This is a genomic window from Neobacillus cucumis (assembly GCF_002860255.1).
Lineage (GTDB): Bacteria > Bacillota > Bacilli > Bacillales > Cytobacillaceae > Neobacillus > Neobacillus cucumis_A.
In genome coordinates this window covers 1-115,343 of the sequence record NZ_PGVE01000041.1, presented here as the reverse complement: position 1 = coordinate 115,343, position 115,343 = coordinate 1, and the positions used below count along the sequence as shown (strand labels likewise).

General features: G+C 38.2%; 98 protein-coding genes (1 of these 98 running past the window's edge). 16 read left to right on the top strand and 82 right to left on the bottom strand.

Features of this window, described 5'->3' with window-relative positions; translation table 11 throughout:
* From CVD27_RS10410 to CVD27_RS10330, 17 genes are all read right to left on the bottom strand, one after another.
* A protein-coding gene (locus CVD27_RS10410; RefSeq protein WP_101647844.1) for a substrate-binding domain-containing protein crosses the window boundary here: on the bottom strand, positions 1-458 show its start. Its footprint begins 523 nt before the window's first position; the window shows 458 of its 981 coding nt (coding positions 1-458); its start codon is at positions 456-458; the stop codon falls past the left edge of the window.
* Positions 459-502: 44 nt separating this feature from the next.
* A complete protein-coding gene (locus tag CVD27_RS10405; protein ID WP_101647843.1) occupies positions 503-1,609 on the bottom strand; it encodes a Gfo/Idh/MocA family protein in 1,107 nt (368 codons plus the stop codon).
* Positions 1,610-1,628: 19 nt separating this feature from the next.
* The gene (locus CVD27_RS10400) at positions 1,629-2,414 is read right to left on the bottom strand and encodes a sugar phosphate isomerase/epimerase family protein (RefSeq protein ID WP_101647842.1); all 786 of its coding nucleotides are present in this window, start codon (positions 2,412-2,414) and stop codon (positions 1,629-1,631) included.
* 212 nt (positions 2,415-2,626) lie between these two features.
* Positions 2,627-5,167 carry a GH39 family glycosyl hydrolase gene (locus CVD27_RS10395; protein ID WP_101647841.1) on the bottom strand — a complete coding sequence of 847 codons (2,541 nt, stop codon included), beginning with the start codon at positions 5,165-5,167 and terminating at the stop codon, positions 2,627-2,629.
* A gap of 163 nt (positions 5,168-5,330) precedes the next feature.
* Positions 5,331-6,320 (bottom strand): sugar phosphate isomerase/epimerase family protein, encoded by a 990-nt coding sequence (locus CVD27_RS10390; protein ID WP_101647840.1) that lies wholly within the window; start codon positions 6,318-6,320, stop codon positions 5,331-5,333.
* 19 nt (positions 6,321-6,339) lie between these two features.
* Positions 6,340-6,747, bottom strand: coding sequence for a C-glycoside deglycosidase beta subunit domain-containing protein (locus tag CVD27_RS10385; RefSeq protein ID WP_101647839.1), 408 nt, complete (start codon positions 6,745-6,747; stop codon positions 6,340-6,342).
* A gap of 275 nt (positions 6,748-7,022) precedes the next feature.
* Positions 7,023-8,276: an MFS transporter gene (locus tag CVD27_RS10380; RefSeq protein ID WP_101647838.1), complete on the bottom strand. Its 1,254-nt coding sequence runs from the start codon at positions 8,274-8,276 to the stop codon at positions 7,023-7,025.
* Positions 8,277-8,350: 74 nt separating this feature from the next.
* Entirely contained in the window at positions 8,351-9,505 is a 1,155-nt protein-coding gene (locus tag CVD27_RS10375; RefSeq protein ID WP_101647837.1) for an FAD-dependent oxidoreductase, read from the bottom strand.
* Between the two features lie 21 nt (positions 9,506-9,526).
* On the bottom strand, positions 9,527-10,282 hold the full coding sequence (locus tag CVD27_RS10370) for a cyclase family protein (RefSeq protein ID WP_101647836.1): 756 nt from the start codon (positions 10,280-10,282) through the stop codon (positions 9,527-9,529).
* Between the two features lie 25 nt (positions 10,283-10,307).
* Positions 10,308-11,216: a fumarylacetoacetate hydrolase family protein gene (locus tag CVD27_RS10365; RefSeq protein ID WP_101647835.1), complete on the bottom strand. Its 909-nt coding sequence runs from the start codon at positions 11,214-11,216 to the stop codon at positions 10,308-10,310.
* Between the two features lie 15 nt (positions 11,217-11,231).
* Entirely contained in the window at positions 11,232-12,338 is a 1,107-nt protein-coding gene (locus tag CVD27_RS10360) for an alpha/beta hydrolase family protein (protein ID WP_101647834.1), read from the bottom strand.
* A 23-nt stretch (positions 12,339-12,361) separates the two neighbouring features.
* Positions 12,362-13,309: a VOC family protein gene (locus tag CVD27_RS10355; protein ID WP_101647833.1), complete on the bottom strand. Its 948-nt coding sequence runs from the start codon at positions 13,307-13,309 to the stop codon at positions 12,362-12,364.
* 210 nt (positions 13,310-13,519) lie between these two features.
* The gene (locus tag CVD27_RS10350; RefSeq protein WP_257984325.1) at positions 13,520-14,740 is read right to left on the bottom strand and encodes a sensor histidine kinase; all 1,221 of its coding nucleotides are present in this window, start codon (positions 14,738-14,740) and stop codon (positions 13,520-13,522) included.
* A 201-nt stretch (positions 14,741-14,941) separates the two neighbouring features.
* Positions 14,942-16,138 carry a nickel pincer cofactor biosynthesis protein LarC gene (larC, locus tag CVD27_RS10345; RefSeq protein ID WP_101647831.1) on the bottom strand — a complete coding sequence of 399 codons (1,197 nt, stop codon included), beginning with the start codon at positions 16,136-16,138 and terminating at the stop codon, positions 14,942-14,944.
* Positions 16,139-16,188: 50 nt separating this feature from the next.
* Positions 16,189-16,845, bottom strand: a complete 657-nt coding sequence (modB, locus tag CVD27_RS10340; protein WP_101647830.1) for a molybdate ABC transporter permease subunit — start codon at positions 16,843-16,845, stop codon at positions 16,189-16,191.
* A gap of 7 nt (positions 16,846-16,852) precedes the next feature.
* Positions 16,853-17,653: a molybdate ABC transporter substrate-binding protein gene (modA, locus tag CVD27_RS10335; RefSeq protein WP_101647829.1), complete on the bottom strand. Its 801-nt coding sequence runs from the start codon at positions 17,651-17,653 to the stop codon at positions 16,853-16,855.
* 139 nt (positions 17,654-17,792) lie between these two features.
* Positions 17,793-18,041 (bottom strand): hypothetical protein, encoded by a 249-nt coding sequence (locus tag CVD27_RS10330; RefSeq protein WP_101647828.1) that lies wholly within the window; start codon positions 18,039-18,041, stop codon positions 17,793-17,795.
* A gap of 190 nt (positions 18,042-18,231) precedes the next feature.
* On the opposite strand from CVD27_RS10330, the gene CVD27_RS10325 reads away from it, so the two are divergent.
* Positions 18,232-20,235, top strand: a complete 2,004-nt coding sequence (locus tag CVD27_RS10325; protein WP_101647827.1) for an alpha-galactosidase — start codon at positions 18,232-18,234, stop codon at positions 20,233-20,235.
* A 74-nt stretch (positions 20,236-20,309) separates the two neighbouring features.
* Here CVD27_RS10325 and CVD27_RS10320 read toward each other — a convergent pair whose 3' ends face one another.
* On the bottom strand, positions 20,310-21,107 hold the full coding sequence (locus CVD27_RS10320) for a DUF2935 domain-containing protein (protein ID WP_101647826.1): 798 nt from the start codon (positions 21,105-21,107) through the stop codon (positions 20,310-20,312).
* Positions 21,108-21,839: 732 nt separating this feature from the next.
* On the opposite strand from CVD27_RS10320, the gene CVD27_RS10315 reads away from it, so the two are divergent.
* The 3 genes from CVD27_RS10315 (at position 21,840) to CVD27_RS10305 (ending at position 25,069) form a co-directional block, all read left to right on the top strand.
* Positions 21,840-23,228, top strand: coding sequence for an amino acid permease (locus CVD27_RS10315; RefSeq protein ID WP_101647825.1), 1,389 nt, complete (start codon positions 21,840-21,842; stop codon positions 23,226-23,228).
* A gap of 164 nt (positions 23,229-23,392) precedes the next feature.
* Positions 23,393-24,535, top strand: coding sequence for an ROK family protein (locus tag CVD27_RS10310; RefSeq protein WP_374703064.1), 1,143 nt, complete (start codon positions 23,393-23,395; stop codon positions 24,533-24,535).
* A gap of 108 nt (positions 24,536-24,643) precedes the next feature.
* Positions 24,644-25,069: an EamA family transporter gene (locus CVD27_RS10305; RefSeq protein ID WP_101647823.1), complete on the top strand. Its 426-nt coding sequence runs from the start codon at positions 24,644-24,646 to the stop codon at positions 25,067-25,069.
* A 145-nt stretch (positions 25,070-25,214) separates the two neighbouring features.
* On the opposite strand, the gene CVD27_RS10300 is transcribed toward CVD27_RS10305, so the two are convergent.
* From CVD27_RS10300 to CVD27_RS10205, 20 genes are all read right to left on the bottom strand, one after another.
* Positions 25,215-25,424 (bottom strand): Fur-regulated basic protein FbpA, encoded by a 210-nt coding sequence (locus tag CVD27_RS10300; RefSeq protein ID WP_101647822.1) that lies wholly within the window; start codon positions 25,422-25,424, stop codon positions 25,215-25,217.
* 81 nt (positions 25,425-25,505) lie between these two features.
* Positions 25,506-26,015 carry a GNAT family N-acetyltransferase gene (locus CVD27_RS10295; RefSeq protein ID WP_101647821.1) on the bottom strand — a complete coding sequence of 170 codons (510 nt, stop codon included), beginning with the start codon at positions 26,013-26,015 and terminating at the stop codon, positions 25,506-25,508.
* Between the two features lie 26 nt (positions 26,016-26,041).
* Positions 26,042-26,812 carry an amino acid ABC transporter ATP-binding protein gene (locus tag CVD27_RS10290; RefSeq protein WP_101647820.1) on the bottom strand — a complete coding sequence of 257 codons (771 nt, stop codon included), beginning with the start codon at positions 26,810-26,812 and terminating at the stop codon, positions 26,042-26,044.
* Entirely contained in the window at positions 26,809-27,519 is a 711-nt protein-coding gene (locus CVD27_RS10285; protein ID WP_101647819.1) for an amino acid ABC transporter permease, read from the bottom strand. Before CVD27_RS10285 ends, CVD27_RS10290 begins: the two co-directional genes overlap by 4 nt.
* A 19-nt stretch (positions 27,520-27,538) precedes the next feature.
* The gene (locus CVD27_RS10280; protein WP_101647818.1) at positions 27,539-28,246 is read right to left on the bottom strand and encodes an amino acid ABC transporter permease; all 708 of its coding nucleotides are present in this window, start codon (positions 28,244-28,246) and stop codon (positions 27,539-27,541) included.
* 22 nt (positions 28,247-28,268) lie between these two features.
* Positions 28,269-29,105: a transporter substrate-binding domain-containing protein gene (locus CVD27_RS10275; RefSeq protein WP_101647817.1), complete on the bottom strand. Its 837-nt coding sequence runs from the start codon at positions 29,103-29,105 to the stop codon at positions 28,269-28,271.
* Between the two features lie 121 nt (positions 29,106-29,226).
* Positions 29,227-29,505: a glutaredoxin family protein gene (locus tag CVD27_RS10270; RefSeq protein ID WP_101647816.1), complete on the bottom strand. Its 279-nt coding sequence runs from the start codon at positions 29,503-29,505 to the stop codon at positions 29,227-29,229.
* A 212-nt stretch (positions 29,506-29,717) separates the two neighbouring features.
* Complete coding sequence (locus CVD27_RS10265; RefSeq protein WP_101647815.1) at positions 29,718-31,052, bottom strand: LLM class flavin-dependent oxidoreductase; 1,335 nt, start codon at positions 31,050-31,052, stop codon at positions 29,718-29,720.
* 165 nt (positions 31,053-31,217) lie between these two features.
* Positions 31,218-32,276, bottom strand: a complete 1,059-nt coding sequence (locus CVD27_RS10260; protein WP_101647814.1) for an LLM class flavin-dependent oxidoreductase — start codon at positions 32,274-32,276, stop codon at positions 31,218-31,220.
* Positions 32,277-32,366: 90 nt separating this feature from the next.
* Positions 32,367-34,388, bottom strand: a complete 2,022-nt coding sequence (locus CVD27_RS10255) for an ABC transporter ATP-binding protein (RefSeq protein ID WP_101647813.1) — start codon at positions 34,386-34,388, stop codon at positions 32,367-32,369.
* Between the two features lie 13 nt (positions 34,389-34,401).
* On the bottom strand, positions 34,402-35,283 hold the full coding sequence (locus CVD27_RS10250) for an ABC transporter permease (protein ID WP_101647812.1): 882 nt from the start codon (positions 35,281-35,283) through the stop codon (positions 34,402-34,404).
* A 13-nt stretch (positions 35,284-35,296) separates the two neighbouring features.
* A complete protein-coding gene (locus CVD27_RS10245) occupies positions 35,297-36,277 on the bottom strand; it encodes an ABC transporter permease (protein ID WP_374703062.1) in 981 nt (326 codons plus the stop codon).
* Positions 36,255-37,904: an ABC transporter substrate-binding protein gene (locus tag CVD27_RS10240; RefSeq protein ID WP_101647811.1), complete on the bottom strand. Its 1,650-nt coding sequence runs from the start codon at positions 37,902-37,904 to the stop codon at positions 36,255-36,257. Before CVD27_RS10240 ends, CVD27_RS10245 begins: the two co-directional genes overlap by 23 nt.
* Positions 37,905-37,916: 12 nt before the next feature.
* Positions 37,917-39,254 carry an LLM class flavin-dependent oxidoreductase gene (locus tag CVD27_RS10235; RefSeq protein WP_101647810.1) on the bottom strand — a complete coding sequence of 446 codons (1,338 nt, stop codon included), beginning with the start codon at positions 39,252-39,254 and terminating at the stop codon, positions 37,917-37,919.
* Between the two features lie 82 nt (positions 39,255-39,336).
* Positions 39,337-40,341: an LLM class flavin-dependent oxidoreductase gene (locus tag CVD27_RS10230; RefSeq protein ID WP_101647809.1), complete on the bottom strand. Its 1,005-nt coding sequence runs from the start codon at positions 40,339-40,341 to the stop codon at positions 39,337-39,339.
* A gap of 162 nt (positions 40,342-40,503) precedes the next feature.
* The gene (locus tag CVD27_RS10225; RefSeq protein ID WP_257984321.1) at positions 40,504-40,833 is read right to left on the bottom strand and encodes a hypothetical protein; all 330 of its coding nucleotides are present in this window, start codon (positions 40,831-40,833) and stop codon (positions 40,504-40,506) included.
* A gap of 168 nt (positions 40,834-41,001) precedes the next feature.
* Positions 41,002-41,898, bottom strand: coding sequence for a LysR family transcriptional regulator (locus CVD27_RS10220; protein ID WP_101647808.1), 897 nt, complete (start codon positions 41,896-41,898; stop codon positions 41,002-41,004).
* A 320-nt stretch (positions 41,899-42,218) separates the two neighbouring features.
* Complete coding sequence (phaC, locus tag CVD27_RS10215) at positions 42,219-43,307, bottom strand: class III poly(R)-hydroxyalkanoic acid synthase subunit PhaC (protein WP_101647807.1); 1,089 nt, start codon at positions 43,305-43,307, stop codon at positions 42,219-42,221.
* A 67-nt stretch (positions 43,308-43,374) separates the two neighbouring features.
* Positions 43,375-44,118, bottom strand: a complete 744-nt coding sequence (gene phbB / locus CVD27_RS10210) for an acetoacetyl-CoA reductase (protein ID WP_101647806.1) — start codon at positions 44,116-44,118, stop codon at positions 43,375-43,377.
* Between the two features lie 34 nt (positions 44,119-44,152).
* Complete coding sequence (locus CVD27_RS10205; RefSeq protein WP_101647805.1) at positions 44,153-44,548, bottom strand: polyhydroxyalkanoic acid synthase subunit PhaR; 396 nt, start codon at positions 44,546-44,548, stop codon at positions 44,153-44,155.
* Positions 44,549-45,007: 459 nt separating this feature from the next.
* On the opposite strand from CVD27_RS10205, the gene fabG reads away from it, so the two are divergent.
* The 4 genes from fabG (at position 45,008) to CVD27_RS10185 (ending at position 48,665) form a co-directional block, all read left to right on the top strand.
* The gene (gene fabG, locus CVD27_RS10200; protein WP_101647804.1) at positions 45,008-45,742 is read left to right on the top strand and encodes a 3-oxoacyl-[acyl-carrier-protein] reductase; all 735 of its coding nucleotides are present in this window, start codon (positions 45,008-45,010) and stop codon (positions 45,740-45,742) included.
* Between the two features lie 461 nt (positions 45,743-46,203).
* Complete coding sequence (locus CVD27_RS10195; RefSeq protein WP_101647803.1) at positions 46,204-47,391, top strand: acetyl-CoA C-acetyltransferase; 1,188 nt, start codon at positions 46,204-46,206, stop codon at positions 47,389-47,391.
* 172 nt (positions 47,392-47,563) lie between these two features.
* Positions 47,564-47,770: a hypothetical protein gene (locus CVD27_RS10190; RefSeq protein ID WP_101647802.1), complete on the top strand. Its 207-nt coding sequence runs from the start codon at positions 47,564-47,566 to the stop codon at positions 47,768-47,770.
* A gap of 247 nt (positions 47,771-48,017) precedes the next feature.
* Positions 48,018-48,665, top strand: coding sequence for a tetratricopeptide repeat protein (locus tag CVD27_RS10185; RefSeq protein WP_180960219.1), 648 nt, complete (start codon positions 48,018-48,020; stop codon positions 48,663-48,665).
* Between the two features lie 81 nt (positions 48,666-48,746).
* On the opposite strand, the gene CVD27_RS10180 is transcribed toward CVD27_RS10185, so the two are convergent.
* The 22 genes from CVD27_RS10180 to CVD27_RS10075 all read right to left on the bottom strand — a co-directional run bounded on the left by CVD27_RS10180 (position 48,747) and on the right by CVD27_RS10075 (position 79,955).
* Positions 48,747-49,928: an MFS transporter gene (locus CVD27_RS10180; protein WP_101647800.1), complete on the bottom strand. Its 1,182-nt coding sequence runs from the start codon at positions 49,926-49,928 to the stop codon at positions 48,747-48,749.
* 26 nt (positions 49,929-49,954) lie between these two features.
* A complete protein-coding gene (locus tag CVD27_RS10175; RefSeq protein ID WP_101647799.1) occupies positions 49,955-50,890 on the bottom strand; it encodes a carbohydrate kinase family protein in 936 nt (311 codons plus the stop codon).
* A 13-nt stretch (positions 50,891-50,903) separates the two neighbouring features.
* Positions 50,904-52,229, bottom strand: a complete 1,326-nt coding sequence (locus CVD27_RS10170; protein WP_101647798.1) for a family 4 glycosyl hydrolase — start codon at positions 52,227-52,229, stop codon at positions 50,904-50,906.
* A gap of 14 nt (positions 52,230-52,243) precedes the next feature.
* On the bottom strand, positions 52,244-53,068 hold the full coding sequence (locus tag CVD27_RS10165) for a carbohydrate ABC transporter permease (RefSeq protein ID WP_101647797.1): 825 nt from the start codon (positions 53,066-53,068) through the stop codon (positions 52,244-52,246).
* 13 nt (positions 53,069-53,081) lie between these two features.
* Complete coding sequence (locus CVD27_RS10160; protein ID WP_101647796.1) at positions 53,082-54,032, bottom strand: carbohydrate ABC transporter permease; 951 nt, start codon at positions 54,030-54,032, stop codon at positions 53,082-53,084.
* 89 nt (positions 54,033-54,121) lie between these two features.
* A complete protein-coding gene (locus tag CVD27_RS10155) occupies positions 54,122-55,411 on the bottom strand; it encodes an ABC transporter substrate-binding protein (RefSeq protein WP_257984320.1) in 1,290 nt (429 codons plus the stop codon).
* 72 nt (positions 55,412-55,483) lie between these two features.
* Complete coding sequence (locus CVD27_RS10150; protein WP_101647794.1) at positions 55,484-58,855, bottom strand: DUF4832 domain-containing protein; 3,372 nt, start codon at positions 58,853-58,855, stop codon at positions 55,484-55,486.
* Between the two features lie 85 nt (positions 58,856-58,940).
* Entirely contained in the window at positions 58,941-60,200 is a 1,260-nt protein-coding gene (locus CVD27_RS10145) for a Gfo/Idh/MocA family protein (RefSeq protein WP_101647793.1), read from the bottom strand.
* On the bottom strand, positions 60,193-61,410 hold the full coding sequence (gene nagA / locus CVD27_RS10140; RefSeq protein ID WP_101647792.1) for an N-acetylglucosamine-6-phosphate deacetylase: 1,218 nt from the start codon (positions 61,408-61,410) through the stop codon (positions 60,193-60,195). Before nagA ends, CVD27_RS10145 begins: the two co-directional genes overlap by 8 nt.
* Entirely contained in the window at positions 61,407-62,393 is a 987-nt protein-coding gene (locus CVD27_RS10135; RefSeq protein WP_101647791.1) for an ROK family protein, read from the bottom strand. Before CVD27_RS10135 ends, nagA begins: the two co-directional genes overlap by 4 nt.
* A 37-nt stretch (positions 62,394-62,430) precedes the next feature.
* Positions 62,431-63,270 carry a carbohydrate ABC transporter permease gene (locus tag CVD27_RS10130; protein ID WP_101647790.1) on the bottom strand — a complete coding sequence of 280 codons (840 nt, stop codon included), beginning with the start codon at positions 63,268-63,270 and terminating at the stop codon, positions 62,431-62,433.
* Between the two features lie 14 nt (positions 63,271-63,284).
* Positions 63,285-64,232 (bottom strand): carbohydrate ABC transporter permease, encoded by a 948-nt coding sequence (locus CVD27_RS10125; RefSeq protein WP_101647789.1) that lies wholly within the window; start codon positions 64,230-64,232, stop codon positions 63,285-63,287.
* A 65-nt stretch (positions 64,233-64,297) separates the two neighbouring features.
* The gene (locus tag CVD27_RS10120) at positions 64,298-65,572 is read right to left on the bottom strand and encodes an ABC transporter substrate-binding protein (protein WP_101647788.1); all 1,275 of its coding nucleotides are present in this window, start codon (positions 65,570-65,572) and stop codon (positions 64,298-64,300) included.
* Positions 65,573-65,666: 94 nt separating this feature from the next.
* Positions 65,667-67,232 (bottom strand): gamma-glutamyltransferase family protein, encoded by a 1,566-nt coding sequence (locus tag CVD27_RS10115; RefSeq protein WP_101647890.1) that lies wholly within the window; start codon positions 67,230-67,232, stop codon positions 65,667-65,669.
* Positions 67,233-67,327: 95 nt separating this feature from the next.
* The gene (gene melA / locus CVD27_RS10110) at positions 67,328-68,632 is read right to left on the bottom strand and encodes an alpha-galactosidase (protein WP_101647787.1); all 1,305 of its coding nucleotides are present in this window, start codon (positions 68,630-68,632) and stop codon (positions 67,328-67,330) included.
* A 24-nt stretch (positions 68,633-68,656) separates the two neighbouring features.
* A complete protein-coding gene (gene pfkB / locus CVD27_RS10105; protein ID WP_101647786.1) occupies positions 68,657-69,589 on the bottom strand; it encodes a 1-phosphofructokinase in 933 nt (310 codons plus the stop codon).
* Between the two features lie 3 nt (positions 69,590-69,592).
* Positions 69,593-70,444, bottom strand: coding sequence for a tagatose-bisphosphate aldolase subunit GatY (gatY, locus tag CVD27_RS10100; protein WP_101647785.1), 852 nt, complete (start codon positions 70,442-70,444; stop codon positions 69,593-69,595).
* A 2-nt stretch (positions 70,445-70,446) separates the two neighbouring features.
* Positions 70,447-71,652 (bottom strand): SIS domain-containing protein, encoded by a 1,206-nt coding sequence (locus CVD27_RS10095; RefSeq protein ID WP_101647784.1) that lies wholly within the window; start codon positions 71,650-71,652, stop codon positions 70,447-70,449.
* Between the two features lie 64 nt (positions 71,653-71,716).
* A complete protein-coding gene (locus CVD27_RS10090; RefSeq protein WP_101647783.1) occupies positions 71,717-72,436 on the bottom strand; it encodes a GntR family transcriptional regulator in 720 nt (239 codons plus the stop codon).
* Positions 72,437-72,774: 338 nt separating this feature from the next.
* Complete coding sequence (locus tag CVD27_RS10085) at positions 72,775-73,704, bottom strand: phosphate ABC transporter substrate-binding protein (RefSeq protein ID WP_101647782.1); 930 nt, start codon at positions 73,702-73,704, stop codon at positions 72,775-72,777.
* Positions 73,705-73,954: 250 nt separating this feature from the next.
* The gene (locus CVD27_RS10080; RefSeq protein ID WP_101647781.1) at positions 73,955-77,041 is read right to left on the bottom strand and encodes an efflux RND transporter permease subunit; all 3,087 of its coding nucleotides are present in this window, start codon (positions 77,039-77,041) and stop codon (positions 73,955-73,957) included.
* A 160-nt stretch (positions 77,042-77,201) separates the two neighbouring features.
* Positions 77,202-79,955 carry a bifunctional YncE family protein/alkaline phosphatase family protein gene (locus tag CVD27_RS10075; protein ID WP_101647780.1) on the bottom strand — a complete coding sequence of 918 codons (2,754 nt, stop codon included), beginning with the start codon at positions 79,953-79,955 and terminating at the stop codon, positions 77,202-77,204.
* Positions 79,956-80,248: 293 nt separating this feature from the next.
* Between CVD27_RS10075 and CVD27_RS10070 the strand changes: the two genes are divergently transcribed.
* Both CVD27_RS10070 and CVD27_RS10065 read left to right on the top strand, forming a co-directional pair.
* Positions 80,249-80,431, top strand: a complete 183-nt coding sequence (locus CVD27_RS10070; protein ID WP_101647779.1) for a hypothetical protein — start codon at positions 80,249-80,251, stop codon at positions 80,429-80,431.
* A gap of 241 nt (positions 80,432-80,672) precedes the next feature.
* On the top strand, positions 80,673-81,866 hold the full coding sequence (locus CVD27_RS10065; RefSeq protein ID WP_101647778.1) for a hypothetical protein: 1,194 nt from the start codon (positions 80,673-80,675) through the stop codon (positions 81,864-81,866).
* Between the two features lie 122 nt (positions 81,867-81,988).
* On the opposite strand, the gene CVD27_RS10060 is transcribed toward CVD27_RS10065, so the two are convergent.
* Positions 81,989-83,923, bottom strand: a complete 1,935-nt coding sequence (locus CVD27_RS10060) for a PhoX family protein (RefSeq protein ID WP_101647777.1) — start codon at positions 83,921-83,923, stop codon at positions 81,989-81,991.
* Between the two features lie 264 nt (positions 83,924-84,187).
* Between CVD27_RS10060 and CVD27_RS10055 the strand changes: the two genes are divergently transcribed.
* Positions 84,188-84,901, top strand: a complete 714-nt coding sequence (locus CVD27_RS10055) for a response regulator transcription factor (protein WP_101647776.1) — start codon at positions 84,188-84,190, stop codon at positions 84,899-84,901.
* Between the two features lie 77 nt (positions 84,902-84,978).
* Here CVD27_RS10055 and phoU read toward each other — a convergent pair whose 3' ends face one another.
* From phoU to CVD27_RS10025, 6 genes are all read right to left on the bottom strand, one after another.
* Positions 84,979-85,638: a phosphate signaling complex protein PhoU gene (gene phoU, locus CVD27_RS10050; RefSeq protein ID WP_101647775.1), complete on the bottom strand. Its 660-nt coding sequence runs from the start codon at positions 85,636-85,638 to the stop codon at positions 84,979-84,981.
* Positions 85,639-85,652: 14 nt separating this feature from the next.
* Positions 85,653-86,426 (bottom strand): phosphate ABC transporter ATP-binding protein PstB, encoded by a 774-nt coding sequence (gene pstB / locus CVD27_RS10045; protein WP_101647774.1) that lies wholly within the window; start codon positions 86,424-86,426, stop codon positions 85,653-85,655.
* Between the two features lie 11 nt (positions 86,427-86,437).
* The gene (pstB, locus tag CVD27_RS10040) at positions 86,438-87,253 is read right to left on the bottom strand and encodes a phosphate ABC transporter ATP-binding protein PstB (RefSeq protein WP_101647773.1); all 816 of its coding nucleotides are present in this window, start codon (positions 87,251-87,253) and stop codon (positions 86,438-86,440) included.
* A 17-nt stretch (positions 87,254-87,270) separates the two neighbouring features.
* Entirely contained in the window at positions 87,271-88,158 is an 888-nt protein-coding gene (gene pstA / locus CVD27_RS10035; protein ID WP_101647772.1) for a phosphate ABC transporter permease PstA, read from the bottom strand.
* Entirely contained in the window at positions 88,158-89,024 is an 867-nt protein-coding gene (gene pstC / locus CVD27_RS10030; protein WP_374703063.1) for a phosphate ABC transporter permease subunit PstC, read from the bottom strand. Before pstC ends, pstA begins: the two co-directional genes overlap by 1 nt.
* A 136-nt stretch (positions 89,025-89,160) precedes the next feature.
* Positions 89,161-90,069 (bottom strand): phosphate ABC transporter substrate-binding protein, encoded by a 909-nt coding sequence (locus tag CVD27_RS10025; protein ID WP_101647770.1) that lies wholly within the window; start codon positions 90,067-90,069, stop codon positions 89,161-89,163.
* Between the two features lie 315 nt (positions 90,070-90,384).
* Here CVD27_RS10025 and CVD27_RS10020 point away from each other — a divergent pair, with 315 nt between their 5' ends.
* Positions 90,385-90,597 (top strand): hypothetical protein, encoded by a 213-nt coding sequence (locus tag CVD27_RS10020; protein ID WP_101647769.1) that lies wholly within the window; start codon positions 90,385-90,387, stop codon positions 90,595-90,597.
* Positions 90,598-90,740: 143 nt separating this feature from the next.
* On the top strand, positions 90,741-91,619 hold the full coding sequence (locus CVD27_RS10015) for an AraC family transcriptional regulator (RefSeq protein WP_101647768.1): 879 nt from the start codon (positions 90,741-90,743) through the stop codon (positions 91,617-91,619).
* A 37-nt stretch (positions 91,620-91,656) separates the two neighbouring features.
* Here the strand turns inward: CVD27_RS10015 and CVD27_RS10010 are convergent, their stop codons facing one another.
* The 6 genes from CVD27_RS10010 to thrC all read right to left on the bottom strand — a co-directional run bounded on the left by CVD27_RS10010 (position 91,657) and on the right by thrC (position 100,313).
* Positions 91,657-93,786, bottom strand: coding sequence for an ABC transporter ATP-binding protein (locus CVD27_RS10010; RefSeq protein WP_101647767.1), 2,130 nt, complete (start codon positions 93,784-93,786; stop codon positions 91,657-91,659).
* Positions 93,786-95,585, bottom strand: a complete 1,800-nt coding sequence (locus CVD27_RS10005) for an ABC transporter ATP-binding protein (RefSeq protein ID WP_101647766.1) — start codon at positions 95,583-95,585, stop codon at positions 93,786-93,788. Before CVD27_RS10005 ends, CVD27_RS10010 begins: the two co-directional genes overlap by 1 nt.
* Before the next feature lie 195 nt (positions 95,586-95,780).
* Positions 95,781-96,230: an SRPBCC family protein gene (locus CVD27_RS10000; protein ID WP_257984319.1), complete on the bottom strand. Its 450-nt coding sequence runs from the start codon at positions 96,228-96,230 to the stop codon at positions 95,781-95,783.
* A gap of 16 nt (positions 96,231-96,246) precedes the next feature.
* Positions 96,247-97,047 carry a helix-turn-helix domain-containing protein gene (locus CVD27_RS09995; protein WP_101647764.1) on the bottom strand — a complete coding sequence of 267 codons (801 nt, stop codon included), beginning with the start codon at positions 97,045-97,047 and terminating at the stop codon, positions 96,247-96,249.
* 241 nt (positions 97,048-97,288) lie between these two features.
* Positions 97,289-98,650 carry an MATE family efflux transporter gene (locus CVD27_RS09990; RefSeq protein ID WP_101647763.1) on the bottom strand — a complete coding sequence of 454 codons (1,362 nt, stop codon included), beginning with the start codon at positions 98,648-98,650 and terminating at the stop codon, positions 97,289-97,291.
* A 259-nt stretch (positions 98,651-98,909) separates the two neighbouring features.
* Positions 98,910-100,313, bottom strand: a complete 1,404-nt coding sequence (gene thrC / locus CVD27_RS09985) for a threonine synthase (RefSeq protein WP_101647762.1) — start codon at positions 100,311-100,313, stop codon at positions 98,910-98,912.
* A gap of 351 nt (positions 100,314-100,664) precedes the next feature.
* Between thrC and CVD27_RS09980 the strand changes: the two genes are divergently transcribed.
* Complete coding sequence (locus tag CVD27_RS09980; RefSeq protein ID WP_101647761.1) at positions 100,665-101,360, top strand: hypothetical protein; 696 nt, start codon at positions 100,665-100,667, stop codon at positions 101,358-101,360.
* A 222-nt stretch (positions 101,361-101,582) separates the two neighbouring features.
* Here CVD27_RS09980 and CVD27_RS09975 read toward each other — a convergent pair whose 3' ends face one another.
* The 9 genes from CVD27_RS09975 to CVD27_RS09935 all read right to left on the bottom strand — a co-directional run bounded on the left by CVD27_RS09975 (position 101,583) and on the right by CVD27_RS09935 (position 113,395).
* Positions 101,583-102,938: an aspartate aminotransferase family protein gene (locus tag CVD27_RS09975; RefSeq protein WP_101647760.1), complete on the bottom strand. Its 1,356-nt coding sequence runs from the start codon at positions 102,936-102,938 to the stop codon at positions 101,583-101,585.
* Between the two features lie 106 nt (positions 102,939-103,044).
* Entirely contained in the window at positions 103,045-104,511 is a 1,467-nt protein-coding gene (locus CVD27_RS09970) for a CoA-acylating methylmalonate-semialdehyde dehydrogenase (RefSeq protein WP_101647759.1), read from the bottom strand.
* Between the two features lie 51 nt (positions 104,512-104,562).
* Complete coding sequence (locus CVD27_RS09965; RefSeq protein WP_374703061.1) at positions 104,563-104,814, bottom strand: hypothetical protein; 252 nt, start codon at positions 104,812-104,814, stop codon at positions 104,563-104,565.
* A 60-nt stretch (positions 104,815-104,874) separates the two neighbouring features.
* The gene (gene hydA / locus CVD27_RS09960; protein WP_101647757.1) at positions 104,875-106,296 is read right to left on the bottom strand and encodes a dihydropyrimidinase; all 1,422 of its coding nucleotides are present in this window, start codon (positions 106,294-106,296) and stop codon (positions 104,875-104,877) included.
* A gap of 36 nt (positions 106,297-106,332) precedes the next feature.
* Complete coding sequence (gene preA / locus CVD27_RS09955; protein ID WP_101647756.1) at positions 106,333-107,619, bottom strand: NAD-dependent dihydropyrimidine dehydrogenase subunit PreA; 1,287 nt, start codon at positions 107,617-107,619, stop codon at positions 106,333-106,335.
* A gap of 33 nt (positions 107,620-107,652) precedes the next feature.
* On the bottom strand, positions 107,653-109,029 hold the full coding sequence (locus CVD27_RS09950; protein WP_101647755.1) for an NAD(P)-dependent oxidoreductase: 1,377 nt from the start codon (positions 109,027-109,029) through the stop codon (positions 107,653-107,655).
* A gap of 29 nt (positions 109,030-109,058) precedes the next feature.
* The gene (locus tag CVD27_RS09945; protein ID WP_101647754.1) at positions 109,059-110,285 is read right to left on the bottom strand and encodes a Zn-dependent hydrolase; all 1,227 of its coding nucleotides are present in this window, start codon (positions 110,283-110,285) and stop codon (positions 109,059-109,061) included.
* Positions 110,286-110,536: 251 nt separating this feature from the next.
* Positions 110,537-111,865 carry a hypothetical protein gene (locus tag CVD27_RS09940; RefSeq protein WP_101647753.1) on the bottom strand — a complete coding sequence of 443 codons (1,329 nt, stop codon included), beginning with the start codon at positions 111,863-111,865 and terminating at the stop codon, positions 110,537-110,539.
* Positions 111,866-112,135: 270 nt separating this feature from the next.
* Positions 112,136-113,395: a nucleotide sugar dehydrogenase gene (locus CVD27_RS09935; RefSeq protein WP_101647752.1), complete on the bottom strand. Its 1,260-nt coding sequence runs from the start codon at positions 113,393-113,395 to the stop codon at positions 112,136-112,138.
* A gap of 381 nt (positions 113,396-113,776) precedes the next feature.
* On the opposite strand from CVD27_RS09935, the gene CVD27_RS09930 reads away from it, so the two are divergent.
* Positions 113,777-114,619 (top strand): DUF7164 domain-containing protein, encoded by an 843-nt coding sequence (locus CVD27_RS09930; protein WP_101647751.1) that lies wholly within the window; start codon positions 113,777-113,779, stop codon positions 114,617-114,619.
* A 347-nt stretch (positions 114,620-114,966) separates the two neighbouring features.
* Positions 114,967-115,343: hypothetical protein (locus tag CVD27_RS28990; protein WP_219621294.1), on the top strand; the 377-nt coding region annotated here is incomplete at its 3' end.

The window sequence follows — 115,343 nt, the reverse complement described above, 5'->3', positions numbered from 1 at the left end:
TCAGCGGCATTTTTACCAATACCTGAATTATCGCCTTTTACTAAACCTGTATAATCTTTATTATTAAGTTCACGGTCGAAAACAAATAAAGGAATTTTAGCATCTTTAACTTCTTTAGCAACGGGCGTCATCGAGTCTGTTTCAATTGGCAGGAGGACAACGGCATCTACCTTTTTCGTGATTAAGTCCTCTACATCATTTGTTTGTTTATTCGGATTGTCTGCCTGAGAAACGACCATTTCAACCCCCAATTTTTTGGCTTCATCCTTTGCATTTTGAATGACAGCACCCATCCAGCCATGGTCTGCAGCCGGGAAAGACATACCAATGGTTATTTTTTCAGTGACATCCTTTTTGGTGGTGGAAGCCTTATCCGTACTGCTGCTGCCACACGCTGCTAATGAAATCGTTAACATTCCTGTAAGTGCGAAGGAGGAGAATACTTTAAATGGTTTCATTTTAAAAGACCCCTTTATTAATAGAAATAAATACTATTTTCTATCTATTTTATTTCTCTAAATGGAGAAGAGAACAAAAGAATATTGTCATTGCTATTTTCAAAGGTTACTGGTTTCTTCTTGTAAGCCGCTTTATAAAAATGGTCGATGATATTCATCATGTAAACACCATGTTCAGCAGGTGCGATTAATTCTTCACCAGATAAGATACATTGAACAAAATGCTCAAATTCATTTTTCAATTTAATATTAGGATTAAGAACTGGCGCTATATCAACACAGGTGTCCAATATTTCCGATTGGATCCTTACTTCACCATTAATCAGACTCACTCCGCCTTTTGTCCCTAATATTTCCACAAATGTTTTGTCTTGTTCAATATTAGAAGCCCAGCTAAATTCAAAATTTACAGTTGCCCCATTTTGAAATCCGATAAAACCTACCGCTGTATCTTCAACATTAAAGATACCGTTTGGATCCCCTTTATATCCGTTGCGATTACGAGTTGTTGTATGACTAAAATTTTGGTGAATGGCTCCAGTAACATAAGACGGTTCCGGCATCCCGATAAGATATAGAGCCAAATCAAGATAATGAACACCTAAATCAATCATGACTCCGCCGCCAGCACAATCCTTATTCGTAAACCATGTTCCTCTTCCTGGTATACCGCTCCGTCTAATCCAGCCAGCCTTTACTTGATAGATATCTCCTAAATAACCCACATCAATATATTTCTTTAAAAAAACCGCTTCATTCGTAAAGCGATTATTTAAACCAACCATAACCTTTTTACCTGATAGGTTCTTAGCATCGACTATTTTTTGTGCTTGTTTTGCATCTACAGCGAGAGGCTTTTCACAATGGACATGCACCCCTTTTAAAAGAGCATACGTTGAAATCTCAGCGTGAAGATAGTTAGGAGTACAAACACTGACTAAATCCAGTTCTTCATTGTTGAGCATTTCTTCATAATTCCCATAGACTTTTGGAATATTATATTTTTTTGCCAGCCTTTGTGCATTTTCTATATTTACATCACAAATGGCGACTAATTCAACATTTGGCAGGGTCATATAATTATTTAAATGTTTTCTTTCAGCATTACTGCCTGCCCCAATTAAACCATAACGTAATTTCTCGTTGTTCATTTGACCAATCCTCTCATTATTAGAATAATAGTTTCCTCATATACTCTATAGTGAAATCTATTCCTTTTTCGCCTAGTTCTCCCGTCCAAACCGGAGAATGCGGCTCAATGCTTAAGCCACCTGTATAACCTTTCACTCTTAGCAATGAAATAAAAGTTTTCCAATCTGTTTGGTCCAAACCAGCAGGTGGATCATCCACTCTCTGTCCATTAATAATCAACGAACCTTTTAAATGAACATGGTTGAAACGGTCACCCCAATCAAGTGTTTCTTGGAGGTAATCACCGCCAAAATACCGGCTATGTGAAGGATCAAATTTAATTCCTAAGTCTTTTAAATGACCATGAACAATCTTCCAAACTTCTGGATTATGAATAAAATTCACCTTTCGACAATTGTAGGTAGATATCTTTACACCTTTCGGCTTTGCATAATCAATAAGGAGGGAGAAAAATTGAATGGCTGCCGAACAGTTTTCAAAGAAAGATAATTCTTCAACATAATTACATCCGCTAACAAAATTAGTACATCCCAATTCACTAGCTGCATCAATTAGTTTGTAGCAACGTTCTAATTCTTCTTCGATAACCCTTCCATGCTCATCAATGCGTAATGATTTCCATCTTCCTATCGAAACAATCCCAATACCATATTGATCTTTCCATTTTGCCAGGTTCTTACGATTACGATAAAACGCATCGACATCCTGGCCTTCATTAACACAAACCTCTATAAAATCTAATCCTCTTTGCTTCGCTTTTTGAAAGCTTTCTTCTGTTGGAACAGCAATAATTCCAAGCTTCATTTCTAAGACCTCTTTCTAATATTGTTAATTTACAATCTATATAAATTATTGTTTGAGTAACGCTTACAATATTATTTTAATCGTTTTTCTTCATTACTTCTAACATCCTATTAACCAATTAAATATGAATTTTCATTCTTTTTTTCTTCGTAATAACTCAAAATATAAAAAGAGATTAAAAATCAACATCAGATTTTTAATCTCTTAATAATCTAGAGATCGCTAAATAACAAATTAAACTCAATTAGTCTTACCTCATGCGGTTGAAGCTTACCTTTTATCACAATCGATTGATTCTCTACAACATGATGCTCTACTTTCATATATGGAACACAAATCTGTTTTAAATAGTCGACTTCATCAGGTTTCATATCATCCACTGCACCAAATTTTAACCACTCGTCAAGAACACTTCCATGATTACGGTTTAATCTAAGTTCCTTTATCCGATATTTCCCGTTAACGAGTCCTTGAATTTCCAGGGAGAGGTTTAAAGTATCATTATTTTCAAAGATATCGTATTGTTCGTGAATCCCCATACTTCCTTCAGGATGTAAATAATAGGTGTAGTTAAAATGTTTGTAATTAAAACAGATCACTTGGTATCGATCGCCCGAACGCTTAGTAACAATATAATGGTCTCCCTTTGCAACAAAAATTTCTCCTAATTGTTTTAATAGAGAAAAGGCATGATAACTCGGTTTTTTTATTCCACTTTTCGTTACTAATCCTGCACCACCATGAAGTAGGTTTTTAGAATCTCTAAAATCACTAAAAATATCTGAGAACAACCAATAACCAAACATGTTTACTTTATTTTGATTTAGATTTTCAACAATATTCTTTACCATGTAAGATGCTTTAAAACAGCTATCATTTAGAAAGTTACGATTGGAAATCGAGATATTCCATTCTGTCACATTAAGCTCTAAGCCGTCAAACCCTGCTTTTTTTAAAGCTTTTCTTACTTCATTCAACTTACCCAAAACATAATTAGGATTGTTCGAATGTAAATTTTTTATCGGTACTCGATATTTATCGCGATCTATTTCAATCGGATAAAGGGATATGGAAAGAAAATCAGGTTGAATTTCTTCTTGTTTCCATAGTTCAAGCAATAGATCAAGTTTGTCACCTTCTAAATCCATACTTAATCCACACCCGCCTACCTTCGCTGAAGGAATAAGTTCTTTCGTATTCTTTTTAAATTCACTAAAGATATTAAAATACTCTTTCAATTGGCTCAGACCAACATGTTGATTATTCTTGACTTTATCTAAAAAATCTTCTTCATCTTGTACTGTTAAGTTAAATACATCCGTATGCGGTTTCCACATTTCAAAATACCAGGTTTCGACTTCTTCTATACCATAGCGTTCTATACATTGTAATAAAAAGGCCCTATATAGGTTTTTCCAATCTTCTAGTGATCTTTCACTAATGGTTTGGACAGCAATTGTTTCTCCAATCGCTTTTTGAATAATTTTAGGTTTAGGACCAATTTCAATAAAAGGTCTTAATTTATTTTTAACTAGAAAGTCTAATAATTTGTTCGTATTAGAAAAATTGTAGGTAATGGTTCCTCCTGAACGATCCTCTACTAACATATCATCCCCAAATAATCCCCAAAATCTAGCGTAAGTAAAACGGAGTTCGTTTTGCAGCAAGGTGATTTGCTCTTGCATATCTGAGTTTAAAAGATCTCTTGCATAACCTACATTTAAAAGTTTATTCCAATACTTTGTGTATGCCTCTAACTTTCCAATTTTAACAATTTCTGGATTAAGCGCCGCTTCTGTAGATGGAGGGAGTGTTTGAAATCTATGGTCCTCTGAACTTTTAAGATATTGTCTCAGCTCAGTAACTGCCTCATTATTATCTAGATTACTTATTTCTTCAGTAGAATCTACTTCTTTTTCGACCGTAGCTGACATTTTCTTTCGGTATTCTACTGGTTTTAACTGGTAGCTCTCATTAAAAACTCTGTTAAAGGCTGCTAAATTAGGAAATCCATTATCTAAAGCAATACGTGTAATCGGCTTATTAGAATTTACTAACTCATTAACGGCATGGGCTAGACGGATTTCATTTAAATATTGAGAAAATGTTTTCCCAGTTTGTTTCTTGAAAAATTTAGATAAATAAGGTATAGAGATATAATGGAGACCAGCAACTTCCTCTAACGTTAAGGGCTCTCGATAATTACTTTGGATATAATCCATGATTTCATATAATCGTTCATTTTGTCCTTTGCTAGTCGAATAGTTTTGTATTTCCAGTTGATTAGTACTTTTTAAGTATTTTAATTTTAATAATGAGATTAGTTTAAATGTCTTTTCTAAAGACTCCACTTCAGAATCTTGTTGTTGCTGCATATATACCGATAAAAGTTCTTCAATGACTACTCTAAAATCCTTGTCTGAAGAATGAGAGTGATCAATCGAATTACAATTGAAAACGAGATTTTTTTGAGAAAGTAATGAACTCAATTCCAAATAATTAAAATGAAAAACAACAAATAAATTATCCTTTTCAGACTGAAAAGAGTGAAATTCATTTGAATTCACCAAGATAAAGTCAGATAAGTTCAAATGATAGGTATTATTCGTGATTTTCACTTGAAGCTGTCCCTTTATCATATAGATCAATTCAATGTCTCGATGAGCATGCTCTAGATTACTTTTATTATTCATAACGGAAACCGTTATCAATTTTGAATCTATTGAAGATTGGAAAATGTGTGTACCACTCATTTCAATCACCTCTTTAAAAGCAAAAACTATTTATAAGTCTTTTATTTCTAAATATAGCACATAAAGAAGTCAATTCGACATTTTTTTATAATATTTAAGTAAGCGCAAATATTTAGCATTAAACATTAAATAGGAACCTTTTTCAAGGATCCTAACAATCATTTTATTTATTAAGTAAATTGCTTAATAAAACTTGATGACGCCTAACCTGCTCTACGCTGTCCACTTCCATATAATCTTGGATGTGACGGTTTCCTTCGTATTCACTGTTAATATAGCCTTCATATCCTGCTTCTGTTAAAACCTCGATAATCTCTTTATATGGAATACTAGGTTCCTTGTAGTTTTCTGTAATTTCATAAAATTTCCCATGAACATGCATAATATAAGGAATATAGTCTTTAAGGATTTTAGGATCAGTATAGACAAAGTGCTTAGCTAATTCTGCATATTCTACATCTTTTTTATTGGCATTCTTCATACTTTTTACGATATCAAATGTCTCTTGTTTATCAAGACCATTGGCATAGTTGTCACTGACCAATTGAATTATCTCAGGGGTAGCCCCATCACGAATATATCTTTGTTCCATAACAGGTAACATTCTCTTCACAAAGATGCCTAAGTCAGGCATAATCCCAAACCACTTTGTTCCACTCTTCATGATATATTCCAGTCTTTCTTCAAACCATGGTGTCCCAAAGGTGAAAGGAGCATGAACTTCAAGCGCAATTTTGACGCCAAACTCTTCAGCATAAGGCAGGCTTGCTTTTACGACCTCCAAGGGTGTGGAAACTAATGTTCTTAGCACCTTAAACCCTAGTTTATTGGCAAGCTTTAGATCCCGAACCATCATTTCCACATTTTCTTCTAGTGTTAACAATCGATTAGGGAATAATTTGTTATCTAAGAACGCATCATAAGCAACCGGTTCGACTCCATATTGATCCATCCAGCCAAACCACTGGTCAACAAATTGATCTTCTACCTTAGGAAATCCCGTAAGCATTTGTTCTGGCAGTAATTCAATCCCTGTCGCACCAGCTTTAGCCGCCTCAGCGATACATTGTTCTAAAGTTAACTTTCTTGTATAGTATTCTTCCTGGTAACTATATAATGAAACTCCGCGCTTAATGTTTGCTTGTTTGCTCATTTTAATACCCTCCTTTTAACTAAGCTATAATTCTATCTTCTTCAAGTGATATATGTTTGGTATCATCGCCGATATTAGGCCATGGTAAATAGGAAATACGTAAATTAACAACAGCATGTACTTTATGCATTCCTGCTTCTAGGCCACCTGGTTTTTTCACGAATAATGTTGCCTTTTCACCGAATTCCCAGCGATTATTGATTACTGTTGATAATTCATGATATGGAAAGCTGCCGGTTTCTACTGAAAAAATCATATCGTCATGCGCATAAGATTGATCATTTATCTCTAAATCAATACTATTAATTAATGACAAAGCAATTCCACGATAATATGGAATCCGTAACTTTACTTCAAAGCCAACTGCCTTTCCGTCTTCCACCACATTTCGAAAACCATCTTCGCAGACTAAGTACTGTTCAAACATGTATTTTCACTCCTTATTAATTCAAATCCACTTACAGAAAACGCTTACTATATTGTGTTCTATTTAAAATATACCTTTTCAATATCAATAAAACTATTTTGTTTTCTCCTCATTTCCATATACTTTTCTAACCATTTTCCTTTTTAAAAGAAAAAATGTATTCATATCAGATTAAAAATGTAATGTACTTTTTTAACCTATTCCAAATACGACTTAAATTAAATTTAACTTACAAAAAACAAAAAGGGAGGATTTTACACCTTCCTTTCCCACATTTATACTTGAGCTGGTACCTCATTATTGCTCGAATGTCTTAGTTTAATAGGTGCGGTTTCTCTTATGCCAAACGTGAAAAGAAACCCAACAAAAGCGGCGGCTGCGGTAACCCATAAAGGAGCCAAAAGTCCAAATCGATCAGCCAGTATGCCTGACACAGTTGGACCAAAACTGCCGCCGATAATTTCACTAGTTAGGATAACAAAACTTATGGCTGTTGCTGAAAAGGTCCTTGAAACAGACTCAGCTGGAATAATGTTCATAATTAATGGCTGGTAGCCATTTCCCAAAGAGAAAACAAGAATGGATATGAGTAGTACTCCGAAGTTGTGGAAAGAAAGGGCTATTGAGATAGGAAGGAAAATAGCTAATAAAGAGAATACTTTAATTGCAGGCAATCGACCAATACGGTCTGAAATAGCTGCACCCCCGAACTGCCCAATAAACATCATCAGACCCATGAGGCCTAATAACATGCGAATTTGTGCTTCCCCATAATTAGTAGCTTCAGCATAAATGGTAGGTAAAAAAGCAGTAAGTGATAAAATATAAATCATATTGCAAATACCAACAATTGTACTTAACCAAACATTTCTTGTCTTAAAAACACGAATGTAATCAGCTTTAGTTGGTTTAGACTTTATTGGTACCACATGAGGGGACATACTTGGCTTTGGCTCTTTTAAAAATTTCCAAATGATCAGACCCATTAGGATCCCCGGGATCGCGATGATATAAAAGGAGGATCTCCAGCCAAATGAAGCAGCAAGAGCAACGGTGAGCACAGGTGCTAATGTTCCTCCAATTAAGGATGAAGAACTTTGCACAATTCCCATATTTAGACCTCTTCTTTTTTCCGAAGACTCATGGATCACAATCGATTGAACCAACGGCATTACCGGGCCTTCCGCCAATCCCATGATCCCCCTTACTAATAGTAATGTAGCAAATGAACCGACAATCCCTGATAATAAGGTAGCAATTGAAAATAGAAACACAAAAATGACCAGCATAGGTTTCTTTTTACCTATAAAGTCAGAGAGACTTGCAAAAATCAAAGTAGAAAGGCCAAAAAATAACCCAGTGACAGAAACGGTTATTCCTAGTTGTGTATTGGACAATCCCAACTCAGGAGCAATTTTCGGAAAGATAAACCCTAAACTTAACCGATCTAAGAATACAAGACCAACAATTAAAAACATAGTAATTACTAGGAAATTTTCATAACGAAAAAAACCTCTTTGTTTTTCCATCAAACTGCCCCCTTCAATCTTATTACTAGATTGATATCATAATGGAAACGTATACAACATTGTATACGTTTCTATTATGTGTTTACCTCTGTTAAAAAAGGTTCATTCATTTTTGCAAGTGTTTCATAAACATACTTACCAACATTTATATTCTCATTCATCTGACCGTTCCAAGTAAGCAATTCCCATTCGACTAACTGGTCAGAATTATCAACGATCAGCCTGCATCGTTCATACCGCTTTTCCATGAAAACTTTAAAAGTTTCTTCAACCCCAAAGTTATGACGAAGGATATCCGCCAAAACAATGACATCTTCAATGGCAATGGAGGCACCTTGTCCTAGGTGAGGTGCTGTCCCATGTGCTGCATCTCCAACTAACAATACATTTCCTTTATACCATGGTTTAGGAAGCATATGCGTAAAGATTGGCCGATAAACTACCTGATTAGGGTCTGTTATTTGATTGGCCGCTTCTGCAATCGCACCACCGAATTCCGTCAGTCTCTCCTTCAGTAATACATGGAGTTGGTCATTTGGAAAGCGAGGATTACCCGGTTCATGAGTGGTTACCAGCAAATACATCTCATCCTCTGACATTGGAACCAAACCAGCTTTTGCTTTTTGCCCGTAATAGAACAGACCCCGGTCCACCTCTTTCGGGCGTGGAAGGGTGTAACGCCAGACTCCTTGTCCGCTATACTTTTGAACAATATCCCCAAACAATAATTTTTGAACCTTTGAGTTAGCTCCGTCCGCCCCGATGACCAAGTCATAGACTGCTGAAATGCCGTTACTTAACTCCACCTGTACACCAGTTGAGACATCCTCCAGCTTGTTCACGGTTGACCCCATATAGATTTTTGTTCCAGTATTCTCAACTGCATTCAAAAGAAATTCGTGAAGTTTCCTTCGTGAAATTCCGTTAACGCCCGGATAGCCTTCAATGACAGGCGAGTCTCCCTTGACCATAAAATGCCCTTGCCCAGTGTAATAATCGAAGCCTGGATAGGAATAGCCCTGCTTTATGCATGCATCTGCCAAGCCAATTTCATTCAGAGCTCTAAGGGCATTGGGGGGTTGAATAATCCCAACTCCGTATACATTCCACTCCAGTTCCTTCTCCACAATCTCCGCTTCAATCCCTATTTTGTGAAGGGCAACAGCTGCTGCTAAACCACTAATTCCTCCGCCAACAATGAGTACCTTTTTTACATATGGATTTGGCATTTTAAAACCCCTCTTTTCCTTTTAATCAATAATTGCGACAGCCCTTGTCCAGCCTGCACTTCCTCCTTTTATTTTTACCGGTAAAACAGATACTTTAAATCCAGATGTCGGTAATTGATCTAAGTTTGCTAGTTTTTCAATTTGACAATATTCTTTTTCTTTTCCGGCAAAGTGAGCTGCCCAAAGTACACCAGGTCGAGGATTTTGTTTATAGTCTTCAGCTTGGATGGATAACGGTGTATCCCAGCCCCATCCATCTGTTCCCATCACCTTTATACCTTGATCAATCAGCCAAAGAGTAGCTTCTGCGGAAACTCCTACATGGATTTCACTATAATTAGGCTGATATCTTTTTTTGTCTGCATCACAACGGATCATGACAATATCATACGGTTTTAACTCGTAATCTATTTGTCTAAGCTTTTCCTGAATATCTTCTGCTGTCAAAGTAAACCCTTGTGGTTTGTCTGTAAAATCAAGTACGACTCCATCGTTAAAAAACCATTCCAGCGGTAATTCATCAATTGTCCGGGAAGGTTTCCCTTCAGATGTCGGCCAATAATGCCAAGGTGCATCGACATGGGTGCCTGCATGACTTGTCAAAGTAAGGAACTCCCCAGCAAGCCCTTTTCGCTCAGGAAAATCATCCGGTGTGACACCGACAAGCTTCGCACCGAATTCCGCCCCTTCTTCATGTGTTTCAAAGCGAATAGAAAACGGAAGAGGATCTTTTAAATCCTCTTCAATCGAAACACTCAGGTCTACTATTCTAGCCATAAAAGTTCCTCTCCGTTCATGCTTCTTAAATAATTCTATTTTTCAATTTACCAAGACCCGTAATCTCTAATTCTACTTCATCTCCCGGCTCCAACCATCGGTGAACCTCTGTACCAAGTTCCATGATGCATCCGAACCCAACTGTACCTGAACCAATAATATCTCCAGGATATAAAGTGACTTCTTCTGATGCCCTCTCAATCATCTCGCCAAAAGTGTAATAAATATCCTTAAAGTTTCCCCGGGAAAGAATTTCACCATTTACCGCTGCTGTCATTTCCAAGTCGAATCGTCCATTTGTTTTAAATGGTTCTAGTTCATCTTTTGTTACCAGATAAGGACCAATTGATGTGGCGAAATCCTTCCCTTTTGCCGGACCCAAAAGTACCTTCATTTCTTTCATTTGGATATCCCGCGCTGACCAGTCATTTAAGATCGTATAGCCGAAAATATAGTCCTCTGCTTCATCAGCCTTGATATTTTTTCCTTGCTTTCCAATAATGCAGGCGAGCTCCAGTTCATAATCTAGGCGTACACATTTAGCTGGACGTTGCACTTCTTCCCTCGGCCCCTTCATGGCATTGGGATTTGAGAAATAAAAGATCGGCATTTCATACCATTCTGGTGCTACGGTATCTCCAGATCGCATGGTTGCATTTTTAACATGAGTCTCAAAGGCAACATAATCTCGGAAACTTACCGGATTCGGTAACGGTGCAGTTAAACGAATCTCTTCAAACGAATAGAATGAAAGTTCATTTGAACTAATTAATGCCTGTGCAATTGGCATGTATTGTTTGTTGTTTTTTAAAAAATCTCTCATATTATCAGGTAATTCCCCATTGGAAGCCATCTTCAAATCGATCACTCTATTTCCATCAAGTAAGCCTGCACGCTTTTGTCCTTCTGGATTATAAAAGGTAACGAATTTCATCAATCCACCTCCGAGCTACTTCGTTAACTGGTCTTTTAACCAGTCATACATCTCGTATGTTTCTGTGATATTATCGACTTGGCAGTGGGAAGAACCAGTGCTGCTTGTCGGTATAATTTTTAACCAGCGCGGGCAGGTAAGATCATTATATACATTGTAGGCGTTATCAACGGTATTTTGGCGGTCATCTTCGCCATGAACAATGTAAGTTGGCATTTGAATTTTTTCTGCCACTCCGCGTAAATTATAATGTTGCAGCTTTGCCCTTGCCGCCGGCATACCTTCCACACCAAAGATATGCTGAAGGATTTTAGCTAATGGATGGTGATCCGGGCGTTTTGCCCAGACATCGTTATAATCATAAACGGCCCCCCAGATCGCACATGCTTTAAACCTCGGCTCGAAGGCGGCACATCTTGCTGCCATATAACCCCCCATCGATACTGCCATCACTCCGATTCGCTCTGGATCCACATCCAGGTTATCAATGGCCCACTCGTAAGCCGCTGTACCAGCAGTATTATAATCATGACGCGAATGAATGTGATGGATTCTTAACGCTCCTCCCTGACCAGGACCATCAAGTGCAAGAAGCGAAATGCCCCGTTCATTCAAAAGCTGCGCAGGGCCATAGTATAATTCCTCTGCAGTAGAATCTAATCCGCCAAACATGATCATTAATGGCCCCTTACTTTGTCCTGGAGCTTCAAAATAATAACCTGGAAGCATCGCATGTTCAAATGGAATATTGATCGCCTTTGGCGGTGAAGCTAACAGCTCCCCTCCTTTTCTGAACGATTCTACTCCTTTTAAATAGGTTGGCAGTTTACGCTCATCGTCAGGCTGAAGAAAAAATTCTGCCGTACGGAAATAATTTGCTGCCCGTAGGAAACCGGACCGTGCTGTTTCTTTATATCCCTTATCCATCGCATCATTGGCAATCGTTAATGATTTATTCCCAAGTCCCATCCATTCTTGATGAAAGCTCTCATATTCTCCTAATTTCATCCGGCTGGCAGCGTCAAGTATTTCATTTACTTCGCCACCGCCGAAATAGGATTGGCTTATCATTCTGACAATCTGGTATGACCACATATAATTTTCCGGAAAGAAATGCCACATTTCGTTAACTCCTCCTGTTGTTATTATTTAATTACTTTTCCTGATGCGTCCCAAGGCATTTCGCGGCCCCATGCATCGTTTGGATTTTCAGAAAGACTCCATCTGTAAGGACCAAAATCAGGTGCAAACACAAGATGGGCTCCGGCATATAATTCAAAGCGGTTGCCGCCTGGCTCATCTACATAAAAGAAAAATCCTTCTGCAAGGGCATGACGTGTCGGTCCTCCCATTGCCAATTCGTAACCGCTTTCTAAGATATGGTCGGCCGCTAGTAATACCTCTTCTCTGCTTTCTACAGCGTAACAAACATGGTTAAAGCCGCCAGGTTTGCCACTATGACCCTTTAAAAATGCGATATCATGCGAAAGGTTTGTAACAGATAACCATGCACCAATTTCAGGACTGCCAGGTTCTTCGGCATTTAAAAAGATACCTTCGTTATAGCGGAAACCAATATTTTGATAGAATTCGCGGTCTTTTGATACATCATTACTAAAAAGTGTAATGTGATCGATTCGACGTGGGGAAATACCGCGACCTGGATTTTTTTGCGGACGGTTTTTCCATTTACTCTGAAGTTGATCAGGTGCTTCATATAACTCAACTTCCCAAAAAATCTCTTCAAAGTGACCATCAGGTGAAGTAAATTGATAGGCCCTTCCGTGTCCAAGATCGCCTTCAATCCAGCCAATGCCTTGTCCAAGCTTTTCAATATGAGCAGCCGCTTCTTCGAGAGCGGCCGGACTGTCAGCGCGCCAGCCAATATGACCAAGTCCCGGTTCTTTTCCTTCTGTTATTTTCAAACTGTGGTGATAATGCTCCCCCCACGCTCGAAAATAAACGGAATTCTCTGTTCTTGCTGATTCTTCTAATCCGATTATATTTTTAAAAAAATTTGCTGATTCTTCCAGCTTTGGACTAATTAATTCAACGTGAGCAAGATGAGAAAAAAAGTGTGGATTTTTATACATGTTTAACTCCTCCAAATAAAATAATCATAAACAAACCTTCCGTATGAAAGCGGTTTATTTATGATTATTATAAAGAGGTTTTAGTTTAAAAACGTTCATTTTTTTGTCAAAATTAATATCAATTTTTATCTTTTTCTGAATATACAAAATACGATTCTTCTTATAAAACAAAAAGTGCGATAAGAATATCACACTTTTTGTCCTAATAAGCTAAACAGGAATAGATATAGTAAAAGTTGTCCCTACCCCCACTTCACTTTCTACATGTATTTTTCCATTTACTTTATTGATTGTACTATAAACCATGAGCATTCCAAGACCGGTTCCTTCTTTTTTAGTAGAATAATAGGGACTGCCTAATCGTAAAACATCCTCCCTTGTCATTCCTACACCGTTATCTTGTATTTTAATCACGATGCTTTTCTTTTGCTCCGAAACATCGATGGAAAGTACCCCGCCCTTGTCTCTCATCGCTTCAATGGCATTCTTATATAAATTAATTAAACATTGCTGAATTTGGTTTTTATCATATTTAAAAATTAATGTATTTTTAAATGAATGTTGAACGTCCACTTGATGCATATTTGCATACGGAGTAATAATGTTTTTTACATACTCCATTTCATCTTTTAGATTGTATAGGATCATATTCTCCGATTGTGGTTTTGCAAAAGCCAGAAAGTCACTTACAATATTTTCAGCTCTGTTTAATTCTAATAATGCATACTCAATAAAGCTTTTTTCTTCAGTGGTAATCGTTTGTGATTTTTTTAAAAGCTGAAGAAATCCGTTTGTTACTGTAAGTGGATTTCTAATTTCATGTGAAACACTGGCTGATAAATCACTGAGGACATTGAGCCGTTCAGCTTGTATGGAAGAAATACGGGTATTAATATTATCAATAATTTTCTCTAGCAGTATCATGATAATGATCATTACTAAAACATGAGTAGGAATTGCATTAATTGTCAAAATCCAGAATTCCTTATTTAATGCAGGTAATTGAGCTGCCAGTGTAGACAGGTAGAGTACCATTGTAAAAACGGCTACAAGTACAGCCCACAAAATACGTTTGTTAGCATTTTTTGCAATAAACCATTTACTTAATAACGGCACTAAAATAAATATTACAGTTGAGAAAAGAAACGATTGGAGTGTGCCTGCCCCACCAATAATCCAACGATAGATATTTAAGACTATATATAATGGAAATGTATATTTATATCCTCCAAAAAGGGCCATAATGATAAATGGTATATAGCGCAAATCAAAAATAAATCCAATTTTTAATCTAATTGGGAATGCCATACATAAAACCATTGAAATAGCCGAAAGGAGTATTAGACAATATTTGTTATATGTATGTTGTTTGTTTTCAAAAAATATTAGAAAAATTAAAACTGGAAAAAGCAGAAATAGAAAGTTTAACAATAAAGATTCTATCAAGATAAAACTCCTCCAAAGAAGCTGAATACATATAATTCTTATTATAACTAGATTACTAGTTTACTACATAAATGGATATTCATACAAAATTATTTTATATTACCTTACGTTTCTTTAGAGACTTCAGCAAGTAAAAAGGTTGAACACTTTTCTCAAATAAAGTTACCTGAGGAAAGTGTTCAACCCCTAATTCATTGCTAATTTCATGGCATATTGGTAAACAAGTTGAAACGGTACCTGATGCTTCCTTGCTGCTTTTGCTACATCCTCGTATTCTGGCGCTTGGTGCAGCATTTTATGCTCCCTATAAGCCTGCTTTACTCTTATTGGTCCGTATGGAGTGGCTACTTCAATAAATCTTCTCTCTAGAATATTACGACTCCACATACTTCTTCTAACCCCGAGAGTAGTAGTTTCCTCTAATAATACGATTTCACAATGGTCGGCTAGTCCCAAAGGTACCAAAACCGTTACAAGTGTTCCAGGCCGATTTTTCTTCATATAAACAGGCGTATAAAAGACATCAAGAGCACCTGCTGCTAAGAGCCTTTCCAATGTATAGCCAAGGCCTTCTCCTGTCATATCATCGATTTGCGCTTCTAGCACATAAATAGATTCCCTCTCCTGCTTGGGAGATGTCTGGATGGCTGATGGACTCATTAGTAAAGCTCTAAATACATGAGGATAATCAAACTCTTGTCCCCCCGCTCCGTACCCAATCTCTTCCACCACGCCTCCACCAATTGTCATAAATTTTTTTACAAGGGCCCGTAAGATTCCGGCCCCTGCAGGTGTTGTTACTTCTTCATTCACATTTAGTTCAGCAAGCGGTATTCCTTTTAACAACTCCAGCGTAACCGGTGCCGGAATAGGGTAAAACCCGTTTTCCATGGTCTTTGTTCCATAACCTGTAGATACAGGTGAGGCATAAATCTCTTCGATTCCGAGACTTTCTAGAGCCAAGCATATTGCGATTGTTTCTACAATCGATGCCATCCCTTCTGCCTCTTGGAAAAGGACTTCCTTGGGTTCTTTTCCCTGAAGTTTTCCTTCAGCAAGGGTCATTTCACGAATGATGGCATGACTGCGTTCTTTTACTCTTAAGGGCAATTCACTTTTCTCAATCATTTTCCATATCTCTCCTGCACTCTGAGGGCTGGTATTAAGAAGTAAATTATGATTTACTGACGGAAAACAGATTCTTACTTTCTTAGCTGCTATGCAACCTTTGTTAACCTTTTGTACTTCTATTTCAAAAGGCTCGATCGGTAATTTTCTCAACTGTTCTACCATGTAGGAGAGATCGGCTCCTAAATCGAGAAGAGCTGCAAGAGCTCTGTCTCCTGCAATACCTGAGATACAATCAAGATAGAGGGTTTTCATGTTTACATCCTCCATGCTTTCATTTTTTTATATCATAAAACGGCTTCCCGTTACGATTTCATTATTTGTAACACTATTAACATGAAAAAAGAAATAACAACCAAACAGAGAACCCATAACCAAGCCAATTCCATATTTCCTGAGTCAATCGCTACATAGATAGCCGTTGAAATGGTTTGAGTTTTTCCAGGAATGTTACCGGCAAACATTAAGGTAGCTCCAAACTCCCCTAAGGCCCTTGCAAAACTGAGTATTATACCTGAAATGATTGCTTTTAAGGCAAGTGGAATGGAAATTTTCATGAATAATTGTAATTCGTTCGCACCGTCCACACGAGCGGCATTCTCAATGTCCTCATCAATTGCTTCAAACCCGGTCTTGGCTGATTGGTACATTAAAGGAAAAGCAACGACAGTTGAGGCAATAACCGCTGACCACCATGTAAACATAACAGGATGTTTAAAAATCCATTCTATCAATTGTCCAATCATACTGTTCTTTCCAAATAAAACAATTAATAAAAATCCTACAACTGAAGGCGGTAATACTAACGGTAAAAGGAAAACTGTCTCTATTACAGCTTTCCCTTTGAATGTTGTATTAGCCATCAGCTTTGCAAAGAATAACCCTAAAAGTAATACCCAAATGCCCGATACAAATGCGACTTCAATCGAAAGTTTGACTGGTGACCAAAAATCTGTTGTCATAGTAAGATTACTCTAATCCTTTAAACCCATACTTTGTAAAAGTCTTCAAAGAGTTTTCATTTTGAAGATAATCATAGAATAATTGAGCTTCTTTAGGATGAGTACTGTCCTTTATCACACCTGCTGAATAAACAATTGGAGCGTGCGTTTTTTCTCCAGCAGTTGCTGCAATCTTTACCTTTTTTGAAATCAATGCATCTGTTTTATATACAATTCCAGCGTCAACATTTTGTGTTTCTACATATGTAAGGACTTGACGAACATCCTTGGCATAAACTACTTTTCCTGCAACAGTCTTCCAGACATTTAAATTTTCTAAGGTTTCCTGTGCATATTTTCCTGCTGGGACTGCCTCTGGTGTACCAATGGATAGTTTATTGATTCTACTAAGATCTTTAAATGAATTAATCCCTTTATTTGAGTCATTTGGAACCACAAGAACTAGTTCATTTCCAAGTAAATCTTTTCCTTTTGATTGATCAATGAGTCCATCTTGAATTAATTTATCGAATTTATCTTCAGCGGCAGAAAAGAAAAGATCCACCGGCGCCCCCTGTGATATTTGTTGTTGAAGTGCCCCTGACGCACCAAAGTTATAGTTTATAACCACATTCGGATGTTCTTTCTGAAAAGCCGCTTTAATGTCATTTAAGGCATCTTGTAAACTAGCTGCTGCTGAAACTGTCAATTCTACTTTCTTATGAGTATTTTTTTCTTTCGATAGATTAGACTTATCATTGTTTGAACATCCAGTAATCGAAAATATTAATATTATTAGTAAGATAAATATATAATTTCTCTGTTTCATTCCCTTACTCCCATTCTGACAATTTATATTTCGTATATGTTTATTGTAATTAGTTATTACAAAAAACTAAAGAAGAAATATCTAAATAAAAAGAAGTCTGAATGGATTCAGCCTTCTCTGTTTGTTGTTAATATATGGATTAAAGAACAAGCAAATATTGAATAAGCCCTGGGGAAAGCGGCGTTATAGCCTGAATGTGATAGCCGATACTTAGTAACTGTGACAACGTTTCTGCACAATTTTGCCGTGGAGGTTCAATGGGAGCATGATAACTTTTGTAAAGATTAATTAATTGATTATCGTTTGTACAGTGAAGCAAGATCACATGTTTACCCGTCCACGCTTGACCAATTATTGGTTGAATTTGTGTTTCTCTTATATTCCTCATAAATTACACCCTCACTCATTAATACATTACACTATGAAAAATATGAATCTAATGTTCTTGATAAACATAGCTCGATAAAATATTGGAACATATTGTTCATTAAAATAAAGGGCTTACTATATTAAAATAGAATTAAATTTTAATAATTTGTGTCTATATCGATTCAACTTTTCGACAAGAGGAGGTTTTTATGCTTAAGAAAATAATCTCAACAATGTTCTCCTTCTCAATTGTATTTTCTGGAGTTTTTCCCCTTGCAATGTTTGAACCAGAAGAAGCAAAAGCTTCCTCTTACAATAATTTGGCTGAGCGGCCTTTTATGGGCTGGAGCAGCTGGAGTTCAATCCGGAAAAAGCCAACGGAGAAAAATATAAAAGCAGCAACAGATATTATGGCAGAGAAATTTAAGTCTCATGGGTATGAATTTGTAAACCTTGATGATTACTATCAGCTAAATTGGACCACTCACGTAGACAAATATGGCAGATGGGTGGTAGACCCAAAGAAATTCCCGCATGGAATGAAAACTGTTGGTGACTATATCCATAAAAAGGGATTGAAGTTTGGTCTGTACGTTACTCTCGGTATTCCTAAGGGAGCCATCGATCAAAACACACCGATTGAAGGTACATCCTACCATGCAAAAGATATTGTAGACTATAGCAAAGGGCAAAAAGTCAGTTTTAATTTTGACAATATGTATTCTATTGATTACTCAAAGCCAGGGGCTCAGGAATATATTGATTCATGGGCTAGACTGTTTGCTTCCTATGGGGTAGATTATCTAAAAATTGACGGGGTTCGCAACGAGGATATTCCAGATATTGAGTCTTGGGCAAAAGCACTGAAAAAAACAGGAAGACCTATTCATGTAGAGTTATCAAACAATCTGGACATCAACTATGTTTCTACCTGGCAGCAATTATCGAATGGCTGGCGGACAGACCACGATGTGGAAGCCTATGGAACACCCACGCATACCAATTGGAAAAAGGTATCCCGAAGATTTGATGATGTTGCGGAATGGCAGCCTCATGCAGGTCCAGGCGGATGGAACGATTTGGATTCACTTAATGTGGCAAATGGAAGTAAGGATGGTTTAACGGAGGATGAAAAACGTTCGTATGTATCTCTATGGGCGATTGCTACTTCACATTTTGTGATAGGCAGTGAATTAACGAAACTAGATAATTATGGATTGAGCCTTCTTACGAATGACGAAATTATTGATGTGAATCAAAGTGGAGTCGCAGGAAAACGTTTATCCAAAACATCTACTTCTCAAGTATTCTATCAAGAACTGCCAGATGGTTCCTATAATATAGGTCTTTTTAATACAGGTCTAAAAACACAAAATATAGAGGTCCATTGGGAAGAGTTAGGGTTTCAGGGATTTGCTATGGTGCGTGATTTATGGAGCCATGAGGACGTAGGAAATTTCGAGTCAGGATTTACTGCAAAACTTTCTGCCCATGCATCTCAAATAATTCATGTGGTTCCGGATTCTGTACTTACTGTTTCCCCCAAAAGCGGTTCAACCGAAATTAATCCGTCAAAAGTTACGCTAAATTGGGATACAGAGGACAGTGTCAATAGATACCATATACAGGTATCGACAAATCCTAATATGACAAATATTATTTTTAATCAAACGGTTTCCGCCAATTATATCAATATTCAAGACCTTTCAAAAGAAACACGCTACTACTGGAAAGTGTCCTCCATAGTTGATGGAAGTGAAGCACAACTAGGAATTTTTACTTTCCATACAAAGATGACTACTGTCCCAACTGCACCAGATTGGTTAATGGTAAACAAGAATAAAAAGGAAACGGTTTCTCTTAATTGGAACCCGACTAAAGGTACAACCTCCTATACCGTCTATCGCAAAAAAGCAAATCTGTTGGGAATGAGCAGCTACAAACCAATAGCAAAGAATTTAACTAATCCAAACTTTATGGATAAAACCGTTAAACATGGAACCAGCTATTCATATGTCATAACCGCAAGTAATTCGGTAGGTGAAAGTGAAAAATCCTTTGACGTGCAAACAGATCACCACCAAATAACAATTCAATTAATTACTCTTTTAATAGGATTTCTATTCTGTGTGTTCCTTGCTACAATCTTCAGGATTAGGAGAGACAAATCTAAATCTATTTTTGTTGAAGGTCAAAATAATAAAACGGCTTAATAGATAAAATCTTTAACGAAAGGGATAGTTCGTATAACTATCCCTTTCATGTTACATTGTTATTTTACTCTTTTTTAATCCTGAAGACGAGGTTTTGTAGGATCACAGTTTGGTGGTTCAAGACTCGCCGATTCTGCTAACTTCATAAGATAATAACATTCTTCTCGAAACATATGATCCGCCATTAAAGGTGCAAATGTTCCTAATGCTTGTTTGCTTAATTCTAACTCTTCGATCTCAAGCAAAAAATTCTGGAATAACTTGATTTCTAATTGGGCGTCTACATTCATTTTTGTTAATGCTGGAAACGCATTTAATCCTGTTCTTAAATACCCGGCAAGTTCTACAGCTTTAAGATAAAAACCTTCAAAATCCTTTAAAAACAAATTACTTTTCTCTTTTAATTTCTTTTCCACTCCATCTAAATTGGAGGAAATCGCCTCCGAGTGACCCGCTGCGTCTAATATCCATAAAAGATGATGATGGAGTTCATGATATATTGGAGGAACCTGCCCTGTTTTTAGATGATTTAATATTCTTACATACTCTTCTAATTCATTAACCATATGATTGATAAAGGTGGGAGAGAGATGAATTTTGATTTTGCCAATAAGATGTTTCCTAATTAAGTCAAGTTTGAATTCTCGTAAATGATTCACTTCTTTCTCTGCTTCATTTGTTAATGAAACCAGATCAGCCGATTTAGCACGTTCAAGAAGCGTATCAAATATTTGAATAAAGCTTGAGGCCTTTTTTATTTCCTCAACCTGATCCGGTACAAGGGCCTCAAAAATAAACCTAGAATGATCACCTAAAATTTGGAGCCAAAAACGATGTTCAAATCGTGCTGTCCTTTCAAAGACGTCATTCACGAATACCCCTCCCGATAAAGACCACATTAATTAGATGTTTATTCTCCTTACTTCTTAATAGAACAACTTTAATCATTATTCTTAATGACATAATAAAAGAGCCCTTCATAGCCGAGGGCTCTTAAACAAATGATCTATAAGTTGCTTTTTGCTTTAATAGTCTTAATTTCTGGTTCTTAGTTAAGATTCTCCATAATCTTGCTTTGAATACCATAATCTACCTCTCCTCTCAGAGATCATGTATTTTCATGTCATTTTATAAATATTCAGCAAAGAATAAAGTAGTTGTGTATTTATTTTAGCAAACATATTGTGTAAAGGAAATTTCAAAAAAACGACTAAATTTACCCTGAATTTACAATATTTACGGAAGATCCTACATATAAAATGCAATAAGAACGTTTTCTTCAAAAAAACACCTCTATTATTGTCGAAAAATGAATTAAAAAATTTGATTAAATATGTCAAGAATGTGAACTTATAAAAAAAGGTTTTTATAAAAAAATAGAATAAACACTGTGTTATAGGTAGACATAGTGTTCTTTTAGTAACACAGCTTCATAGTTAATAAATTAAAAATTTATATAATTTATTTTTAATGAATATTGATTTTTTTAAAAATAAATTATATTATTAGTCTCGTTGATTTTACTTTCGACAATTTTTGCACTTTTTTATTAATCCTATTTTCGCAATATTTTAACAAGGAGTTTTAACAGAAGGGAAGTTTCTATGGAGATTTTTAGAAAAAAATCCATACAGGATTTAATTAATGAAGCAGGTAAAAAAGATGTTACCTTAAAAAAGGAACTAGGCGCTTTTGATTTATCCATGCTGGGGATTGGTGCCATTGTAGGAACAGGTATCTTTGTTCTCACAGGTGTGGCTGCAGCCGAACATGCTGGTCCAGCTCTTATATTATCCTTTATTCTATCAGGGTTGGTTTGTATATTTGCTGCCCTGTGCTATGCAGAATTTGCTTCTACTGTTCCTGTTTCCGGGAGTGCATACACATATAGTTATGCAACATTTGGAGAATTCATAGCCTGGATATTGGGATGGGATTTAATTCTCGAATATGGATTCGCCTCCGCCTCAGTGGCCAGTGGCTGGTCTGGGTATTTTCAGGGGCTGATTGCCGGTTTCGGAATTCACCTGCCAAAAGCAATCTCTAGCGCATTTAATCCAGCAAATGGAACCTATATCGATGTGCCCGCAATCTTGATCACATTTATTATTACTCTCCTATTAACTAGAGGTGTAAAACATTCGGCACGTTTTAATACCATAATGGTTATCATTAAATTGACCGTAGTTATTATTTTTCTATCAGTTGGCGCATGGTATGTAAAGCCTGATAACTGGACACCCTTTATGCCCTTTGGATTTTCAGGTGTAGCCGCTGGCGCTGCAACAGCGTTTTATGCCTATATTGGTTTCGATGCTGTTTCAACTGCAGCAGAGGAAGTGAAGAACCCGCAAAGGAATATGCCAATTGGCATTATTGCCTCGCTCGCGGTTTGTACAATTTTATACGTGGCTGTTTCTGCTGTATTAACTGGTATTGTTCCTTACCAATTACTCGATGTAAAAAACCCGGTATCATTTGCATTAAATTATATTCATCAAGACTGGGTTGCAGGATTCATTTCCCTAGGAGCTATAGCTGGAATTACAACCGTCTTAACGGTAATGGTTTATGGGCAAACTCGTTTGTTCTATGCCATCAGCCGTGATGGTTTACTTCCAAAAGTGTTTTCAAAAATAGATAAGAAAAAACAAACACCCGTTGTAAATTCATGGATTACCTGCCTGCTTGTCTCCATATTTTCTGGTCTGATTCCACTAGGAAAGCTTGCTGAACTAACGAATATCGGTACTTTATTTGCATTCATGTCAGTTTCAATTGGAATTTTATATCTTCGTAAAACCCAAGGAGCACCAAAGCGTGGTTTCCGTGTTCCTTTTGTACCTTGGATCCCGATAATCGCTTTTCTATCTTGTGGATACCTAGTACTTCAGTTGCCTGCTCTAACTTGGATTAGCTTTTTGGTCTGGTTAGTCATTGGTTTAATCATTTATTTCAGTTATGGAAGAAAGCATTCAACCTTAAATCGGTAGATTTTTAAAAGGGCCTTCTGTGAATAGTTTCAGAAGGCTCTTTTATTTTTTGTATCTCCGTTTTGAATTGGATTATAATGATATAATGCAAATAAAAAGTTTACCTAACTTAATTGGGACGCCATACAAAAAGAGGTGTGAAGATCGTGATAACTGCTGATCAAATGCTAGTAAAAAAGATTAATCAAAAGCTTATTTTAAATGAAATTGTTGCCAATTCCCCTATATCACGGGCAAAAATATCTGAAACCACAGGATTAAATAAATCTACTGTTTCTTCACAGGTTAATGCCTTGCTCGAAAAAAATCTAATATTCGAAATTGGGCAAGGACAATCAAGCGGCGGTAGAAAGCCTGTTATGCTGGTTTTCAACAAAAATGCAGGATATTCCATTGGTATTGATATTGGGGTGGATTTTATCAATTGCATTTTAACCGATTTAAAAGGAACTATTGTTTTTGAGGATAATCAAAAATTAGAAAATCAATCTTCTGAAGAAATTAAGGAAGTTTTACTTTTAAAAATAAAAAACCTAATTGCTCAAATGCCCGATTCTCCCTACGGATTAACTGGTATCGGTGTTTGTGTGCCGGGTCTAGTAAATACAGACCAAAAAATTATCTTTACTCCTAACTTGGACTGGAATTATGACCTTGACTTAAAAGCTGTAATCGAGCAAGAATTTAAAGTACCTGTTTTTATAGAAAATGAAGCAAATGCAGGAGCAAATGGAGAAAAAGAATTTGGAGCTGCGAAAAATTATGAAAACCTTGTCTATGTAAGCGTACAAACAGGTATTGGGGTCGGTATTATTATTAATAATGACCTTTATAGAGGGGTCAAAGGTTATGCCGGTGAAATGGGCCATCTAACCATCGACTTGAATGGACTTAAATGCAGTTGTGGAAATCGGGGCTGCTGGGAATTATATGCCTCCGAAAGGGCATTATTTAAATCATTACCAAAGAATCATCAAGAAATGCTATCCCATCAAGATATCATTCATCTTGCTAACCAAAATAATCCAGAAATTCTAATGGCACTGCAAAACTTCGGCTATTACCTCGGTATAGGATTAACCAGTATTCTAAATACATTTAATCCACAAGCTGTGATTATTCGTAACCACATCGTAGAATCCTTGCCCATGGTTTTAAACTCTATCAAAAATTCTGTAGCATCAAGAACCTATCAACAATTAGAAAACAATTATCAACTATTAACTTCTACATTAGGAAAAAACGCACCCGCATTAGGTGCCAGCTCCATCGCAATCGGGAAATTTTTAGAATCGTTTACTGCTTAAAAATTTTTATTCAAACGCAAAGCGGGATAATTCACTTTGCGTTTTTTTATTTTTTGCTGTGATAAGCTATAATAAAAAAAGATAAAAATTGGAAGAAGGTTGTCTACCATGTCTTGGTTAATATTTGCCATTTTATCTGCTGTATCAGCTGCTTTGGTTTCGATCTTTGGTAAAATCGGATTACAGAATATTGATGCCAATACGGCTACTGCCATTCGTTCAGTCATCATGGCACTATTTTTAATCGGAGTGGTTTTATTTCAAGGGAATTTAGGGAAAATTCCTGAGATTATTGGGCAAAGGAAAGCATTATTATTTATTGTCCTTAGTGGACTCGCTGGTGCCACTTCATGGTTATTTTACTTTTTAGCCTTAAAAACAGGAAAAGTTTCGCAGGTAGGTCCAATTGATAAACTAAGTGTTGTTATAGCAACCATTTTAGCGATCATCTTTTTTGGAGAAAAGCTTAGCTTCGTAAATGGAATTGGAGTTGCATTAATTGCAATTGGCGTAATTTTAACTGCATTACATTAACCTTTTACAGTCTCAAGCGTATCTATTTGTGGCCTTTAAAAAAGAGGCAACCCATTGCCTCTTTTTTAAAGGGAGCTTTATACAGTTAACAGGGAAGGCTTAAAACTATTTAATGAAGTAACTAATCGATTCTTGGCCTCAGAATCTAATTCAATTTCTTATTTGTCAATTTGATAGAGTCAAAATTATAATGTGGATGTTGGATAGATTTGAAAGACTTATATTCATTTTCTAGATCGGTTAATGATAACTCAAAAAGATGCTTATCTTCTTTTTTATAAACATCTAAAGTAATCAATTTTTCGATTAATTTTTTACGTTTATTTTCCACCGCATCCCGAAGAATATTCCCCATCCGAATCACTCCTATTTATAGATTTCATTTATAGAGCTGACTCATCAACAGTAAATTTAGGATGATGCCAAAGGTCCCTTCTTATAAATCATATCGATAGCATTTCACTAGAACATCAGTGTTATAGAATTCCTTCTTTTGGTCCCGTTTAAAACCTAACCATTTATACAAGCGAATCGCCTTTTGCATTTTATCACCTGTATGCAAATACAATGCTTTTGCACCCTGAGACTTCGCAAACTCCAGACCAGCTTTTATTAGTTCTTGTGCGATACCGCGTCCCCGTGCCTCTGGGTGAACAGCCAATAGACGAATAATCGGAGAGAAAATCTGTAATTCTGGTCTTTGATACGCCTTTTCAGAAGTGAGAAATAATTGTAAGGTACCGAGAATCCTGTCATCACTTTTAGCAATCAATATTTTTTCTACATTTGGATTATCAACAGATGCCTCTATATTTGTTAAGTAGTCCTTCCACACCTGGGGATTTTTATATTCATACTCATACTGTTGATAACTCTCGACTAATAATTGCCGTACCGCTTCTTTTTCTTTTTCTAGTAATTCTTCTATAATAATTTGGTTTATCACCGTTTAGCCTCCTTTTCTAAATTGAGTTAATTCACCTGCTCTTTTAACTGAGTAAAGAATGATTCACCTGATACCCGTTGTAAGAATCGACGAGTTCGATCTTCTTTTGGTGCGTTAAAAATCTCTAGCGGGGTCCCTTCCTCTACTATTACTCCTCCATCCATAAACAACACACGATCAGATACTTCTTTAGCAAAACTCATTTCATGTGTAACCACCACCATCGTAATACCTTCTCGTGCTATTTCTTTAATAACTGAAAGCACTTCTCCCACTAATTCAGGGTCTAATGCAGACGTTGGCTCATCAAAAAGAATCACTTCTGGATTTAAAGCTAAGGCCCTTGCAATTCCTACCCGCTGCTGCTGTCCTCCTGATAATTGCGATGGATAGTGCTGTAATTTATCAGCTAAGCCCACTTTTTCAAGGACCCGTTCACTTATATTTCTCGCATCCTTTTTCTTCATTTTTTTTGCAACAATTAACCCTTCCATTACATTTTCTAAGACGGTCTTATGAGCAAATAAATTATAGTGCTGAAAAACCATTGCAGATTGTTTTCTTATAGACAACATATCTTTTTTCGTGGCCTTTTCTGCATTGACCTGGATATTGCCTATTTGAACAATTCCCTTTTCTGGTTTTTCTAAGAAATTTAAGCATCGAAGTAAAGTGGTTTTACCTGAACCACTTGGTCCGAGGATCGTCACCACCTCACCTCGATCGATCCTTAGATTAATCCCTTGTAAGACTTGCAATTTGTTAAATGATTTCTTTATTTCTTTTAAAATAATCATGACACGCCTCCTCGACTATACAATGTCACCCGTTTTTCAACGAAAAAAGAAATTCCCTCGACAATAATCGTAAGTCCCCAGTAGATGATTCCTGCAGCGATAAACGCCTCTAAAAATTTTAAGTTAGTTGATGCGACAATATTGGCAGCTCCCGTTACTTCTTTTTCCGAAACAAGAAAAGCAATCGATGACGTGTGCAAGAATCCAACGAAAATATTAGTGAAATTTGGTACAGACTGTGCCAACGCCTGGGGCAAAACAATTCGGACCATCGCTTGAAGTTTAGTCATCCCCATCGAGTAAGCAGCTTCTAATTGACCGGATGAAACACTAATAATCCCTGAGCGAATAATCTCTGATAAATAGGCACCTGCTGCTAATGACAAGGCGGTTAAAACAAACAAAATAATGGGTATTTTGCTAGATTGTATATTTAATTCAAACTTCGATGACACTTGGTCTACGATTAAGGGGATTCCGTAATAAATGACCAAAATATGCATGATAATGGGTGTTCCTCTAAAAAAGGAAACATATCCATTACCAACCTGGTATAGAAACTTCGTTTTATAAATCCTTACGAGTGCCACAACCAATCCAATTATAAAGCCAATAACTAACGGAATAATCGTTAAAATAAGAGTAATTGGCAGAGACTTAATAATTTCTTTAAAGGCCATCCATATAAAAGGAAGATCGATCGTCATGTATATATATACCTCCTTTTTAAGCAGCTGCTGAGATTTCAACTTTTTGATAGCGATTGAAGTATTTTTCTAGGTTTTTAAATATCTTTTCAAATAATAGAACAACAGCATAATAGATGATTGAAAGGGATATATACACTTCCAAAGCGTGTGCGGTTGCAGAAATGAGCGTATCTCCTCTGCCTACCATATCCATCACACCAATAGTAAAAGCAAGGGAAGTATCCTTTAATGAGCCAATAACGGAGTTTGCTACATTCGGAAACGCAATCCGTAAAGCCTGTGGCAAAACAATTCGAAAGAAGTTTTGCCCGCTAGTCATCCCAACTGAATAGGCGGCTTCCGTCTGCCCTTTATCAACGGCGCGGATAGCTCCGCGAAAAATTTCAGAAAATCCGGCTCCATTACTAATCCCATAAGTAATAATCACAAAATAAATGGCATCCAACTTGGAGATATCAATATTGAAAATCATCAAAACAGCGGGTAATCCATAAAAAACAAGAAATAATTGAATTAATATCGGCGTCCCGCGGATAAACGAAACATATAAAATGACCAGTTGATTTAAAAAAGGAATTTTGAACAACCTCGGTATAGCGGCTGCTACACCGAGGATTAGTCCTAGAAAAATAGATACTGCCAAGATCTCGAGAGTTACTCCTAGATAATGAATAAGAGTTGGTATAAACTCGATAATTAGTAAAGGATCAAATGCTTTACCCATTGTTAGAAAACCTCCAAACTAGCTAAAAGCTGACGCTGTAGTCCGCTCCTAACCATTTTTTACTCAATTCACTAACTACTCCTTCTTTTTTCAATTCAACGAGTGCTTCGTCAATTCTCTTTTGCAATGGAGTCTCATCTTTTCTAAGAAGGAAATAAACTTTTGAGTTTAAGAGTGGTTCTCCAACTACTTTTTCCTGGGCATCGACTGACTTATTAAGAAAATCCACGGAAAATGGTGTGGTAATAGTGGCATCTGCTCTGCCTGTTTTTATTTGATTGATCGTAGAATCTGGTCCATTACCTGCATAAACAATTTGTATACCTGCATTATGTTCCTTGTTATACTTTTCGATAAATACGGCCGAGTTACTAGTCGCACTGACGATTACCTTTTTCCCTTTTAAATCCTTGATAGAGTTAATTTCATTGTTATCTTGCTTCACCGTTACATGAAGAGGAAAAATATTATAAGGCTCGGTACTAAATTGAAACTTCTTTTGTCTCTCTTCATTCACTTCCATTTGGTGGGCAATAAAATCGATTTTATTTGTTTCTAGGCTAATTAGCAGATTGGAAAACTCCATTGTTTTAAACTCAAATTTGTATTCTGGCAGTTTCTCATCAATCTTCCTTACTAGTTCCACATCATATCCAGTTAACTTTCCATTCTTATCAATAAAGCAAACATTTGGGAATTGTGTCCCTGTTCCCACGATTATTTTTTGGACCTTCGTTTCTCCATTGGCAGTTTTAGAGTTTGTTTCTGAAGCTTTACTTGTTTCTTGTGAAGAGCATGCCCCAGCCACTAATGATGTTAACATCGTTAATATTAATAGAAATAATTTCTTTTTTTTCATATTTATCCACCCTTATTCACGTTTTTCCATCTCTTCATTCATCTTTAACTAGGGCAGCTAGGTATGTAGTAAAATACTATACTCCTAACTTAGACAAGTAAACACATGAATTTAGTCGGAATTACTTTAATATTTTACTCTTATTAAATTTATCAAGTACATCCTCAATATGTTCGATTCCTATTTTTGTAACAGCCTGATATACTTCACCTTTACCGATCTCAACAACAGGTACATGACGAATGCCATACTTGATTTCCAAAATATCTCTCCTGTCATCATGCTTTGTAACATCAACTGTTTCGTATTTTATTCCTTTATTCTCTAAATATTGTTTTACCTCTCCGCAATAATGACATCCTTCTTTTGCCCAAACGACAACTGATATTTCTTGACTCATCTTATTTTCCTCCTATTATTCCTATTTTTTTTAATAATGGCTCTGTTATATTTGGCTGTTGATTTCCGCTCCAATCAACTGAGTTTAAAAACAACATTATCGGTTAACAGAGTCTTAATAAAAAGGCTCCCCATTAAAGATTTATCATCTTAAAATAGAGAGCCTCTAGTTGACTAGCCGGCAGATAGAATGATCGTAATGATTTTGTTTTATCAATGGGTAATCACCTTTTTTGAATAACGGTTTTCTGGAAATGGAATCCCTAGATTACCACGCAAAGTTTCCGCTTCGTATTCCGTTCTGAATAATCCACGTTCTTGAAGAATCGGCACGACATACTCTACAAAGTCATTCAATCCATTTGGAACCGCTGAACCAATAATAAACCCATCAGCTCCATTTCCTTCAAACCATTCTTGAACTAAATTCGCTACTTTTTCCGGAGTACCAAGAAAAGCGGACCTTGGTGTTGTCTCTCTTAAGGCTACTTGGCGAAGTGTTAAATTTTCTTCCTTAGCTTGCCGTTTAATTCGATTCGTATGACTTTGGAAGCTATTCTTCCCTAAGTCACCCAGGTCAGGGAACGGTTCGTCAAGAGGATATTGCGAGAAATCATGATGCTCGTAATATCGGCCTAAATAATCTAATGCTTTATCGATGGATACTAGATTAGCAATTTCGTGATATTTCCTTTCTGCCTCTTCCTCTGTTGCCCCAATAATTGGTGAAATCCCTGGAAGGATGACGAGCTCATCTGGGTTACGTCCGTAAGCTTTTGCTCTCTCTTTGACATCCTGATAAAATTCTTGAGCCACCTTTAATGTTGGATGACCTGTAAAGATGGCGTCCGCTTCTTTGGCCGCAAGGTTTTTTCCTGCCTCGGAAGAACCAGCTTGAAATATGACCGGTCTGCCTTGCTTAGATCTGCCGATATTCAAAGGACCCTGCACCGAGAAAAATTCCCCTCTGTAGTTCAATGGATGAAGTTTATCTGGGTCAAAAAATACCCCTGTTTCTTTATCCCGGACAAATGCATCATCTTCCCATGAATCCCATAGGCCTTTGGCTATCTGGAGATATTCGTCGGCAATTCGATATCTTTTTGCATGATCCGGATGTTCTTCAATCGTTTTGCTAAAGTTTAGAGCCGTTTTTTCTAATGGTGAGGTAACAACATTCCATCCCGCACGGCCATTACTGATATGGTCAAGGGAAGCAAATTGCCTTGCAACATTAAATGGTTCACTATACGACGTCGATAGGGTTCCCACAAGACCAATTCTTTTTGTGACGGCAGCTAGGGCAGACAAAATCGTCAGAGGTTCAAAACGATTTAAAAAGTGTGGTATAGATTTCTCGTTAATATGCAAGCCATCAGCGATAAAGACCAAGTCGAATTTTCCTTCCTCTGCCTTCTTTGCTTGTTTGGTGTAGTAATCCAAACTCACACTTGCATCTGTTTGGATATCAGAATGCCTCCATCCCTCAATATTTCCTCCCACTCCATGAATGATCACGCCAAATTTTAACTTCTTTTGCTGAGACATGTTAATCCTCCTTTATCCAAGTTATTCGATAGGAATACTTTTTAATTTCTTGTGCTTTATCCTATCACGTAAAGATTGGGAATTCTATACTTTAACTGATAGAAAAAATTATTGTTTATATTCGTAAAAACTATCAAATGAAAAGTGGATGAATCATTAATTTTCCTATGATTTCATTGCAGCTTGTTCAATTTCCCAAACTGTACTTGGAATCTCACGTTTAAGCACGGGAATAACCTCGGCGGCAAATCTCTCCAACTGCTCATTTTGTTCTTCCTTGCTTAAACCTCCAACACTTATACTTTGAACTTGGTGACCAAATGCTTGATGGTATTTTTGAATCTTTTCTATTACATAATCCGCACTTCCTATTAATAAGGATCCATTTTGTACATGATCCTCAAGATCCTTAAATGGTGATTGGTTATGTTTTGACGCATCTGTATTCATATAGACTTCATAATATGGCCGGAAACGGTGAATGGCTTCCTCCGTTGTGTTGGCCAGGTACAAACTGCCTGCCCCTGCACCAATTACTGCTTTATTCGAATCATACCCATAAAATTCGAGACGTTCACGATAATGGTCAATCAATTCTTTGTATTTTGCCATTGGATGAAAGGCATTTGATGAAAAGATTGGCTCTCCAGTTTTAGCTGCAAGCTCAGTAGAAAGTGGACTTGATGCGCTGCCATGCCAAATCGGTATCTGTTTTTGATAGGGCCTTGGTTCTGTTGTTACATTATTTAAAGGTGGACGGTATGTCCCTTCCCAAGAGACATTTTCTTCGTTCCATAAGCGTTTAAGAAGATGATATCGCTCCTCAAGTGAAACCCATTGTTCTTCCTCCGTTATTCCAAATAACGGGTAGTGGCGCGGATCATTGCCTTTTCCTATCATCATCTCCAATCTTCCTCCTGATAGATGATCGAGTGTGGCATACTCCTCCGCTACTCGAACAGGGTCAAGGACGCTCAAAACAGATACGGTTGGCAGCAATCGAATTTTTGAGGTTCTGGCAGCAATTGCAGTTAACATGACAGCTGGTGAAGATGATAAAAATGGAGCACCATGCCGTTCACCTACTCCATAGCCATCATATCCAAGCGATTCTGTAAGAACAGCTTGGTCAATCACCTGTTGTATTCTTTCCTGTTCGGTTAATCTCTCACCTGTCACTCCATTTGGATGATTGCTCATGAGATCAAACACAACAAACTTCATCCTTTAATCCTCCTATTTAAATCTCTGACCATCATATGTTTACAATGGTCATATCATCTTGAGTATCATATAATTTCTTCATCCCGCCATTTATAATGGATGATGGCATGCAGCCCAATGACCTTTAGCCACTTCTCTAAATATTGGCTGTTCTTCTCGGCAACGGGCGGTTGCAGCCGGGCAGCGGGTATGAAATCTGCATCCGGTTGGCGGGCTTGCTGGTGATGGAATTTCCCCACTAAGAGTTATCCGTTCCCTAATGCGCGTGGGATCGGCCATTGGGATCGAACCAATGAGACCTTTTGTATAATGGTGGGCAGGTTGTAAGAACAGCTCATCACTATTAGCTAATTCCACTAATTGACCTAAATACATTACTCCGATTCGATCGGAAATATGGCGAACAATATTTAAACCATGACCGATAAATAAATAAGTTAAATTTCGTTCCCTCTGTATATCCTGCAATAAATTAATAATTTGAGCCTGAACGGAAACATCTAATGCTGATACCGCTTCGTCTGCTAATATAAACTTGGGATTTAGCGCAATAGCTCTAGCAATTGCGATACGCTGACGCTGGCCTCCAGAAAATTCATGTGGATAACGATCGTAACTATTTTTATTTAGCCCAACAATCTCTAATAACTCTTGGACTCTATTATTCCTCTCTTTCACACTCAAGGCTTCATGAACTTGAAGAGGCTCTCCGATAATATCGCCAATTTTCCAGCGGGGATTAACAGAACCATAAGGGTCTTGGTAGATTACTTGCATATCTCTTCTCTTTTCACGTAATTCTCTAGCAGACAATTTTGACAAATCCTGCCCTTGAAAGAATACCTCTCCGCCTGTTGGTATCTCTAATTGTAAGAGAACACGGCCTAACGTCGATTTACCACTGCCTGATTCACCGACCAGACCAAAAGTTTCCCCTTCATGAATATGGAAGGATACGTTATCAACCGCTCTCATAAAGGATGGCTGTCGAGAGAATAGATTCTGCCCAATAGGATAATACTTACTTAACTCTTGAACCTTAAACAATGGTAAACTTGTTCGTTCTGGAAGCTCTTGAACCATTTCTTTTTGCGGCTGGATGCCAACTTTCATTTCTAATCTTTTATCAACGAGTTTTTCTATTATCTCTTCCGCATACCAACAAGCTGTCTGACGATTATTAACTTCCAATAATGGAGGTAACTCACTCTTACAGAGATCCGTAGCAAAGGGGCAGCGGGGATGGAAATGACATCCAGACGGTAAATCAGCTAAGCTTGGAATCGAACCATTAATAGAATATAGTTTTTTGCTCCTATCACTATCTAATGTCGTAATAGATTGTAATAACCCATATGTATAGGGATGATAGGGCTGTTCAAACAATTGCTTCACGTCTGCCTGCTCAACTATCCTGCCAGCATACATTACAATAATTCTGTCTGCCATTTCTGCTGCAACGCCCATATCATGGGTTATTAAGAGGATGGACATGCCCATTTCTTCTTTCAATTCCTGTAGAAGCTGCAATATTTGCGCTTGAATGGTCACATCAAGTGCGGTAGTCGGTTCGTCTGCAATAAGTAAATCTGGATTACAAGCAAGGGCCATCGCTATCATTGCCCGTTGCAGCATTCCTCCGGACAACTCATTTGGATACTGGTTCAAACGAATTTCAGCATCAGAGATACCCACTCGCTTTAGTAAATAAATAGCCCTCTCTTTTGCTCCTAACTTATTGGATTGCTTATGTTCAAGGATGGTTTCTGTGATTTGTTTCCCAATGGTAAAGACAGGGTCAAACGCAGCCATCGGTTCTTGAAAAATCATCGCAATTTTTTTTCCGCGAATGGTACGGAGCTTCTTTTGTGAAAGTTTTGTAAGGTCGATTCCATCGATTACTATACTTCCCTCCCCTATTTCTCCACTCTCGTAATCTATAAGCCTCATAATCGTTTTAGAAGTCACCGTTTTTCCGCTTCCAGACTCTCCAACTATACAAACCGTTTCTCCTTTTTTAATATCTAATGTGACATCTTTAATGGCCGTTAACTTATGATGGCTACCGGTAAAATGAACCTGTAAATCCTTTATTTCAAGTAATTTTTCCATTTTAGTCTCTCCCCTACCTCGTTTTTGGGTCAAAAGAATCGCGAAGTTTATCGCCTATAATATTGATTGAAAGCACAAAAAGAGTAATGGCTAAGCCTGGAAAGGTGGAAATCCACCATGCAACTGTTAAATATCCTCTTCCTTGTGATAACAAGGCTCCCCAATCAGGAATTTCCTTTATGGTCCCAAGACCCAGGAAGCTTAACCCCGAACCAATTAAAATGGATGTTCCAAGACCTATCGTCCCCAAAACAAGAAGTGGAGACCAGGAATTAGGTAAGATATGCCATAGGAATATTCTCCAATTAGGTGTCCCGATGGAACGCGATGCATCCACGAACTTTCTTTTTTTAATACTCATCATTTGGCCTCTCATCACACGTGCATAGCCTGGAATAGCCGATGCCGCTACAGCCAATACAATATTAAATAAACTAGGGCCAAGAGCAGCAGCTATGGCTAAGGCAAGAAGTATGCCAGGAATAGTCATTAAAATATCGATGACCCTCATTAAGATTACATCAACAAAACCGCCGATGTATCCAGCCAGTGCCCCGATACTTCCTCCAATAATTCCACCTATAAGTACAGATGCTACGCCAATAATAAGCGAATCCTGACTTCCATAAATAACGAGACTAAATACGTCCCTGCCAAAATAATCCGTTCCAAACCAATGATCAGCACTTGGCTTACTTAAGATATGCTCTGCATTCATATAAGTGGGTGAAAATGGGGCAATCCACTTTGGAAAGACAGCACATGCAATGATAAAGAGTACAACCACTGTTGATGTGTATAAAAAAAGGTTGGATAGGGAGAAGTTCGTTTTCCTTTTCCTTAAGGTCCATTTGGGAACCCGCAGTGTGGTTTCAACATTAACCATTTCTTTCATTAATATTTCTCCTTTACCTTTGATCAGATCTCCGTACCCGTGGATCAATAAATGAATAGGATAAGTCAACTAATAAATTGATAATGACATAAACCATCGCACTAAAAAACACAACTCCCTGGATAACAGGTAAATCTTTTGCCATGATAGCATCCGCAACAATTCTGCCAATCCCCTGCCTTGAAAAAACGGTTTCGATGACGACAGTACCAGCCATTAATTCTCCAATATTAATGCCGATAATTGTAATCGCTGGAATTAAAGCATTTCTAAGGGCATGTTGATACATAATTATCCGTTCGGAAAGTCCTTTCGCACGAAGCGTCACAATAAATTGCTCATTTATTACTTCGAGCATGCTGGTTCTAACCATCCGAATGATTAAACCTGCACCTACAAACCCCAGTGAAAGTGATGGAAGAACAAGTGTCTGCCACCCATCTGATCCCATAGCAGGAAGCCAGTTTAAAAAGACAGAAAAGATAAGAATTAATAAAATGCCTGACCAAAATGTTGGCATTGAAATTCCAAACAAACCTATTAACCTAGCAATAAAATCAACCCATTTATTCCTGTATATTGCCGAGAGCACTCCAAATAGTAGTCCAATTGCAATAGAAAATATGGCACTCGTAAGTGTAAGAGTAAGTGTGGCTGGAAAATGTTCTAAGACTTTAGGCAGGACCGGTTCACTATTGATGATAGATTGACCAAAATTCCCATGGAGAACGTTTAAAAAATAATCAGCAAATTGAATATAAATTGGTTGATCAAACCCTAGTTCCTTGCGTAGATTGGCTACCGTTTCAGCTGATGCCGTAGAGGGATCCAGCATAGATAGCACTGGATCACCTGGCAGCAAATAGATGATGAAAAAAACAAGGATAAGGGAGCCAAAAATGGAAACTAGTGCAGATGAGATTTTTAAAAGAATCTTGTTGGCAAGTGCCACATTTCTCAGCTCCATTCCATTATTGCTTAATATTTGCATCATTAAATAACGGATAACCTAATGAATCGAATTTAATCCCGTTTACATTCTTAGATGCTGCAACCGTATAAGGGAAAACATAAATAGGAAGTATCCATGCTTGATCAATGATTTTTTGTTGCACTTTTTTATAGTACTCTTCTCTTTTTGCTAAGTCTGTTTCAACTGTACCAGCTTCCAACCATTGATCTATTTCTGTATCGGAACCGCCACCCAACCTCTTTACAGTTGCCTCCTGTTCTGGAGTTGTTGAGTGATAAAAGGCTCGCAATGCATTGGGGTCTGAATTAACTTGACTATTTCCATACAAATCATAATCGGCTTTCTGTTGAACTATTGAAGCAATATCCTTTGTAATATTAATTTCCACCTTAACTCCAATCTTTTTTAACTGCTGCTGGACCATAACGGCGATATCATTTCTCTTCTCACGATTTGGAGTACCATCAACATATGTTAATGTCAGTTTCTTTCCATCCTTCTCACGTAACCCGTCCGCCCCTTTTACATAGCCTATTTCATCAAGGAGTTGATTAGCCTTCTTTACATCAAGCTTACTGCCATTTTCAAGAGATTTATCATAACCAAAAATACCTGGTGAGAGTGGAGACCATGCTCTTGAATAGGTATCCAAGTAAAGTGTTTTTACAATCGCATCCACATCAACTGCCAGCTGAACTGCTTTCCGTGCTTTCACATCATTCCACGGAGCCCTTCTTTGATTAAAAAAGAGGGTATATGGTAAACCAATTGTGTTCACACGAAGCAATTGAGTGTTAGGATCATTCTTTAATGAGAGAATATTTTGCGGTGGTACTGTTTCTGCCGCAAGAACTTGCCCGCTTTGGACACTGCCGATACGAGTTGCCTCCTCTGGAATAATTTTAAAGGTTATTTTATCAAGATAAGGTGCATCTTTGTTTTCTACTATAGAAGGGCCCCAATGATAATCCTTATTTTTTGCAACCACAATGTCGGCATTATCGGTCCAACTGACAAACTTATATGGTCCAGTTCCTACCGGATTTTTGCCAAACTGATCACCATACTTTTCTGACGCGGTCGGAGATACAATCCCAAGCATGGCCTGGCTTAGGTTACTTAAAAACGCAGTGGATGGAGTTGTAAGATTAATTTTGATCGTGTAATCATCAACCACTTCTGACGATTGATAGGGTTTCAGAAGGGCAACCGCATTTTTTGCTTGGGTTTTTGGATCTATAATTCGGTCAAAACTATATTTAACTGCCTCCGCATTAAAAGGGGTTCCATCCTGAAACTTGACGTCCTTCCGCAGCTTAAACGTATAAGTTTTTCCATCATCCGAAACTGTCCATTCTGTTGCAAGCCAAGGCTTTATCGTATTGTCTGGTGCCTGAACCACTAAGCTGTCAAAAATGGTTCTAAATGCACGAACAGCAACAGCTAAACCACTCCTAGCGGGATCAAGTGAATCAGGAGATGTAGCAAGTGCATAGGTCAATTCGCCTCCCGATTGGGGTTGTGTCGCATCCTTTGCATTGGCTTCTTGCGAATTATTTTTTGTCCCAGTACTGCTAGCACACCCTGATAGCAAGAGTAAAAATGCTAATGAGATAGGTAGTAGGTTTTTCCATTGTTTGAGTTTCATATCCAACGCCCCTTATCTAGTTTTGATCGTATTTTTCACATAACGATTTTCTGGGTAGGGAAGTCCCAAGTTCCCACGCAATGTTTCTGCTTCATACTCCTTCCGGAAAAGATTACGTTCCTGAAGGATTGGTACAACATGATCAATAAAACTTGATAGATGACTAGGGACATTAAAATGGATAATAAATCCGTCTGCCCCCTTACTGTCAAACCACTCCTGAATGCGGTCCGCAACCTTCTCAGGTGTTCCAATAAACGGAGTACGCGGTGTTGCTGATTGTAGAGCTACTTGTCTAAGTGTTAACTTTTGTTCCCTTGCCTCCTGCTTAATACGATCTGTTCCACTTTTGAAGCTATTGGAACCTAAATCACCTAATTCCGGAAATGGTTCATCTAATGGATACTGTGAAAAATCATGATGCTCGAAAAAGCGTCCTAAATAATTAAGTGCCTGTTCAATCGATACTAAATTAGCAATCTCTTGATATTTCTGCTCCGCCTCTTCTTCTGTCCTTCCAACGATGGGCTCAATTCCAGGTAAAATCAGGATTTCATCGGGATTCCTGCCAAAGGCAGCCGCTCTGTTTTTCACATCATGATAAAATTTCTTAGCTTCCTCTAATGTTGGATGACCCGTAAATACAGCATCAGCTTCTCTCGCTGCTAGGTCCTTTCCTGCTTCAGATGAACCTGCTTGAAAGATAATTGGCCGCCCTTGCTTCGATCTCCCAATATTAAGTGGACCTTGTACCGAGAAAAATTCCCCTTTGTGATTAAGTTGATGTAATTTTTCAGGATCAAAGAACACACCTGAATCTTTGTCTCGAATAAATGCATCATCTCCCCATGAATCCCATAATCCTTTTGCTACCTCCAAGTATTCTGCAGCAATTCGATAACGTTTGGCATGGTCGGGGTGTTCTTCAATCGTTTTGCTAAAGTTTAAAGAAGTTTTCTCCAAAGGAGAGGTAACAACATTCCAGCCAGCCCGGCCTTTACTAATATGATCAACGGAAGAAAATTGACGTGCAATATTAAAAGGTTCACTATAAGAAGTGGATACAGTTCCTGCTAGACCAATGTGTGAAGTCACTGCTGCTAGTGCAGATAGAATAGTCAGAGGTTCAAACCTATTCAAAAAATGGGGCAAAGATTTATCGTTAATATGCAAGCCATCCGCAATAAAGATAAAATCAAACTTTGCCTTTTCTGACTTTTGTGCTTGCTCCTTATAAAAATCAAAATTTACACTGGCATCTGTTAATACCTCTGGATGCCTCCAAGCAGCAATATTTCCTCCCACACCATGAATGATCGTCCCTAGTTTTAATTGCTTTTTATTTGACATTCGTGATCCTGCCTTCCAGTTTTATTGTTTACAATTCCTATAAAAATAGTTGGTTTTATATTGTAAAAAATCTTCCATTTCACTATCGATTAATAGGCTGGAAAACATTTAAGGGGCTTAACAGCTGAAACGATCGAAATCTTTCTTTTTCTTGCTCAATTGGTGTATGTAGAATAAATTCATCCACCTGATACGTTTGTTGCAGTTGATTTAAAACTTCCTTTATATAACTAGGTGTCCCTGCAATAATGTCTGCTTCTTGTTCTGTAATCTCATATGACTCACCTGATTGCTCTCCAAAAATTTTTGCTTGTTCAGGTGATTGTACAGTCACCTTCCGTCCGCTTTGAAGATGAACCTTTACTATTTTTCTTTGCCCTATTAATTGGTCTGCTTCTTGTTGAGTAGGTGCAGCAATGATGGCTAAAGAAATGACAAATCTCCCATTAGGAAAACCTTTCCTATAGATGTTTGCTGCCTCTTCCAGTACATGTTCATCACTATTGATAAATTTTGCAAAAACAAAGGATATGCAAAGATTAGCCGCAAGCTTGGCACTAGCTGTACTTGCTCCTAGTAAAAAGATTTCAGGTTTTACCGGGGGAATGGGTGTGGCTTTTATCCCTGCGAGTGGGTGTTTGTTTTTTACTGAATTTTCAATAAATTTAATTAATAAAGATAGCCGTTCTGAAAAATCCTTTCCATCATTGACCGTTCCATGCTGCAGAGCCTTTGTTGACAACGGAAGACCACCTGGTGCTTTCCCAACCCCAAGGTCTACTCTTCCAGGTGCCAGGTTTGATAAGACATGGAAATTTTCTGCCACCTTATAAGGACTGTAATGCTGAAGCATCACTCCTCCTGAACCAACTTGAATGGTCTTTGTTTGAGCCAATAAATAAGAAATTAATACTTCTGGTGACGATCCTGCCAATTGTTCAGCATTATGATGCTCTGAAACCCAAAAACGTGTATACCCCCATTCTTCAGCTTTTTGTGCAAGTAAAACTGTCTGCTGCAACGCATGAGTAGCATGGGTTCCAGGAAATATCGGGCTCTGATCTAATATACTTAATTTATAACTCATTTACCTTTCCCTCCGTTTTATTCCGGCTTTACCGATTAGAAAAGTGTGTTCTTGTATTGTTTTTTATCCTATCACTGAAAATGATTACCTAACAATACTTTCACTAATTGGAAAAAATCTTCTTTTGAATGAAAAAATCTATTAGTATTAATTTTTTTAAATCTACCCATTAGCTTGAATAAAATCATTTAACCTCTTTGTAAGCCCGCCATGTCCAAATCGTATAAATTTTGATTGATTCGATTCGATTAACTCCTCTTTAACAGAATCTAGGAAGGCCAAAAGCTGAATCCTGCGGCTATAAATATTATCAATCCCAAAATCGTAAAACCATTGATCAATGGTATTATATACACCTCGATTAACCTTATATTGTTGATTACACCAACTAAAAAACTGTAAATCTGGCATATTTAGATATTTATAATGTTCGAAGGATTTTCGCTCCTGGTTTTTAAAAAATGGTCTCACATTTGCACTTTGTACTTTCATACTTATCCCTCCAATATACCCAAGAATACACACAAGAATAGTAGGATTTAGAACAGGATTCTCTGAAAAATGTTTATTTGATTATTGACATCATCCTATCATTAAGAAGTTTGAAATGGCAATACACTGGCTGATAGAAAAATTTAAACTTACAATTAATAAATTCAATTACAACGGAAAACTTTGATATTCAAATTCTTTCACAGACAAAAGAATATCTTCCCAGATTTTCGAATAGCCAAAACCACTAATTAAATGTGCAGCAAAAATATGCTGATTAATCTGAAGCATATGGGAAGTATCTATTTCAATCAGTTCGCCCCGCCGAAGCTCCTCTTTAATACTTAAGGATGGTAAAAATCCAATGCCATTTTTACTTAGAATAATAGATTTTGCTACTTCGAGGTGGTCAACAAGAAAATCTACTTTTGGTTCAACTTTGGCCCCCTCAAATAAGTGAAAGACTCTATTCCAGTCAAAAGCTCCACATTCAAAAAATACCATTTGTTCATTGGCTAATTCTCGAACAGAAATTTTCTCTTGATACTGAAACGAGTGTCCAGGATAAACTACTAATTTCACAGAATTATTTAGAAGCTTATGCTTTTGAACACCATGATTAGATACATCCTTCATGAGAGCGATATCGACTTGCTTCTGCAAAAGTTTTTCCAACAATGCCTCGTTTGAGACTGAAATAAATTTAAAGCGAAGCTGAGGATGTTGCTTTTTTAAGATTGGCAGGGCAAATGGAATAAAATATTGTGATGTAATGATATTCGCACCAATCACAATTTCCTCTGGATGATTTTCTTTTTTTAATAATTTCTTACCTTGCTGATAGGTATTGATGATTTGTTCTGCATACGGAATAAAAGACTTTCCCTCCTCAGATAATGTCAAACTCCTCCCTCTTCGTAAAAATAATTCGATGCCAAGATCCTGCTCTAATGTTTTAATTCTCGCTGTAACAGTTGGCTGTGATAAAAAGAGCAATTCCGCTGCTTTGTGAATACTTTCCAAACGAACCACATACAAAAAAGCTTCAAGATGATCAATGTTCAAATTAGGAGACCCCCTTTTGATTTCCAATGAAGCATTGTTTATAAGCTGGGCAAAACTACTGGAAATAAAAAGGCTCCTATCCGCATTATGCGTGTAGGAGCCTTTGGTCGACCAATCAGCTTCAATATCTTTTTGATTTTCTAAATCTTAACCTAATTAATCCTATAAGTAAAGTAGGAATATTACTTTTTTTCAAAAACATTTCTTAAAATATTTTTCTTGTGAATTATCTGATAATTTATTATAATTTTTCTTACCTATATAAAAAGTGAGTGCATAAAGTCACTCACTTTGGGTAAACAATGATTAAAGCTTAATAATTAATTTGAACGTTCTGCAAGCCAGTCGCCAATAGTTGGGTAAGTAATCTTTGAAGCTTGTCTGCCAAATGTAATAGACGTGTGACCCACAGGAAGATTATTAAACTGTTTGTCTTTACTAGAAATAGCGTCCATTAAGGCTTCTACCATATGCGGCTGGGCAATGAGATCATTTTGGCCTGCTAAATTCAGTACATTAGCAGTGATATTTTTCAAATCAACTTTTCGGCCGCGAACAACCAATTCCCCTTTAATCAGCTTGTTTTTCTGATAAAAATCTCTTATCCATTGACGATAAGATTCACCAGGGAATGGAATGCCGTCGTTAAGCCATTTTTGCAGAAGTTGAAAGCTTTTTACAAAACTCTCATTATCCGCACGGTCAACAAGGCTTATAAATGGACCATAGAAATTAGCCATTGGCTTTGACAGTTTGTTTCCATAGTCAATCATTTCAGGAGGAATGACACCCATGGTATCTACTACTTTATCAATATTAAAGTATTTCTCATTTAACATTTCACCATAAGAACCTGAATCCTCAAAATCGAACGGACTTGTCATAAAGACCAGATTACGAATTGGCAATTCAGGGTAAAGGGCCGCAAAAATAGACGTCATTGTACCGCCCATGCAATAACCAAGAATAGATAATTCATCAGCATTTGATGTCTTTAACACTTTTTTAACTGCTCGGGGGATATAGTCGATAATAAAATCATCTAGTTTCATATTTCTATCTTCATAGCCTGGTGTACCCCAATCCAGTAGATAGACGTCAAAGCCATTATTAACTAGATATTCTATTAAACTACCGCCCTTAGTTAAGTCCAAAACGTATGGTTTATTGATTAATGCATAAACCATCAGTAATGGGATTTTATGTTTTTTCGGTTGTTCAGAAATATAACGATAAAGTTTTGTTTTATTTTTAGTCCATACCACCTCTTTAGGGGTAGGTCCTACTTCTGGCTTTGGATCAACGGTTAACACTTGAGTTGCCTTAATAACACGCTTAATCTGCTTCCCATATTCTTCTGGGAAGAAATCAAGAAGCATGTCCCAGTCTTTTTCTGCAACTAGGCTCATGTTGTTCACTCCTTCCTTTATTTCAGTCATTATTTACTATATACAGAAAAAGTTGAATTCATGACAGTTACATGTATAGTCCGCCATTAATATTAAGCTGCTGTCCAGTAATATAGCTTCCATCTTTGCATAGGAATGCCACTCCACGAGCAACTTCTTCCGGTTTTCCTAGACGTTTTTGAGGAACTTTTTCTACAATACCAGCTAATACCTTTTCTGGAATAGCTTGAACCATTTCTGTACCGATAAATCCTGGGCAAATGGCATTTACGGTCACATTGGATTTTGCTAATTCAAGAGCAAGTGATTTTGTATAACCGATAAGGCCGGCTTTTGCTGCAGCATAGTTGGTTTGTCCAAAACCGCCTGCTTGTCCAATAATAGATGAAATGTTGATAATGCGGCCTGCATCTGATTCCAAAAGATAAGGCAATGCAGCAGATGTAGTATTGTAAACACTGTTTAAATTAACATCAATTACCTTTCTCCAGTCTTCAGAACTTAATTTTTTGAATGTACTATCTCTTGTAATCCCTGCATTGTTAACCAAAATATCTAATCGGCCATAATGATCGATTGCTTCCTGGACAAGATGAGCTGCTTCTTCACTATTAGAAACATCTGCCCGGACAGCATATGCTTCTCCGCCGATCTCATTTATATCTGCGACCATCTTTTCAGCTAATTCTTCACGAGAAACAAAGTTAAGAACCACTTTTACACCTTGTCTTGCAAGTTCCATTGATATTGCTGCACCAATGCCTCTGCTGCCACCTGTTACGATTGCTACTTTGCCATTTAAGTTTGTCATGATTTTCATCCCCCATTAGATGTTAGTATGTAAATTATTCTTTAGTCTTTAAAATAGAAAGAATTTGGTTTAGCTTTTTATCAAGATTCTTCATTTCGGTTTTTAATTCTGTTAATTCGCTTTTAAATGACACCTGATTGTCAAGGGTCTCGAGTTTATCCTCAAGTAACTCTTCTAAACTGTCAACTTTTGCATCAACATTGACAATTTGAGAGGACAAGTTTGCAAGGTCCTTGCGTGATGGCATATTCCCGAGTTCTAAATACTTCTCTGTTGTTTCGTCCATTAATTTCTTAAATTGTAGATTCATGTCCAAAATTTGTCCAATGCCTTGGGATGGAAAAGATTCAGTTATTTTCTCATCATAAAGTTTACTGGACTGGTTATAAAGATCCTTCCACATATCAAGAATGTTAAAATCTGTAGTCAATTTAATTCCTCCTTGTAATTTTTCTCGACATTTTTATCATACTAACATCTTTCAAACAATTAAAGAACAAACATTAAAAATAATCTAAAAATATTATTGCAATTTACGACATTTTTCTAACCTCTATGTTGATTACATATATAGAATTTTTTTAAAACTCCTCAAAACCCAATAATAGAAACGGTTTAAGCGTTTACAAAATCCGTTTTTTTTGGTGATTAAATTTTCATTTGTTCTATTTTTGTTATAAGTTGAATAGTATTTTTAGCAAATCGCGATTGTTTTTTTTAGAATATATGATTGTTTTGTGGTCACGCAATACCTGTTTTTTCAACAAGTATCGACAAATTTATCGCGTTCGTTGTTTTTTTTGTTCACAAATTAGACAAAATTTCAGACTGTATTTGTTTCTCTTCAGATTTCTGGTTTAAGAAAAATTTTAAAAAAGAGGTGGATGGTTTGAAGTTTAGTGAAAGCGTTGTTTTAATTACTGGCGGAGCTCAAGGAATTGGAAAAGAAACTGCAAAGAAATTTTTAATCGAAGGAGCGAATGTGATTATTTGTGATTATGATGAATCTGCTGGCAGAAAGGCATTAGAAGAATTAAATGATGAAAAAGCAGAATTTTTTCAAGTCAATGTAACAGATAGCTCACAGATTGAAGGAATGGTTGAAGCTATTGTTCAAAAGCATAGTAAAATCGACGTTTTAATAAACAATGCGGGGATTACCCTTGACGGATTTCTTACAAAGATGGAGGAATCGGATTGGGAAAAAGTCATTTCAGTTAACTTATCTGGGGTTTTTAAATGCACCAAAGCGGTCGCCCCGATTATGTTGAAACAAGGATCGGGTGTCATCCTTAATGCATCTTCTGTCGTCGGTCTATACGGTAATATTGGTCAAACTAATTATGCTGCGACAAAAGCTGGCGTAATCGGATTAACTAAAAGCTGGGGAAAAGAATTTGGACCAAAGGGAATTAGAGTAAATGCGGTTGCACCTGGTTTCATAGAAACTGGCATGACTGCCGCGGTTCCAGAAAAGGTACTCAATTATATGAAAGATAAAACCCCACTAAAAAAACTCGGTAAACCAGAGGATATTGCAGCAGCCTACCTTTTCTTGGCATCAGATGATGCAAAATATATTAATGGCACTGTTTTAAGTGTTGATGGAGGCTTGGTTATATAAAGTTAATTTTTGAAATATATAGATTTGATATCAAAGCTGAAAGGGGAAAAACATCCTATCCATGTTTTTTCCCTTTTTCCATTCAATAATCAATACATTATTACTATATGAACAATCATGTTTTTGTCGATATCCTAAAAAAAGAAGATAGTTGAGAAATTTATTTCTACAATTCTTACTATTTTTCAACAAATTTCTCGCCTATCTAATCAATATATGGAACTCGTTTTATTTTGTTTGGATAGGAAATAGAGAATAAGCTTTTAACCGCAACTCAATAGTGTTTTCCTCCACTATATTCCTTCATAAAATATAATGAATTTCCTGAGAAAGTTTTATAAAATCTATTAAAGCGGCCTCTGATTTTGTCGAATAGTTAATGGGTAATCTATTAATTTTATGTAGTATTATATGGGAGGAAATTATACATAGCATTAATATTTACTTTGGGAGGTATTAGGATGTCAGTAAACGAAGTTGTTATTGTTAGTGCAGTTAGAACACCTATTGGAAGTTTTCTAGGAAGTTTACAAAATGTTTCAGTTAAAGAACTTGGAGCCACTGCAATCAAAGCGGCGATTGAAAGAGCAGGTATTTCTCCTAATCATGTTGATCAAGTGATTATGGGAAATGTGTTACAATCTGGCGCAGGACAAAACCCTGCAAGACAAGCCTCCCTTGCGGCAGGAGTTCCTCAGGAATCCCCAGCTATTTCGATTAATATGGTTTGTGGTTCTGGTTTAAGAGCCGTTCACTTAGCAACACAAGCGATTCTTTCTGGAGAAGCTGAAGTAATTGTTGCAGGCGGAATGGAAAATATGAGCCAATCACCATATATCTTAAAAGGCGGCCGCAATGGTTTTAAAATGGGAGATCAGAAAATTTTAGACAGCATGATTCAGGATGGGTTATGGTGCGCTGAAAATAATTATCACATGGGTGTAACAGCTGAAAATCTTGCAGAAAAGTATGAAATCTCACGAAATGAGCAAGATGAGTTTGCTGCATGGAGCCAACAAAAGGCTCAAGCTGCGATTGAGTCTAATAGATTTGCAGATGAAATTGTTCCGGTTGAGATACCAGGTCGTAAAGGTCAAGTAACCGTCTTCAGCCAGGATGAGTTCCCTAAGTTTGGAACAACCGCTGCAAGCTTAGAAAAACTTCGTCCTGCATTTAAAAAAGATGGATCAGTAACAGCTGGTAATGCTTCAGGTATTAATGATGGTGCAGCTGCTTTAGTTGTTATGAGCCGTAAAAAGGCAGAAGAGCTTCAGCTAAAGCCATTGGTAGTGATTAAAGCCAATGCAGTTGCTGGTGTGGACCCAAGTATTATGGGTATCGGACCTGTTCCAGCAATTAAAAAAGCTTTAAATACTGCTTCCCTTTCATTAGAAGATCTTGATTTAATTGAGGCAAATGAAGCATTTGCAGCTCAATCCATTGCTGTTGACCGTGAATTACATTTTGATAAAGAAAAGTTAAATGTTAATGGCGGAGCAATCGCCTTAGGACACCCTATTGGTGCGAGCGGGGCAAGAATTTTAGTGTCATTAATTCATGAAATGAAGAAACGAGAAGATCGTTTTGGTTTAGCTACATTATGTGTGGGCGGAGGCCAAGGTGTAGCAACAATCGTTGAAAATATTTAATCAGAATAGAAAAATCTCAACAGACTAGAGGATAACTCCTTTCTGAATTATTATAAGATTCAAAATAAATTCATTATTTTTCCTCTTCCAGAGATTCTTTTTACCTTATAATTAGGATATAGGGAATATATTTTTAATTCCCTAATCCTTTTTAAGAAGGGAGGCCCTGATCATGTCATTCGCTGATTTTAACGATATTTACCGAATTTGCTCTAACTTTGATGATGATGATGGACATTCATTAGATATGGTTAAATTAGGAATCGATATGACACCTGGTTCTTCTGTTGCAGATTTACGCCAAACCGGTTCGTACCGTTGGTGGGAAGCTGCTGAAAAAGAAATTCAGCAAGAAAAAAGAGAAACAGTCCTTATCTAACTGTTCATGTGAATGGCAGGTAAATGGATGATCAAGCATTTTATTCAAGTTAATTAGGCATCCCTTGTATATTCATGTTTAGAATATACGAGGGATGTTCATTTACCCATCCTAATTTTACTATAAAACATTTGTTCTCTTGAAAAACAAATAGGTTCCCCTACAAAAAACCAAGATGCTAATGGTTTTTTTATTTATCTATATTACTAGCAATTACTATATTCTAAAACTATTAGGAGGGAATAATTTGAAAATCGGTGAAACTAAATTAAATAGTGACTTCAATAAAATGCTCAATAATGAACATGTTTTGGTAGAAAATGATACTCTTCAGGACCTTTTTAAGAAATATAAAAGATTCTATGAAGCTGAAAGCTTTTTAGAATCATTAGAGATTTTAACTCAAACTCTAAATAAAGGATTCTCTCATGCGGAGTTCGAAATGGGAAAACACCACTATTTCGGTAATGACCAATTAGGTGTGGTAAAAGACTATCTTAAGGCATTCAAATACTTTTCTGAAGCTGCCGATCAAGGACATGCTGGTGCTCTTTATTACCAAGGGATTATGTATCTTGAAGGTTTAGGTGTTGTTTTAGATATTAATCAAGCACTACTTTCTCTTAATAATGCTGCAATTCAAGGTGAAACGGAAGCAATAGATACATTAGGTAAAATTTATCAATTTGGATACTCTAACATTTTACCTGATTATAAAAAAGCAGAAAGCTATTATAAAAATGCTGTTAAGCTAGGTTATCCACCTTCCATGTTAAATCTTGCCGTTTTACTCGAAAAACAATTTAGGTTTGAAGAAGCATATGAGTTAATTATCGAATCAGCAAAACTGGGTTATATGGGAGCAATTCATTATGGTTTAAGTACATACAAATAATGAGCTCTTTAAATAAGTAAAGGTCATTGAGAGGAAGCTCAATGACCTTTGCTTATGTTATAGGGAAATAGTTAATATACGCTATGAAAAATAGCGATTAGGCTTAGTGGAAGTTTTATAATTTTTCTGCCATAAAAACGTGATGAAAAAGAGAAGTGCTGCAAAAGCAGTGATACACCCCATCGTCAAATACATAAACCTTCCACCGTATGTTTGAAATAGCCAGCCTCCCGCCATATTGCCGAATATAGACACTATACCAAAGCTCGTAATGGCCAAAACTGTTTGCCCTGTACTACGTAAATGGTCAGGTACCATGCGGACAACTGCCTGCAAAGCAATCAGCCATAGGGGTGCAAATGTTACACTTTGACTGACTTGAAGAAACGTTAAGATCACCGGAGAAGTGATCAGAGCAGTGGAGGTCCATCGCAATGTATAAAGAATGCATACAATACTAAGCAATGGTATTTCTTTATATTTTTCTATATGCTTCCCTAAAAAATAAAAAACGGGTACTTCACTTGCTGCTAGTATAGTTGTAGCAAAACCGATTAGCTGCTCACCCGCCCCCAACTCCTTCATATGAATGCTGAACATGCTGTTTAAACCATTAGGGATTGATAAAATAAAAAGCAAGACTAAGAACCAAGTAAATTCCTTATTTTTAAACAGCATTACAATATCTTGCAATTCAACAGCTTCCGTTGATTCCCATTGCTCCTGTATTGGAAGAATTGTTACCATAATGATAATTAGAAAGGACCAATAAATCAGATTTAGCTTGTTAATTCCTGTAAACTCCAATAATGGCCCTGCCAATAAAGCAATTCCAGCGAACCCAATGGAAGACCACAAGCGAATATGCCCATATTTTGTCTTAAGAGTGTTTACTTTCCATACAGCCATACTATCAATTAACACACCCGAGGGAGACCAGACCAGATAAAATAAAATCGAAAAAATTAGCACCACGGGAAGTGTTTTACTAATGAACATCCCAGTACTTATGATTAGACACGATAAAAATAATATCAAAAGGATTTTTTTTATCGTTTTAAACCGATCGCTTAAAAAAGCCCATATCGGTTGGCCGATGACACCAAACAAGGAAGCGATTCCAAGAATAAAACCTACATCTAATGGAGAAAAACCCTGATGAATAAAATATAGCGGTAAAAATGGGCCAATTAATACATTTGTACCACCAAACACAAAGAATAATAGCTTTAAAGAAAAGATTTGCTTTTTTATCTCTTTCATCCTTTCCACCACCGTGGATCAACTACTTAACCCGCAAAGCTGTTTTGAAATAGGCTTACCTCTTCCATACTTGGAACAGAGCTCGCTCCTCCAATTCTTAAGGTTGCTAGAGCACCACAGGCATTGGCAAATCGGAGCAATTCCTCCCCCCTTTTATTTGCTAAATAACCTGAAATTAACCCTGCATTAAAAGAGTCCCCCGCACCCGTTGTGTCAATCGGGTTTACCAAAAACGCTTCTACATGAAGGGACGTACCATTATTATCAAACAGAACTGAACCGTGTTTCCCTCTTTTCACCGCAACCATGCCACGCTTTTGAGGAAGATTTTCCGGGATATCCGATAATTGATTGATATTTAAAATATGAAACAATTCATCTTCACTCGGGATAAAGAAATCTGTAAACTCAAGCAGTTCAAGAAGGTCGCTGGAATGCCATTGATTGTCCGGGTCCCAGCCGGTGTCGAATGAGGTGCTGACTCCGGATCTTTTGGCTTCTGAAAAAATCTCTTTCCATTTTTGCCTGATATCCTGCTGTAAATAGTAAGAACCAAAATGAATGTGATCTGCCATTTGAAATAACCCTTTAGGCAAATATTCTTTTTTCAATTTTGGTATCGCACCCATGTAGGTCAAGAGCGCCCGATCCTTTGAGGTTGACAAAGAAAGGGTTACACCTGTTTTCAATTTAGGGTCTATTGTAACAAAATTAGTTTTTACCCCTTTGGTGTTTAGCTGATTTATACAAAAGTGGCCGAATGGGTCATCCCCGACGACACCAACAAAATATACCGAATGTCCTAGACCCGCTAAAACACATGCCGTGATTGCCGAAGATGAACCCAGCACCTGTTCAAAATGATCGACCAGCTTTTCCCGATTCCATTCCGGCGTGATGTCCTCTCCTGAGAAAATTAAATCGACGTTTAACTCTCCCAAAACAAAAATGTTTTTCTCCATTTTGACCTTCTCCTTAGCTAAAATATTGCGGCAGATGCTCTCGATTGGCTTCCAGTAACTCATGTGCCAATCTTAATGCAGCACCCTCTGTTTGAACGGAACCATCTGCGAGTAACGCCTCTACAAATAAAGAAACATCGCCCGTCAATGCAGCTTCTACCGTTAAATCCACGACCGTCAGTCTTTTTCTAATAAAGGATGCCGCAATGGACGGATAATCAGGCAAATAAAGCGGTTTAAAACCTCCTGCTGCGGCAACTGCCGGAAGCTCAAGGACTGCATGCCTAGGCAGATTGGGAATGGCGCCATTATTAGGCATATTCACCGAAAAAATCTTTCTTTCATCGAAGTAAAGTGAATGTAGAATATCAACCAGTTGCTCATGCTCCCCATCAGACCGTTTGAAGAGATGATGGTTCAATTCCCGTCTGCCGTCAGCCATTTCATGCATTTCTTCGTAGATTCGGTCCCCGTCGGCAATAACATCTTCAAACGAAATTGCCTCGACACCCAGCTTTTTTCCATAATAATCGCCGCTGGCAAACCGTTCCGGGAAAAACTCCACGACATGACGGTCCAAAACAGCCGGGAACATTTTATATTTTTCAAAAAAAGTCCAAGAGAATGGGTTGTCAGCATATTGGAGAGTCTCTTTTTTTTGCAGCTCATAATACCTTTCTATTAATAATTGTTTCGCATCCTCCCCACTTACCCTGATATCGTAAAGGAAGGTTAGATGGTTTAAACCCACACCAATGGATTTAACTTCTGATAGTTTCCTTCCCAAGTAACGCGCCAAGTATTGCTCGACATGGATGACACCATGGCATAGTCCTATCACATTCATTCCCAGTTCCTTATGGATGGCTGCACAGATTGCCGTCATCGGGTTGGAGTAGTTAAAGAAATAAGCATTGGGACATAATTCTTGTATATCTCTAGCAATCTCTAACATGACGGGAATCATTCTCTGTGCCCGGGATATTCCACCTGGCATAGTCGTATCGCCAACAGGCTGATAGATTCCATATTTTCTCGGAATGAATACATCATCTTCCCAAGCTCGTCTACCGCCAACGGCTATAGTGGTTATCACCACATCGGCATTTGGAAGCAATTCCCGTCGATCAACTGAAGAATGAATCTCCATATCGGCAGCTTTTACTTCTACCATTTTTTTCGTCAGCTTGGTAATGGAATCAAGCGCTTTTTCATCAATATCAACAAGACCAATTTCAAGCGGGGCAAAGTCTTTCCCAGAAGTAATAAAATCAGCGACTAATCCTTGGGTAAATACAGAACTGCCTGCACCAATAAGAACAATTTTCCTCTTTTTCAATTAAAGGTCCCTCCCTATTTCATTCCAGTCATCGTCATACCTTTAATGAATTGGCGTTGGAACAATAAAAATACAATCACGACAGGAATCATGATTAACACCCCGGCCGACATTACCACATTGTAATTCACAACATGTTGTCCGTTAAAAAATACTAAAGCCAGCGGAACTGTCATTTTATTAAGGTCGTTTAGAACAATCAACGGCCATAAATAATCATTCCATGCTCCCATAAAAGTAAAGATGCCGACAGCTGATAACGCCGGTCTTATCTGCGGTAAAATTAGACTCCAGAATGTCCGGAATTCTCCCGCCCCATCTATTCTGGCTGCTTCGATTAAATCATTAGGGATTGATTCAATAAACTGTTTCGCCAGGAAAATGCCAAATCCACTGATTAAATTGGGAATGATTAATGCCGTCAAATGATTGATTAACCCCAAATCAGAAACAATCAAATATCTTGGGATCATGATGACTTGAAAGGGAACCATCATGGTCGCTAAAATCAGGACAAAGGAAAACTTCTGCCCCCTAAACTTAAATTTGCCAAAAATGTAACCTGCCATTGCACTAGTAAAAAGTGTAGCCAGTGTAATCAGAGTGGAAGATATCAAACTATTAATCAACCATTGAACAAAAGGAGCATCCTGAAAAACTGTTTTATATCCTTCAAAAGTTATTTTCTTTGGAAAAATATTGGCTGCACCTGAAAGAATTTCGTCACTGCCTTTAAACGAAGACAGCACCATCCAAATGAATGGGATAAACATAATGGCAGCACCGAGAAAGACGAATAAAAATAAGAAGAAATAAGGAAGATCCAGTTTCTTTTTCATATGGCCCTGCCTCCTAATATTCCCACTGGGATTTTCCCAGTTTAAGCTGCATAATCGTAATAATCAGGATGATCACAAACAAGACGGATGCGATTGCGGAAGCATAGCCCATATTCATAAACTTAAATGCGTGATCATAGATGTTTAAGGCTAGCACACGGGTTTCATTTTGAGGTTCACCATTCGTCAAGATTTGGAATTGAGGAAACATTTGAAAATAGGAAAGACAGGTCATAATCGTTACAAAAAGTGTTGTACGGCTTAACAAAGGAACGGTGATATTCCAAAAGCTCTTCCAGCGGTTGGCACCATCCAATTCAGCAGCTTCATAAAACATTTTGGGAATCGAATCAAGGCCTGCCATAAAGATGACAATATTAAAACCTATGTCAGCCCAAAGTGTCATTGCAATGACCGAGTACATGGCAATCGCCGGATCGGATAGCCAATCAACACTCGGCATATTTAATGAATTAAGAATGACATTAAAGAGGCCTGTATCCTTGTTAAACATCGTGGACCAAACAACGGCAGACCCAGCCAAAGGCGCAATACACGGCAGAAAGTAAATGGTCCTGAACAGGTCTCGAAAGACCTTGCTTCTAATTTTATTAATACCAATGGCAATCATTAAAGTTAAAACGATATTGGCAGGAACAGCAATAATGACAAATTTAAATGTATTCCAGAATGATTTGATAAAAACATCATCTTTTAGCATATCACGATAATTTTGCAATCCAATAAATGGGGAATGTTCTTCCAGCGCATTATACTGATAAAAGGACAAAACCAGCCCCCAAACAATTGGAATAACTGAAAAGACTAAAAATAATGTCATGATGGGTGTTAATGAAAAGAATACAAAACGATTTTGGGCTTTTATTTGAGATGATTTTCCTTTTTTCTTCACCTTAACCTTTGGAGCAGAATTGGTTGAAGTTGTTTCGGGAATAGATGACATGTGCGGCCCCCCTTCACAAGTTTATAATTCCTATCAAATAAACAATAGAATGGGAGGTGATCCAAGTCGCCTCCCATTCAAAGGAGTGGTTATTTTTTATCCAGCATTTGATTTATGGTGGTTTCAATCTTCTTAAGTCCATCCTCAACTGAGGTTTTTTCTGCCGCAATCAACTGGAAGTTATCATTAATCGTCTTCTTCAAGAAATCTGTATCAATTAACCCAATAAATCTTCCATATGGCAGGACATCGATGGATGCTTTCATTTTTGGCAAGGCTTTCAAAAATTCCGGATCCTGGGCAGCTTCTTTGTTTGCAGGAACAGTAAATGTTGTGATATTAAAGTATTTTGCTTTGTCTTTTTCTGTCATGTAGCGAATAAACTTCCAGGCTTCTTCTTGATGCTTACTGCTTTTAGCAACAATTTCACCCCAGCCAGATTCAGCTGCAAAGTATGGCGGTTGGTCAGTAAAAGATGGAATAGGAATATAATCCAATTTCTCCGTTTTATAATTTTCCTTACCCACTGCGATTGTCCATGGTCCGCGATAAACCATCGCTGCTTTGTTTTTATAGAAAAGATCGGAGATATCCAGGTTTCCGCTAAAATCACGGAGATTCGTTACCTTATAATCCGTAACAAACTTTTTAAGCTCCTCCATGGCTGTTATTGCTTCTGGTGTCGTAAAATTAACATGTCCGTCACTCGTCCAATAATCTCCTTTTTGCTGAAGAATAAGCGATAAAAACGTAAATGTAATATTGTCACCGCTGATGAAGTCAAAGCCTTTTATATCAATTTTACCGTTTTTTGTCACGGTCAGTTTTTTAGCATCGTCAATAAGTTCGTTCCATGTTTTTGGATATTCAAGGCCGGCTTTCTTAAACATGTCCGGGTTGGCCAATACACCGCCATTTTCAATATTATATTCCTGTGGTATTCCATATAATTTGTCATCCAACGTGTAGGCACCTAAGGCAGGTTCATAGAAGGTAGATTTCGCCCAATCCTTCATATCGTCAGGAATAGGGGAAAGCAATGCATTTTTTGAATATTGCGGTACCCAGCTGCCAAAAACCTGAGCGAGGTCAGGGGGATTCTTTGATGCATAAGCCGCTTTTAGTTTTTGGATAAAGGCGTCATAGGGGAAGATTTGTAATTTAATTTGTACATTTGGATTTTTGGCCTCATACTCCTTAATAAATTGTTTATTGGCCTTTACAAAAGCAGGACCATCATGGCTCCACCAGGTCAATGTCACTTTACCATCAGAATCTCCATTTGATGAGCTAGTTTCACTGTTACTGCATGCGGCTAACGGGAGCAATAGTGTTAATAAGGAGATTAAGATAAATAAGCTTCTTTTGATTGAAATCAAGTAAACCCCTCCTTTTTTGTTAACCCATTTTAGAGCAGGCAAATTCAGCATTTGCCCACTTTAGGCTTCTAATTACCTAGCCAATGTGATGGAATCAAGGCGCGTCCAGCCATCCGGCCTCTCACCATCCACTGCAAGTTTAATGCCCGGCTGATTATTTTGCGGATCCAAAATAGCAATCAGTACTGTGTACCGTCCTGGTTTGAGTTTTTTTGAAAGTGAGTAGTCAACATTTAGTGATTTCCTTCCTGGCAGCCAATTACGAATATCAACTGATTCAATTTTTTGAATGCTTTTCTTTACTATGTTTCCTTGGCTGTCTTCTAAGGCAACTGCAAATGGCCAATCGAAGTAGAATGGCGCAACCCCTTTATTGTTCCAGTCCATTGATAGATTCAGTTGATCCCCAATACTTGCTTTATTTTCGTGGCGGACTGATTCTAATACAAAATGGTAGCCCATCATATTATGGAGTAAATCAATATTCGCCTGCTCAGAGTCTGTAACATCCTTCCCTTTTACTAAAGAGGCAGGTGAGGATGGGCCCATCCAGGACGTGTGACTTACTCTCGCCTGTCTTAAAGTTTCCATAATGGTGCTATCTGATAGTGATAACATCGGATTTCCGCTGTGAAATTCTCCTCCTGAATAAGCATACTTCCAAAAATCAGGCATTTTAGAAGCTCCTTGTACTGTTGCAGAATCCTCTCCATTATCAACATACGGGCCTATTTCATTCCAGCCATTCACAGTCCAATCAACCCACGTATCTGTTGCGCCTTTGCTGCCAAATACATCATTGAATAAACCAAGTTTATTAGCTGAAGCAATTGGAAATGGCTTTCTCATACCCAGCATTTTGTTAGTGAAATATTTTAGGTAATGACCGACATACTGGTCTGAAACTGATAAATTCGGAAATTTCCCTGAAACTTCCTCCGGCCAATTGTGAAACTCACCCCAATGTCCAAGACTGCCTATTTGAACAAAGGCAATTTCTTGGTCATTGTTATACCTCTCAGCTAAAGCTTTAATTGCTCTCTCATGTTCAGCTATTAACACCGGGCTACTGTAATTAGGTGAAAAACCTTTCCCTACTACGGATGGGGGAGTATCGTACCATTTGCCCGCCCCGTCTGTCCCTTCAGTTTGAATTAATTCATTGTAAAGCCAATCGGGAATATCCATTTCAGGTCCATTCCCCGGGTCATCCAGTACAAAACGAAGATTTATTCGTGTACCTTCCTTCTTCCACTTTTCGAATTGAAATTTGTTTTCAATTTCCTCCCAATTATATTTTCCTTTCTCCGGTTCCAGTTCACGCCATGTGATGTTTGCATACACAAGTGAATGTGGCTGAACGAGCGTCTTATCTGTATCAGCCCAACCAACCCATCCCATAAATGGGTTGTTCAAAACGTTAAAGTTTTCCTTTGGTTCATATCCCACTGTCTTTTGATTCATATTTATTCCTTGTGTTAACTCTAAAGGGCTTTGCCCCAAGGCAGGGAGATTGTATGCATTTTTTCCAACATATGTGATACGGAATGGTTTAGGCTCTTGCCGGCCAATTTCGTCTTGATAAAAATAAAACAGTGCATAATCGGATGTAATTTCAGCATGAACAGGCCCTTTATCTTCCCAATCATTTTGCTTTTTATTAAGCAGGAATAAATGATTGTATTGAATCTTTGCATCCGGGCCAAAATTGCTCCATGATGTAGTTTTTATGCCCGTATCGACATTAGCATCTGTATCCAGGTAAAAAGTGTTTTGCGTATTAACATTCTTACCTTCAACGAGCAGATAGACCTTTTTCGCATCCTGCGCTGCCTTAAGTGAGATCGTTTCTCCTTTACCTTTTATTCCTTGGTCGATATTTGCCCAATCATCACCCTTCCCATCTGTTGTTATTGCTCCACCAGAAGGGCCCGTCGCAAGAGCATATTCTCCCTCACTATCTAAAGCAGGCGCATAGTCCCCCCCTACTCCAAGTGCCACGCGCATAGTTTCGGCAGCGTTTGAATATGAGGAGAGGTCAATCTCCATTTCTAAAAGCTTTTGACCTGTTTGTGCTGCTTCTGCTATAACCCATGGGATTGGTCCAATTAAATCCCACGCCCAACCCGCACTTGTACTCTTGTATAAATTTCCGTTTTGAACAAGATAATCTGCACCGGTTCGTTTATACTCCCAGCCTTGATATCCGGTTTCAGGATTATTATCACTATCAATAAAAAGATTGGTCTCCTCGTCAAATGATTCTGCCTGTGCTAGAATAGCAATCTTATTATTTCTGGCAAAAGCTTTTATAGATGTTACTTTGCCTTGACCTGCAATAGCAGGTATCCCTTCCCACTCATCAGAATGTCCATCCACCGATATTTTCGGAAGAGGTGGTACGACAAGAGGAGTATTCTGTTGCGTATCTGGTACTCTAATATCATTTGAAGCTAACCCCAGTGTAATCGTCCTAGCTTTTGATAGATTTATATCAGAAAAGGGAATTTTATATTCAATTACCCTATTATCCCCAGAGCCTGTTTCCGCATATTTAATCATAGCTCCATCAACGGGTCCCCAATTCCAGCCTGCACCAGTACTTTTAAAAAGTCCTCCATTTTCTATTAACCAATCTCCCCCAAATCCAGGCCAGCCGGCATCTGTGTATCCAGTGTCTGAGCTGCGGTCTGTGTCAATGAAAATATCATTAAACTCTGCCATTCGCCCCTTTACAAGGACATAAAGATTTGCCTCATCCTGTGCAGCATAAAGAGTCGTTTTATTATCTGATGATGATGCCGCGGGTTCCACTCCGTCCCAATCCGTAAAATCACCGTCTACTGAGATTTTTACATCTTGACCAAACGCTGCTCCGGCAGGAGGCGGTACCACAAGCATCAAACCACCTGGTGAAGGCAAATACTCACTTCCCGGCTGTGCAAAGGCAATCCTAAGGTTCGTGTTCGCATAGGAAGAAAATTGCGAAAGATCTACTTCCATCTCATAAGTAGAACCTTCAAAAGCTGTTGTGGCAAGACCTGTTTTTATCCAATTCCCATCACTTGCAATCAAAATTTCACCGTTTTCGATTTTTACATCGACTCCGGTACTGTTATCCCAATATGGGAATGAAAGGCCAGTTTTTTCGTTCCCATCTATATCTAAATACCAAGTTCCTTTAGAGCCGAGACCAGGACCTTTGACCATCGCATATAACTTTCCATTTTTTTGAACAGCTTTTAGCTCTTCTAGATGCTGCGAAGAAGAGAAGGCTACATGTGAAACATTTTCCCATTGTTCCGGACTGCCATCAAATTGGTCAATTGTATTGCTCTTTACATTATTGGTGGTTGCAAAACTGCCGGTTGTCATGAGGGAAAAAGCAAGAAGTGCAACCGCGCTCGTCCGAGTCCCTTTTCTGACAAAACGCTTAATCCCCAATTATAAAACCTCCATTAACAAATTCTCTGGGTCCCTAATCATTTTCAAAGTAATAGAGAGTAAGGATCATAGCTGCTGAGTTGATTTAAACCAAGGATTTTTTTTCATTTAATCGGTCCAAATACTCTTTCATATCAATCGTTTTTCCTGAAAGCCTTGATTCTTCGGCCGCGAAAGCAATCAGGTGGCTCTTGGTAGAAATCATCGCTGATGTTGTGCTGTTGGTGTTACTTTCCTTCACTTGCCTAATGAAGTCTTCCATAATGAGGGTATCTGAACCATCATGTCCCCCTTCGACCTTTTCTGGATTGATTCTTTCTACTTTTCCAGTAAAGTACTTAATTTCAATCTCATTTTTTAAGGCGTCGCCGCGGATTTCCCCTTTTGTCCCCATGATTTTAAAAGTCCGGCTAATTTCGTTTGTGAAAGCTGTCATCGTAAAGGCTACCGTTACTTCATTATCAAATAATAGATTGACTACTTGATGGTCAACCACATCATTATCGCAGCGGTAGACACATCGCCCATATGGACCTTCCTCCAAGCCTTTCAGCCGTTTCTCATAGGTAGGTTCAAGGGAAACGACATTTGCTGGCCAGTCTGTTCTCTCGTTCAGATACATTTTAACCGCAGAATAGATGCATTCCCGCTCCACCTTGCAAGTCGTACATCGATCTGATGACCCTTCAGGAGCGTTTTCTTCTTTAAAATAAGTTAGACTTCCGAAGGATGATACTTTTGTACATTCTGCGTTCACCAGCCATTGAAGCATATCCATATCATGACAGCATTTTTGTAGAATCATTGGACTTGATTCAATAGAATTGCGCCAATTGCCACGAACGAAACTATGTGCCTGGTGCCAAAAACCTACATTCTCATTCCATTGAATGGAAATTACCTTTCCAATTTTCTGTTCATCTATTATTTCTTTTAAAGCCCTGAAATAAGTAGAGTAACGCATAACATGACACACAGTGATCAGACTTCCATATTTTTCTGCCTTTTGGGCAATTTCAAGCGACTCCACTGGATCTGGGGACATCGGCTTTTCCAACAGAATCTTGTAGCCCTTTTCAATTGCCTTCATTACTGGCTTGTAGTGCATTCGGTCATGGGTACAAATTAAAATTGCTTCACAGAGCTTTGGCTGATCGAGCAATTCTTCCCATGTTGTGAATTGCATTTCTTCTGGAATTTTATGGTCTTTGGCGAATCTATCCCGCCGCCCCGAGTTTCCCTCAGCAACTGCAATAAACTGAATTTCTCTTGGATTTTTCAAGGCATAAGACGCATAAGCAAACATTCCTCTTGAACCTGCGCCAATTAAAGCAGCTTTAATCATTTCCATGCACCCTTTCCAGTGTGATTTTTATTGGTTTAGAACTTGATGTGCCTGAACAATTGTAAACTTCCTTTCCCTTTACAAAAGTAGACAGAATGGTAAGCTCTGAATCTACTAATAAAAAGTCAGCATCCTTACCGGCTTCGATGGAACCCTTTTGATGACCCATATGAATCTGACGCGCGGGGACCAAGGTAAAAGAAGGTAAAATAGCTTCGATTGAATATCCAGTAAACGTTAGGATGTTCTTAAAGGCATTGATCATGGTTAAGGTACTTCCGGCAAGGCTGGACCCATCCTTCAACATCACTTGGCCTTCTTTCATGACAACATCTCCATATTCTCCTTCAGGCAGCCCCGCACAGGCAACTGCATCCGTAATTGCACAGATGTTCGAAGGTCCTTTTGTATCGAATAAGAGCTTTACTATGGCTGGATGAACATGAATTCCATCCGATATAATTTCAGGTGTAATCTCATTCATTATTAATCCAGCCCCGGCAACACCTGGTTCACGATGATGAACCGGGCTCATTCCATTAAAATGATGTGTCGTTTGTGAGGCGCCTTTTTTAACTGCTTCTTTTACTTGCTCAAAAGTAGCATCTGAATGTCCAATTGAAACCGTTACACCATTATCCTTAAGAAATTGCAGGGCCATCATCCCATTTTCAATCTCAGGTGCTATGGTGGCCAGCTTCAACTGCCCGTTTCCAGCTTCCAAAAATTCTTTTAGTTCAATAAGATTACTTGGCCTTATTTCTTCTTTACTTTGGGCACCGCATCTTTTTAGATTCAGATAAGGACCTTCGAGGTGGATTCCAATAATTTCTGCTCCCGGCACCCCTTTTTCCATGGAGTCTGCAGCACAATTCAAAGCCTTTATAATCGCTTCTCTTGTACCTGTTGTCGTCGTTGCTAAAAACGAGGTAGTGCCGTGTTTAGCATGGTATGTACTGACACCCGATAAGGCTTCGTATGTCCCATCCATCACACTGTACCCATTCCCGCCATGGATATGTATATCGATAAACCCGGGTAACAGTAATAATCCTTCAGCATCAATGATCCGGTCATATGTTGAAGAGTTTTCACAAACTCCCGCTTCTTCTATTTTCCCTTCATTATTAACAACTACTGAGCTTCTTTCAATCACTGCATCAGGAGTATATACTCTTGCATTCTTAATCAAGGTTCTCTGAACTGTCATAATATTGTCCTCTCTTTAACGCTTTTACTTTTTTGATATTTCGAATTTGCCAAATCAGCTGAACCATAAAGCCCTGCCGAATCTCCTAAACTTCCAACTGTTATCAAAGGTTGCATTGGACCAAGCTGTTCGAGGAAGACCTCCTTAATTGGATTTAATAGATAGCTGCCTGCAGCAGCAGCCCCGCCTCCTATCACAATAATTTCCGGATTTAAAAGTAGTGAAGCGGTTACAAGTTTGCTAGCTAACGTCTGTCCAACATACTGGAAAATTTCCAATGCGATTTTATCACCCTTTAATGCCGCAGAATAAACAGTTTTTGATTGGATTGGCCCCTCAAATTCACTCATTATCGTTTCTTTTCCTAAACGAACGGCTTCAGTTGCCAACCGGCTAATGCCACTTGCAGAAGCGACAGTCTCGAGACAGCCACGCTTGCCGCAATTGCATGCTGAATGCTCTCCAGGCACAATATCATGACCAATCTCACCAGCAAAAAAGTTACTTCCGCAAATGATGTTTCTCTCAATCATCACCCCTGCCGCCATCCCAGTACCGAGTGTTACACAGATAACATTTTGAAACCCTTTGGCACTTCCAGCGATTGCTTCACCTCGGGTATAATTACGGACATCGTTGTCAATAAAAACCGGGACGCCTAACCTTTTCGTCATTTCATCAGCAAAGGGCACATTGTCATACCCGAGATTTACCGCATGAATCGCAGTCCCCTCCCCAGGATTCACCTTCCCGGGGACACCAATACCAACGCAAAGGAGGTGTTCCAAACCTGCTTTGTCCTTAAGGGACATGACCTCGCCTGAGAGCTGGTCAAAAAACTCTGCCGGGTTGCTTGTTTTTTGGGAAAGATTGGGCTTCAACGTTTGTATGCTAACTTTTTCAAGCAAAGTTAAGGAGGAGTCAAATATGCCAATCACTGTGTTGGTCCCACCCACATCAACTCCCACTATTCCGTGTTCCATACATTCACCCCTTTATAAAAATCAATATCTTTAAGCATTACCCCTTTGTCCCACTAATCGCAATTCCTTCAACAAAATGTTTTTGAAGGAAGATAAACATTATAATCATTGGCCAAGATGCTAGAAGAGAACCTGCCATTAGGACAGGGAAATTGGTTAAAAATTGCCCCTGCAGTGATGCTAAACCTGCCGATAAAGGCATTTGATCAGGCGAATTATTGACAATCAGCGGCCACATTAAATCGTTCCAGCACCAAAGGATCGTAAAAATGGCATGTGCGATGAGCCCTGGTTTTGCTAATGGAAGCATAATTTTCCAATAAATTTGAAAATGATTACAGCCATCCAATTTCGCTGCATCCTCTAGTTCACTCGGCAGGGTCATGAAAAACTGGCGCAATAGGAATGTTCCAAAAACGCTGGTAATCCCAGGGACAATTAATGCTTGTAATGAATTAAGCCATCCCAGTTTTACCATGATTAAATACTGTGGAATAATATAAGCCTGGCTTGGCACCATTAATATGGAAAGAAGTAAAATAAACAAAAGGTTTCTTCCAGGAAAATTAATACGGGCAAATGCATATGCTGCCAAGGAACAAAATAGCAATTGGCCGAGTGTCTTAAAAATTGTCGTAAGAATGGTATTCCAATAAAACTTTAAGAAAGGCAGAGTTACAAAAATTTCCGTAAAGTTACTCCACTTTAATTTAGACGGAATAATGACAGGGGGTACTTGTGTAGACTCACCAAATGTCTTTAGTGAAGTTAACACCATCCAAAGAAAAGGTGTAATCATACTTAATGCCCCGATAATTAAAATAACGTGAATAAGTATATTTCTTGGTCTCTTAATGGACGCAGCTTTTCCTGACATGTCAAAATCCCCCCTTATTCATAATGCACCCATTTTTTCTGTAATCTAAATTGCAAGATTGTAAATATCAAGATAATCACAAAGATAAATAATGATATTGCTGCCGCATATCCTTTGTCATTGTTAATAAAAGCCTGTTTATAGAATAAGTAAACGAGAGTCTGGGTTTCCTGAATAACAGGGCTATTTGGCCCTACCATCATATAGACTAGTTCAAACATCTGAAATGTGTTGATCAATGACATAACGGTTACAAAAAATAATGTAGGTGTTAATAATGGCAGGGTAATTCTAAAGAATCGGACAAATGGTGTTGCTCCGTCGATTTCAGCAGCTTCATAAAAGGTTTTAGGAATACCTTGCAAACCAGATAGAATAATGACCATGTTATAACCGACAGCTCCCCAGACCGCGACACAAACCAATGAGTATAGAGCAATGTTTGGATCAGTCAGCCAGCCCAGCCCTTTAATGCCAATTCCTCTTAAAAGGTAATTGATTAATCCGTAGTCGGAATTGTATAGCCACTTCCAAACAATCGCAACTGCAGCAGGCATTGTAACAACGGGAATAAAGTAAAGGGTCCTGTAAATGGTCATTCCGCGTATTTTTTGATTTAAAAGGACCGCGACAAATATGGAAATACTTATGCCAAGCGGAACAGATAGTGCGGTAAAAATGACCGTATTTTTTAAAGCTCCCAGCAGTTCAGTATCATGAAACAGCCGTTTATAATTCACCAATCCGCCGAACGTATAAGTACCAAATCCTCCCCATTCAGTAAAACTTAAATAAAACGATTGTAGTAAAGGCCAAATATTAAATATCAATGTCCCTGCCAAGGTTGGTAGGATCATAACATAGGCCCAAAAATAATCATTCCGTTTCGATTTGCTCATCAATTTTTTCGTCTTTTTGGCTGAATCAATCTCCTGCGTTATTTCGACCCTTGACGTTTCCATCCACTCACCCCTCTAATTATCAAGTATTAGGAAGAAGTGCTAGGAAGCACTTCTTCCCTGTTAAATTAATGTTTTTCACTGGCAAGAACGTCGTCTACCTTTTTCTTTAGCTCTTTTAATGCATCATCAATACTCATTTTTCCAGACCAAGCTTTAGTTAAGGTTTCAGTTTCAATTTGCTGCCATTTGCGTGTTTCCACCGAGGCCGGGTATGGAACGGCATCCTTTGTCATATCAATAAATACCTGTAGATTAAAGTTTGGATTTGACTTTACCCAAGCATCCTGAGTTCCTTCATATGCCGGTATTACAGTTCCGGTTTCCGCCTGAATTTTATTAGCTTCTTCACTGCCTAAAAATTTGGCAAATTCCCATGCTTCCTTCGGATGCTTCGAATTAGCCGCGATTACATTTCCAAGTCCATGGATGACGACCGCTCTCTTTTCACCCATTGGCAGCATAGTTACATCCACTTTATCCTTCGTATATTCATTTTTTGCGAATTCAATTTGTGACCAAGATCCCCCAAAAATCATGGCTACTTTACCAGATTCAAAGAGTGATAGAACAGGTGTATCCGTCATTTGAGCAAGTGTAGGGGATACTTTATAAGTATTTATCATATCGTAAAGGAATTTGATTCCTTTAATTGTAGCCGGATCATCATAGCCAGACTTTGTTTTGTCATTATTTAAGATATATCCGCCAGCCTGTGGAACTGTGTTGTACCAGCCTTGCTGCGGGTCTAATTGGGATGCGAAGCCATAAATACCCTTTGCTGGATCTGTTAATTTTTTTGCATTTTCCACAAGGTCATCCCAGGTCCAATTTTCATCAGGATACTTTAGACCTGCTTTATCAAATAATTCTTTGTTATACCAAAGGCCAATAGTGTCGTAGTCCTTAGGAATTCCATAATTTTTCCCATCAACAGTATAGATATCAACTAAAGCCTTCGGGAATTTTGATAAGTCAACATTGTCATTTTTGATCTGATCAGAAATAGGGAGAAGCACCTTTCCTCTTGCATACTTTTGAATGTTTGCTGCATTAAGCCAAAATAAATCTGGTAAGCTTCCGCCAGTTGCAGAAGTCTCCAATTTGGTCCAGTATTGATCCCATGGTGTAACTTCTACTTTTACCTTTATATTCGGGTGACTTTCGGTAAATTTTTTAGCAATTTCTTTAAGGGCTGGAGCCTGGTTTACATCCCAGATTCCATAGGTTAATGTTACATTTCCATTAGAATTTTTTTCGTTGCCGCTTGTATTACTGCTGCCTGAACATGCTGAGAGCATTAACAATAAGACTACTGCAAGAATTGAAAAGTACTTCTTCATTTTCCATTCACGCCCCTTAAGATTTTAAAAATAGATCCTACCTCCGACGAAAGGTTTCCCAATTAAAATGCTGTTGCACTATTAAATTCTAAATCTACCAAGCGGCAATTGCTCCATCTGTTCGGGGTTCGGTTCCGCCGGCTAAAACACCATCAGAATTACGGATAATAATCTGGCCTTTGCCAAAAATCCTTTTGTCTGCTGTCCAGCAAATATCGTGCCCCTTCCTTTTTAAGGCCATAGCCAACTGTTCCGGAAAGCTTTGTTCTACAAAGACGCTTTTTCCTTTTGACCAATGCCAGCGAGGCGCATCTAAAGCTGCCTGCGGATTAAGGTGAAAATCAAGCAAGTTCATAATGACTTGCACATGTGCCTGGGGCTGCATTTGGCCGCCCATCACACCGAATGGCCCAACAGGATTTTTATCCTTTGTGATAAATCCCGGGATGATCGTGTGTAATGTCCTTTTCCCTGGTTGAAGGCTATTGATATGCGATCGATCTAATGAGAAGCCGGCTCCCCGGTTTTGCAGGCTGATTCCTGTTCCTGGCACCACTAGCCCCGACCCGAAACCATTGGCATTGCTTTGAATAAAGGAAACCATATTCCCTTCACCGTCAGCTGTGGCAAAATAAACCGTCCCGCCTTTTGGCAATTGACCAGGAGCAGGCTCGATTGCCAGGTCGCCAATTAGTTTCCTTCGTTCTCGAGCAAATTCTTCACTAAGAAGTTGTTCAGAACTTACCATCATGTAGTGCGAGTCAGTGATATTGGCAAAACCGTCTGAGAAAGCAATTTTAATCGCTTCAATTTGCTTATGAAAGGTTTCTACAGACTCTCTGGCGCTGAACTCAAAATCTTTTAACATGTTCAATGCCATTAAAGCAACCAATCCCTGCCCATTTGGCGGAAGCTCCCAAATCTCGTAATCTCTATACTTTACATGGATGGGCTTTACCCATGCCGGCTCATAGGCCGCTAAGTCTTCCATGGATAAAAAACCGTGATATTTTTCAGCAAACCGGGCAATTTTTTCAGCTATTTCCCCGCGGTAAAAGGATTCACAATCCGATTCTGCCAATTTTTTCAGTGTATCGGCGTGATTTGGTGAGCGCCAAACTTCCCCGATATGAGGAGGTCTTCCTTCTGGAGCAAAAGTGTTAAACCAATGAGTAAACTCCTCACCTTTTAACTCCTTGCAAAAGTTATCATATTTTAATTGCCAGCGGTTCCAAAGATCAGGTGAGATTGGGTATCCTCCATCTGCATATTGAATAGCTGGTAAAAATACTTCATTCAGCGGGATACGGCCAAACCGTTTCGAAAGGGCAGCCCATCCTCCAGGTGCTCCCGGTATGGTTACCGATAACCACCCAACACCCGGAATACGGTTGTATTCTCTCTTTTTAATGGCTTCAATCGAAATTCCATGAGGAGCAGGCCCGCTTGCATTAAGGCCATATAGTTCCCCTTTATAGCAAACAATTGCAAATGCATCTCCACCGATGCCATTTGAAGTTGGTTCGACAACAGTTAAACAAGCTGCAGTCGCGATAGCTGCATCGATGGCATTCCCGCCTTTTTTCAAAATGTCTAATCCCGCTTGAGCCGCTAAAGGCTGTGAGCAGGCCACCATTCCATTTTTGGCGTAAGTAACCATTCTTTGTGAAGCGTATGGCAGATATAACGGATCAAAATTCAAGTTGCCCCCCCCTTCAAATTGACGATGTATTTAGATAACGCTTTCATAACTGTTTACCTTAAATCACCAATGTACTCTTTCTCAGCCTCATATAATTCATTGAACATAGCCTTTATTTCAGCTAAAGAACAAACAGCTGAGGTCAACGGGTCTATGGTTAATGCATAAAATGCTTTTTCTTTATCTTTTTCCAAGACTGCCTGTACTGCTAATTCAAAATATGCCATATTGCTTCTGCATAAAGCTGCCAGATGTTCAGGAAGCTTGCCAAATCGGGTTGGCTGCACACCATTTCTGTCGACGAGACAGGCTACTTCTACCACTCCATCAGACGGTAAATTTTCAATCAATCCACTATTTGGGACATTGCCGTAAATTACTTGTGGTCTATTATTCAGGATTCCATCAATAATAATGGCTGCATATTCGTGACTGGATTCCAGCTTAATTTCTTCTTCACCGGTTAATTTCTTTAAAATCCTTTCATCACTTTGTTTTCTCCAGGTCGGCCAATTATTTGCATAAAAACCTGTTGCGCCGTTATATCCGGTACTACAGTGAGTATCAATTAAATCCTGACGCTTTCTGTAATAGGGGATGTATTCGGAAAAGTGGCCGCTAGATTCTGAAACAAACTTGCCTAAGTATTTCATTGCGTCAAGGCGAACTGGATCTTTTGCCAAGAGGCCAGGGTCTTTTTCAATTTTTTCTTTTAGAATAGGGTACATATCTTTTCCATGATGGGTTAATTCCAAAAACCAAGACATGTGGTTGATGCCTGCTGATCTCCACTTTAACTCCTCGTATGGAACATCAAGGTACTCAGCAAGTTGTCTAGAGGTGTGCTGGATGGAATGACAGAGTCCCACTACCGGTACATCTGTAATTCTTGAGGTTGCCAGGGTGACTGCAGACATTGGGTTTGTATAATTCAGGATGGTTGTGTTCGGACATAATTCATTAATATCAGCGACAATTCCTACCCAGGCAGGAAGCGTCCGTAATGTTTTAAAGAGTCCTCCCGGACCAAGCGTATCACCAATACACTGATTCACTCCGTACTTAAGGGGAATTTCAAATTCATTTTTAACGGTGGACAATCCGGCCACTTCAATTTGGTTAATCACAAAATCAGATTCCGGTAAAACATCTCTTCTATTTACCGAAGAAGTAACACTCCACTTTTTTCCGGTTAGAGCGATTGTTTTTTCTACTAATCGATGAGCGATCTCCAAACGCTTTTCATCAATATCCACTAATCCGATTACACCATTATTTAGTCCTTCAATGTTTAAGATATCGATAACAATATTTTGAGTAAAAAAGCTTCCGGCACCAATAATCGTAATTTTGGTCATATGGTTCATCCTCCCGGTTATTACTTACAAGTTAGTTATTTCGACTACTTTTATTAAGTTAATAAACTGTTGGACTTCTAATGGGTTTATTGATCCTGTTTTCTCTGAAGCTGCATTTGACATTCCGCAGGCACACGCCCACTTGAGTACCTCCTCAAGAGAATATTCCTTAGAATGGGCAAATGTGAAACCTGCCAGCATGCTATCACCTGAACCGACTGGGTTCATTGCTTTGATAACAGGGATATCTGCCTTTAGTATTCTGGATTTACTCACTAACAAGGCGCCTTCCTTTCCCATGGAGAGAAGAAGGTATTCAACCCCGTTTTTGCAAATTTCTTGAGCATATTCCATCATTTCATCGAGTTCAATGTGAGATTTACCAATCAATTTGCAGAACTCTTCTTTATTCGGCTTTATCAAAAATGGTTTGCCTTGTATTCCTTGGGCTAATCCTATTCCACTCGTATCTAATAGAAAATACCTCCCCTTTTGTTTTGCTCTATCAGCAAGAAGCTGATAAAAACTTTGCTCGAGCCCAGTCGGCAGACTTCCGGATGCAACTATATAATCTGCTTCTTCCAGAATTGAATCGTAAATCTCTAAAAATAGCTTTCTCTCATCCTCTGAAATATATGGACCTTGTTCCAAGATTTCTGTTTGTCCATCCTCGGTTAAGATGGCCAGGCATGACCTTGTTTCACCCTTAATTGGTATGAAGCGGTTTTCTAACATTGAATCTTGGAGCCGGTCAGCAATCCATTCCCCATTTTTCCCGCCAAGAAATCCTGTGCAGGATACTTTCATTCCTAACTGAGATAAGACCCGGGATACATTCAATCCTTTTCCACCGGCAGTTTTATCTATTGAAGCAGCACGATGGATTTGCCCAATCTGAAAGACGGGTAAGCTGTATCTTACATCAATTGATGGATTTAAAGAAACTGTTGCAATCATGAGTTAACCTCGATTCACACTGCCGCACATTTTGATTTTTTCCATTATTACTTTTTTCATTTCTGCTACTGCATCATGAAAATAAAACCTTGGATCACTCGCTTCTGGATGCGCTTTCAAATAACTGCGGAGCCCTTTCACAAATGCCAACTTTAATTCCGTCGCGACATTCACTTTACAAATCCCTCTTTTAATGGTTTCTTGAACTAATTCGTCCGGAAGACCAGAAGCACCATGAAGAACAAGCGGGATATCCACTTCTTTTTGAATCGCAGCCAATCGATCAATATCTAATTTAGGTTCGCCTTTATAGAGTCCATGGGCGGTTCCAATTGCCACTGCCAATGAATCAATCCCTGTTCGGGCGACAAATTCTTTTGCCTCTTTTGGATTGGTATAAATCTGATCTTTTTCATCCACTTCCATATCATCTTCTATACCGCTTAATCGCCCAAGCTCGGCCTCAACAGCTGTTCCAAATCTGGCAGCATACTGGGCAACTTCCCGGACAATCCTTACATTTTCTTCAAACTCATGGTGCGAAGCATCAATCATCACGGATGGAATCCCCATCTCAATCAGCTCTTTAATATCTTCGATGTTTTCATGATGATCCAGATGAAAACAAATAGGAATATCATAAGTTTGTTGTGCGGCTTCCATCATTTTGACTAAAAATTCCTTCCCAATATAGCGGACAGTACTAGGTGTTGCCGCAATCATGACCGGCGAACGAAGCTCCTGGGCTGTTTCCAGAACAGTTTTCATCGTTTCCAAGTTATGAATATTAAATGCTGGAACAGCGTACCCTTTTGACTGTGCATCAACTAATATTGGACTTTTTGAAATAATCATTGTCAATTTCCCCCATCCGTTAATTCCTTTTGGTATGGATGAATAGTAACCCCTTTTACCACCCTGTTCACCACTCCATCAGGGGATGGATTGTCGGGGGCAAATCCAAGTTCTATCGACTTATACATCGCAAATGTTTGGGCAAATAGAATATAGGGAAAAGTCAGAAAAATATCTTCATTTATATTTTCCAAATTGACATTATAGAAAATATCACTCATATTTTGTGCTGTACTATCTGCACAAGATGAAATGGCTATAACCTTTCCGCGATTGGTTTCCCGATAAATTTCATCTAAAATATCAAGGTCATACAGCCTGGTATAAGGATCTCGGGATAATAATACAATTACAATGGTGTCCTTATCTAAAATCGATTTTGGACCATGCCGAAATCCTAGCGAAGAATCATAGGAAGTTGGAATTTTTCCTCCAGTCAATTCCAGGAATTTTAGAGAAGCCTCCCTGGCTAACCCTCCAAACAAACCTGAACCTAGGTAAACGATTTTTGCGAAAGATGTACTAGCTAATTCCCTTAAGGCTCTCTCATTATTTTGCAGGAACGATTCCCCGGCATTAACAATTTCTTTAAAGGTCTTTTCCATTGTAGGGGCGCTCTCGATATGAAATAAAAGCACTACTGATAAGAGCATTGTTGTAAAACTGCTAGTCATCGCAAAACCCTGATCATTTGCCTCTTCAGGCATCAAGATAACTAGATGGTTAGGATCTTTTTTCTTCTTCTTTGCCAAGAGTCCATCTTCATTACACGTAAAAATAATCCCGTAGAAATCATTTATCACTTGTTCTCCTAAGTTAACTGCCGCTAAGCTCTCCGGGCTATTTCCCGACCTTGCGAACGAAATCATAATGGTAGGAAATTTGGGGTCTAAATAGTTATAAGGGTTTGATACAATATCGGTTGTTGGAATACATTCAACAGCTATTTTTCTGTTATTGATCACCTTTTTTATATGAGGGAGAACTGTTTCCCCTACAAAGGCTGACGTCCCAGCACCAGTAAGAATGATTCGGTATTGATTATGCTTCCTTTCAATTTCATTTAAAAAATGAATGATTTTATCTCTGTGATGCAGCAGAATTTTATAGGTTTCTTTCCAAATCCGCGGCTGCTGAGCTATTTCTTTCGCTGTGTGTACGGCGCCATAGTTCTTTCTCTCTAATTCATTAGATTTTAGCAGCTCCATTACCTTTCCTCCCTTTTAGTGTTCATGTCATCATTACCAGTTACCAAATACAGCCGCCAAAATTTTATTTCAGTTCGACTGTGTAAGTAAATTTATCTCCTCTGGCAATAGAGACGGTATATTCAATTACCTCGCTTTGTTCATAGGTAATTCGCTTTAGCATGAGGCAAGGTGACCCCTCCATAATGTGAAGGAATTCGGCCTCCTCGTTTCGGGCACTGACCGCTTTAAAGCTTTCTGTTGCTTTTGTAATACTGACATTGTACTCTTGTCGGAAAATTTCATACATTGGGGTTTGTTCTAATCTTTCACTGGACAGGTTCTGAAAGCGTCTTACCGGAACATAGGATGTCTCGTATATCATTGGATCTTCATCTGCAAGCCTCAATCTGGTAATTTTAAATACTTCTTCATCATCTGCAAGATTCATAATCTTTGTGATTTTACCATCGCCTCTAACCTTCTCAAAAGAAAAAACCTTTGTGGATGGCTGTTTCCCAGCTTTTTTCATTTCTTCGGTAAAACTATAAAACTTAACTAAACTTTGATTGTACACTTTTGGGGAAACAAAAGTTCCTTTCCCATGAATTTTATATATGTATCCCTCCTTTTCTAACTCCTGCATGGTTTGTCTTACGGTTGTCCTGCTAACCTTGTAAGTTTCACATAATTCTCGTTCTGACGGTAGTTGATCGTTTTCTGCCAACTCACCGCGCTCAATTTTATCCAGAATGATGTCCATTAGTTGGTAGTAAAGCGGTAGTCGGTTATCTTTCACTATCATGGCTATGGCTCCTTTAATACAGCTGATATAGTATCATTAGAATATTATTGCCTTTTTTTATATCAAAAAATGAGAATCGCGGTATGGAGTACTTTTTGAATAGTTCATTATAAGGAAATGATGTCATTACCAGTTAATGCAATTATAGACGAACTTATTTAAATTTTCAAAAAGTAATTTTCGACATACATCTGCATTTTCCATACTAACGCGCTTCTCATATGTATAAAGAGAGCTAATCCTATTAGGGGATGATAATTAACAAAGCAATAGACCTCTAGCTTAAGAACTTAAAAAAGGTAAATGCAATAAAGCATTTACCTTTTTATACTAAGCTATTATTTATTTTTTTGGTTTCCTTTAGCATCGCGTTCAACCTGCATTTTTGTTACAGGAAGGTAACCTTGTTTATCTAATAGATTGTTTTGGATATCATCTGACATCATAAAATCAAGGAATGCTTTTGCAAGATCTGTAGCCTCACCTTTTGTATATGAGTGCTCGTATGCCCATACAGGGAATTTACCAGATTGTACATTTTCAGCAGTTGGTTCTACACCGTCAATAGAAAGTGGTGTTACAGTATCATCTGTGAAGTAAGAGAATGCAAGGTAACCAATAGCGCCATCTGTTTCATTGATAATCTTTTTAACTGTGTTTGAAGAATCTTCTGTAATTCCTTCAGCAGGTGTTGCACCATCAAGAGCAAACTTATTGAATACTGCACGAGTACCTGATGAGTCAGGACGGTTTACTAAAACGATCTTTTGGTCTTTTCCGCCAAGTTCTTTCCAGTTTGTGATTTTACCAGTGAATACTTTAATTAAGTCTTCTTTTTTAATATCTTTAATGCCAACTTTAGGGTTAACTGCAGCAGTCATACCTACAACAGCTACTTGATGATCTACAAGCTGATCAGCAGGGATGCCTTCTTTTTCTTCTGCAAATACGTCTGAGTTACCAATTTGTACAGAACCTTCAGCAACTTGTGATAAGCCTGTACCTGATCCGCCAGCTTGGACTTGGATATCAACCTTTGGATTTTGAGCCATGAATTCTTCAGCAGCTGCGGCCACTAAAGGCTGCATTGCAGATGAACCAGAAATAGATAATGAACCTGAAAGTTCTTTTTTCTCTTCAGTTTTAGGAGTTTCCTTGCTAGTGTTACCTTCTGTTTTTTCATTAGATGTTCCGCCTCCACAAGCAGCCATGAAAACCATTACTGCTGCTAATAATGTAAGTAGGCTTAAATTTTTCAAACGTTTCATTTGCTTAATTTCCCCCTATTTGATTCATATCATTTTATGAATCTATTTGTTTTCCTTACAGTAATAAATATAGACCAAAAGTATTAAGTCAGTTTGAACTGTATGTAAAGGTTTTGTAAAGGTCTGATTTTATTTAAATAAGTAATTTTATTAAGATAGATCTTTTTCAGGTTAGAAAAAGATAGAAAAGGAACGAAACCATTTGGTTCCGCTCCGTTTTATCTACTATGAAAATTAATTAAAACTATGCCTATGCCGATAATCCTTGTTCCTGTTTAGATTTTAGTATATTTTGTTTCCTGCTCAGCCACTGATACATGATTGGAATGACTAAAAGGGAAATAACCGTAGAACTGACCATTCCACCAACAACCACAACACCCAGTGTTTGAGAAATAATCGCGTCTCCTTTGCCAGAAAAAGCTAAAGGAAGCAGTGTTAATATAGTTGTTCCAGCTGTCATTAATACTGGTCTTACCCTTGTTGCAGTCCCCAGAAGAATGGCTTTACTTGGTTCAAATCCTTCCAATAGATTTCTCTCAATCTTATCAACCAACACAATTCCGTTTGTTACAACAATGCCCGTTAACATTAATAATCCAACTAATGCCGCAAGATTCCACTCGAGCCTAAAAATAAACATTCCAATGACAGATCCTATAAAGGCTAATGGTATACAGATTAATACCGAAAGCGGGGCTTTCCACCCCCGAAAAACGGCACTAATAATGACAAGCACAAGTAAAATGGAGAAGAATAACGCCATTGCCATTTCATAAATCATTTGATATACCTGCTCGGGAGCACCTGCAAAAGAATACTCGACACCCTCTGGCAACGGAATTTTCTTAAGTTCTTTTTTTACTAGTTTAGTCACTTGAGCTATATCACTTGAAATGATGTTAGCCGTAATCATTGCATAAGGATGTCCATCCTTCTCTTGAATTACCGAGGTGCCTGCTGGCATTAATAGTGCCAGTTGATCCAAGGTCACTTTTTGCCCTTCCTTATTTATAAAGACCTCACCCCCAAGCAAAGAAAAAATATCCTGTGAGTTCTCATTCTGTTTATCCGTATGAATGACTACTGGGTAGATATTTTGATTAATGGAAATGATCCCTTTTGTTCCCTCAGCTGTATATTGCTGAATTCGCTCTAAAACATCATCCAGCTTAATTCCATAATGTTCGATAGCCTTTCGATTAAGTGTAATCTCATACTGAGTTGATTGGTCATCAACATCGGCTGCTCCTTGTACGGATAATCCGGGTACCAGTTTTAGCTGGCTGCGGATCGTTTGCGCCATGGTTTCCAGTGTCTGACTATCTGCTCCCGAGAGATTAATCTTTAACTGGGAATCGTCACCTGCGATATTTTGATTCGAAACCGTGTAAACAGCTTTACTTGACAATGAATTTAATTGCTCCTGGAGACTAGTGATAAAGGCATTTATATCTATACCATCCTTTACAACGACAGACAAATTGGCGATGTTTGGTTTCTGAAGCCATCCACCACCTGTATCAAATACATCATCAGACTGCGGCATAAAGGATGAACCCAGCCCTGATGAAAATGATTTTACCTGCGGATTGACTTTGAGTTGATTTTCCAGTCTTTTCACTACAGCGTCGACTTCTAATAAAGAAGTATTTTGCGGCATTTCGACTTGTACGCCAATTTGGCCAGTGCTGCTCGCCACTGGTAAAAAGTTTACCGGAAGAACGGCAGCCCCAGCCGAAGTGATTAGAAATAAAGCTAGACAAACCGAAACCACTAGTTTCTTCCTCTTAAACACCCATGTTAAGCATTTATGGGCAAATGGCTCAAAATCATCATTCCCTGAGATCGGTTTTCCCCTCCAAAAGAAGTTGTAAAGAACAGGAACTACTAGAATAGAGACAATTAGGGATATGATTAAGGCAATTACAACTGACCATGCAAATCCTGAAAATGCTGAGCTTACCAAGCCGCCGATTAGGGCAATCGGAACGTAAACTGCAACCGTTGTAGCTGTGGAGGAAACAATCGCAGGAATCATTTCACACACAGCTTTAGTTAACAATTGAATACTAGTCTTCCCATGTGCCTCATTGACTTTCCGGTTCATATTATCGAGAATTACAATCGAGTCATCGACAACCCGGCCCATGGCAACGATAAGTCCTGATACGGTAAGAAGATTGAGGCTGATTCCCATTGTTTTTAATAGACCTGTGGTAGCTAAAAGACAGATCGGCAGGGAAATAGCAATTAGAAAGGTAGAACGAACTTTACGAAAAAACAGAAACACACAAATCATGGAAAATAAAATACCTAATAAACCTTCCTTTATCAGTCCATTTAGCGACGCATTAACCTGCTCCCCTTGATCAAAAAGGATGGAAACTTGGATATCTTTATTCTTTAAGGCAGGGAAATCCTTAATAGTGCTTTTTATTCGATCAGATACATCTGTAATATTGGATGAAGATGTCTTCAACACATCTAAAAGTACGCTGGGATTCCCGTTTGTTCTTGAGATAGTCTCAAGGTTCACAATGGAGTTTGAAATGTCCGCGACTTTTGATAGCGGAATGGTTTTCCCCTGCTCATTACGTATAACAAGCTGCATCAAATCCTGCTGATTTAATTCCCAGCCGGAGACCTTAACCGGTATAGAAACCTGGTTATTTGATACCTTTCCTTCCATTCCAGTTGTATAGTTATCTGCGAGTGAACGTTTCACATCATCTACTGTATACCCAGCTTTTTTCAAATCCTCCATCCTCAAGTTTACTGCATAACCTGCAGAACCACCTCCGGATACTCGGACATCTTGTACACCTGGTACTGATTTCAATTGATTTACAAATTCTTCTTGAATAGTGGAGCGTAGTGTATTTTCTGTAATATTAGGAGAAGAACTAATCAGACTCATTCTTATAATTGGCATGGAATGAGTGCTCAGTCGTGTTACTAACGGTTTTTCTATATCAGCGGGCAGTTTAATATCACCTAAAGCTTTAGTTACCTGCTCCTCAGCCTGCTTCATATCATAACTCATTGGAAAGTTTAGGCTGAGCAATGCCCCGCCATTAAAAGAGGTGGTTTCTACATCTTCTAGACCTTCTACTACCCGAACTGCCTGCTGAATCGGTTTGGTTATGTTTGCTTTTACTTGGTCCGCCTGATAATTATCTGCACGGACAGTTACCGATAAGGTGGAATTATTAATTTCCGGCAGATAATCACGCTGGATTTGCCATGCAGACATTCCCCCCCATACGAGAATTAGTCCAATTAAGGTTACAATCAGAATCGAACGCTTCATCGTTTCGTTTATTAATCGTTCCATGTTTCTCCCCCTCTGTATGTAATTTTTACAGTTGATTGTTTTCTTCATTTAATTTTGTAAATATCCATTTAAAATCACTAATTTATAACAATAGCTACCCACTTGGGTAGCTATTAGTTATACTTCAAAAGCAAATTAAGAAACTATTAAACTAGTAATCTTAATCATTGTCAGCAGGTGATGGAGCAAAGCTTTCAGGCTGCTTCTCTACCTCTTCAGGTGTATGAACCTTTTTCTCACCTGGATATGGCTTATCAAAGCCTTTTGTTGCATACCAAACGGCATGATTCAGCATATTAGCGTTGGTCTCATCCGGTGAGGCATTTCTGCCTACTAACTTTTCTTTGTTCTTATTGGACCACTCTGTCCATTTTTTCGAGAGTTCCTGTGCCTCCGGTGTCACCTTTTCTGTATTAGCCAGTGCTGCTGTATTTGAATTTGGCTGGCCATTTATGGTGTCAAGTGGAATTTGGTTTTGTTCCACGGTATATGGTGTAAAGTCTGGTTCATTTGTAAAAATTTCACTCATTGGTTCCGCTGCTGCATCGTTTTGATTCATTGGCTGAAGCCCCAAAATCTGCTCAATACTGCGAACCATGTTAATAACTGTCCAATAATGGCTGTTAGTCACGCCTTTTTTCACCCATGGGCTGATTACAAACGCCGGCTCACGGTGACCATCAACGTGGTCAAGACCATTTTGAGCATCATCCTCGGTAACGATGATCACTGAGTCCTTCCAATACTTACTGTGAGAAATAAGATCGACAATTTTACCGACCGCCAGATCGTTGTCCGCTACCATTGCCTGTGGTGTAGGAGACCCAGTAGCGGTACCGTTTGTGTGGTCATTCGTGACCCACAACGTGTTCAATGCCGGTAAATCATCATTCTTTACGTGTTGTTCAAACTGACGCTTGAAAATTTCAAAACGGTACTGGTCCGGAATGCCCATATCGAATGTAGGGAACGGTTTATGTGTAATTGGCCCAAGCGACGGAATGTCATATTTCGCCTCGTAGTTGCCAATTGGAACGTGCAGATCGCCTTGCTTTTGACCTGATAGGATTAGATAGTCATTATACCAATCAGTCCAAGTTCCACGAGGTGCCGTACCTGTAAAATCAGTCGTGTCTTCGCCAAAATTCTCTACCGATACGCCTTGCTTAATGGCTTGATCCCATAAATGTCCTGTAGGGGCATATGCCATTGGGTCTCCCGCTCCGCCCGGATAGCTTCGGATGTTAGCTGTATCAGTTTCTTTATCCTCATAGTCTGTATTTGTACCCTGCATGACCCATTGGTGTCCACTTGCTGACTGAATACCGGAAACATAAAAATTATCTAAAAGCGGATAGGTTTCGGCCAATTTATGGAAGTTCGGTGTAACAGTTTTTGGGAACTGTGTTAATGCTACTTCTCCATTACCCTTTCCTAAGTCACCAAGTACCTGATCATACGTACGATTCTCTTTAATAATGTAGAATACATGTTTAATTGTGGATGGCTCACCAATACGCTCTGGCATTGCAACTGGTTTCTTGTTATTTCGTGGCTCCGCATTTCGATTCTTTATGCCATACCAGTTGTTATTTGAATATACCTGCTTTGTTCCTTTAACAAGATCTTCTGTTGAAGGGAATGGAATCAATGATAATGACCCAATTTGAGCATAGGATGAGTGTCCCGATACCTTAATCCCTTGAATAGTTAAATCACGTGCGGGGCCGCGTGAACCTATACCATCTGCATTCGCAACTACTAAATTTTTATTTTCGGAATCCACGGCAATATCAACCGGGAACCAGCCTGTTGGTAAGAGACCTTGAAGTTCAGGAGTCTTATCCGGTCCCTGCCAGTCATAAACTGCAATGGCATTATCGCGGCCAAGGCTGACCATTAATTTATTATCTACTACCTTGACAGCGTTTGGTGCAGCACCTTTATGAGCATCCGGATATGGTTCAATGTCAATTGTTTGTACTACTGTATTTGTTTTAGAGTCAATAACCGAAATGGTATCACTGTTCGTATTGGTTACAAATATGTATTGGCCTGACTGGGTCATACGTTCCGGCTGTACGCCAACATCGATTGTTTTTGTAACGGTATTTGTAGTCAGGTCGATTACCGAAACAGTACCTGTAGATGTAGCACCTGTCTTTGGATCTACAACCACTTGTGTTCCCGAAGAGTCAACCGTTGTATCTCCAGCTTTCGCTTTCCTACCGCCCTGGTTAGTCACGTAAGCTGTATTTCCATCAACTAAAACACTTGTTGGAGCATTATCTACCGCAATTTTAGCTGTCAATGCGCCTGTTTGAGGATCAATCACACCAAGGCTGTTGTCACGATTAAGAGCTACTAAAAGCTGGCCTTGTGGTCCAATGTTTAAATCAAGAGGGTTGATATTTCCGCCTGGAGCTGCATTTGGCAGGGTGTAAGTCTTTTGAATAGCTGGGGTTCCGTCTGTGCCAACAGACATGACGACTACTTTACCCTTTCCGCTCTTAGAGCCAGTTGCATATAGCTGACTTCCATCCTTTGAATAAGCTAATCCCCACATAGTTGAAAGGCCTAAGTCTAAATCTTTAAGCGTCAGTTTTCCTGTAGTAAGGTCAACTACATTAATTCCCTTGCCGCCGTAATTGTTACGGCCAACCATTGTTACAGCTGTTTTTCCATTAGGATTAACCGCAACGGTAATCGGGTTGCCGCCAAATTCAATTTGCTTTCCAGCTGGTGTGATCAATTGGTTCACGGGTGTTTGTACTGAACCATCAGCTTGTTCACCCACTAGATTGCTTCCAAAACCACTTTCTTGGGCAGCATATGCCCCGGCTGAACCAAGCAGCATCGTACTTAATGTAAGTCCAGCAATCAGCTTTTTCTTTTTTCTAAGTTTTTTTAACATACCTCTCGTCCCCTTTCTTTTGTACATGAATAGACTACTCTTGTTTTATTAATCTCTTATTGCCGCATCGTAAATCTCTCATTAATAAGTGTAAAAAATATATTAAAAAAATTCTGACTAATTAACCACTACTATTGGACTAGCACTTTTCGGGTTTACTTTCTGCAGTTAATGGGTATATTCAATTCGTAATTAAAAGATTAATAATTCTTTAACAATTGCTTCATCATCTCTTAAAATTCGATTCGTATAATGTGATTTGTGCAGTTCATTACTAATTAGGAGGATCTAAAATGTTCTTACAAAAGTTAGCTCAAGGTGGAATGATTACCATTGATTATTATAATAAGGGTGCACTAAAGACACTTAAAGGGAGTGTATATTGTCTAAATCTCAAGGAACAACTCCTTTCATTAAAAGATGAAAAACAAGTAATGCATTCTATTCGTTTATCTGGTATTAAACAAATTCATTAACTCCCTATAGGAACCCTCAGTTATAACCTTCAAACATCAAGGTTATTTTTTTACCTCCCTACTGCAAACCATCTGAAAAGTAATCGTCGTTCTTGGTATTTCTAACCATTTTATTTTATTTCAGCTGCTACCCTATACCAAATAAATTACTTGTACATATTGTATGATTGTACGAAGTTTATTTCGGTTTAGAGTTCAGTACTTTTGCTATTTCATATTTAAAATACAAGGAGGTTCATAGATGGTTGGAGGTCCAATTATATTAATGGGAATTGATGCAGAAGACGGTGGTGTTGGCGGGCACGGTCCGATTGCAAACTATATAAGTGTAGTGAATGACATTTTATCTAATGTATCGAATGGTGGTTCAGGTATTTTAGTAATCGGTGGTGGAAAGGATACTACTACCCCAGATCAGGTCACAGCGTTTTGGAATGCAATATCTTCAGGTACTGGAGTGACTGTGACATATGTCAACGGTGCAGCAAACATTGCAGCTCAATCCTTTGCAGGTTTTGCAATGCTCGCGGTTGTCAGCGATGTGAACAACACGCCTTCAGGAGGATTAACGGCAGCTGAAAACGATGCTCTGACTGCGAGAGCTGCAGATTTCGCAGCATTTGTAAACGGTGGAGGAGGTCTTCTCGGCTTTTCATCCGATTTTGCTCCGACTTCCTTACCTTACGGCTATTTAACAATAGTGGGAACGTTTGTTGTTACTACCGTCAACCAATATGATAATATTGCCCCAACTGCTGCCGGTATGGCTATTGGCATTACCGATGCTCTTGATATTTGCTGTTGGCATCAAGTATTTAACAGTTTTCCATCTTTTCTGGGCATTTTAGCTACCAATAATGTCCAAGGTAATCCGGGGTTTGGAGTCCCCGCAGCCATAGGTGGACAACAAATTGTCGTAGGAACGACTACTACAACAACTACTACAACTACCACATCCACTACATCCACAACAACTACTACAACTCAATGCCCAATTCCAAATCCGCAAACCTGCTGTGTTGCAACTGTTGAGTTTCTTACTCAATTAGTTCCACCAGCACTTGAAGGCACTGTGGAAATTACAGCAATTGATGTTGAAGCCGCTATTGAAGCTGTTTGTCCTGAAAAAGTAGTTATCTGTGGTAAAGTAATTAAAGAAATCACCTATACTGCGGTTGCGGCTGATGGCACTCAAACCCCTGGTACAGTGAGATTCGATGAAAGATCATTCCAATGTGTGATTGACCGTGAGGATGCTGACGAAGGAGAAGTTACAGACTTTGTTATCGTAGGTGCTGATATCCTATGTCAAGCAAGTTCCTTTGTACAGAACATGGGCACAAGACCTGATATCAACAACCCTGGCGGAACTGTAAATGTCTTCTGGAAGCTCAGAGAGAAAGATTTGGTCAAAGTTTGTATCAGAAGAGTTTGATTGCAACCACTGTGAACAACTTTTCCTTAGCTTGTGAATAGTAAAGTTTACGGCCATTTAATAACAAACTCCGGTAACCATTGGTTATCGGAGTTTAATTGTAAACTTTTAGCTGTTATTTATTATTTCAAGTCGCTTTTTACATCACGATTAGCATTTTGCAAGTCTTCTAAAGAAGGAAGTCCCGAAATATAGCCTACTCCACCCGTACGATCAATTCCTATTTCTTTTTCCATCGCTTGTTCTAATTCAGTTTTATCTACTGCTGTAATTTTCTTACCTTCTAATTCATCACCAGGATGTTGGAAATTGCTCATGATGTAAGAGAAGCCATTTCGGTTATCCGCAGCAAACAAACCTGTTGCTTCCGCTCCGGCTGGAACCGATAAGATTCTAGTAAGTTCCTTTGTATCGACATTATATGCCCAGACAAAGTTATTGGTATGCATTCCACTATCTTCCCCGATAAATAAGGTTCTTAATGCTTCTGAGTAGCTTAAATTATCCGTATTGGCTACTTTATTTACATTTGCTGTATTTCCATACTCGTCAGCAGTTGGCATATCTTCACCGGCAATTAAACCAGACATACTAGCCGCCACATATTTACTATTAATCTTTTGGCCAGTGCTGTCCTTTTGTCCATCTGTTAAATCTAATTGATATGTTACACCTGATTTAATTTTTGGAAGTTTAATATCATCAACTGGATCGGCAGCATTTTCGAGCATACCGTTACTTTGATCGGAAATAGCAATATACACTTTTTTATCCTTTTCGTTTAAGGTTACACCTTCCATTTTATTAAATTCAGATGTCGCTCCAAGTAATGCTGCATAACGGCGAGACTCTAAGAAAGCTGCAGCCTTTTCCATACCAGGCTTTAATTTTAGGTATTCTGTTTTTCCATACGAATATTGCTTAATGGCTTTAAAGCCTTCTTTTGGAACATCTGAAGTTTCGAAAATATCACTGAACTTAACACCGCTGTCGATGATATCTTTGACTTCTTTATCTGTCGAATGACCAAGTTTAATCCATTCCAGGTTACCAGACCCGCCATTTTCTGTGCCCGTTTGATGGAATTTCGCTGCATAAAGTGTACCCGCTGTCAGATTTTTTGCTTCGTCAGCAACATACATAAACATTGTTGTATAAGAGCCATCGTCACCAAAGAATGCAGTCCGATTATCTGGCATCATCTTCATTAACTCATGAGAGAAACGTCCAATACTATAATGTTTAGACACCGAAGATTCTCCGTCTTTGTCTACCTTAATTTCAGGAACAAAGCCATAGAAATATGGATTGGCCTTAGACTTATCTCCAAAATAAAGCTTAGCAAAGCTTTCAACTGAAGTTCTTGCAGAGGAACTTGGATTTAATTCGAAACTGCGAGCATCAGGCTCATACTCTTCAGATCCTAAGTGTGTATTCCATGGTGAAAGGGATCCGTTACAAGGAATCCAAAGTCCATTCACACTTGAAAAATCAATTTTTTTAACCTCTGTAGGTGTTAATTCCCCCGTTTTGTCATCTTGTTCTAATTTAGATAATGACATGGACGCTGGAACAATTCCATATGCTGACTTACCAGCGGCATCGATGGTTTGATATTCGTAGTGAGTCACCATATAAAGCTGTCCTTTAATTGGGTTCAATAAACTATTAGAATCAGGGGCATCTGAAACAAAATAGGTTGGTTTTCCCTCGACACTGGTATCCATGATTGGATCACCATTTACATCAATAGGTGTGCCTGCTGGGATTAAAGTTCCTTTATTTGTCGCAACTTTATCTTCAGATTTAAAAAGCCTCTTATAAGAAAGTGGGAAGTTTTTCACTACTCCATTACTATATTTTACGTCCATAGAAGCTTTTGTATAAGTCTGAACCATTTGGTCAATGGTTTTCGGTGCTTCCATCCCGTTAAACTTTACAGAATCAATAGTAACATGACCATTTCCTGCAGCTGCAGCAGGTGTTAAAGCTGGAATGGTTAATGCTAGCCCTAATGCAATTGTAGTCACTTTTTTGCTAAAACGTTTTTTCCCCATTGTTCTCCCCCTAGAATCTCGTACTTTTTGTTTACATATCTATTAAATAAAAAAAATATTAATCTAGGGTTGTTAGTTTGTTAAGGATACGTAAATTTACGTTAATTCCTTGTAAAGTTTCCTTTGATTAAATTGTAAAAAACTGAAACTAAAATTATCATTAATATAGACCTCTCCTTAACGGTCCAAGTTATTTAAAATAACTTACAAGATTTTTAGTTTTCTATACATAGGAAATTGGTACTTGTGTAATGGGGGATTGCTATGAGAAATAAAATACTTGTGATCGATGACGAACCATCAATAATTGATTTGCTTCAATATAATTTGAAGCAGGCGGGTTTTGAAATTTTGACTGCATTGGATGGTGAAGAGGGAAAAAGACTTGCGGAAACGGAATCACCGGATTTCATCCTACTAGATTTAATGCTCCCAAAGTTAGATGGTATGGAGGTGTGTAAACAGCTTCGGCAAAAACAAATCATGACACCTATTTTAATGCTCACTGCTAAAGATGAAGAAATTGATAAACTACTGGGCCTTGAGTTAGGTGCTGATGACTATATGGTTAAACCATTTAGCCCGAGAGAGGTTATAGCCAGAATAAAGGCCATTTTAAGAAGAACTCAAGTTCAATCAGAAACAGCCGTTGACAATAAATTTGAAGAGACAAAAATAGTCATAGGTGAATTATTTATTTATCCTAAAAAATTTGAAGCATACTTCAAGGGGGATCTCATAGAACTAACCTTAAAAGAATTTGAATTGCTTCTTTTTCTAGCGAGAAATAGAGGCCGTGTTCAAAGTCGGGATGAATTGCTCAATGCTGTGTGGAAAAATGAGTTTTCTAGCGATACTAGAATCGTGGATGTACATATATCCCGTTTAAGAGAAAAACTTAAAGAGGAAACAAAAAGGCCAGTTTATATTAAAACATTTAGAGGAATTGGCTATAAATTGGAAGAGCCAAAAAATTAATTAAAACATAAAAAGGCTGCCTTCCTCATTTATTTGGAACTGGCAGCCCTTCAACAATCCTGGTATATTTGATTATGTTATGCATTTAAATCATAACGTTCTCCTGTTACAAGGTAAATAACATGTTCAGCGATATTGGTGGAATGATCCGCTAACCTTTCAATATATCTACATACGAAAGCTAATTGTGTAATTTGATTTATATGAGCTGGATATTTCTCTATATACCCCAGTAATTCCTTAATTAAGCTTCCATACATTTCATCGACTTTATCATCTTTTTCTGCACATTTTCTTGCAAGTTCTACATCCTCTGTTAAGAAAGCATTTAGTGAATCACTTAACATGTCTAACGCAAGATCCATCATTTTAGGGATGTCGACAATTTCCTTAATCAGTTTTTCCTTACCAATATGTAAGGTGGATTTTGCAATGTTAACGGCATTATCGGCGATACGCTCAACCTCAGAAGAGATTTTTAACGCAACTATAATTTTTCTTAAGTCACCTGCCACTGGAGACTCCTTTGCAATTAATATAATGGCCTTATTGTTTATTTCATGTTCAAGTTCATCAATAATCGTATCATTTTCAATAATTTTGTTGGCTTTTTCAATATCTTGTTGGATGAGTGTGTTAATACTCTCTTTAATAGCCTGTTCCGATTTCCGAGCCATCTCGATCAGCATCTCTTTTAACTGTTTTAAATTAGTATCAAAATTGAATCTTGTATTCATCCTGTTCACTCCTATTAACCAAATCTACCTGTAATATATCCTTCTGTACGTTCATCCTTCGGGTTTGAGAATATCTTTGAGGTATCATCAAGTTCAATTAATTCTCCCATTAAAAAGAATGCGGTTTGGTCTGATACCCTTGAGGCTTGCTGCATATTATGTGTCACAATGACGATCGTATATTTTTCTTTCAGCTCTAAAATTAGTTGTTCAATTTTTAAGGTTGAAATGGGATCAAGTGCGGATGTCGGTTCGTCCATTAGCAAAACATCCGGTTTTGTCGCAAGTGCCCTGGCAATGCACAACCGCTGTTGCTGTCCTCCGGAAAGTCCTAGTGCTGGCGCATCTAATCGGTCTTTTACTTCATCCCAAAGTGCGACATCCATTAAGGATTTAGTGACGATTTCCTCAAGATGAGTTCTTCTTTTAATGCCATGTATTCTTGGTCCATATGCCACATTATCAAAGATCGATTGTGGAAAAGGATTTCCCTTTTGAAAAACCATCCCTACATTTTTTCGCAATTCTACAAGATCCATCTTTTCATTTAAAATATTTTGTCCATTATAATTGATTTCGCCCGTCATCCTTACGTTTGGAACATAATTAATCATCAAGTTCAAAGTTTTAATGAAGGTTGACTTTCCACAGCCAGAAGGTCCAATAATGGCAGTTACTTCCTTTTTGTTAATAGGAAAGTTAATACTTTTTAAGGCATGATGCTCTCCGTACCATAGATTCAAATCATTTATTTGAAAGACCTGTCTATGTACCGTTATGTTAGACATATTGCTCCCCCTTACCCGAACCTTCCTGAAATATATTCTTCGGTTTTTTTCACAGAAGGATTAGTAAATATTTTCTCCGTAAGGTCATATTCAATCAAGTCACCACTTAAGAAGAAAGCTGTTTTATCGGAAATACGTGATGCTTGCTGCATATTATGAGTAACGATAATTATCGAATAGTCCTTTTTTAATTCCACGATTAAGTCTTCCACCTTTGCATTAGAGATCGGATCAAGAGCGGAAGACGGCTCATCCAGCAGCATAACGGTTGGTTTCATCGCAATCGTTCTGGCTATGCAAAGCCGTTGCTGCTGCCCTCCTGAAAGGGATAGGGCTGATTTGTGTAACCGATCCTTAACTTCTTCCCACAATGCTGCCTTTTGAAGACTTACCTCTACAATCTTGTCTAATTCGCTTTTCTTTCTGATTCCTGCAAACTTTAAGGCATGGGTTATATTTTCATAAATGGATTTTGGAAAGGGATTCGGTTTTTGAAATACCATGCCAATTTCTTTTCGCAAAGCGACTACATTTATTTGGTCTGATAAAATATTTAAGTCCTCATAAATAATTTCTCCTTCTGCCCTTGCGCCAGGGATTAGATCATTCATTCTATTAATACTGCGTAAAAAAGTGGACTTCCCGCAGCCTGATGGGCCGATTAGTGCTGTAACAGAATTCTTTTCAATATCCATCGAAATACCATTTACAGCTCGCTTTTCCCCATAGAAAATTTCCAAGTTATTAACTTTTAATATATTATTTTTTTGGTGGTTGTCATTATTTCGAATCGTTTCAACAGGTCTTTCACTTGTTGCCGTTACCATGCCTGATCACCTGCTTTTTATTTAGTTGCTGTGATTTTCCGATGAATCATACTTCCTATCCATCTTGCTAACAAATTAAAGATTAATACTGATAATACTAACACGGCTGCTGCACCGCTTGATACTTCTTCTACATCTGGAATTAAGCCTTGTGTATTAACAGACCATATATGAACGGCTAAAGTTTCCGCTGGCCGAAAAATATTTAATGGGGAGGTTGCAGAAAATGGATTCCAGTTGGCGTAATCAAGGCGTGGTGTAGACAAACCTGCCGTGAATAATAATGCAGCCGCTTCACCAAACACACGCCCTGCTGCAAGGATAATACCAGTTAAGATGGTTGGAAATGCACTTGGTAAAATCACTGTTTTAATCGTATGCCAATGCGTAATACCTAAAGCAAGACTAGCCTCTTTTAACTCTCTTGGAACCGAACGAATGGCATCCTCACTTACACGTACAATCACTGGTAAATTGAAGACAGTTAATGCCAGTGCTCCTCCTAAGATTGTATAGCCCCATCCTGTTAAATTAACGAACATGAGAAGACCAAACATTCCAATAACAATGGAAGGGAGGGATGCTAAAACTTCTACACAAGAACGGATAATATCGGTTACCTTACCTGGTTTAGAATACTCTGCCATATAAATTCCTCCGCCTATACCTAGAGGTGCGGCAATCAGCATCGTAATAAAGAGAACATAAAACGAGTTAAATAATTGGTCCCTGATTCCCCCGCCAGCCATTACGTTGCTTGATGGAGAGGTTAAGAAATTAAGGGATATGTTTTTTAATCCGTTGACCAAAATATAGTAAAATAATCCAACTAGGACCAAAATGATAATAAGTGCTATGAAATAGAAGATAGCGGATGCTATACGATCATTTGTTTTGGTATTCATTACACCTTCCTCCTTGAAGATAGGTAACGGATGAGGAGAATAAAAGCGAACGACATGATTAATAAAATTAATCCCATCGACCAAAGTGTATTATTTTCTACACTTCCATAAGTAGTATGACCCATATTTAATGTAATAATGGTTGTTAGGGTTGCAGAAGCATCTAAAAGGCTTGATGGCAGATCCTTTACGTTTCCAATAACCATCTGTACAGCTAAAGCCTCACCAAATGCTCTCGCCATCCCTAAAACAATAGCCGTAAGAAGCGTTGGTAATGCTGCAGGAATCAGCACTTTTCGGATGGTTTGCCATCGGGTTGCACCAAGCGCATAAGATCCTTCTCTCAGTGTCTTGGGCAAAGAACTCATCGAATCTGTTGCAATGGTTGTTACCGTAGGTAAAATCATAACCGACAAGACAATGGTTCCTGAAAGTAAGCTAAACCCCAGTCCACCTACATTCTCCCTGATAAATGGAACTAATACTGAAAGTCCAATAAATCCGTAAACAACAGATGGGATTCCAACTAATAATTCAATCACAGGCTGTAAAATTTTTCTTCCCCAGGATGGAGCAATTTCCGTCATAAATATAGCTCCGCCTATACCTAATGGTGCTGCTACCAAAGCTGAAAGAAAGGTAACAGCGAATGATCCGAAAATGAACGGTAATGTTCCATATTCAGGGTTAGCTTGATTCGTAGGATTCCAATTTTTACTAGTAATGAACTCTACAAGGCTAACACCGTTTTTTATGAAGGATTGAAGTCCTTTTGTGCCTAAAAAAATGGTAATGGCAATGGTTGCAGATATCATAATAACAGCGCATAAAATTACAAGGGTTTTCCCTCTTGTCTCTCCGCCCATCCAATTTTTACCTGACTTTAATAATCGATCTTTTGCAGGAACAGCCTTTTCCATTTCTATCCATCACCCCTTATTCATTCATAAGGGTAAATGCGCATTTATCACATTTACCCTTTTAACAAATCTAATCTGTTCATTATTTATTTGTTTGATTTCCTTTTGCATCTCGTTCTACTTTCATTTTTGTTACAGGTAGATACCCTTGGGCTTTTAATAAGTTGTTTTGAACATTGTCTGACATTAAATAATCTAAAAAGGCTTTCGCCGCACCGCTTGGTTCTCCCTTTGTATACGAATGTTCGTATGCCCATATTGGGAATTTACCTGATTGTACGTTCTCATCAGTTGGTTCTACACCATCGATAGATAGTGGGGTTACCTTATCGTCTGTAAAATAAGAGAAGGCCAAATAACCAACGGCTCCTGCGGTTTCATTGATGATTTTTTTAACAGTATTTGAAGAATCTTCTGTAATCCCTTCCGCAGGAGTTGCGCCATTTAGACCAAATTTATTAAAAACGGCACGGGTTCCTGAAGCATCAGGGCGATTAACTAATACGATTTTTTGATCCTTACCGCCCACGTCTTTCCAATTTGTAATCTTACCCGTAAAAACTTTGATGAGATTATCTTTTGAGATGTCTTTAATACCGACATCTGGGTTAACGGCTGCAGTGATGCCCACTACTGCTACTTTATGGTCCACTAATTGGTCAGCCGGAATTCCTTCTTTTTCTTCTGCAAATACATCCGAATTTCCAATTTGAACAGATCCTTCAGCGACTTGTGATAAACCAGTACCGGATCCACCTGCATTCACCTGAATATCAACCTTCGGATTATCCGCCATAAATTGTTCCGCAGCAGCAGCTACAAGTGGCTGCATCGCTGTTGAACCTGAAACAACTATAGAGCCGGAAACTTCTTTACCACCTTTATCAGCAGTGTCTTTGTTAGTATCTTTTGTACCTCCGCCACAAGCAGCAACAAATACCATTAGAGCTACGATTGTCATCAATAGGCTAAATTTTTTAAAATTTTTCATTTCGGTGATTCCTCCTATAAATGTGGTAATAAATCATAGTCTAACTTACATTTTCATCAAGAACGTTGAGATGTTAACTTGTAGAATTCGATGTAAGGATTAGTTCTATGTAGAAAAAATTTTTTCTCTTGTATATCATTCCTTTTTAAGAATGATTTATTATATTTTTTAATTGGAGTTTTTTATAAACCTTCCATCTTATACGAACAAGAATAATGAAAAATTTGAGGTGTATGTATTTTTTATAAAAATAAAATATTAGTTAATGAACAAAAATTATCATTAAAAAGTTTAATTTATAAAAGAGGGATACTTGTGACAAATAATCAAAACAAAAAAGCGGCAGAAGAAGCAAATCTTTCTCTTGCTGAAAAGTTTAAAGACTTGGATGCGAGGGCTTCTGCTGAAGTAAGCTCTGATTCTGAAGAGGCTAATCAGAAAATCCAGGAACAATTCTATGGAGAAGAAGAATCGAATAGTCTTCTTCCGTTCCATGTAGATGTCAATAATCCACCACTAAAAAAATAAAAAACTAAGCCGGCTTTTAACCGGCTTAGTTTGAATAAAAGAAATCTCCAGCATATACCATCCATTAAAGTGCCAAGTATATTTTTATAATTATTGAATATAAAAATTAGTAATCTATCGGTAAAGGATGTGATGCTAATTTTATGGAACTTGGCTATCTTGCTGCCACACTAAATGAGCTAACATTTTCCATCTTGTTAGCAGGGTATAAATCATGTCCGCCAAATTGGATAAAGAAGGGAAAGAAGCCTTTATATCATTCTCTTTGGTTTATTACAAAAGGAAATGGGGAAATTGTGATCAATGGCAAAAAATATACCCTCTCACCTGGAAAACTGATCGTTTTTACTCCTGGTATGATTTGCGATAAAAAAACTTCCTCAACAGAACCGCTTGAGTTTTATTTTATCCGGTTTACTCATGCAGGAGCCTTTGAGAAGAAAGATCAGTGGCACTTTAAACTTCCACAGGAGTTAACTTTTCCATTACACGGAGTTTATACGATAAAAAATAACACAGGAGTTGTTCTCTTATTAGAAGAAATCAATTCTTTGTCTAAACGAAGAGGAGCCACCACTGCCTTTAAACAAAAAATTCTCTTTCAGGAACTCTTACTTACCTTCATTCACGACTTTCATGCTCAAACTATATCAGGGGATAGCAGTCAAGTGATTGAGGAAACGATTGAATATATCAGTAAACATTATCATCAGCCTATAACATTAGATGACTTGGCAAAGATGGCAGGCTTAAGTAAAAGTCACTACTCTAGGCTCTTTAAAAAAAATGTTGGCTACAGTCCCATTGAATATTTAACTCATTTACGGATCGATCGGGCAAAGGAACTTTTGGCTCATTCGGATATACGGATTAAAGAGGTGAGTCAAAATGTCGGATATGATGATGAACTTTATTTCAGCCGAATTTTTAAAAAGGTCGTTGGGGTCGCACCTACTCAGTTTAGTGATGAACAAAAAACATTCCCTTTTTCTCCAATACAAAAGGATGGTTTAACTGAATAATAACCATCCTTTTGATTTTTCTTCAAAAAAGAACTACTTAAATTTTCACCTTCACCCGCTCCCCTTTTCTCTGATTAAGACATAAATGATAATAAGCGGATTTGTTCCTTAGCAGCTGATGATGATCCCCCATCTCTACAATTCTTCCTTTATCTAAAACGATGATTTTATCTGCATGCTGTATGGTGGAGAGCCGATGAGCGATGATTATCGTTGTTCGGTTCTTCGAAATCTTCCTTAACGTATCTTGAACAGCCTGTTCTGTTTCTGTATCGATATTTGCTGTTGCTTCATCCAGAATTAATACATCATTATCAGCAATCATCGCTCTTAAAAATGCGAGCAGCTGTTTCTGGCCGGCAGATAATACTGTTCCTTCCTCTCCGAGCATAGTTTCATAGCCTTGAGGCAGCCTTTTAAAAAAGGAATCAATATTCACAGATTTGGCTGCTCTTATGATGTCTCCATCACTGACATGCCAATGATTTAACCGAATATTTTCCATGACGGTGCCTGAAAAAACAAAAGGATCTTGTTGGATGATTCCAATGTGTTTTCTCAAATCGTTTAAATGAACCTCTTTAATATTCATGTCATCTAGGGAGATGATTCCCTTTTGATGATCATAAAACCGGTTCATTAGTTGAATGATTGAGCTTTTTCCAGCTCCTGTCGCCCCAACAATTCCAACTGTCTCTCCTTTATTTACCGTAAAGTGAATATCCTTTAATACCCAATCCTCATTTTGATAGGCAAACCAAACATTTTGAAACACGATATGCCCATTAACCTTTTCTGGAAGTCTTTTAGGCTCTACAGGATTCAATATGTTTGGCTTAGTTTCAAGTGTCTCGAATATTCGTTCAGCTGATGCCAGAGCTGCCTGTATTTGGTTGAACCTGTCTGCCAGACTTCTAAGCGGTTCGAAAAACTGCCTGACATAATGGGTAAATGCATATACTGTTCCAAAGGTAATACTCCCGTCTATTACATTTCTTCCTCCAAACCAAACTAATAGCGAAAGAGAAATATTTCCAAAAAGACCAATAGAAGGGTTAAAGATAGAATTGATGATGGTTTGACGCATTCCTGCTTTATAGTGTGTTTCATTTAAATCATTAAACATGGCCAATTGTTTTCTTTCACGAGCAAAAATTTGAATCACACTCATGCCAGAGAGATTTTCTTGTAGAAAAGAAAGAAGTTTTGAAAGAATCATACGAAGGTTCCTTTGTGAGGTACGCAATACTCTTTTGAAATAAAAGGTAACCACTCCGATGACAGGAATAACTAAGAAGCAAATTAGGGTTAGTTTTACACTCATATATAACATCATGACAAGAATACCCATTAAAATGAGTACCTCTTTTACTAGATTAACAATGACTTGTGAATACAGCTGATTGAGGGATTCGACATCATGGGTAATCCTGGTTACTAATCTTCCAATCGGATTTTGCCGATAAAAAGACATCTGCAGCTGGGAAAAATTCAAGAAAATGGCCTGCCGAAAATCATAAATTACATACTGTCCAGTAAATTGAAGGGTGTTATTTTGAAAATAAGTACAAATCGAAGAACCGGTGATCAACAAAAAGTACAGGAGTCCTAGATAAATCAGCCCCTGATAATCATTTGTCCTAAACTTACTAACTGCATTAGAGGATAAATGAGTAATCGGATAAGAATAACCACCAATCTTAATTTTAGTATGGCTATGATTCAATTGATAGCGTTCTCCCTGGTTGAATCCTTTGTTCCATCCATGTACAAGATAATAGGAATTTTTTAAAGATAGGATGGATGCTTCCTCTGCGCCTGCATCAGGTTCAATGGAAGCTGCTGATGGATCTAATCGAAAATAAACGGTATCATCCAAGATGGCTATTTCCTTATATGGGATTTCCTTTTGGTCTAATTGTTCTTTTATATGATTGGCCTTTGACTTCTGGACAGAAAGCATTGGATCAAATAATCCATTAATATTTGAATCGATCGCAACTTTAAGTATAAAGGGCTGAGCTAAGCTCGCTGCCACAATACAGCCAGTTAATAGAATGGAAAATAAAAGGAGTTTCCAATAGGGTTTTGCAAATGTGAGCATGCCAACTGCTAATTGCGTATCACCAATTTTAGGATGGTTTCCCTCTTTTATATTTCGAATCATTACCTCCTCCTTTTAATAAGAATTTTTCTCTCTTGAATGGATGGTAACTTTGCCTGAATGAATGTCAGTTCCGTTGTTTGCTGGGAGTACATTTTTTTATAAATACCATCTTCCTTTAAAAGAGACAGATGTGTACCCCTTTCCACAATTTCTCCTTGATCAAGGACAATAATTTGATCTGCTTCTTGGATGGTAGAGATGCGATGACTAATAATGATGGAGGTCCGTCCTTTCATTTCTGTACGGAGTGTATTTAATATATTTGTTTCTGTTTTTGAATCTACAGCGGAAAGGCTGTCATCAAAAATGATAATAGGTGAAGGTTTAATTAATGCCCTTGCAATACTGACACGCTGCCTTTGACCACCAGATAACGAGAGGCCCCTTTCACCTAATTCTGTATCAAATCGATTAGGAAGCTCCATAATATCAGAATAAATTTGGGCTGATCTGGCAGCATGAACAACTTCCTCATCCAAGTAGGGATAGGGGTCAAAGGCAATATTCTCTTTTATTGTCGAGGAAAATAAAAAATTGTCTTGCGGGACATAAGCAATTGAAGACCGTAATGTTTTTAACGGGATCTTTCTAATATCATGCTGATCAATATAGATGGAGTTTTTGGGGGGATTGTATAATCGTAATAGTAATTGGACTAGGGTTGATTTTCCACTGCCTACTTTCCCAACAATGGCCAAACTTGTTCCTTTTGGAATGGTAATGTTAATGTTCTTTAAAACATGGTCTTTATTTCTTGGATAGTTAAAAGATAAGTCTTTTATCCTAATATCCCCTTTTACCAGAGTTAAAGGTATCGTCCCTTCCTCATCTTTTATATCCGGTTCAGTTGATAACACTTCACGGATTCGCTGATCTGCGGCTTTTCCTTGCTGCAGGAGATTAATGACTTTCCCAATGTTTTCAATTGGGCCAATCAACATGGATAAATAAGTATTAAAAGCAACAAAATCCCCAAGCGAAATCGTACTCTTCATAACTAAAATGGAACCCATTACGATCGAGAGTAAATAACTCAGTCCAACAATGCCTTGGCTTAATGAAGTAAAAAGTGAGTTTGAACGAATTAACTGTTTATTAACCTCTACGTTTGATTCATTTTCATTTGTAAACTTCTTTATTTCTTCTTTTTCTTGTACATAGGTTTTTATTACACTAATTCCCGAACAAAATTCTTGAACACGGCTTGTCAGTATTCCTATGGCTTCTTGTACTTTTAGAGAATGCGATTGAATTTTAGTCCGAAAACGATAAGCAATAAACGTTAATCCAGGTAACGGTAATAGGACTAGAAGCGTTAAATAGAGGTTAATTGTACCTGCCATCATGAAAACAGCCAAAGAAATTAAAACAGCAGCTTCCACCATCTGAAAATATCCCTGCATCCCGATTTGCCTGAGGATATTTACATCATTTACGGCGTGGGTCATCAAATTCCCAATTCGTTGGTTCTGGTAGTAATCTGCCTGGAGCTTTTCCCAATGAGAAAACAGCTCCGTCCGCAAGTCTCTTTCCAGCATCCGTGACATTCGGAAAATATAGATTCGGCCGCTTGACCGAAAGATAAAAGTGCCAATCCCTGCAATCGTAAACCACCATGACAATTCCAGTAAACGTGAAGCATGGATGGATTCATTTTGCAGTCCATCTGTAAACTGCTTTAATAAAGAAGGAACCCATAATTGCAAAACCAATGAGATCGATAAAAGAATTGTTCCAAGTACATAATTCCATTTATGTAACACAAAATGTTCTCTAAAAATGGGACGATTTCTTTTCATTTAACCACTCCTTCATAAAGGAATATGCTTAGCATATCTTACAGTAGATTCAATCACAATGGATTTCCCCATCATTTTTCATGGATTATCATGCTCTTGATAATTAAATAACCCCTTTTGGCTTTAAAATAAAAAGGCGGCCCTCTGTTCAAATTGGAACGGTGGGCTACCTTTGTTAATGTTTCTTATATCTTTTTAATTTTTTTCTAGAATTATTTTTAATTTTTCTAAATCCTTTTTGTTTGCTTTTTTCATCATTAAGCCCATAAATGGGGTAAACAATTTTGAAAATCCTGTCGGGTTCCCCCTGTTTCGAAGCTTCATTTTGGTCACATTGGTTTCAATGGATTCCCAAGTATAAGTCGTTTCCATTGGGAATGGACCATCAGCTGTTCTCATTACAAACTTTTGGTTAGGAATAAATTCAACTACTTCGTATATATAGGCTAGTTCTTTCCCTAAAAATTGGGCCTTAAAGGCGATTTGAGAACCAAGTGTTAGCGGTTTGGGAGATTTCCACTCTACTGACTTGATATTTACATACCATTCAGGAGCACGGTCAGGATTTGATGCATACTCCGCTACTTCTTTACGTGGGGAGCGAATATTTATTTCCGTAAACACGTCAACCATATGTTCATTCACTTCCTAACAACTAAGGTTATATTCCTTGATTTTGTTCTACATAATTCTTTAATAAATTTCCTAGAAGATGTTTCCAACCATTAGTGTGCTCTTCTTCCCAGTTCTCTCGAATGATCCCAGATGCATGATGAGAAAGTTGTAACAATGTGGCCCCATCCTTATCAAGAAGACGATAGGTATAAGAACTGTTAACAGCCCCTTGCATTCCTAGATGGCCATGCAGGCGGATTTCTTCCGGTGCGTTCACATAGTAAACATTGCCCCATATCGCTCCCTGATTTTCTCCCCATTTTTCAATAAATTGTCCACCTGGTACCGGATTAAATATAAACTGAGATTCCACTCCTTTGGGCGCCAAACGGAATTCCCACCAATCACCTGCACGTTCTGTTAATGCTTTGAAAACTTGTTCACGAGGAGCATTAATTAAAACCTCTTGTTCAATTTTAAAAATTCGGCTTGTGTTTTGTTCAGTTTTTTCCATAACAATATCTTCTCCTTTAATTTCAATCATTGCTTGCAAATTTAACAGTGAATTGGCAGCGGTGCCCATGTATTTTCCTATCCAACGATTGTGCATCCTCTGAAGTGGAACTACATTGATAAAATTACGCCGATATTTACCTTCCCGCCGAATGACTACTAGATTGCCTTCCTCAAGAATGGCCAAATGTTTCATAATGGCATACCTTGTGACCTCAGGAAAATAGTCATTAAGCTCGCCTGTCGTTTTAGGTGAATCCTTTAGAATATCAAGAATTCTTCTACGAATTGGGTGTCCTAGTGCTTTAAATAATGTGGAGAGCTCGTCTTCCATTCCAACGATCCTTTCAAAATGATGTGACTTTTATACATGTGAATAAATGGTCACATATAATATGTGACCTTATGGTAACATTACTTTACAGTAAAAATCAAGTAATCCAATTCTTCCTAATTTATCCTTTTTTATTTCAAAAAAATTGTCTTTAAGGACAAGCATAAATTTTTATACACAAAAAGAGAGTGACCTAAAGGTTATACTTATGGTCCACTCTCTTTTTAACAGTTCCTATTATTTATACGTGAAGAGTCGTGCTTTCAGCAATAGGAGAAGATTTGCTCTTTGCTAATGTCCAATTGTAAGACTTATATCGCAAGGCATTTGTTAAACTTTGAAGAAAGATTAAACTACAAAAAGCCGTCCACGCGCCGGTCTGTCCTAAATGATAAACTTGAGTCAACAAAATGGTGCATGGAACAAAGAAGATCCAATTTAACAATAAGGAGGTCCTAGACAAAAAGGTCGTATCTCCTATTCCTCTCAGCCCACCGGCAAATATTATACTGGTTCCACTAAATAATAAAATAAAAGATGCTAAATGGATGAGGGAAACGGATGTCAGATACACGGCAGTAACTGACGTGTATAGTTTGGCAATCGGTAAGGCAAATACAAATAAAATAATTGAAATCAATAACATAAACCCTAAACCAAGGTACACGGTTACTAGCCCAAACTGTTTCGCCTCCTGCGGGCGACCTTTGCCAATTTCTTGACCAATACCTACGGTAGAAGCCGCTCCAAATCCATTGGCTGGCATGAATCCAAAAGAAAGAATGTTTAGCGCAATTTCATTGGCTGCAATAGCCACTGTCCCAAGTCGAGTAATACAGGCGGTAAACACCAGCATTCCCATACTATTGGACAACTCTGTAATCCCTAGTTTCGAACTTTCGAAAAGCAGCAATCGAACCTGCCGTCTCTCAATTGGAACCCAAGTGAGAGTAAAATATTTTTCATTAAGGAACCGGAAATAGACAAGTAGATTCAGTAGAAACGTAATCCCTTCTGCGGCAACCATACTCCAGCCTGCTCCTTGTAGTCCTAAGTTTGGAAGGCCAAACTTACCGTACGCTAACGTGTAGGTAAAGAACACCACAAGGGCACTATTTATTAAAGAGATATTCATTGGTGTACGGGTATCACCCGTTGCCCTCATATAGGCATAAAAAATAATATTAAAAACGGTAAACATCATAGCAAACATTCGCACTTGGACATATGGAGTCCCAATTTTTAAAATCTCTGTGTTTGAGCCCATGACTACTAGTATAAAATGAGGAACGATAAAACTAGCAACAAATAAGAGAATCGCCTGAAAAACCGCTAAGATTAAAGCAATTTGCATTCGCTGATTTCCCAATTTCATATTTTTGGAACCATAGTTTTGTGCTACCAAATAGTTAATGGCCCCTTGATTACCAGAAAACAATGCCCATAAATTATACATTAAAACATTCGTAATCCCTACTACTGCAATGGAGGCAGCACCCAGCTTTCCAATGATCATCAAAATCAATAAACCTGTAACCGTCATTGATGAGAAAGTGGCAATCGATGGAATAGCTAAGCGCAGAATTTCCTTTATTAGTTTCATATTCTAATCCCACCGTCAATTAAAATGGTAAATGCATTGGTTTTTATGTAATATCAATCCTTCCTGAAAGCGCTTTTTATCTGTTAAAGTTTAAATTATTTTAATCTTTAGATATATAGGCAAAATGCACAAAAAAAAGGAAGCTATTTATGCAAGTTGTAATTTAACTTACTTTTATAATTGATGATCGTGAGAAGTAAAAAAATCCCCTTACGCTAAACGCGTAAGAGGATTTTTTTGTATCATTCTATTGCCAGATTTATTGAACTGAATAACTAAAAAGCTTTTCTAATTTACGAGTAATTTCATCTTTGTCCGCCTCAACCACTTCTAAAAACTGTGGTTTATCAAACAATTGAGTGATTTCCTTCGGGAATGTTTGATCAATGTCACAACGCTCAATCGATTCATTAAATTTAGCCGGATGAGCTGTGGCAAGTGTTACACAAACCTCACTAGGGTCATTACATGATTCATAGGCAGCTACACCGCAAGCAGTATGTGGATCCAATAAATAACTTGTTTCACCATAGTACTTGCTAATGGTTTGTAAGCATTCTTCCCCTTCTACGCCGTGTGCCGCAAAATCCGATTGAACTTGCTCGAGAAGTTCCTTGTTTACAACGATTTTTCCTTCGGACTTGAATTTCTCCATTAACTCAGAAACCGCAATTGGATTTTCGTCAAGCAAATAATACAGATAACGCTCAAAATTGCTGGCTACTTGGATATCCATCGATGGGCTATAGGTGCTTCGGAACTCACCAGGCTGATACAATCCATTATGAATAAAACCTTCTAGGATATTATTCTCATTTGTTGCTACGATAAGTTTACCAACCGGTAGACCCATTCTTTTTGCAAGATACCCAGCAAAAATATCACCAAAATTTCCAGTCGGTACACTAAAGTTAACACTCTTTATGTCTTTTTCTTTTTTCACTTGGTAATAAGCATAGAAATAATAAACCGTTTGCGCCAAAATACGGACGAAGTTAATCGAATTAATGGCACGAAGATGATACTTATTTTTAAATTCTACATCTGCGAATAATTCCTTTATGATCCTTTGACCATCATCAAACGTTCCTTCAATGGCTAAATTTAAAACACTTTCATCATCCACTGTTGTCATTTGTAATTCTTGTACTTTACTTACCTTACCATGAGGATGCAAAATACAAATTCGGATGCCTTCTTTTCCTCTTACTCCTTCAATAGCTGATGCACCCGTATCTCCTGAAGTAGCGCCAAGGATATGAATGGATTCACCCGTCTTTTTTGATACATAGGAATATAAATTCCCTAAGAATTGCAAAGCAATATCTTTAAAAGCAAAAGTCGGACCATGGAATAGTTCAAGGACATACATATTCTCTTTTACCTTTTGAACAGGCGTTACCTCTGGGTGGCGGAAGGTGGCATAGCTTTTTTCGATTAATGCCTTTAGTTCAGCGTCGGGGATTTCACCATCAACATAATATGAGAAAATTTCGTATGCCAATTCCTGATATGAAAGCTCTGACATGGCTTCTAATTTTTCTGCCGGAATGTACGGGATATTCTCTGGAACTAATAGTCCCCCGTCATTTGCCAATCCCATTAAGACTGTATCAATAAAACCAATTTTATTTACGTTTCCACGTGTACTAACAAAGTTCATAGCTTCCTCCAAGTATATGCTAAAAGTTTTACTATCTTGTTGTAGAATAGATTAATTTTTACACCGTTAGATTACTATACCATTTTGTGCTTTTAAATATATAAAATTTATTTTAAACATAATTAAGCGAATAGTCTATAAATTTCGTTTTAGAATGAAAAATTTTTGTCTTTTACATTTTTCGATAGTAGATTTCCTCATAATTACTCAACAAATAGGAGGAACCATCACATTTCATAAGAAAGTGACGACGAAAACTACTCATTATTATAAAGGAAGAATCAAACGGATATGGAATTATACTCATACAGGGAAATTACCCTTGGAACAAATCGGAAAGGTTGTGAGTGAATGAGACTTTCAGATGTACAGCCAAAGAAAAACTTCAGCTACATCTTCGTTCAATTTCCAGGAATGAAAATGAATGTCCCAATGCTCTCGAGCGGTGAGGGAAAGGCGGTGAAGGAAGATGTTGCTTTATGTGTCCAATTAAACAGTAAACAAAAGGTTAAACAACTATACTTTGTACATACACAAAGTATAAAACCGTTTGATTTCACTGATGAAGGAATTGGAGCTAAGGCATATTATCGCGTCATCAAACAAAAAGAAAACTCTCATGACTCACACACAAATGAGGATTTCATCACGGTTATTACAGATGAAGTAGAAATTGTACAGAAGAAATCTGATACAGGATATAACTTTATCTTAATGTTAAATAAACGTGAAATCGGAATCGTCGCTTCGGTTGTAGCAGAAGTGGTACAAACAGAGAAACGAACATTGCAGCCTAATGAACAAGCGAACGAATCTGTCACTGTAATCACAAATAAAAAGAAAGATAAGGCTTCCTCTGTTAGGAGGGTTAAAAAGAGGATCTTCTCTGGAGGCCATGCCTTTGAGAAGTATATAGTTACTGAGCCAATCCGAATGCTTTTAGAGGACGTTAAAAGAAAAGTTACGATATTTTCCCCTGCCGCATTAGATTTTATTGGTCCAGGTGATCAGAACCAACGAATTTTAAATATAAGGAGGTGTGGATGAGAATTATCCATTATGGAACTGACAACTTCATACAGGGAATCGAAACAAAAGGATTAAAAGGATAATCCGTTTCGATCGAAAAATTCTTATAAATACTATGGAAAGGATAATTAATTGCCAACCAGGATGTTTCACTTAAAATATACTTTATTATGATAAAAGACTTAACCACCGGGGTTAAGTCTTTTTTACTTTACCTACTTTCTCCAAATGTATACATCTTTAGTACTTATTCATAACCTCTTTTATCGTTGTCACAATAAACGCCAAATCATAATCAGTGGAGGACAACGGCGGTGATAAAGTTAGAATATTATTAAAACCTGCTACAGTTGCCCCATTTTTACCAATAATCAATCCCTTTTTCTTACATTCGGCAATGATATGATCAATTCTGGCAGGTGTTGCCGGTTCCTTCGTTTGTTTGTTTTCAACCAGTTCTATCCCCAGCAGAAAACCAAAACTGCGAATATCTCCAACAAGAGGATGTTCCAATAGTTCATTCAATTCTTGTCTTAACTGTTTACCCAATGCTTGAGCGCGTTCTACTAGATTTTCTTTTTCGTAAATTTCTATATTTTTTAATGCCAAGGCACAAGCCGCGGGGTTGCCGCCAAAGGTGTTCACATGTCTGAAATAACCGAATTCATCAGAGCTTTTGAACTTTTCGTATACATCTCGACGAACAGCAGTGGCCGATAATGGAAGATAACCGCTGGTAAGCCCCTTTGCCATTGTGACAATGTCAGGTTTGATGTCAAAGTGCATGTGACCGAATTTTTTCCCGGTGCGGCCAAAGCCACAAATGACCTCATCTATGATAAGGAGGACTCCATATTTTTGGCAGATTTCCTTTACCTTTTTCATATAAATAGGTTCCGGGACAAGGACGCCTCCACCGGTGATGACAGGTTCCATAATAAGGGCTGCAATGGAGTCTGTGCCTTCCCAAATAATTGTTTTTTCAATTTCTAAAGCGCAATTTAGATTAAACTGTTCAACTGTTTGCCCTTCTGGACGACGGTAACTATCTGGAGGACTGACATGAATAAACCCTGGAGCGAGTGGTTCGTAATTAAATTTCCGCACTGCCTGCCCTGTGGCAGCTAAAGCCCCCATTGAGTTTCCATGATAGGCTCGATAACGTGAAATAAATTTATAGCGGCTTGGGTCACCATTTTGCATGTGATATTGACGGGCGATTTTAAAGGCGGTTTCATTAGCCTCCGACCCACTATTGGAGAAAAATATGACATACTCTCCTTCTAGCCATTCATTCAATTTCTCTGCCAGCTGGATAGCCGGGAGATGACTTTGTGATAGTGGAAAGTAGGAAATGTTTTTTAATTGTTCGTAAGCTGCCTGCGCTAACTCTTCTCTTCCATAACCGACGTTTACGCACCAGAGTCCTGACATAGCATCTAAGTATTTATTGCCGTGGATGTCGGTAATCCACGAACCTTTTCCTTCCACAGCGACGATTGGTGAAGCTTCTTCTTTATAGGGAGTCATATGATGCCATAAATACTGCCGATCTTTTTCGATCCATTCATTATCCTTATTATTGATTACTGACATCGACCTTCGTCCTTTCTGTTTCTAAAGTAATCCATCTATTAGAGGTTCCTTCATTTACCCGTTGGTTCCCTATTTCGGACAATGAACTCGTCTATTTATCTTCCGTCTATTCAAACCGAGCGGTCAGCATTTTTTTCCTTGTGTAAAATTCTATTCCGTCGCAACCATTTGCATGTAAATCGCCATAAAAGGAATCTTTGTATCCAGAAAATGGGAAGAAGGCCATTGGTGCAGGGACCCCAACATTTACCCCGAGCATTCCTGCATCGATGTTTTCCCGGAACTGTCGCACGGAAGAGGCACTATCAGTGTACAAACATGCACCATTGGCAAATGGTGATGCATTAGCTACATCAACGGCTTCGGTTAAATCCTTTACTCTGATAATCGAGAGAAGTGGTGCAAAAATTTCATCCTGCCAAATTTTCATCTCTTTTTTAACGTGATCGAAAATAGTTGGTCCCATGAAGAAGCCAGGTCCGCTCACCGCTTCATCCTTACGTCCGTCACGGACAAGCGCAGCACCTTGTGCAATCCCTGACTCGATATAATCGATGGTACGGGTCTTGTTTTCTTCGCGAATGACGGGTCCAAGGAAAACACCTTCAGTAAGACCATTTCCAATTTTGATCTCATCAGCTAAAATAGATAATCGCTTGACTAATTCATCGGCTATACTTTCTTCCACCGCAACCACAGCTGCTGCCATACAACGTTCGCCTGCTGAACCAAAGGCTGCATTTGTAATCTCTCTTGCCGCAAGATCCAGGTTTGCATCTTTTAACACAATGGAATGATTTTTTGCACCAGAAAGCGCCTGGACTCGCTTCAGATTTGCTGTTCCTTTTTTATAAACATATTCGGCAACAGGCTGTGAACCGACAAATGAGATGGCCTTGACATCCTTATGCTCGAGCAGTCCATTGACCACATCATGTGCCCCATTGACAATATTCAGGACTCCGCTTGGCAATCCAGCTTCTGTCATTAATTCCGCCAGGCGGGCAGCAAGAAGTGGTGTTCGTTCGGATGGCTTTAACACAAAAGTATTTCCACTCGCAATTGCAATGGGAAACATCCAGCAAGGGACCATCATGGGAAAGTTAAATGGAGTAATTCCTCCTACAACCCCCAGAGGATATCGATACATGCCAGATTCTATATTTGTAGCAATATCAGGGAGCTGTTTGCCCATCATTAAGGACGGTGCACCTGCAGCAAATTCTACACACTCAATTCCACGCTGCACCTCGCCCATTGCTTCTGAGAGAGCTTTCCCATTCTCAATCGTGACAAGCTTCGCAAGTTCATCCCAATGATCTACAAGCAGTTGCTGATACTTAAATAATATTCGAGCCCGCTTTGGAACAGCGGTCTGTGACCATGATTTAAAGGCCTCTTTCGCAATGTCAACAGCATGATCGACGTCTTCTATTGTAGAAAGCGGTATTTCCGCTATTGTCTGGCCAGTAGCCGGATTGACCACTAGTTCTTTTTTATCAGATTTTGAATTGACCCATTCTCCTCCAATGTAATTCTTTAATTGCCTGAATCCTTCTGTGAAAATAGTCATTTAAACAGTCTCCTTATTTTTTATCCAGGTATGCCAAGCATAGCGTCGCTGTCAAGATTGACGGTTTTGTTGTTGAATCAATCTTACGGAAAAATACTTCCGGGCTGCAGGTGTCAAAATATGAATGGTTTCCGTTTCCGTTTCCTTTTCATCATTGCTGTCTTTTTTCTCAAATAAAACATAGGCTCCGCTTAAATTTTCCGTAATCGTTTTAATTTGAAATCCTTTTTGAATATAATAATCCACGAGATCTCTTTCTTCTAAAAACTGCTGATATTCGGACATTTCTGTTACTCCTTCCACTCCATACCTAAGGGAAGGGTTAAGAATCCGTTCGTCCTTAACCCCTCTTGGCTTGCAAACTTAAAATGTTAGAGTAGTACTTTCATGTTCAGATTTTTTATCGGATCCATATTTAGCGCGTTTTAAAAATTGTCCAGAACCAGGTTTTCCAACGAACTGTTTATCACGGATAACAAACTCGCCGCGTGATAGGACCGATACAGGTTCTCCCGTTACTTTCATTCCCTCAAATGCATTATAATCAACGGCCATATGGTGGATATCAGCTGAAATAACACGCTCTACAGTTGGATCGAAAATGACAATGTCAGCATCTGCTCCAATCGCAATGGTTCCTTTTTTTGGATACAAACCAAATAATTTAGCAGCCTTTGTTGAAGTAATATCGACAAACTGATTAATGGAAATTCGCCCTTTATTAACCCCCTCAGAGTAAAGAATACTAACGCGGTCCTCTATGATTGGTCCGCCATTTGGAATTTTTGAGAAATCTCCCTTTCCGAGGTCCTTTTGACCAACGAAGTCAAAGGAGCACTGATCAGAACCTAAGGTTTGCAATTGTCCGGTTTTTAAGGCATTCCATAACTCGGCTTGATTCCATTTTTCACGTAGAGGCGGGGACCAAACGTACTTGGCTCCTTCAAAATTTGGTTTCTCTAAGTAGGATTGGTCCAAAACCAAATACTGCGGGCAGGTTTCTCCCCAGATATCAATGCCTTTACTCCTCGCCTCGGCAATTTTACGGGCAGCTTCTGCGCAGGAAACATGGACCACATAAAGTTGAGATTTAGCTAATTCTGTTAAGGTTGCTGCTCTGCCAGTAGCTTCCGCTTCTACTTCAGGCGGTCTTGTCAGTGCATGAAAAATGGGGTCCGTATTTCCATCTTCTAAAGCTTTTTTCACTAAATAATCGATCACATCGCCATTTTCTGCATGAACCATCACGAGAGCGCCAAGGTCTCTAGCCGCAATCAAGGTTTTAAAAAGTGTTTCATCATCCGCTTGGAACTGATTTTTATATGCCATAAATACCTTCAGTGACGTAATGCCCTCTTCTTCAATCATCTTGGGCAGCTCAGCTAGCTTTTCATTATTCATTTCTACTATTTGCAGGTGGAACCCATAATCAATAACAGCTTTATCTTTTGATTTTGCGTGCCAGGTATCAACGGCACTTTTTAATGTGGCTCCTTTTGTAGTTAAACAAAAATCAATAATGGTTGTCGTTCCGCCAAAGGCTGCGGCAATGGTACCTGTTTCAAAGTTATCCTTTGTGACGGTACCGCCAAACGGCATATCCAGATGGGTATGAGGGTCAATTCCGCCAGGGAACAGGTAACAGCCTTTTGCATCAATCACTTCTGCACCAACAATAGGCAGATTTTCTCCAATTTGCGTGACGACTCCATTTTCAATACATACATCTGCACGATAGGTATCGGCAGCCGTTACGACTACTCCATTTTTAATAATTTTTATCATGATAACCCTCCCCGTTCTATTAAAAAATTGAATCTATTATTTTTTTACACTATTGATTTCACAAGAAAGTGCTCCTAGTGCTGCTTGACGTTCATTCCATGTCATCGGCGGCAGCTCACTTGGTAACTCAATCATGTCAATTGCCCCTTCTACCGGGCAAACGATGGAACATAAATTACAGCCGACACAGTCCTCCTCTCTTACTTTGAGGATGCTGTTTCCGTGTTCATCCTTTCGCATTTCAATACATTGATGGGAAGTGTCCTCACAGGAAATATGGCATTTATTGCAATTAATACAAACATCATTATTGATTCTGGCAACTACACTATAATTCAAATCAAGGTTGCCCCAGTCCGAATATTTCGGTACCGATTGACCAACTAAATCCATGACAGAGGCAATTCCCTTTTCATCTAAATAGTTATTTAATCCTTCGATCATATCCTCGACGATTCTAAATCCATGGTGCATAGCTGCCGTACATACTTGAACACCGCTTGCACCCATTAACATGAATTCGACTGCATTTTGCCAGTTTGAGATTCCCCCAATACCAGAAATCGGGATATTAATCTTAGGATTTCTAGCACACTCCCCGACCATATGTAACGCAATCGGTTTAACTGCAGGCCCGCAATATCCTCCATGTGCACCTTTCCCGGCAACATGGGGGATGGTGTTCCACGAATCAAGATCCACCCCTGCTAAACTATTAATCGTATTAATTAAACTAATTGCATCTGCTCCACCCTTTACTGCTGCCTCGGCTGTAGCCGTAATATCGGTTATATTGGGGGTGAGTTTTACGATTACAGGTGTCTTAGCTGCCTCCTTTACCCAATAGGTTTGTTTTTCAACCAGAGCAGGTACTTGGCCTGAAGCCGATCCCATCCCTCGTTCAGCCATTCCATGAGGGCACCCAAAGTTTAATTCAAGCCCATCGACACCAACAGCTTCTACTTTTTTTACTATTTCATGCCATTTTTCTTGCTTTGGCTCCACCATTAATGAGGCAATAATTGCGTGATTTGGGAAACGCTTCTTTGTTTCGTATATTTCTTTTAGGTTGACCTCCAGAGGGCGGTCAGTAATAAGCTCGATATTATTAAAGCCAGCTACTCGTTGCCCATTAAAACTGACTGCTGCAAATCGTGAAGTAGTATTGATAATCGGCTCTCCTAAAGTCTTCCAAACAGCACCGCCCCAGCCTGCCTCAAAAGCACGTTGGACCTGATATCCTGAGTTAGTAGGGGGTGCTGAAGCTAACCAGAATGGATTCGGTGATTTTATTCCAGCTAAATTAATCCTTAAATCTGCCATCATCCTGCCTCCTTTTAAATTTTTTATGTGGACTTATGCTGTTTCAACTTCCGAAGGCTTCAGTATTTGATGTATAGAATAAGCACTTTCTTTCCCTTGTTGTACGGCAGTTACGACCATCGCATCCCCCTTTAGTCCCTTTCCATAAATGACATCTCCACAGGCAAACACTTTCGGATTAGTTGTCTGATAGGTAGTGGGATTTATTTTCACTACTCCACCGTTATGCTCTAAAGAAAACTGTTCGATCAGTTCGACATACCTGGATTGCCCATTTGCTTTAATAACCGCATCGACTTCAAGGATAAATTCAGTTCCTTTGATTGGAACAGGGCGCCGGCGTCCATCCTCTCCGGGTTCAGTTAGCTCCATTTTGATACATTCAATCCCCATTACATTCCCTTGCTCATCACCTACTATTCTTACAGGTGCTGTAAGCCATCGGAATTCCACCCCATCTTGTTTGGCGAATTCATATTCAAAATCGTAAGCAGTCATTTCCTCCCTCGTTCGTCTATAGAGGATTTTTACATTGTCAGCACCGAGACGAACTGAATTGGTTGCGGCATCGATGGCTGTGTTTCCTGCACCTATTACAGCAACCTTCTTTCCCAGAAGATTACTCGAAAGTGGTTTTGTTTTCGTTTCTTTTACAAATTCGATCGCATCAAATACTCCTGATAGATCCTCACCAGTTATCCCTAACGTCGGAACTTTGGACATGCCAATCGCAAGAATGATAGCATCATAATCTCTCAGGATTTCTTCTACCCCAATATCTTTACCGACTTTTGTTCTGGTCCGGATTTCAACATTTAAACTCTCTATTTGCTTCACTTCCCAATAGGAGATAGGAAGCGGTAATCTAAATGGAACAATTCCATAGGTATTTAATCCTCCTGCCTTTTCTTCAGCCTCAAAAATTGTCACCTCATACCCAAGCAGTGCAAGTTCTCTTGCAGCAGACAACCCTGCTGGTCCCCCGCCAACAATCGCCACATTTTTCCCATTTTTCTTCCCAGAACTAAACAGGAATTGCTCATTATGAATGGCCCAGTCCGTTGCATAACGCTGCAGGTTACCAATCATGATTGGATTGGTAGAATGGTTTAAGACACAAGCGCCCTCACATAATTCCTCCGTTGGACAAACGCGCGAACAACTTGCACCAATTGGATTTGCCGTAAAAATGGTTTTCGCAGATCCTTTTAAATTGCCAGTAACAATTTTTTTTATAAATGACGGTATATCAATTCCAGTTGGACAGGCCTTAATACAAGGTGCATCATAGCAATAGAGACATCGATTGGCCTCTTCCACCGCTTTCTGTTTGGTTAAAGCAGGAACTATTTCCTGAAAATTCAGACTTAGATTTTCGGACGAGAGTTTTGACTGATTAGCTGCACCCAATTGCAATGACCTCCTTCAAATATAGATAATCAAAATGAAAGAACCGTTTCCAGCAAGACATTTACTCCCTTTGCGCAATCTTCCCAAGTGGTAAGTTCCTCTTCACAATGACTCTTTCCATTGATACTTGGAACAAAAATCATAGCAGTTGGAATATAGCTTGACAGGAATTGAGCATCATGACCTGCACCGCTATCCATTCTTTTATAGGAGTAGTTTAATGACTTAGTAGATTTCTCTAATAAATCACATATTTGTTCATCAAATAATACGGTTGAACGATCCCATAATTTCTCGGTTCGAATTTCGCAGCCCTCATTAGCATGTGATTGTTTGAGACCTAGGATAATCTCTTCCACTTCCTTCATCACCGATGGTTCTTTGTGCCTAGCTTCTAGTGAAAAAACGACTTTATTAGGAATAACTGTATGAATGTTAGGGAGGACATTCATTCGACCTATCGTGAAAACTAAATCCCTATTAAGAGCACTAAGCTTTTGCCGGGCTTCACTAATTAAGTTATTTGCCGCAAAAAGCGCATCCTTTCTCATGTCCATTGGAGTCGTGCCGGCATGATCCGATTCCCCTGTTACTTCGATTTCGTAGCAAACCATCCCAAGTACACATTCCACTACTCCGATGGATAAAGATTCCCGTTCAAGAATCGGTCCTTGTTCAATATGTAATTCTAAAAAGGCGGCAGCTTCTTTTAAACGGGATTCCTCTTTACCAACATAACCAATGGACTTTAATGCTTCTCCAAAAGTAATGCCATTAGCATCCTTTTTCTTTAACATAGTAGGTTTATCGAATTTACCTGACAATATGCCTGATGCCATCATCGATGGTTCAAATCTGGCTCCTTCTTCATTTGTGATATTGGTAATTATTAGAGGAATCCTTGGCTTAATATTATTTTCAACTAAAGAACGAGCAACTTCCAAACCAGCGACTACGCCTAGTACGCCATCAAACCGGCCTCCTTTTTTAACTGAATCTAAATGTGAACCAATCACTAGCGGAGGCTTATCTTCAATCCCTGCTAATGTCGAGTAGATATTCCCCAAATCATCAATTTCAACCGACATCCCTAACTCTTTACAGCAAGAACAAAAGTGATCCCTTGCTAAACGGTCCTCTTCCGATAAAGCCAACCGCGTTACACCATTATTTTTGGTCCGCCCGAAATTTGCAAATTTTTCAAGTGTGGATTGTAATCGTTCGCCGCTGATTAATATTTTTTGTTGTTCCTTCATCTAGTTCATGCCCCTTTCATTTATACCGGTATGCGCTATGATTTTTTTATTTTTCAAGTAGCGGCCTAATATGATATTCCTCCTAATAAAGATGGCCTATTGTCTTTTATATGTCTTTAAATTAAGTACTAGATTGATTATCTTCCTTAAACCTCGCACATTCCATTATATGGTAAGTAAATCTAACATATTAATTTACGAAAACGCCAACACCCATTACATATTTCTCTAGGTTTCTTCCCAGTTTATGGTTAGGGCTTTAACAAGTATGGATCCATTCTTTGTTCTTCTTTTTCATTCACTAGTTTTGCTAATTTTGTATAATCGATTTCGTAAACAATTCGGGGCCGCCCTTTTTGATTCATCGTTTCTTTCCCAATGATTCTGGCAATATTATTTTCACATAAACTTTTTAAAATTCTTGCTGCATGACGTTCACTCGTATTCATCCCAATACTTATTTCCCTAGTGGTAATTTCTTTCTTTTGAATCATTGATAACCATGCAAAAAATTTTCGCAGAGTTAGAGAATTTTGTTTATTATCGTTACTTTTTTTCAGAGGATAATTCACTGTTTCTCCCGTTCCAAGTGGTCCGTAAATCCTTTTTTCTGCGTCGATTAAAAAACTGCTCCCTCTTTTTTCTCTGATTGAAAATTCAAGAGCATTTCTTGCATTATAAGCCGCACTTTCTGCCGTATCTGCATAACCAATACCAAGATTAACGGTAATACGTTCGTTCATTTCTTTTAAAAATGTAAAGTCTCTTCTTCTTTTTGTTACTTTTTCAAATACACCGCGAGTTGTGTAAAGCGTAATGATACCGCTATCCGATAAATTAGTACTTGAAAACAGGAGGTTTCCAAATTCTACAATTTTTTGTTTAATCAAATGACAATCTTTACTTAATTGTTCATTTCGTTCCCTTTCTTCGTAAATCATCTGAAATTGTAAGACCGTAAATTGGGCTTCCTCTTTTTTTTGATTCTGTCCACTTAACATCGCTTTGCATAATGTGTCTCGGATATTTGCGTTTGTGTGCTTCATTAGAAAAACGGGTACATTTAACAACTTTAATCTTTCATATACAGAATTTAGAGTGGTGGCAACAACATGTACTTTTCCTTGTTTGAATAATTTTATGTGATAGTTAGCTAATTCATCACTATCCACTGGAACTTCCTTAAATGTAATTAATTCATAGGGTATTCTAGAGATACCCATTTCCTCATAAATCTCTTCTATAGAATGGGGCTCGATAATATCAAAACTAATAATAGGGTAATGATGGTATTTCTCGTAAATCTCTAATAAAGTTCGATAGATATCAGAGCCTTTAAAAGGTATATAGTAGGAGATGACATTCAAGGGGAGATCCTTTTTTGAAATAAAAAAAGGTGTGGGACCAGCAAAAATAAAAATATCCTTCGGTTCTTGGTGTTCCCGAACTAATATTGCTGATTCCTCTACCTTTTCGTAGATAATTGATTTAGTTTTAAGTTCATTAAACTCCATAGCAATCTTACTTATTTTATTAACTAACGGCTCTGGTCCGATAATGAATACATGAAGTTTGATCATTATCACCTCCTGTTCAACATAATAAATGCATTATTTGTTGTGTCTTAAATAATTCGTTAAACTATTATCTCTAGTAACTTTGAAATAATCCACCGCTTTGAAATATATGCTCACATTGAAATTTATGTAAACGGATACATTTTAGAACAAAAAAACCTGAACCCTTTTTATGGTTTTAAGTTCAGGTTTTTCAAAAGAAAAATTTTCTTGTCCAAATTGAGGCTATTTTAAATCTAACGCTTTATTTTGAGTAAAGGAGAATTTCAGGATTTACAACAAAACAATATTGTCAAACCCTTTATAATCCTTCGTGGCATTTCGTGTGTCAACAACAATCTTGGATTCTTTAACGATCTCTTCTATGGGGAGGGTGGAGTGGTCTGTTAAAATCAAGCTGCAATCAACTTCTTGGAGAATTTCAGGGGTAATCTCAGTTGAATGATATACTTCATTATTTATTGTTATGCTTTCAATATAAGGATCAAAGTACTTTACTTTAGCTCCCTTTTCAATGAGCTTAGCCATCACTTCTAACGCCTTGGATTCCCTCATGTCGTTAACATCTTTTTTATAGGTAATCCCAATAACAAGGAGTTTTGCTTCCTGAAATGGGATTCCTAAGGTATTTAACGTCTTTTCTATTACAAATTCAGGCATTCTATTATTAATCGATTTTGCCATTTCAACCATATCCATATTTACATGATATTGCCGTGCCTTCCACAATAAATAAAGTGGGTCTACAGGTATGCAGTGCCCTCCGATTCCTGGTCCTGGATAATAAGGAGTGAAACCAAATGGCTTGGTACTACATGCCCTGATTACCTCCCAAATATCTACTTCCAATTCATTACAAACGATCGCCAATTCATTCATGAAAGAGATATTAATGAGCCGTTGTGTATTCTCTACAAGCTTGCTCATTTCTGCGATTTTAGGAGATGAAACAGTTATTACTGTTTGAAAAATAGATTCATAAATCCCCCTGGCTTTTTCAGTACAATTAGGAGTAACCCCCCCAACGATCTTAGGTATTTCCTCTAGCTTAAATAGTTTTTGTCCAGGGTCGATTCTCTCCGGGGAATACGCAATATAAAAATCACTCCCTATATCAAATCCTTTAGCACTAATGGCTTGGACTAAAATTTCCTCCGTGGTTCCTGGATATGTTGAACTCTCCAATACCATTAATTGTCCTTCCTTAAGAAATGGAACAGAGTTCTCGACAGCCTTTTCGATAAAAGAAATATCAGGGGTATCGTCTTCTTTTAGAGGTGTAGGTACACAGAGAATGATGGTATCTGACTTTTCAATTACCTGATAAGAATTTCCTGCATGAAAATTACCCGTTTCAACCATTTTCATAATCTCTTCGTCACTAAAGTCACTTAAGTAGCTTTTCCCCCTATTGATTGCCTCTATCTTTTTCACATCATAATCAATTCCATAAACAACATGTTTTTTTTGTAAAAATAATTTCGCCAAAGGCAGGCCGACATAGCCCAGCCCAATTATGACAATTTTACTCAAAGTATGTTACTCCTCCTCTAAATTAATTTAGAATTAATGGTTTGATTATTAAACCCACTACATTTATGCTTTCTTACAATTAGAGTCGGTCCACATGGTCAGGAATAAGAAAAGTGAATTGATAAGAAGCACAAAAGTCATATTCGCCCGATTGATTTCACACTTTCAAAACATAGTATGGGTTAAGAAAAAAAAAGAAACGGCGTTTGGACATAGTTTTTAATACAAAAATTAAAAACCTTTCTGTTTAGGAAAGGTTTAGAAACATTAGCCTATTGATTTGAAGCGTCTATACCATTTGTTATATGCGACATATCTTATAAGGACAAAATGTAATAAATCTAAGTCTGTGCTTAATGGAATAAAAAAGGAGTGAAGGAATTGAAAAGAGCCGTTGTTGTATTTTTGGAAAATAAACGTCCATTACTATTACAATTCTCGTGGCTTTATACATCTCTTAAATATATTAAATCCAAAGACACCGATCTAGTTGTTTTTGGGACGGACGATGCACTTGAAAAAGTCCCAGATGATTGTATTAAAATTCCATGTCCCATCGCAACAGAACCTCCAGAATTTGTAAAATATTTCAGGATAAATTCAAATTATTACTATACTAAACCGGAGGTAAGCATCTTAAATCAATACGATTACATTTTTAAAACAGATGCTGATACGTTTTTAACTCCAGCCTGGAACAGCTTTTATCCAGAACAATATACGACTGGAAAAGGCGGGTATGTCAATTCGATGGAAGTTAGGCAACACTTAAAACGTATTACAGAACTTCATGGTTTAAAGCATCAGGGCATCCATAATATCGGTGCAACTCATTACGGGAAACCAGAAGATGTTATAAAAGTTTCCCAAACAGCAGTTGAAATTGCAAAATATTTGCTGACAGTGGAGTTTAAGGACGATCCTGGAAAATGGCCAGGATGGTATGGTGGTGTAGCGAATATGTATAGTAATGAGATCGCTGTTAATGGTCATATTGAAAGCTTTACAATAGATAGACTAAACATTGATTTTCCAAGCACTTCTCCTGAAACAACTGACCGCCATGTTCATATCCATTGCTATCACACTAATCATATATTTTCTAAGTTTGCTATGGAAAAAGGGAAATATAATGATATAAACCCAAATGATTTGGATCTAAACATTGTAAGAGATTATTGTTTGTTTATTGCTCTTAAAGCTCAAAAAGAATTTAACATTTAAAATTAATGGTATATAGTGATAGCACCTACGCTTCCTAACTTCTAAACATTCACCTTTTTAAAGAGATAGTTTACTACTATCTCTTTTTTTATTATACAAATAACAATTAATACCTGAAACTAATGGTGATTACCAGATTTTTCTGCACTATGGCAATAACCTATTTTCACTTTTTTGAGTATTATTACTTACGATTTATGGACCGCATTCATAGGATATAAAAAAGTGAATAGGGGTGGCATCTTTTTTGTCAAACCAAAACAAATGCAATTGCGGTAAAGATATATGCCAATGTTCTTGTATGTCTGAATCTGAAGGCATACACGATTGTCACGAATCAAAAGGCCATGAAAAACCGCCTAAACCGAAAGGACATGCTGGTCCTCCTAGACCAAAAGGACATACTGGTCCTCCGCGAGAGAAGTGTCCTTCGGGACCTCCGGAACCGAAATGTCATCCGGAACCGAAATGTCATCCGGAACCGAAATGCCATCCGGAACCGAAATGCCATCCGGAACCGAAATGCCATCCGGAACCGAAATGCCATCCTGGACCTCCTGGACCTAAAGGGCCTCCTGGACCAAAGGGAGACACCGGGCCTCGAGGACCTAAAGGTGATACTGGTCCCCAAGGGCCTCAAGGTAATCAGGGGCCTCAAGGTAAAAAGGGACCTCAAGGTAATCAGGGGCCTCAAGGTAATCAAGGACCTCAAGGTAATCAGGGG

Bases quoted from the DNA above. Each gene is read 5' to 3' on its own strand.
- gatY (WP_101647785.1), bottom strand. From the start codon at position 70,444: ATGATTATTTCAAAAAGTCCAATATTAGTTGATGCACAGTCAAAAGGG.
- CVD27_RS10085 (WP_101647782.1), bottom strand. From the start codon at position 73,704: ATGAAACGTTTGAAAAATTTAAGCCTACTTACATTATTAGCAGCAGTA.
- CVD27_RS09995 (WP_101647764.1), bottom strand. From the start codon at position 97,047: ATGGAAGACGAGCTCTCCACATTATTTAAAGCACTAGGACACCCAATT.
- nagA (WP_101647792.1), bottom strand. From the start codon at position 61,410: ATGACAGTTCAGAGAACCTTGATTAAGAATGCAAGAGTATATACTCCT.
- CVD27_RS10180 (WP_101647800.1), bottom strand. From the start codon at position 49,928: ATGAAAGAGATAAAAAAGCAAATCTTTTCTTTAAAGCTATTATTCTTT.
- CVD27_RS10025 (WP_101647770.1), bottom strand. From the start codon at position 90,069: ATGAAAAATTTTAAAAAATTTAGCCTATTGATGACAATCGTAGCTCTA.
- CVD27_RS10265 (WP_101647815.1), bottom strand. From the start codon at position 31,052: ATGTCTCAGCAAAAGAAGTTAAAATTTGGCGTGATCATTCATGGAGTG.
- pfkB (WP_101647786.1), bottom strand. From the start codon at position 69,589: ATGATTGCAACAGTTTCTTTAAATCCATCAATTGATGTAAGATACAGC.
- phaC (WP_101647807.1), bottom strand. From the start codon at position 43,307: ATGAGCCTAGTTGCAGAAAAAGACTGGGACATGCTTCTTGATTTCTTC.
- hydA (WP_101647757.1), bottom strand. From the start codon at position 106,296: ATGATAAAAATTATTAAAAATGGAGTAGTCGTAACGGCTGCCGATACC.
- CVD27_RS10065 (WP_101647778.1), top strand. From the start codon at position 80,673: ATGGTTGGAGGTCCAATTATATTAATGGGAATTGATGCAGAAGACGGT.
- CVD27_RS10160 (WP_101647796.1), bottom strand. From the start codon at position 54,032: ATGTCATCTATTCCCGAAACAACTTCAACCAATTCTGCTCCAAAGGTT.
- CVD27_RS10250 (WP_101647812.1), bottom strand. From the start codon at position 35,283: ATGAAAGAAATGGTTAATGTTGAAACCACACTGCGGGTTCCCAAATGG.
- larC (WP_101647831.1), bottom strand. From the start codon at position 16,138: ATGAAAACCCTCTATCTTGATTGTATCTCAGGTATTGCAGGAGACAGA.
- CVD27_RS10195 (WP_101647803.1), top strand. From the start codon at position 46,204: ATGTCAGTAAACGAAGTTGTTATTGTTAGTGCAGTTAGAACACCTATT.
- CVD27_RS10355 (WP_101647833.1), bottom strand. From the start codon at position 13,309: ATGTATAAAAATCCACACTTTTTTTCTCATCTTGCTCACGTTGAATTA.
- CVD27_RS10375 (WP_101647837.1), bottom strand. From the start codon at position 9,505: ATGCCAAATCCATATGTAAAAAAGGTACTCATTGTTGGCGGAGGAATT.
- CVD27_RS10365 (WP_101647835.1), bottom strand. From the start codon at position 11,216: ATGAAATTCGTTACCTTTTATAATCCAGAAGGACAAAAGCGTGCAGGC.
- CVD27_RS10270 (WP_101647816.1), bottom strand. From the start codon at position 29,505: ATGAGTCAAGAAATATCAGTTGTCGTTTGGGCAAAAGAAGGATGTCAT.
- CVD27_RS10005 (WP_101647766.1), bottom strand. From the start codon at position 95,585: ATGAAAAGAAATCGTCCCATTTTTAGAGAACATTTTGTGTTACATAAA.
- CVD27_RS10405 (WP_101647843.1), bottom strand. From the start codon at position 1,609: ATGAACAACGAGAAATTACGTTATGGTTTAATTGGGGCAGGCAGTAAT.
- CVD27_RS10135 (WP_101647791.1), bottom strand. From the start codon at position 62,393: ATGGAACACGGAATAGTGGGAGTTGATGTGGGTGGGACCAACACAGTG.
- CVD27_RS10400 (WP_101647842.1), bottom strand. From the start codon at position 2,414: ATGAAGCTTGGAATTATTGCTGTTCCAACAGAAGAAAGCTTTCAAAAA.
- pstC (WP_374703063.1), bottom strand. From the start codon at position 89,024: ATGGGCGGAGAGACAAGAGGGAAAACCCTTGTAATTTTATGCGCTGTT.
- CVD27_RS10310 (WP_374703064.1), top strand. From the start codon at position 23,393: ATGCTAGTAAAAAAGATTAATCAAAAGCTTATTTTAAATGAAATTGTT.
- phbB (WP_101647806.1), bottom strand. From the start codon at position 44,118: ATGACAAACTTAAATGGCAAAGTAGCAATCGTAACAGGTGGCAGCAGA.
- CVD27_RS10280 (WP_101647818.1), bottom strand. From the start codon at position 28,246: ATGGGTAAAGCATTTGATCCTTTACTAATTATCGAGTTTATACCAACT.
- CVD27_RS10125 (WP_101647789.1), bottom strand. From the start codon at position 64,232: ATGGAAACGTCAAGGGTCGAAATAACGCAGGAGATTGATTCAGCCAAA.
- CVD27_RS10175 (WP_101647799.1), bottom strand. From the start codon at position 50,890: ATGGAGAAAAACATTTTTGTTTTGGGAGAGTTAAACGTCGATTTAATT.
- CVD27_RS10055 (WP_101647776.1), top strand. From the start codon at position 84,188: ATGAGAAATAAAATACTTGTGATCGATGACGAACCATCAATAATTGAT.
- CVD27_RS09980 (WP_101647761.1), top strand. From the start codon at position 100,665: ATGAGACTTTCAGATGTACAGCCAAAGAAAAACTTCAGCTACATCTTC.
- CVD27_RS10315 (WP_101647825.1), top strand. From the start codon at position 21,840: ATGGAGATTTTTAGAAAAAAATCCATACAGGATTTAATTAATGAAGCA.
- CVD27_RS10330 (WP_101647828.1), bottom strand. From the start codon at position 18,041: ATGAGGAATATAAGAGAAACACAAATTCAACCAATAATTGGTCAAGCG.
- CVD27_RS10145 (WP_101647793.1), bottom strand. From the start codon at position 60,200: ATGATTAAAGCTGCTTTAATTGGCGCAGGTTCAAGAGGAATGTTTGCT.
- CVD27_RS10360 (WP_101647834.1), bottom strand. From the start codon at position 12,338: ATGTGGCATTTCTTTCCGGAAAATTATATGTGGTCATACCAGATTGTC.
- CVD27_RS10260 (WP_101647814.1), bottom strand. From the start codon at position 32,276: ATGAAGTTTGTTGTGTTTGATCTCATGAGCAATCATCCAAATGGAGTG.
- CVD27_RS10325 (WP_101647827.1), top strand. From the start codon at position 18,232: ATGCTTAAGAAAATAATCTCAACAATGTTCTCCTTCTCAATTGTATTT.
- CVD27_RS10015 (WP_101647768.1), top strand. From the start codon at position 90,741: ATGGAACTTGGCTATCTTGCTGCCACACTAAATGAGCTAACATTTTCC.
- CVD27_RS10070 (WP_101647779.1), top strand. From the start codon at position 80,249: ATGTTCTTACAAAAGTTAGCTCAAGGTGGAATGATTACCATTGATTAT.
- modA (WP_101647829.1), bottom strand. From the start codon at position 17,653: ATGAAACAGAGAAATTATATATTTATCTTACTAATAATATTAATATTT.
- modB (WP_101647830.1), bottom strand. From the start codon at position 16,845: ATGACAACAGATTTTTGGTCACCAGTCAAACTTTCGATTGAAGTCGCA.
- CVD27_RS10285 (WP_101647819.1), bottom strand. From the start codon at position 27,519: ATGACGATCGATCTTCCTTTTATATGGATGGCCTTTAAAGAAATTATT.
- CVD27_RS10305 (WP_101647823.1), top strand. From the start codon at position 24,644: ATGTCTTGGTTAATATTTGCCATTTTATCTGCTGTATCAGCTGCTTTG.
- melA (WP_101647787.1), bottom strand. From the start codon at position 68,632: ATGACCAAAATTACGATTATTGGTGCCGGAAGCTTTTTTACTCAAAAT.
- thrC (WP_101647762.1), bottom strand. From the start codon at position 100,313: ATGAACTTTGTTAGTACACGTGGAAACGTAAATAAAATTGGTTTTATT.
- CVD27_RS10230 (WP_101647809.1), bottom strand. From the start codon at position 40,341: ATGAGTTATAAATTAAGTATATTAGATCAGAGCCCGATATTTCCTGGA.
- CVD27_RS10190 (WP_101647802.1), top strand. From the start codon at position 47,564: ATGTCATTCGCTGATTTTAACGATATTTACCGAATTTGCTCTAACTTT.
- CVD27_RS10090 (WP_101647783.1), bottom strand. From the start codon at position 72,436: ATGATAGTGAAAGATAACCGACTACCGCTTTACTACCAACTAATGGAC.
- CVD27_RS10245 (WP_374703062.1), bottom strand. From the start codon at position 36,277: ATGATGCAAATATTAAGCAATAATGGAATGGAGCTGAGAAATGTGGCA.
- CVD27_RS10060 (WP_101647777.1), bottom strand. From the start codon at position 83,923: ATGGGGAAAAAACGTTTTAGCAAAAAAGTGACTACAATTGCATTAGGG.
- CVD27_RS10300 (WP_101647822.1), bottom strand. From the start codon at position 25,424: ATGGGGAATATTCTTCGGGATGCGGTGGAAAATAAACGTAAAAAATTA.
- preA (WP_101647756.1), bottom strand. From the start codon at position 107,619: ATGGCAGATTTAAGGATTAATTTAGCTGGAATAAAATCACCGAATCCA.
- CVD27_RS10225 (WP_257984321.1), bottom strand. From the start codon at position 40,833: ATGAAAGTACAAAGTGCAAATGTGAGACCATTTTTTAAAAACCAGGAG.
- CVD27_RS10235 (WP_101647810.1), bottom strand. From the start codon at position 39,254: ATGTCAAATAAAAAGCAATTAAAACTAGGGACGATCATTCATGGTGTG.
- CVD27_RS10290 (WP_101647820.1), bottom strand. From the start codon at position 26,812: ATGATTATTTTAAAAGAAATAAAGAAATCATTTAACAAATTGCAAGTC.
- CVD27_RS09970 (WP_101647759.1), bottom strand. From the start codon at position 104,511: ATGACTATTTTCACAGAAGGATTCAGGCAATTAAAGAATTACATTGGA.
- CVD27_RS10075 (WP_101647780.1), bottom strand. From the start codon at position 79,955: ATGTTAAAAAAACTTAGAAAAAAGAAAAAGCTGATTGCTGGACTTACA.
- CVD27_RS10120 (WP_101647788.1), bottom strand. From the start codon at position 65,572: ATGAAGAAGTACTTTTCAATTCTTGCAGTAGTCTTATTGTTAATGCTC.
- CVD27_RS10010 (WP_101647767.1), bottom strand. From the start codon at position 93,786: ATGATTCGAAATATAAAAGAGGGAAACCATCCTAAAATTGGTGATACG.
- CVD27_RS10255 (WP_101647813.1), bottom strand. From the start codon at position 34,388: ATGGAAAAATTACTTGAAATAAAGGATTTACAGGTTCATTTTACCGGT.
- CVD27_RS10370 (WP_101647836.1), bottom strand. From the start codon at position 10,282: ATGGCTAGAATAGTAGACCTGAGTGTTTCGATTGAAGAGGATTTAAAA.
- CVD27_RS09940 (WP_101647753.1), bottom strand. From the start codon at position 111,865: ATGATCAAACTTCATGTATTCATTATCGGACCAGAGCCGTTAGTTAAT.
- CVD27_RS10080 (WP_101647781.1), bottom strand. From the start codon at position 77,041: ATGGAACGATTAATAAACGAAACGATGAAGCGTTCGATTCTGATTGTA.
- CVD27_RS09990 (WP_101647763.1), bottom strand. From the start codon at position 98,650: ATGAAACTAATAAAGGAAATTCTGCGCTTAGCTATTCCATCGATTGCC.
- CVD27_RS10130 (WP_101647790.1), bottom strand. From the start codon at position 63,270: ATGTCAGGAAAAGCTGCGTCCATTAAGAGACCAAGAAATATACTTATT.
- pstA (WP_101647772.1), bottom strand. From the start codon at position 88,158: ATGAATACCAAAACAAATGATCGTATAGCATCCGCTATCTTCTATTTC.
- CVD27_RS10240 (WP_101647811.1), bottom strand. From the start codon at position 37,904: ATGAAACTCAAACAATGGAAAAACCTACTACCTATCTCATTAGCATTT.
- pstB (WP_101647773.1), bottom strand. From the start codon at position 87,253: ATGGTAACGGCAACAAGTGAAAGACCTGTTGAAACGATTCGAAATAAT.
- CVD27_RS10390 (WP_101647840.1), bottom strand. From the start codon at position 6,320: ATGAGCAAACAAGCAAACATTAAGCGCGGAGTTTCATTATATAGTTAC.
- CVD27_RS10115 (WP_101647890.1), bottom strand. From the start codon at position 67,232: ATGGTTACTTACGCCAAAAATGGAATGGTGGCCTGCTCACAGCCTTTA.
- CVD27_RS09975 (WP_101647760.1), bottom strand. From the start codon at position 102,938: ATGTCAGTAATCAATAATAAGGATAATGAATGGATCGAAAAAGATCGG.
- CVD27_RS10165 (WP_101647797.1), bottom strand. From the start codon at position 53,068: ATGAAAAAGAAACTGGATCTTCCTTATTTCTTCTTATTTTTATTCGTC.
- CVD27_RS10380 (WP_101647838.1), bottom strand. From the start codon at position 8,276: ATGGAAAAACAAAGAGGTTTTTTTCGTTATGAAAATTTCCTAGTAATT.
- CVD27_RS09945 (WP_101647754.1), bottom strand. From the start codon at position 110,285: ATGAAGGAACAACAAAAAATATTAATCAGCGGCGAACGATTACAATCC.
- CVD27_RS10395 (WP_101647841.1), bottom strand. From the start codon at position 5,167: ATGAGTGGTACACACATTTTCCAATCTTCAATAGATTCAAAATTGATA.
- CVD27_RS10385 (WP_101647839.1), bottom strand. From the start codon at position 6,747: ATGTTTGAACAGTACTTAGTCTGCGAAGATGGTTTTCGAAATGTGGTG.
- phoU (WP_101647775.1), bottom strand. From the start codon at position 85,638: ATGAATACAAGATTCAATTTTGATACTAATTTAAAACAGTTAAAAGAG.
- CVD27_RS10095 (WP_101647784.1), bottom strand. From the start codon at position 71,652: ATGGAGCTGCTAAAATCTAATGAATTAGAGAGAAAGAACTATGGCGCC.
- pstB (WP_101647774.1), bottom strand. From the start codon at position 86,426: ATGTCTAACATAACGGTACATAGACAGGTCTTTCAAATAAATGATTTG.
- CVD27_RS10275 (WP_101647817.1), bottom strand. From the start codon at position 29,105: ATGAAAAAAAAGAAATTATTTCTATTAATATTAACGATGTTAACATCA.